The sequence below is a fragment of the Cupriavidus sp. 10L45 genome (assembly GCF_056395225.1).
Map to the genome: position 1 here is coordinate 1 of NZ_JBFTJC010000009.1, position 113609 is coordinate 113609.

97 protein-coding genes and 2 tRNA genes (1 of these 99 running past the window's edge) are annotated in these 113609 nt (G+C 66.6%); 48 read left to right on the plus strand and 51 right to left on the minus strand.

Features of this window, described 5'->3' with window-relative positions; all coding sequences use genetic code 11:
* Positions 1-206: 206 nt before the first annotated feature.
* The gene (locus AC1DFU_RS16810) at positions 207-443 is read right to left on the minus strand and encodes a hypothetical protein (protein WP_441645874.1); all 237 of its coding nucleotides are present in this window, start codon (positions 441-443) and stop codon (positions 207-209) included.
* Positions 444-475: 32 nt separating this feature from the next.
* On the opposite strand from AC1DFU_RS16810, the gene AC1DFU_RS16815 reads away from it, so the two are divergent.
* On the plus strand, positions 476-1030 hold the full coding sequence (locus tag AC1DFU_RS16815; protein ID WP_477159789.1) for an ASCH domain-containing protein: 555 nt from the start codon (positions 476-478) through the stop codon (positions 1028-1030).
* A gap of 164 nt (positions 1031-1194) precedes the next feature.
* Here AC1DFU_RS16815 and AC1DFU_RS16820 read toward each other — a convergent pair whose 3' ends face one another.
* The 4 genes from AC1DFU_RS16820 to AC1DFU_RS16835 all read right to left on the minus strand — a co-directional run bounded on the left by AC1DFU_RS16820 (position 1195) and on the right by AC1DFU_RS16835 (position 4679).
* Entirely contained in the window at positions 1195-2505 is a 1311-nt protein-coding gene (locus tag AC1DFU_RS16820) for a hypothetical protein (protein WP_477159788.1), read from the minus strand.
* An 18-nt stretch (positions 2506-2523) separates the two neighbouring features.
* Positions 2524-3720, minus strand: coding sequence for a tyrosine-type recombinase/integrase (locus AC1DFU_RS16825; protein ID WP_477159787.1), 1197 nt, complete (start codon positions 3718-3720; stop codon positions 2524-2526).
* Between the two features lie 166 nt (positions 3721-3886).
* Positions 3887-3961 (minus strand) — tRNA-Arg (locus AC1DFU_RS16830).
* 256 nt (positions 3962-4217) lie between these two features.
* Positions 4218-4679, minus strand: coding sequence for a lecithin retinol acyltransferase family protein (locus AC1DFU_RS16835; protein ID WP_441590559.1), 462 nt, complete (start codon positions 4677-4679; stop codon positions 4218-4220).
* A gap of 409 nt (positions 4680-5088) precedes the next feature.
* On the opposite strand from AC1DFU_RS16835, the gene AC1DFU_RS16840 reads away from it, so the two are divergent.
* On the plus strand, positions 5089-5379 hold the full coding sequence (locus AC1DFU_RS16840) for a hypothetical protein (protein WP_092290275.1): 291 nt from the start codon (positions 5089-5091) through the stop codon (positions 5377-5379).
* 103 nt (positions 5380-5482) lie between these two features.
* Positions 5483-6262, plus strand: coding sequence for a PP2C family protein-serine/threonine phosphatase (locus AC1DFU_RS16845; RefSeq protein WP_092290276.1), 780 nt, complete (start codon positions 5483-5485; stop codon positions 6260-6262).
* A gap of 15 nt (positions 6263-6277) precedes the next feature.
* On the opposite strand, the gene AC1DFU_RS16850 is transcribed toward AC1DFU_RS16845, so the two are convergent.
* The 9 genes from AC1DFU_RS16850 to AC1DFU_RS16890 all read right to left on the minus strand — a co-directional run bounded on the left by AC1DFU_RS16850 (position 6278) and on the right by AC1DFU_RS16890 (position 18839).
* Positions 6278-7594, minus strand: a complete 1317-nt coding sequence (locus tag AC1DFU_RS16850) for a sigma-54 interaction domain-containing protein (RefSeq protein WP_441590560.1) — start codon at positions 7592-7594, stop codon at positions 6278-6280.
* A complete protein-coding gene (locus tag AC1DFU_RS16855) occupies positions 7591-10686 on the minus strand; it encodes a peptidase domain-containing ABC transporter (protein ID WP_441590561.1) in 3096 nt (1031 codons plus the stop codon). Before AC1DFU_RS16855 ends, AC1DFU_RS16850 begins: the two co-directional genes overlap by 4 nt.
* Positions 10667-11419 (minus strand): peptidylprolyl isomerase, encoded by a 753-nt coding sequence (locus AC1DFU_RS16860; RefSeq protein WP_441590562.1) that lies wholly within the window; start codon positions 11417-11419, stop codon positions 10667-10669. The genes AC1DFU_RS16855 and AC1DFU_RS16860 overlap by 20 nt, the downstream gene beginning before the upstream one ends.
* A 30-nt stretch (positions 11420-11449) precedes the next feature.
* A complete protein-coding gene (locus tag AC1DFU_RS16865; RefSeq protein WP_092290284.1) occupies positions 11450-12832 on the minus strand; it encodes a beta-barrel domain-containing protein in 1383 nt (460 codons plus the stop codon).
* Positions 12829-15399, minus strand: coding sequence for an FHA domain-containing protein (locus AC1DFU_RS16870; protein WP_441590563.1), 2571 nt, complete (start codon positions 15397-15399; stop codon positions 12829-12831). The genes AC1DFU_RS16865 and AC1DFU_RS16870 overlap by 4 nt, the downstream gene beginning before the upstream one ends.
* Positions 15400-15597: 198 nt before the next feature.
* The gene (locus AC1DFU_RS16875; RefSeq protein ID WP_092290288.1) at positions 15598-17070 is read right to left on the minus strand and encodes an efflux transporter outer membrane subunit; all 1473 of its coding nucleotides are present in this window, start codon (positions 17068-17070) and stop codon (positions 15598-15600) included.
* Positions 17071-17266: 196 nt separating this feature from the next.
* The gene (locus tag AC1DFU_RS16880) at positions 17267-17536 is read right to left on the minus strand and encodes a hypothetical protein (RefSeq protein WP_092290290.1); all 270 of its coding nucleotides are present in this window, start codon (positions 17534-17536) and stop codon (positions 17267-17269) included.
* A gap of 303 nt (positions 17537-17839) precedes the next feature.
* Positions 17840-18358, minus strand: coding sequence for a DUF4399 domain-containing protein (locus AC1DFU_RS16885; RefSeq protein ID WP_441590564.1), 519 nt, complete (start codon positions 18356-18358; stop codon positions 17840-17842).
* Positions 18359-18398: 40 nt separating this feature from the next.
* The gene (locus tag AC1DFU_RS16890) at positions 18399-18839 is read right to left on the minus strand and encodes a DUF4399 domain-containing protein (RefSeq protein WP_092290294.1); all 441 of its coding nucleotides are present in this window, start codon (positions 18837-18839) and stop codon (positions 18399-18401) included.
* 376 nt (positions 18840-19215) lie between these two features.
* On the opposite strand from AC1DFU_RS16890, the gene AC1DFU_RS16895 reads away from it, so the two are divergent.
* A complete protein-coding gene (locus tag AC1DFU_RS16895) occupies positions 19216-20376 on the plus strand; it encodes a formylglycine-generating enzyme family protein (protein WP_441590565.1) in 1161 nt (386 codons plus the stop codon).
* 26 nt (positions 20377-20402) lie between these two features.
* Here AC1DFU_RS16895 and AC1DFU_RS16900 read toward each other — a convergent pair whose 3' ends face one another.
* On the minus strand, positions 20403-22556 hold the full coding sequence (locus tag AC1DFU_RS16900) for a serine/threonine protein kinase (RefSeq protein ID WP_441590566.1): 2154 nt from the start codon (positions 22554-22556) through the stop codon (positions 20403-20405).
* Between the two features lie 370 nt (positions 22557-22926).
* Between AC1DFU_RS16900 and AC1DFU_RS16905 the strand changes: the two genes are divergently transcribed.
* The 4 genes from AC1DFU_RS16905 to AC1DFU_RS16920 all read left to right on the plus strand — a co-directional run bounded on the left by AC1DFU_RS16905 (position 22927) and on the right by AC1DFU_RS16920 (position 26640).
* Positions 22927-23205, plus strand: coding sequence for a hypothetical protein (locus AC1DFU_RS16905; protein ID WP_092290298.1), 279 nt, complete (start codon positions 22927-22929; stop codon positions 23203-23205).
* Positions 23206-23235: 30 nt separating this feature from the next.
* Positions 23236-23508 (plus strand): hypothetical protein, encoded by a 273-nt coding sequence (locus AC1DFU_RS16910; protein WP_092290299.1) that lies wholly within the window; start codon positions 23236-23238, stop codon positions 23506-23508.
* Between the two features lie 136 nt (positions 23509-23644).
* On the plus strand, positions 23645-23872 hold the full coding sequence (locus tag AC1DFU_RS16915) for a hypothetical protein (RefSeq protein WP_255370669.1): 228 nt from the start codon (positions 23645-23647) through the stop codon (positions 23870-23872).
* 845 nt (positions 23873-24717) lie between these two features.
* Entirely contained in the window at positions 24718-26640 is a 1923-nt protein-coding gene (locus tag AC1DFU_RS16920; RefSeq protein WP_092290300.1) for a DEAD/DEAH box helicase, read from the plus strand.
* Between the two features lie 115 nt (positions 26641-26755).
* On the opposite strand, the gene AC1DFU_RS16925 is transcribed toward AC1DFU_RS16920, so the two are convergent.
* Both AC1DFU_RS16925 and egtD read right to left on the minus strand, forming a co-directional pair.
* Positions 26756-28012: an SUMF1/EgtB/PvdO family nonheme iron enzyme gene (locus AC1DFU_RS16925; RefSeq protein WP_092290301.1), complete on the minus strand. Its 1257-nt coding sequence runs from the start codon at positions 28010-28012 to the stop codon at positions 26756-26758.
* Positions 28013-28153: 141 nt separating this feature from the next.
* The gene (gene egtD, locus AC1DFU_RS16930) at positions 28154-29242 is read right to left on the minus strand and encodes an L-histidine N(alpha)-methyltransferase (RefSeq protein ID WP_092290302.1); all 1089 of its coding nucleotides are present in this window, start codon (positions 29240-29242) and stop codon (positions 28154-28156) included.
* A gap of 564 nt (positions 29243-29806) precedes the next feature.
* Here egtD and AC1DFU_RS16935 point away from each other — a divergent pair.
* The 3 genes from AC1DFU_RS16935 to AC1DFU_RS16945 all read left to right on the plus strand — a co-directional run bounded on the left by AC1DFU_RS16935 (position 29807) and on the right by AC1DFU_RS16945 (position 31951).
* Positions 29807-30511, plus strand: coding sequence for a TerC family protein (locus tag AC1DFU_RS16935; RefSeq protein WP_092290303.1), 705 nt, complete (start codon positions 29807-29809; stop codon positions 30509-30511).
* Positions 30512-30659: 148 nt separating this feature from the next.
* Entirely contained in the window at positions 30660-31454 is a 795-nt protein-coding gene (locus AC1DFU_RS16940; protein ID WP_092290304.1) for a thymidylate synthase, read from the plus strand.
* Positions 31451-31951 (plus strand): dihydrofolate reductase, encoded by a 501-nt coding sequence (locus AC1DFU_RS16945; RefSeq protein WP_092290306.1) that lies wholly within the window; start codon positions 31451-31453, stop codon positions 31949-31951. Before AC1DFU_RS16940 ends, AC1DFU_RS16945 begins: the two co-directional genes overlap by 4 nt.
* Before the next feature lie 79 nt (positions 31952-32030).
* Here AC1DFU_RS16945 and pmbA read toward each other — a convergent pair whose 3' ends face one another.
* Entirely contained in the window at positions 32031-33398 is a 1368-nt protein-coding gene (gene pmbA / locus AC1DFU_RS16950; protein WP_092290863.1) for a metalloprotease PmbA, read from the minus strand.
* A 69-nt stretch (positions 33399-33467) separates the two neighbouring features.
* Between pmbA and yjgA the strand changes: the two genes are divergently transcribed.
* Positions 33468-34085 (plus strand): ribosome biogenesis factor YjgA, encoded by a 618-nt coding sequence (yjgA, locus tag AC1DFU_RS16955; RefSeq protein WP_304441446.1) that lies wholly within the window; start codon positions 33468-33470, stop codon positions 34083-34085.
* Complete coding sequence (mog, locus tag AC1DFU_RS16960; protein WP_441590567.1) at positions 34082-34729, plus strand: molybdopterin adenylyltransferase; 648 nt, start codon at positions 34082-34084, stop codon at positions 34727-34729. Before yjgA ends, mog begins: the two co-directional genes overlap by 4 nt.
* Before the next feature lie 21 nt (positions 34730-34750).
* On the opposite strand, the gene AC1DFU_RS16965 is transcribed toward mog, so the two are convergent.
* Both AC1DFU_RS16965 and orn read right to left on the minus strand, forming a co-directional pair.
* Positions 34751-35632 (minus strand): AEC family transporter, encoded by an 882-nt coding sequence (locus AC1DFU_RS16965; RefSeq protein ID WP_092290312.1) that lies wholly within the window; start codon positions 35630-35632, stop codon positions 34751-34753.
* Between the two features lie 78 nt (positions 35633-35710).
* Positions 35711-36337 (minus strand): oligoribonuclease, encoded by a 627-nt coding sequence (orn, locus tag AC1DFU_RS16970; protein WP_092290314.1) that lies wholly within the window; start codon positions 36335-36337, stop codon positions 35711-35713.
* Positions 36338-36504: 167 nt separating this feature from the next.
* Here orn and AC1DFU_RS16975 point away from each other — a divergent pair, with 167 nt between their 5' ends.
* Genes AC1DFU_RS16975 through AC1DFU_RS16985 form a run of 3 tightly spaced genes read left to right on the plus strand, consistent with a single transcriptional unit; the run spans position 36505 to position 39038 of the window.
* Positions 36505-37755, plus strand: coding sequence for a M48 family metallopeptidase (locus AC1DFU_RS16975; protein ID WP_441590568.1), 1251 nt, complete (start codon positions 36505-36507; stop codon positions 37753-37755).
* Positions 37752-38717 carry a ribosome small subunit-dependent GTPase A gene (rsgA, locus tag AC1DFU_RS16980; protein ID WP_092290316.1) on the plus strand — a complete coding sequence of 322 codons (966 nt, stop codon included), beginning with the start codon at positions 37752-37754 and terminating at the stop codon, positions 38715-38717. The genes AC1DFU_RS16975 and rsgA overlap by 4 nt, the downstream gene beginning before the upstream one ends.
* A 15-nt stretch (positions 38718-38732) precedes the next feature.
* The gene (locus tag AC1DFU_RS16985) at positions 38733-39038 is read left to right on the plus strand and encodes a putative signal transducing protein (RefSeq protein WP_441590569.1); all 306 of its coding nucleotides are present in this window, start codon (positions 38733-38735) and stop codon (positions 39036-39038) included.
* A 76-nt stretch (positions 39039-39114) separates the two neighbouring features.
* Here AC1DFU_RS16985 and AC1DFU_RS16990 read toward each other — a convergent pair whose 3' ends face one another.
* Together AC1DFU_RS16990 and AC1DFU_RS16995 are read right to left on the minus strand one after the other, a co-directional pair.
* A complete protein-coding gene (locus AC1DFU_RS16990; RefSeq protein WP_092290320.1) occupies positions 39115-40095 on the minus strand; it encodes a CobD/CbiB family protein in 981 nt (326 codons plus the stop codon).
* A 192-nt stretch (positions 40096-40287) separates the two neighbouring features.
* A complete protein-coding gene (locus tag AC1DFU_RS16995) occupies positions 40288-40986 on the minus strand; it encodes a pirin family protein (RefSeq protein ID WP_441590570.1) in 699 nt (232 codons plus the stop codon).
* A gap of 155 nt (positions 40987-41141) precedes the next feature.
* On the opposite strand from AC1DFU_RS16995, the gene AC1DFU_RS17000 reads away from it, so the two are divergent.
* Together AC1DFU_RS17000 and gluQRS are read left to right on the plus strand one after the other, a co-directional pair.
* Positions 41142-42068 carry a LysR family transcriptional regulator gene (locus tag AC1DFU_RS17000; protein ID WP_441590571.1) on the plus strand — a complete coding sequence of 309 codons (927 nt, stop codon included), beginning with the start codon at positions 41142-41144 and terminating at the stop codon, positions 42066-42068.
* A gap of 11 nt (positions 42069-42079) precedes the next feature.
* Positions 42080-42949, plus strand: coding sequence for a tRNA glutamyl-Q(34) synthetase GluQRS (gene gluQRS / locus AC1DFU_RS17005; protein ID WP_092290326.1), 870 nt, complete (start codon positions 42080-42082; stop codon positions 42947-42949).
* Between the two features lie 76 nt (positions 42950-43025).
* On the opposite strand, the gene AC1DFU_RS17010 is transcribed toward gluQRS, so the two are convergent.
* On the minus strand, positions 43026-44540 hold the full coding sequence (locus AC1DFU_RS17010) for a DEAD/DEAH box helicase (RefSeq protein ID WP_092290328.1): 1515 nt from the start codon (positions 44538-44540) through the stop codon (positions 43026-43028).
* A 260-nt stretch (positions 44541-44800) separates the two neighbouring features.
* Between AC1DFU_RS17010 and AC1DFU_RS17015 the strand changes: the two genes are divergently transcribed.
* Positions 44801-46414: an alkaline phosphatase D family protein gene (locus AC1DFU_RS17015; protein WP_477159785.1), complete on the plus strand. Its 1614-nt coding sequence runs from the start codon at positions 44801-44803 to the stop codon at positions 46412-46414.
* A 167-nt stretch (positions 46415-46581) separates the two neighbouring features.
* Here the strand turns inward: AC1DFU_RS17015 and AC1DFU_RS17020 are convergent, their stop codons facing one another.
* Positions 46582-47580, minus strand: coding sequence for a Bug family tripartite tricarboxylate transporter substrate binding protein (locus tag AC1DFU_RS17020; protein ID WP_441590573.1), 999 nt, complete (start codon positions 47578-47580; stop codon positions 46582-46584).
* A gap of 74 nt (positions 47581-47654) precedes the next feature.
* A complete protein-coding gene (locus AC1DFU_RS17025) occupies positions 47655-49298 on the minus strand; it encodes an acyl CoA:acetate/3-ketoacid CoA transferase (RefSeq protein ID WP_092290334.1) in 1644 nt (547 codons plus the stop codon).
* 176 nt (positions 49299-49474) lie between these two features.
* Here AC1DFU_RS17025 and AC1DFU_RS17030 point away from each other — a divergent pair, with 176 nt between their 5' ends.
* A complete protein-coding gene (locus tag AC1DFU_RS17030) occupies positions 49475-50284 on the plus strand; it encodes an IclR family transcriptional regulator domain-containing protein (RefSeq protein WP_441590574.1) in 810 nt (269 codons plus the stop codon).
* Between the two features lie 183 nt (positions 50285-50467).
* Here AC1DFU_RS17030 and AC1DFU_RS17035 read toward each other — a convergent pair whose 3' ends face one another.
* Positions 50468-51076: a glutathione S-transferase gene (locus AC1DFU_RS17035; protein ID WP_441590575.1), complete on the minus strand. Its 609-nt coding sequence runs from the start codon at positions 51074-51076 to the stop codon at positions 50468-50470.
* Positions 51077-51271: 195 nt separating this feature from the next.
* Between AC1DFU_RS17035 and AC1DFU_RS17040 the strand changes: the two genes are divergently transcribed.
* Complete coding sequence (locus AC1DFU_RS17040) at positions 51272-52828, plus strand: methyl-accepting chemotaxis protein (protein WP_441590576.1); 1557 nt, start codon at positions 51272-51274, stop codon at positions 52826-52828.
* Between the two features lie 289 nt (positions 52829-53117).
* Here the strand turns inward: AC1DFU_RS17040 and AC1DFU_RS17045 are convergent.
* Positions 53118-53196 (minus strand) — tRNA-Ile (locus AC1DFU_RS17045).
* A 9-nt stretch (positions 53197-53205) separates the two neighbouring features.
* Positions 53206-55515, minus strand: coding sequence for an RNA polymerase sigma factor RpoD (gene rpoD / locus AC1DFU_RS17050; RefSeq protein WP_255370670.1), 2310 nt, complete (start codon positions 55513-55515; stop codon positions 53206-53208).
* Between rpoD and AC1DFU_RS17055 the strand changes: the two genes are divergently transcribed.
* Positions 55514-55846: a hypothetical protein gene (locus AC1DFU_RS17055; protein ID WP_255370671.1), complete on the plus strand. Its 333-nt coding sequence runs from the start codon at positions 55514-55516 to the stop codon at positions 55844-55846. The genes rpoD and AC1DFU_RS17055 overlap by 2 nt on opposite strands.
* 162 nt (positions 55847-56008) lie before the next feature.
* Here the strand turns inward: AC1DFU_RS17055 and dnaG are convergent, their stop codons facing one another.
* The 4 genes from dnaG to AC1DFU_RS17075 form a co-directional block, all read right to left on the minus strand.
* A complete protein-coding gene (gene dnaG / locus AC1DFU_RS17060; RefSeq protein ID WP_092290344.1) occupies positions 56009-57850 on the minus strand; it encodes a DNA primase in 1842 nt (613 codons plus the stop codon).
* 216 nt (positions 57851-58066) lie between these two features.
* A complete protein-coding gene (locus tag AC1DFU_RS17065) occupies positions 58067-58516 on the minus strand; it encodes a GatB/YqeY domain-containing protein (protein WP_092290346.1) in 450 nt (149 codons plus the stop codon).
* A 138-nt stretch (positions 58517-58654) separates the two neighbouring features.
* A complete protein-coding gene (gene rpsU / locus AC1DFU_RS17070) occupies positions 58655-58867 on the minus strand; it encodes a 30S ribosomal protein S21 (protein ID WP_092290348.1) in 213 nt (70 codons plus the stop codon).
* A gap of 125 nt (positions 58868-58992) precedes the next feature.
* Positions 58993-60246 (minus strand): BaiN/RdsA family NAD(P)/FAD-dependent oxidoreductase, encoded by a 1254-nt coding sequence (locus tag AC1DFU_RS17075; RefSeq protein ID WP_441590577.1) that lies wholly within the window; start codon positions 60244-60246, stop codon positions 58993-58995.
* A gap of 153 nt (positions 60247-60399) precedes the next feature.
* Between AC1DFU_RS17075 and tsaD the strand changes: the two genes are divergently transcribed.
* A complete protein-coding gene (gene tsaD, locus AC1DFU_RS17080) occupies positions 60400-61428 on the plus strand; it encodes a tRNA (adenosine(37)-N6)-threonylcarbamoyltransferase complex transferase subunit TsaD (RefSeq protein ID WP_092290352.1) in 1029 nt (342 codons plus the stop codon).
* Positions 61429-61594: 166 nt separating this feature from the next.
* Here the strand turns inward: tsaD and folE2 are convergent, their stop codons facing one another.
* The 4 genes from folE2 to AC1DFU_RS17100 all read right to left on the minus strand — a co-directional run bounded on the left by folE2 (position 61595) and on the right by AC1DFU_RS17100 (position 65661).
* Positions 61595-62401 carry a GTP cyclohydrolase FolE2 gene (gene folE2, locus AC1DFU_RS17085; RefSeq protein ID WP_092290354.1) on the minus strand — a complete coding sequence of 269 codons (807 nt, stop codon included), beginning with the start codon at positions 62399-62401 and terminating at the stop codon, positions 61595-61597.
* A 112-nt stretch (positions 62402-62513) separates the two neighbouring features.
* Complete coding sequence (dxs, locus tag AC1DFU_RS17090; RefSeq protein WP_092290356.1) at positions 62514-64433, minus strand: 1-deoxy-D-xylulose-5-phosphate synthase; 1920 nt, start codon at positions 64431-64433, stop codon at positions 62514-62516.
* A 44-nt stretch (positions 64434-64477) separates the two neighbouring features.
* Entirely contained in the window at positions 64478-65362 is an 885-nt protein-coding gene (locus tag AC1DFU_RS17095) for a polyprenyl synthetase family protein (RefSeq protein ID WP_092290358.1), read from the minus strand.
* Positions 65359-65661, minus strand: a complete 303-nt coding sequence (locus tag AC1DFU_RS17100; protein WP_092290360.1) for an exodeoxyribonuclease VII small subunit — start codon at positions 65659-65661, stop codon at positions 65359-65361. Before AC1DFU_RS17100 ends, AC1DFU_RS17095 begins: the two co-directional genes overlap by 4 nt.
* A gap of 489 nt (positions 65662-66150) precedes the next feature.
* Here AC1DFU_RS17100 and AC1DFU_RS17105 point away from each other — a divergent pair, with 489 nt between their 5' ends.
* The 5 genes from AC1DFU_RS17105 to AC1DFU_RS17125 all read left to right on the plus strand — a co-directional run bounded on the left by AC1DFU_RS17105 (position 66151) and on the right by AC1DFU_RS17125 (position 70135).
* Positions 66151-67254: an aromatic ring-hydroxylating oxygenase subunit alpha gene (locus AC1DFU_RS17105; RefSeq protein ID WP_092290362.1), complete on the plus strand. Its 1104-nt coding sequence runs from the start codon at positions 66151-66153 to the stop codon at positions 67252-67254.
* Positions 67255-67454: 200 nt separating this feature from the next.
* Entirely contained in the window at positions 67455-68375 is a 921-nt protein-coding gene (locus tag AC1DFU_RS17110) for a DMT family transporter (protein ID WP_092290365.1), read from the plus strand.
* A gap of 98 nt (positions 68376-68473) precedes the next feature.
* On the plus strand, positions 68474-68932 hold the full coding sequence (locus AC1DFU_RS17115) for a DUF2778 domain-containing protein (RefSeq protein ID WP_092290367.1): 459 nt from the start codon (positions 68474-68476) through the stop codon (positions 68930-68932).
* The gene (locus tag AC1DFU_RS17120) at positions 68929-69207 is read left to right on the plus strand and encodes a hypothetical protein (RefSeq protein WP_092290369.1); all 279 of its coding nucleotides are present in this window, start codon (positions 68929-68931) and stop codon (positions 69205-69207) included. The genes AC1DFU_RS17115 and AC1DFU_RS17120 overlap by 4 nt, the downstream gene beginning before the upstream one ends.
* 52 nt (positions 69208-69259) lie before the next feature.
* On the plus strand, positions 69260-70135 hold the full coding sequence (locus AC1DFU_RS17125) for a sulfurtransferase (protein ID WP_092290371.1): 876 nt from the start codon (positions 69260-69262) through the stop codon (positions 70133-70135).
* Between the two features lie 21 nt (positions 70136-70156).
* Here the strand turns inward: AC1DFU_RS17125 and AC1DFU_RS17130 are convergent, their stop codons facing one another.
* The 4 genes from AC1DFU_RS17130 to polA all read right to left on the minus strand — a co-directional run bounded on the left by AC1DFU_RS17130 (position 70157) and on the right by polA (position 76636).
* Positions 70157-70966, minus strand: a complete 810-nt coding sequence (locus AC1DFU_RS17130; protein WP_255370686.1) for a ZIP family metal transporter — start codon at positions 70964-70966, stop codon at positions 70157-70159.
* A 177-nt stretch (positions 70967-71143) separates the two neighbouring features.
* Positions 71144-72019: a dienelactone hydrolase family protein gene (locus AC1DFU_RS17135; protein ID WP_441590578.1), complete on the minus strand. Its 876-nt coding sequence runs from the start codon at positions 72017-72019 to the stop codon at positions 71144-71146.
* A 105-nt stretch (positions 72020-72124) separates the two neighbouring features.
* The gene (locus AC1DFU_RS17140) at positions 72125-73609 is read right to left on the minus strand and encodes an NAD(P)/FAD-dependent oxidoreductase (protein WP_255370673.1); all 1485 of its coding nucleotides are present in this window, start codon (positions 73607-73609) and stop codon (positions 72125-72127) included.
* A gap of 204 nt (positions 73610-73813) precedes the next feature.
* Positions 73814-76636, minus strand: a complete 2823-nt coding sequence (gene polA / locus AC1DFU_RS17145) for a DNA polymerase I (RefSeq protein WP_092290378.1) — start codon at positions 76634-76636, stop codon at positions 73814-73816.
* 4 nt (positions 76637-76640) lie between these two features.
* Here polA and AC1DFU_RS17150 point away from each other — a divergent pair, with 4 nt between their 5' ends.
* The 4 genes from AC1DFU_RS17150 (at position 76641) to AC1DFU_RS17165 (ending at position 80093) form a co-directional block, all read left to right on the plus strand.
* On the plus strand, positions 76641-77588 hold the full coding sequence (locus AC1DFU_RS17150) for an LOG family protein (protein WP_441590580.1): 948 nt from the start codon (positions 76641-76643) through the stop codon (positions 77586-77588).
* Between the two features lie 196 nt (positions 77589-77784).
* Positions 77785-78153, plus strand: a complete 369-nt coding sequence (locus AC1DFU_RS17155; protein ID WP_092290380.1) for a DUF2782 domain-containing protein — start codon at positions 77785-77787, stop codon at positions 78151-78153.
* Positions 78154-78299: 146 nt separating this feature from the next.
* Positions 78300-79286, plus strand: coding sequence for a homoserine kinase (locus AC1DFU_RS17160; protein WP_092290382.1), 987 nt, complete (start codon positions 78300-78302; stop codon positions 79284-79286).
* A gap of 6 nt (positions 79287-79292) precedes the next feature.
* Entirely contained in the window at positions 79293-80093 is an 801-nt protein-coding gene (locus AC1DFU_RS17165) for a BPSS1780 family membrane protein (RefSeq protein WP_441590582.1), read from the plus strand.
* A 45-nt stretch (positions 80094-80138) separates the two neighbouring features.
* On the opposite strand, the gene AC1DFU_RS17170 is transcribed toward AC1DFU_RS17165, so the two are convergent.
* The gene (locus AC1DFU_RS17170) at positions 80139-82532 is read right to left on the minus strand and encodes a UvrD-helicase domain-containing protein (protein ID WP_092290386.1); all 2394 of its coding nucleotides are present in this window, start codon (positions 82530-82532) and stop codon (positions 80139-80141) included.
* Positions 82533-82772: 240 nt separating this feature from the next.
* Here AC1DFU_RS17170 and AC1DFU_RS17175 point away from each other — a divergent pair, with 240 nt between their 5' ends.
* Positions 82773-85640 (plus strand): valine--tRNA ligase, encoded by a 2868-nt coding sequence (locus AC1DFU_RS17175; RefSeq protein ID WP_092290388.1) that lies wholly within the window; start codon positions 82773-82775, stop codon positions 85638-85640.
* 169 nt (positions 85641-85809) lie between these two features.
* Positions 85810-86679 carry a UTP--glucose-1-phosphate uridylyltransferase GalU gene (galU, locus tag AC1DFU_RS17180; protein ID WP_092290390.1) on the plus strand — a complete coding sequence of 290 codons (870 nt, stop codon included), beginning with the start codon at positions 85810-85812 and terminating at the stop codon, positions 86677-86679.
* A 71-nt stretch (positions 86680-86750) separates the two neighbouring features.
* Here the strand turns inward: galU and AC1DFU_RS17185 are convergent, their stop codons facing one another.
* The 6 genes from AC1DFU_RS17185 to AC1DFU_RS17210 form a co-directional block, all read right to left on the minus strand.
* Complete coding sequence (locus tag AC1DFU_RS17185; protein WP_092134760.1) at positions 86751-86978, minus strand: sulfurtransferase TusA family protein; 228 nt, start codon at positions 86976-86978, stop codon at positions 86751-86753.
* Positions 86979-86992: 14 nt separating this feature from the next.
* On the minus strand, positions 86993-87589 hold the full coding sequence (locus AC1DFU_RS17190) for an NUDIX domain-containing protein (RefSeq protein ID WP_092290392.1): 597 nt from the start codon (positions 87587-87589) through the stop codon (positions 86993-86995).
* Between the two features lie 19 nt (positions 87590-87608).
* Complete coding sequence (locus AC1DFU_RS17195) at positions 87609-88640, minus strand: threonine aldolase family protein (RefSeq protein WP_092290394.1); 1032 nt, start codon at positions 88638-88640, stop codon at positions 87609-87611.
* Positions 88641-88650: 10 nt separating this feature from the next.
* On the minus strand, positions 88651-88839 hold the full coding sequence (locus AC1DFU_RS17200; RefSeq protein ID WP_092290396.1) for a 4-oxalocrotonate tautomerase: 189 nt from the start codon (positions 88837-88839) through the stop codon (positions 88651-88653).
* A gap of 34 nt (positions 88840-88873) precedes the next feature.
* Positions 88874-89647 carry a class II aldolase/adducin family protein gene (locus AC1DFU_RS17205; protein WP_441590585.1) on the minus strand — a complete coding sequence of 258 codons (774 nt, stop codon included), beginning with the start codon at positions 89645-89647 and terminating at the stop codon, positions 88874-88876.
* Positions 89648-89748: 101 nt separating this feature from the next.
* Positions 89749-90996: a YbfB/YjiJ family MFS transporter gene (locus AC1DFU_RS17210; protein WP_441590587.1), complete on the minus strand. Its 1248-nt coding sequence runs from the start codon at positions 90994-90996 to the stop codon at positions 89749-89751.
* A gap of 121 nt (positions 90997-91117) precedes the next feature.
* Between AC1DFU_RS17210 and AC1DFU_RS17215 the strand changes: the two genes are divergently transcribed.
* The 3 genes from AC1DFU_RS17215 (at position 91118) to AC1DFU_RS17225 (ending at position 94276) form a co-directional block, all read left to right on the plus strand.
* On the plus strand, positions 91118-91996 hold the full coding sequence (locus AC1DFU_RS17215) for a LysR family transcriptional regulator (protein ID WP_092290402.1): 879 nt from the start codon (positions 91118-91120) through the stop codon (positions 91994-91996).
* Positions 91997-92103: 107 nt separating this feature from the next.
* Positions 92104-93531: an NfeD family protein gene (locus AC1DFU_RS17220; RefSeq protein ID WP_092290404.1), complete on the plus strand. Its 1428-nt coding sequence runs from the start codon at positions 92104-92106 to the stop codon at positions 93529-93531.
* Between the two features lies 1 nt (position 93532).
* A complete protein-coding gene (locus tag AC1DFU_RS17225; protein ID WP_092290406.1) occupies positions 93533-94276 on the plus strand; it encodes a slipin family protein in 744 nt (247 codons plus the stop codon).
* Between the two features lie 99 nt (positions 94277-94375).
* Here the strand turns inward: AC1DFU_RS17225 and alaS are convergent, their stop codons facing one another.
* A complete protein-coding gene (alaS, locus tag AC1DFU_RS17230) occupies positions 94376-97000 on the minus strand; it encodes an alanine--tRNA ligase (protein ID WP_092290408.1) in 2625 nt (874 codons plus the stop codon).
* Positions 97001-97251: 251 nt separating this feature from the next.
* Between alaS and AC1DFU_RS17235 the strand changes: the two genes are divergently transcribed.
* The 3 genes from AC1DFU_RS17235 to AC1DFU_RS17245 all read left to right on the plus strand — a co-directional run bounded on the left by AC1DFU_RS17235 (position 97252) and on the right by AC1DFU_RS17245 (position 100076).
* The gene (locus AC1DFU_RS17235) at positions 97252-98472 is read left to right on the plus strand and encodes a CaiB/BaiF CoA transferase family protein (RefSeq protein ID WP_092290410.1); all 1221 of its coding nucleotides are present in this window, start codon (positions 97252-97254) and stop codon (positions 98470-98472) included.
* Positions 98473-98560: 88 nt separating this feature from the next.
* Entirely contained in the window at positions 98561-99016 is a 456-nt protein-coding gene (locus AC1DFU_RS17240; protein ID WP_092290412.1) for a DUF2214 family protein, read from the plus strand.
* A 31-nt stretch (positions 99017-99047) separates the two neighbouring features.
* Entirely contained in the window at positions 99048-100076 is a 1029-nt protein-coding gene (locus tag AC1DFU_RS17245; RefSeq protein WP_092290414.1) for a tripartite tricarboxylate transporter substrate binding protein, read from the plus strand.
* Between the two features lie 15 nt (positions 100077-100091).
* Here the strand turns inward: AC1DFU_RS17245 and AC1DFU_RS17250 are convergent, their stop codons facing one another.
* Positions 100092-101864, minus strand: coding sequence for a potassium/proton antiporter (locus AC1DFU_RS17250; protein ID WP_092290416.1), 1773 nt, complete (start codon positions 101862-101864; stop codon positions 100092-100094).
* A 384-nt stretch (positions 101865-102248) separates the two neighbouring features.
* Between AC1DFU_RS17250 and AC1DFU_RS17255 the strand changes: the two genes are divergently transcribed.
* The 3 genes from AC1DFU_RS17255 (at position 102249) to AC1DFU_RS17265 (ending at position 106097) form a co-directional block, all read left to right on the plus strand.
* Positions 102249-102710, plus strand: coding sequence for a tripartite tricarboxylate transporter TctB family protein (locus tag AC1DFU_RS17255; protein WP_092290418.1), 462 nt, complete (start codon positions 102249-102251; stop codon positions 102708-102710).
* Positions 102711-102723: 13 nt separating this feature from the next.
* Positions 102724-104226 carry a tripartite tricarboxylate transporter permease gene (locus AC1DFU_RS17260; protein ID WP_441590591.1) on the plus strand — a complete coding sequence of 501 codons (1503 nt, stop codon included), beginning with the start codon at positions 102724-102726 and terminating at the stop codon, positions 104224-104226.
* 233 nt (positions 104227-104459) lie between these two features.
* Positions 104460-106097, plus strand: coding sequence for a hypothetical protein (locus tag AC1DFU_RS17265; protein WP_218160493.1), 1638 nt, complete (start codon positions 104460-104462; stop codon positions 106095-106097).
* A 13-nt stretch (positions 106098-106110) separates the two neighbouring features.
* Here AC1DFU_RS17265 and AC1DFU_RS17270 read toward each other — a convergent pair whose 3' ends face one another.
* The gene (locus tag AC1DFU_RS17270) at positions 106111-106995 is read right to left on the minus strand and encodes a LysR substrate-binding domain-containing protein (RefSeq protein ID WP_092290424.1); all 885 of its coding nucleotides are present in this window, start codon (positions 106993-106995) and stop codon (positions 106111-106113) included.
* A 147-nt stretch (positions 106996-107142) separates the two neighbouring features.
* Between AC1DFU_RS17270 and AC1DFU_RS17275 the strand changes: the two genes are divergently transcribed.
* The 5 genes from AC1DFU_RS17275 to AC1DFU_RS17295 all read left to right on the plus strand — a co-directional run bounded on the left by AC1DFU_RS17275 (position 107143) and on the right by AC1DFU_RS17295 (position 112157).
* Entirely contained in the window at positions 107143-108120 is a 978-nt protein-coding gene (locus AC1DFU_RS17275; RefSeq protein WP_092290426.1) for a Bug family tripartite tricarboxylate transporter substrate binding protein, read from the plus strand.
* A gap of 13 nt (positions 108121-108133) precedes the next feature.
* On the plus strand, positions 108134-109759 hold the full coding sequence (gene ggt, locus AC1DFU_RS17280) for a gamma-glutamyltransferase (protein WP_441590593.1): 1626 nt from the start codon (positions 108134-108136) through the stop codon (positions 109757-109759).
* Between the two features lie 215 nt (positions 109760-109974).
* Positions 109975-110835 (plus strand): PhzF family phenazine biosynthesis protein, encoded by an 861-nt coding sequence (locus tag AC1DFU_RS17285; protein ID WP_092290430.1) that lies wholly within the window; start codon positions 109975-109977, stop codon positions 110833-110835.
* Between the two features lie 35 nt (positions 110836-110870).
* Complete coding sequence (locus AC1DFU_RS17290; RefSeq protein ID WP_092290432.1) at positions 110871-111488, plus strand: pyridoxamine 5'-phosphate oxidase family protein; 618 nt, start codon at positions 110871-110873, stop codon at positions 111486-111488.
* 45 nt (positions 111489-111533) lie between these two features.
* Positions 111534-112157, plus strand: coding sequence for an FMN-binding negative transcriptional regulator (locus AC1DFU_RS17295; RefSeq protein ID WP_092290434.1), 624 nt, complete (start codon positions 111534-111536; stop codon positions 112155-112157).
* A 47-nt stretch (positions 112158-112204) separates the two neighbouring features.
* On the opposite strand, the gene AC1DFU_RS17300 is transcribed toward AC1DFU_RS17295, so the two are convergent.
* Positions 112205-113609, minus strand: the 3' portion of a protein-coding gene (locus AC1DFU_RS17300; RefSeq protein ID WP_441590596.1) for a CoA transferase. Its footprint extends 83 nt past the window's final position; only the last 1405 of its 1488 coding nucleotides appear in the window; its start codon lies off the right edge, out of view; it ends in the stop codon at positions 112205-112207.

Below are 113609 nucleotides of genomic sequence, written 5' to 3' on the forward strand. Positions count from 1 at the left end.
TCACGCATGGCGTCGGCCATCGCAAGTTCACGCGTGGGGAAAGAGTTTCCTTGGCTCTCAAAGGTCGCTTGGTCGTCGAGGGTGTATGTCCAATGCCACATCCCGAAAGTCCTCTCGGTCAATTCAAAGGTCACGTGCCGACCCATGAAAATAAGGCTCTCAGCCATGGCTTGTCCCTCCATTTCGTCGGGAGTCAAACGGGCAATTTACTCGTCCACGCCCAATATCACGTCCACCGCCGCACGGCCAGCGACTTCAGCCACCAGATATGCCCATCGTTTGGAGAATGGGCTGCCGTGAACTTTGATCCGCTTTCCTATCGCGGCGACTCCCGCTGGATTCGTCGGGCCCGTGATCTGGAACCAGACGTCAAACATGTCTGTGGAAGTGCCCGTCAGGAACATCCGGATCTCGAAGCCTCGGTACTCGGAAACGCGCTCCATATCCGCCCCTCCAACGTGACGACCATCCTAGCATGACAAAAGAACGCCCCATCCTCTTCTCCGGCGCCATGGTGCGCGCCATCCTCGACGGCCGGAAGACGCAGACACGACGACCGGTCAAGGGCTGGGCGCTGGATTGGCTGCAGTCGGACAACTTCACGCCGGCCTACGTTGCCGACCCGGCAAACCGGGCATGCCCCTACGGCCAGGCCGGCGACCGCCTGTGGGTGCGCGAGACGCACGGCTTTGGCGGCGATGCATACGCGCCAGACCTGTACTACCGCGCTACACATCCTGATGCGCCGATTCAAGGACGCTGGCACCCGTCCATCCATATGCGGCGAGAGGATAGCCGCCTCGTGCTGGAGATCATCGCCGTGCGCGTCGAGCGGCTGGACGACTGCAGCGTGCGCGATGCAATCGCAGAAGGCGCTGACCCAGTATTTCCGGATCAATTGATCAGCCAGGCTTGCCCCGAGGATTACCTCCTCGGGTACCGCCGGCTTTGGGACAGCATCAACGGCGCCGGCGCGTGGGAGGCAAATCCTTGGGTGTGGGTGGTGGAGTTCAGGAGGATCGCGGCATGACGAACTATCCTCTCACCTGGCCGGCCGGCTGGCCTCCCACGACTGACGCCCAGCGCGCAGATGCCCGATTCACCCTTGGCATGCAACGGAGCATCGGTGGGAAGGCAGCACCACCGTTTGGCGCGGCATGAAAGCCCTTGGCGCAGAGACGGGTAGACAACGAGTTAGGTTGCCTCCACGTCAAATCGATTCCACTCAGGGATCGCACGATTCGATAGCAGCTTCAGAACGACCTTTGCACAAACTGAGATAGCTAGGGGGATAATCTCATTCGCATGAGTCCTGGTGCCGCAGATCCTGTGCTTTTCTTGTGTCCCGCTCCCAGTGTGCACCATGCTACTTCGAATTCCGTATGCTGCCTTAATTACGTCAAAAGTCCGCATGCGTTCCTCGACAGTACCTCCGAGAAGCTTTGCGCCGCGCATACTCACTCTATGCGTGAGTTCAGTGTTTCCGTTCCCTAGGAGCGACTCAAGAGCAATCGCAACCTCGATAGCTCGATCGCCTATATCGTGCCGAACTTGCGCCTGATTTAGCCTCTTAAGGGCGACTTTGACTTGCGCTTTCGCTGAATCGTTCAGACTGAAAAATCCAGAAATGGCTGCCTTGGCGACGACTGGATCTATCGCAGGATAGTCGGCGAGAGTCATCGGAATAATCTCTGTGAATTTTGTGTGAGCGCCGCCGAGTATGGCCGCCTGCCTCATATCGATATCGCTGTATTCAAACCACATGGTCGCCGTCGTCAGCGATCTCGGGCCAACAGCAGTCAGGATTAATGCAATCGCATGGAGATACTCATGTACCTCTAAAAAGGGATTGGGTACGTCTGCTGATTGTTCCTCGTTACGCAGCGACACGACGGCAGGAGACATGGTGCGAGAGCATACCAGGACGGACGAAGGAGGCATGAACAAGAGGGGATTGTACTGTGGCAAGCGTGCGGCCCAAAGGCCAGCGTTCTTGAGGCCAAATTTTCGAGCGTCTTCCGGCATGCTTTCGAAAGGCACCAGCTGCACATCGTCAGTCAGCTGAATTACATCGTGAACCGGTGCGCCCCACACCGCCAAGTTGTATTGTCCCGCTGAAGATTCTGTGGCTAAGACCCTCCGAAGCCAGGCAATCGTTGCGTCCGGGTTCTTTGTTTTTAAAGCCACCCGATGCACCGGGTCGCCGAGAAAGTTGGGGTAGAAGCCCGTCAGCGCATTCCCGGAATGCAGTTGAATGACGACATCTTGCGGAAATCCAGGCTCATTCTTCAAGGCTCCAGCGAGCGCGGCCGCAAACTCCAAGCTTCGAGTTGGCGAAACGTAGACGAAGTCATCGAGTAGCGCTTCAGGCCCATAGAAGAAAACTGCCTGTGTGGGCATCTGTTCTGGAGACCGCTGCACCTGCTCAATGAACTTCTGAATTACGTCACGCAGCGAATCGTTTGGTCCGTACATAGTCAGGTGAAATCCGTCAGATCTAAGCATTGAAACTATCTCGGCCTGTTACATCAAGCCACCCAGGTGATCCGCCCAAGCCTGCATCATTAGCCGACGTTCAGGCAGGTACTGCGCGTGGTTATATGCTGCGCGCACCTTGTTCCGCTCCACGTGCGCAAGCTGGCGCTCAATGACATCCGGCCGGAAGCCCAGCTCGTTCAACGCCGTCGAGGCCAAACCACGGAACCCGTGCCCGGTCATGCGCGAGTGATATCCCAAGCGATACAGCGCATACAGCATCGTGTTGTTGCTGATATGGCCTGTCTTGCCGCGTGGGCTGTAGAAGATGAAGCCGCGGTGGCCATTGATTGCGCGCAGTTCCTTCAGCACGGCCAGCGCCTGCGTGGATAGCGGCACCACGTGTGGGTCACGCATCTTCATGCGCTCAGCCGGCACCAGCCACTCGGCCTTGTCCTCGTCGATCTCGTCCCATCGCGCCTGGATCATTTCCGTCGTGCGCACGAACGTCAGCGTCATGAACTGCAACGCCAGACGCGTCACCTTGTCGCCCTCGTAGCCATCGATGTCACGCAGCAGCTGCGGCAGTTCGGCCAGCGGCACCCTGGCCTGGTGCTGGACCGGCGCCGCCTTGAGCACGACCTCGCTATCGATGTCGGTGGCCGGGTTGCGGTCGCACAAGCCATAGACGATGCCGTACTGGAACACTGCGCGCATGCGCTGCAGCACGCGCTTCGTGGTGTCGCGGACGCCGCGCGCCTCGACCTTCTTCAGCAGTGCCAGGATGGCCGGCGCGCGGATGTCGGAGATGGGGGTGCTGCCCAACGCTGGGAAGACGTCGTTCTCGAGCGAGGCGAGGACCTTGCCGGCATAGACTTCGTTCCAGCTTTCCTTCTGGGTGGCATGCCAGTCACGAGCGACCGCCTCGAAGGAATTGCCAGCGGCGATCTTGGCCGCGAGGCGCTGATCCTGTTTGGCAGTGCCGGGGTCGGTGCCGGCGGCCAGCAGGGTGCGCGCCGAATCGCGCTGCGCGCGCGCCTGGGCCAGGGTGACTTCGGGGTACACGCCGAATCCGAGGCGATTCTCGCTACCTGATGGCCTGAAATATCGAAAGCGCCACAGCTTGCGGCCGTCGGGCATTACCTCCAAAAACAGGCCACCACCGTCCGCCAGCTTGTACGGTTTCTCTTTTGCTTTGGCGTTACGGAGTTTGGTGTCTGAGAGCGGCTCGACGCGGATGGGCATTTTTTCGTGGCACCGAAAATCGTGGCATTACCGGTGCCACGAATGATGCCTCGAAAAATGCCGGATGCCAACGATTCGTCACGAACTTTGATGAACGTCGAAAGGCCGGGAAGCCTTGATTTATCGCGGAGCGGAGGACTTTGGAGAACTGCTGCGGACTTGATTATGGTCCCGCCGACAGGAATCGAACCTGTATCTAGCGCTTAGGAGGCGCTCGTTCTATCCATTGAACTACGGCGAGCGGACCGTCTGCACGGTGCGCCAGCCGCCATGGGCCGGCCGAGCCGGAAGACGGGGCGGAGTATAGCAAACTCGGCAAGTTCGGCCCATGGCCGGCGGCGGGTGCTGGTGCGACGGCGCGCGCCTTGCTGGTCACGCCGTCCGCTGGCGGTGGCTCGGGCGGCGCGCCGGTGGCAGGCCCTTGCCTGGCGGCTTTCGCAGCCTACCCAATCGATCAGTCCGCTCATGGCTTGCTCCCTGTTGGTTGGATGGTCCGCTCAGGCGGCGGTCAGGCCGGTGCCGGTACCGGTGCCGATCGATGCCAGCAGGGCGCGCACCATCGACAGGACGGTGTGGACGGCGGCACGGGGCTGGCGCAGGCAGGCGTCCACCTGTTCGCTGCGGGCCTGGCCGAGCAGGCACCAGGTGCAGAAGTGTTCGCAGTTGTTGGTCAGCAGGTGGTAGTGGTCTTCGCCGAGGCGGGTGCGGGCACGGGCGACGGCTTCCATGCCGAGGTAGCGGGCGCAGGGTTCAATCTTCACCGCCACTGTGTGACCGTGGGCGAACTGGGTGAGCGAGGTTTCCTCGACCGGGGCGGCGTGCAGGGCGTGGCAGAAGCCTGCGTAGTGGATGACGCGGCCGTTGCCGGCGTAGATGCCATGATGGACGTAGCCGTTGCGTTCCGTAACCAGATGGGCGCCGGGCAGGTAGTCGTCTTGTTGTTGGTTTTGGGTGTTCATGGCGGTTCTCGGTTCGGTGTCGGTGGGAGGCAGCCAGTGCTGTGTCGATGCCAACCAACCGCATCAAGCGTGCCAATGCCATCGAACCACGGCAGGACAAGGGGTTGCGGGCGATCGGCACCCCTTCCCGGCCAGAAACCGTGCGCGGCCATCCAACAGTTTTGTGAGCGATGTGTTGGCTGGCGGCCATCAACCGAGCTTCCACCTTGCCCATCCAGAGCCGGATAGCTGTGGCGGGTGCCAGCCGACACCCCTCGTGCCCGGTGTTGGGCCGGTGCCAACGCCGCGGGCCGTCCCGACGCCACGTCGCGCCCGCCATGCGCCCCCGGCCTCACAAAGCCCCTGTGGCACACCGATTGCTCTATACAGCCATGGCGCCACGCGCCGCCCCCCGACTCTGGAGACCATCATGGCCACCCTCATCGTCAAGGACCTCGACACCCACCACGTGTTGGATTTCCGCGCCATGTCCTGCATTCGCGGCGGCGGCGCGCCGTGGGTGTTCGGCTGGATCCAGCCCTACGTGGCCTCCCGCCCGAGCGCGTCTCCAGTCGTGAACTTTTACGAGATCAACTACAGCTTCTATGCTGATCAGATGAACAACCAGTTCCAGAACATCGACGTCCAGAACAACGCGCCCAATTCGACCATCACCGTGGACGCCGCGCTGGACGCCCGGAACAAGGGTCGGTTGATCTGAGTCCTGCCCGGTAGCCGGGGGGCACTCCCACCGGCCACCCTTTGATGCTGCCCCGGGGGGCGGCGCTTGCGCGGAGCCGCTTTCTTCCGCGCCGGAGCACACCGTGACCTGCGCAACGGAATTCCGCTGGAGCTCGGCCGCCGCCACGGACGTCGGCCGGGTGCGGGAACGCAACGAGGACGCCTGCCTGGACCTGACCGAACGCGGCATCTGGGCGGTGGCCGACGGCATGGGCGGCCATGCCGTGGGGGACTTCGCCAGCCGGGCCATCGTCCAGGCCCTCTCCGGCCTGGGGCCGCCCGGCAGCCTCGATGGCGCGCTGGACGACGCCCGCACGACGCTGCTGACCGTGAACCAGGCGCTGATCGACGAAGCCGTGCGGATGAAGGTCCGGGTGATCGGCAGCACCGTCGTGGCGATGCTGGCCTGCGAGCGGCGATGCGGGTGCCTCTGGGCCGGCGACAGCCGGCTCTATCTTTTCCGGGCCGGCCATCTGAAACAGCTCACGCGCGACCACAGCCAGGTGGAGCGGCTGCGCGCCCGGGGGCTGATCACGGCCGAGGAAGCCAAGCACCATCCCGCCCACAACACCATCACGCGCGCCGTGGGCGCCGCCACCCGGCTCGACCTCGACGTGCTGACGCTAGAGGTGGGCGATGGCGATATGTTCCTGCTCTGCAGCGACGGCCTGAGCAACGAGGTGGAGGATGCCGGCATCGCGGCGGTGCTGGCAGCCAGCGCGGGGGACTGCGCGGCGGCGGCCAACGAGTTGGTGCAGCGCGCGCTGGTGAATGGCGGGCACGACAACGTGTCGGTTGTCGTACTGCGCGCCGAGGACATCGGCGGCGGCTCCGACATGACGCTGCTCAATCCGGAAGTCTGAGCGAAGCGAGGGGCCCTACTTCCCGCCCTCCGCCGCCCGGTTGCCCCGGAAATCCTTCGAATGGATGCCGTGCTTCTTAAGCAGCATCTGCACGTGCGAGCGATTCATCTCGAAGCGCCGCGCCAGCTCCGCCACCGTGCCGCCCACTTCCTGCAGGCCCCGTTCGAGGAAGGCCCGCTCGGCCTCGTCGCTGGCGGCGCGCTTGGCCTCGGCGAGCGAGGTCGCCGTGGTCACGTCCGCCACGCCGGCGCGCCCTGCCCCCGCCACCACGGACAGCCCCGCCGGCCGGGGGCGGATGTCCTGCGGCAGGTGCGCCAGATCGGCCGTATCGCCGGCCAGGCAGGAGATCCGGTACATGATGTTGCGCAGTTCGCGGATATTGCCGGGGTAGTCGTAGTGCATCAGGAAGTCGCGCAGGCGGGGCGTCAGCTTGACCGGACGGCGCTTGAGCTGCCCAGCGGACTCATCGCCAAAATAGGCCACCAGCAGCGCGATCTCGTCGCGCCGCTCACGCAGTGCCGGCAACGTCACATGAATCACGCTGAGCCGGTAGAACAGGTCTTCGCGGAAGGTGCCTTCCTGGCTCATCCGCCGTAGATCCTTGTTGGTGGCCGCCACGATGCGGGCGTCCACCGAGATCACCTCGTCCGAACCCACGCGCTGGATCTCGTGCGCCTCCAGCACGCGCAGCAGCTTGACCTGCCCGACCAGAGGCAGTTCGCCGATTTCGTCGAGAAAGATCGTGCCGGTGTGGGCGCTCTCGAACTTGCCGCGCCGGTCGTTGGCGGCGCCCGTGAACGCGCCCTTCTTGTGGCCGAACAGTTCCGATTCGAGCAGGCTGTCCGGAATCGCCCCGCAGTTGACCGAGATGAACGGTTTGTCCGTGCGCGAGCCGTTGGCGTGGATCACCTTCGCCATCAGCTCCTTGCCGGTGCCGCTTTCGCCGTCGATCAGCACCGGGAGGTCGGTCGGGGAGGCTTTCTCCGCAATCTCCAGTGCCTCCAGCAGCTTGGGGTTGTCGCCGAAGGTGCCCTCGAAGATGAAGCTGCGCTCCATCAGCGCCTGGCGCCGCTCGCGCGAGGACAGGTCCACCGGCTCCACCTCGGTCACCGCCTCGGGCTCGGCCGAGGCGGCCGCCACGAAGCGCTCCTTGTGTGACAGCCCCATCACCTCGTCGCGCAGCGTGGTGGCCTGCTTGAGCAGCTTCTCGATCTCGGGCCGCTCCAGCCGCGACGACCAGCGCAGCGTCGAGCGCAGGATCTCGATCTTCTCGATCAGCCCGGCAAACGACACCGCGGAGGTAACAGGCGTGCCCTGGTTGAATAGCTTCATGCCGCGCTCAACTGTTTCTGGACCAACTGGTAGTACATGCCGCGGCGCGCGAGCAGTTCCTCGTGCCGCCCCTGCTCCACGATGCCGCCTTCGTACAGCACGAGGATCTTGTCTGCCTGCATGATTGTGCTGAGCCGGTGCGCGATGATGACGGCCGTGCGCCCGCGCAGGATCTCCTGCATGTTGGCGAGGATGTTGCTCTCGGATTGCGTGTCCAGCGCCGAGGTGGCTTCGTCGAACACCAGCAGGCGCGGGTCGTGGTACAGCGCCCGGGCGATGCACAGCCGCTGGATCTGCCCGCCCGACAGGCCGATGCCGCGCTCGCCCACCACCTGCTCGTAGCCGAGCGGCAGCTTGGAGATGAAGGCGTGCGCGTCCGCCATCTTGGCGACTTCCTCGATGCGGCGGCGGTCCGGGCTGTCGTCGCCGCAGGCAATGTTCTCGGCAATCGTGCCCGAGAACAGCAGGTTGGTCTGCATCACATAGCCCACCTGGGCGCGATAGAAGCCGGCATCGATCACATTGAGGTCGTAGCCATCCACCGACATCGACCCCTCGCTCGGCTTGTAGAAGCCCACCAGCATCTTGGCCAGCGTGGTCTTGCCGGAGCCGCTGCGGCCCACGATGGCCACCATCTCGCCCGGCCGCATGTGGAAGCTGATGTTTTCGAGCACGTAGGGGGTGTCCTCGCCGCCATAGCGGAAGTACACGCCCTCGAAGCGGATCTCGCCCTGGAGGTCCGGCAGCATCACGCGCGAGAGGACGTCCTGAGGCTTCTGCTCGGGTTCGAGGTCGAGCACGTCGCCGAGGCGCTCCATCGCCACACCGGCGTCGTTCAACTGGCTCCACAGCGCCACCAGCCCCATCACCGGGGCCAGCACGCTGCCCATGAAGGCGTTGAAGGCGATCAGCTGGCCGATGGTCAGCTCGCGCTCCAGCACCAGCGTGGCGCCCACCCACAGCACCGCGATGGTCGTGGCCGCGTTCAGGACCTGGCTGACCAGCCCGACCAGGATGTGGAAGGACTGGGCCTGGTACTGCTTCTCCAGCGCCTTGGCGTACTTGCGCTCCCAGCGCAGCCGCACGGGCCGCTCGATGCCCATGCCCTTCACCGTCTCCGCGCCGCCCAGCGTCTCCATCAGGTAGGACTTGGCGTCAGTCGAGGCCGAAAACACGTCGCGCGCGTAGGTCTTCACCTTCGGCGTGACGATGACGGTCAGGGCGGCAATCGGGATGATGAAGGCGATCAGCAGCAGCGTCAGCTTGACGTTGTAGAAGAACATGATGGTGAAGTAGATGAACACCATCAGCAGGTTCAGCGCCGTGGTCACCGTGGACTCGGTCAGGAAGGCCCGGATCGTCTGGTTCTCCTGGAAGCGCGCGAAGATGTCGCCGGTCTTGCGCTTGGCAAAGAACGACAGCGGCAGCGACAGCGTGTGCTTGAAGAAGTGCGACATCATCGCGAAGTCCATGTTGCGCACCATGAAATTGGCCAGGTACGCGCGGACGGTTGCCATCAGCTGGGTGAAGATGTTGGAGATCACCAGCCCCAGGATCAGCAGGTGGAGCAGGCCGACGTTCTGGTGCACCACCACGCCGTCGAGGATGTTCTGGATGATCAGCGGCGGCACCACCCCGAGCATCTGGATCACGAAGGTCGCCAGGAACAGGTGCGCGAGGATGCGCTTGTAGGGCGACAGGTAGCCGATGAAGCGTAGCCACGGCGAGCGCGCCACGGCCAGCTCGGTCATGGTCTCGCCGGCCGTGAACAGCAGGCAGGTGCCGCTCCAGCCGCGCTCGAACTCCTCTGTGCTCATCTTGCGGAAGCCGATGGCCGGATCAGCCACCCAGACATGGCGCGCCGAGATGCCGTACACCACCACGTAGTGGTAGCCCTCCCAGTGCACGATGAACGGCAGTTCGAAGCCGAGCAGCGCGTCGCGCGTGCATTGCACGCCGCGCGTGGTAAAGCCCAGCGACTCGCCGGCGCGCGCCAGGCTGTCCAGCGTGGCGCCGGACGTGGTTACGTTGGCCAGCTCGCGCAGCTTGCCCAGCGTCATCGGAATGCCGTGGTGCCGGCAGATCATCGCCAGGCACGCCGCGCCGCAATCCATCTCCTCGGCCTGCTCCACCATCGCGAAACGGCGGATGACCCGCTCGCCGAACTCCGGCTTGGAGTGGAGATCGAGCAGCACCGGCCGCTTGCGCCGCTCGGCCAGCTTCTTCTGGCGATGCAGTTCGCGGTCCACGGCGCGGATGCGTTCCTCCAGCACCTCGCGCAGCCGCACGTTGCGTTCCAGGATCAACTGGACCGTCTTCTCGGGAATCACCAGCAGCCGCGTGTCGGTTTCGGCGATGGCCGAGGCGATCTGCTCCTGCCGCATCACGCAGGCCCGTTCGCCGAATATCTCGCCCTGGCCGAGCGTGGCGAGCGGGAAGGTATCGCCGTCCTCCTCGCGCACGATCCGCACCGTGCCCTGCCGCACCACGTAGAGGCGGCGGTCGTCGCGGCCGTCCTGCTGGAGGATGGGCTTGCCGGCCGCCACGCGCTTCACGCCCACGCTGCGCACCGCGTCCTCCAGTTCGCTCTTGTCCAGCTTGCCGCGCAGATCGAACAGCCGTGCGACGAAGCCGCCGGCCGAACTGATCGCCACGTAGCTGGTGATGAAGGCCAGCGCGGCCGGGTTGCCGCCCACCACCGGCTCCGACACGCTGCGCGGAATCGTGATCAGCTCGGTCTTGCCCGACGCCCGCACCGACGACTCGTGCCGATAGTCGCGCAGCAGGGCGATGTCGGCGAAGACCTCGCCGGCCTTGCGCACGCCCATGCTGATTTCCTTGCCGTGCTCCTCGTTGAACACGCGCACCGAGCCGGCCCGGACGATGAAGATGCCGTCGGCCGGATCGCCCGCGTTGCAGACCGTGTCGCCGAAGCCGAAGGTCAGCGTGCGGGCGCTGGCGGCCAGCCGTTCGAGTTCCTCGCGCGAGAGCGGCGAGAGGATCTCCACCGTGGCCAGGAAATCGGCCAACGTAGGGGCGGCCCCTGGCGGGGGCGCCTCGGCGGCGGCATCGCTAGCGGGCTTGGATGACATGTTCCTGAGCCCTGGCCATCAGCCATTCCTCGCGCAGCAGCCGGCGCACTTCCACGGCCACGTCGGCATCGAGCCGCGCCGGATGCTTGGCCCGCACCAGGAACACCTCGAAGAACGAGCGGTCCGCCGCCGGGAACGGCCCCAGCAGGGCGCCCGGCTCGGCATTGAACACCTTGGCCTCGATGTCGCTCTTGAGCGAGCCGCGCAGCACCTTGCCGATGTCGCCGCCCTGCTCACGGGTGTCGGCGATCGAGTGCTCGCGCGCCATCTCGCTGAAGCTGTCCGGGTCGTCCTGGAGGTAGGAGACCAGCTCGCGCGCCTTGCCTTCGGTATCCACCACGATATGGCTGACCTCGATGCTGTCGAACTTCGGCGAGTTGAGCTGGAAGTAGGTCTCCATGGCCGCGTCGTTGCAGACCTCGGCCAGCATCTTCTCCTGGTAGAGGCTGTCGGTGATGAACGCCTCGAACTCGTCCAGCGTGATGCCGAGCGCGTCGAGGTAGTGGTTCATGTCCGCCGCCCGATGCAGCCCCTGCACGCGGCGGAACTGGTCGGCGCGCTCCTGGATCTCCTCCGGCGCCAGCTTGATGCCGTGCCGCCGCGCCGCGTGGGCGGTCAGCTTGTCACGCACGAGCTGTTCCACCAGCCCCTCGAACTGGCCGGTCAGCTTGAGTACCCTCACGAATTCGTCGACGCCGATCACTTCCTCGTCGATCCGCACGATGGCTGTCATCGCCCTCTCCTTTTTCTTGCTGGAATCTGTTCAGCCCGCCACCTGCCGGAACGGGTCTAGCCCGAGGTCGATCAGGCGGCGCTCGCGCACCACGATCTCGGCCGTGGCGGTCATGCCGTAGCGCAGCGGGTAGCGGCTGCTGGCCACGGCGTAGTAGTCCTGCGCCAGCCGCACACGCCCCTCGTACACGGGCTGCTTGTCCGGCCCCGACGGCTTGGTGGCCGGCGAGATGTACTCCAGCGTCCCCGCGATCAGCCCGTAGCGCTGATACGGAAATGCGTTGAACTTGAGCTTGACCGGCAGCCCCTCGCGCAGGAAGGCGCGGTCGCGCTCGGCAATCTCGATGCGCAGCATCGGCCGGGCATCCTTCGGGGCGATGCCCCCGAGCGGCGCGTTGGCCTGCACCTTGTCGCCGCGCTGGGTGGAGGTGACGTCGGTAATCACGCCCGACACCGGCGCCACGATCAGCAGGAAGTTGTCCTTGTCGATGTTCTCGAACTTGATGCGCGCGGCGGCCTCGGCCACCAGGCGGGCAGTCTGCACCTGCAGGCGCAGCTTGTCCTCGGTGTTGCTGATCTCGCGCATCGCCGCGTCGTACTGGATACGCAGGTTCGCCAGCTCCTGCCCGCTGCCCTCCAACTGCGCGCTGGCCTGCGTGTATTGCTGCGACAGCCGCGCGTCCAGCTCGCTCAGCCGCGACTGCGCCACGCGCAGGTTGTTCTCGGCATCCTGGGTGATGGCGCGCTTGCCTTCCACCTGCGACTGCGACACGCCGCCGCCAGCCGGCAGCGCGAACAGGCGCGCGTAGCGGTCCTGCTCCTGCCGGGCGAAGTCGCGCGCCCGGCGGGCGTTTTCGAGATTGCTGCGCGCCTCCTGCAACTGCGCGCGCTGCTGCTCGGCCAGCCGCGTCGTGCCCTCGGCCATGCGGTTCTCGTGCTGGCGCGTGCCCAGCTCGATCTGCTGCTTGAGCGCCTGCGCGCGGCGCTCCATCAGCACCTTGCGCTCGGGAAACTGCTTCCATTCGCGCTCGGAGTCCTCCAGCTTGAGCTGCGCCTCCAGCGCACTGGCCGCCGCCTCGATCGCGCCGCGCGCGTTGAGCCGCGCCAGCACGTCATCTTTCGACACCGGCTGGCCTTCGGCCACGTAGAGGTCGGCCAGCTCGCCATCGACGGGGGCGTAGAAGCGGCGGACTTCCGACTCCGGCGCAAGCGTGCCGTGGGCCGTCACGATGACATCGGCATGGCCGAAGAAAGACCAGATCAGCGCGCAAATCACCAGCGCGCCGGTGATGACCACGGTCAGCATCGACAGCCGCCACGGCTCCGAACTCAGGATGGCGATGCCTTCGGCGCTGTGGTCCTCGAGCGCCTCGTTGAGCGGGCGCAGCTTGTTGTCGCGGGGATCCTCGCTCATCGCGCGCCTCCGGATGCGGTGGTGCTGGCGGGGGCGCTGGCACCGGCCGACGCGGCCTCCTTGCTGCCCTCGCCCACCAGTTCTAGCTTGGCGCGCAGCACGGCCGGGTCCAGCACCATGCGCAGGTCGTTGAGCGAGCGCCGCTGGAGGTCCACCTCGGCCTGGATCTCGTCGCGCACCTTGGTCCACTCGGCCATGTCGCCGGCCTTGAGCTGGGTGTAGATGCGCAAGCCCTGGCGGGCATCGCCCTGCGCCTCGGCCAGCAGGCGGGCCTGCGCGCGGAACTTCGGCGAGATACCGGCCTCCAGCCGCTGTTCGCCCGCGATCAGCCCGTTGTTGCGGTACTGGCGCCACTGCGTGGCGGCGCGGTTCAGCAGCTGGTTGGCGCGCCGCAGCGCGGCCTCGCGGATGGTGTTGACGTCGGCGTCGATGGCCTTCACGTAATACGCATCGGCATCCGGGTCGAGCGCGGCGTAGAAGGCCAGCAAGGCGTCCTCATAGCCGCTGCTGCCCGCCCGGCCCTCCTTCACCTTGGCGAACTGCGCGGCCACCTGCTGCTTGTGCGCCACGTCCTTCGCCACATCGGCCGCCCACGGTCCGCTGTTAATCTGGCGCAGGGCGTCGATGGCCGCCGCGCTGTCGCCGCGCCGCCAGGCATCGTCGGCCAGCGCGTACTGGCGCTGCACATCGGCCGGTGGCAGCTTCTCCGCGCGCAGCGTCTCGTACTGCGTCTTGAACGGCGGCGTGGCGAAGCTGACCTGCCGCATCTGGGCGACGAGCGGCCCCGTGGCGCGCTGGCGCAGCGCCTCGATCAGCGCCGTGTACTGCTTCAGGTCGCTCTCCACGGTGTCCAGCCCGGCCAGGCGCGGGTACTTGTCCTTGTAGTCGGCCAGCATCGCCTGCAGTGCCTCGGGTTGCTCGCGGGCCAGTTCGGTGGCGATGGCGGCATTGAGACGATCGATGGCAGTCAGATACACCGAGTCCTCGTTCTGGAGCCTGCGCAGGTTGCTCAGGCCCTCCGCATAGGCGTCGCGGAACACCGGCACCTGGTTGGCGATGCGGCCCAGCGCGCGCTGGTGCGCCACCGTGTCGGTACCCCAGCGGGCGACCAGCGCGCGGATGCGCGCTTCGTCGGCATACATGCGGATCGGGGCGTCGGGGCCGCCGCGTGCCGCCATCAGCCGCGCCACGCTGGTCACCCACTCCAGTTCGTCGATGAGCGCGCGGCCATCGGCGTTATGGCGGCTGTGGGTGCGCATCTCGGCCAGCACGGCATCGGCGCCGCTGAAGTCCTTTGCGCGCACCCGGGCGGTCCACGGCGGCACCCAGGCACGCATCAGCGCCTCGGTCCCCGTCGCCTGATATTGGGAGTTGTCCGGTTGCCGCGTCAGGTAATCGTCCGCCAGCGCGGCGGCGCGGGCGTACTCGCCCTTATCCATCAGCGCGGTCAGCGAGCGGTCCGGCGCGCCGCGCCAGTACAGGTAGCCGCCGCCGATGGCCGCCAGCAGCAGCGCCACCGCGCCCCAGCGTGCCACGCGCGCCTGCTTGCGCCGGTCATCGATGCCGAAGGTGCGCGCCGCCTCGGCCAGCAGCATGGCCACCTTGCCGCGCGGCGCCGGCTTGTGGGCCGGGGCGTGCCCGCCGTCTGGCATCGGCTCCGGGTTCACTTCGTCTTCCTGCGCGGCGGCGTAGTCGACGCAGAAGATGTCGAGGAAGGAATCAGCGGCGCCGACGAAGGTGGTCTTGTCGGGGTCGACGCCCAGCGGGTCAACGGCGGCGGGAGCGGCGGCGGCCTCCAGGGCGGGCGGCGGCGCCTCGTACACCACGGTGCGCGTGGCCGTGGCGTCGGCATCGTCCTCGCGCTCGATGTCCACGCGGTAGACGAAGTGGCTGCCGCCGAATGCAATCACATCGCCGGGCTCCAGCCGCACAGCCTGGTCCTCGAGCCGCACGCCGTTGACGAAGGTGCCGTTGGTGCTGCCCAGGTCCTCCAGCCACGGCGACCCCGCCTTCAGGAACAGGTGCGCGTGGCGGCGCGAGAGGTAGTTGACCTGATGCGGATAGTCGTCGCGATAGCGTGCAAACGTGTCATCGGCCTTGCTGACCAGGAACGGGAAACCCGCGACGACCACCGGCTGCAGGCCGATTTCCGGCCGGATCGGCGCGAGCGTGACTGCCAGGCGCGGCGGCTCCGGGGTCGGCGGGCGGGGATAGACGCGCACGCGGTACGACAGCGCCGCGCCAAAGCTCACCTCGTCGCCATCGCGCAGCAGTGCCGGCTGCTTGACCACCGCATCGCCATTCACGCGCGTGCCGTTCTTGCTGCCGAGGTCCGCCACGTAGACCGCGCCGTCCTCGGCAAAGATGCGCGCATGGCGGCGCGAAAGTACCGAGACCGTCTCCGCCGGATAGGCGACGAACGGCGCCTCGCCGCGGCCGATGGCGAACAAATCCTCCCCGATCCGGATTTCGCCGAGTTCGGGCCGGGACACGGGCATCAGCAGGACGTCGAACGCCTGCCCCGTTCTCACCGGCATTTCCATGATCAGGGCATCGTCGCGCGTCATGTTTCAACGGAACCAACAGTCGGGCCGGTGGCGCTGTGCCGCGCATGGCCGGATGGGCCGGCCATGGGGGTACGGGAGGTCACGCGTATGAACATAGTAGGCCACGCTTTTCGGGAGTCAATCCGCTGCGGTGCAGCGTTGCGCGAACGCACGCGGCAGGCGGGTTTCAAGGTTGAAACGCTTTGTGCGCGCGTGCGGCTAAGGCGCTACGTTCGCTGTCGTATTCGCACCGTTGGATGGCGCGGCATTGCTGACGGTGGTGCTCGGCCAGCCGCCACCGAGTGCCTTGTACAGCGTGACGGTATCGGCCAGGATTTGTTGGTGCGCCCCCAACAACGCCAGTTGCGCCTGGAGCAGCGAACGCTCGGTCTCGAAGACCTCCAGCTGTGACGCAATCCCTTCCTTGGCCTGTGCCTCGATCTGGGTGGAGACCACGCGCAGCTGATCCACCTGCTGCTGGAGTTCGATGCGCTGCCGCTTGTGGGCATCCACATTGACCAGCGCACTCTCCACTTCCTCGAACGCCGTCATGACCGTGCGGCCGTACTCGTTCTCCACCACGCCGATATTGGCTTCAGTGGTCTTCACGCGGGCGCGCACGTTGGGGTCGAGCATCGGCAGGTTGATGCTCGGCATGAAGCCGAAAGTGAAGGACTTGAGCAGGTCGGACAGCGCGAAACTGGCCGTGCCGCCGCGCGCCGTGAGGCTGATGCTGGGCAGCTGGGCGAGCCGGGCCTGGCCGACGACGTTGTACGCGGACAGCACGCGGTACTCGGCGGCGACGATGTCCGGGCGGCGTGCCAGCAACTGCGACGGCAGCCCGGCCGGCACGACGGGCAGCTTGACCCGATCCTGCAATCGGCCGGCCGGCACCTTGAAGTCGCCGGCGGGCACGCCGACCAGCGTGCCCAGTGCGTTCTCGGCCACGTCGCGCGAGCGGCGCAGCTCGATCAAATCCTTGTTGAGACGGTTGATTTCCGCCTGCTGCTGCATCACGCGGATCTGCGGCAGCAGCCCGTTGGCGAGCATCGCCTTGTAGGTGGTCAGGATGTCGTTGTTGCGCGACACGGTGAGCCGCTGCTGGGCGATCTGCTCGTCGAGCTGGAGCAGCGTGAAGTACGTGATCGACACATCGGACACCAGCGCCAGGTAGCCTGCGCGCCAGTCCGCCTCGGAGGCGCGGTACTCGGCGGTCTGGGCCTGCACGCCCTTTTCCACCTTGCCCCAGATATCGATGTCCCAGTTGACCGTGGCGCCCAGGTTGAAGGTGCGCGTCATGGCCTGGCCGGTGGTCTTGTCGAAACTCGCGCCGGCGCCGATATCGAACACGGGCAGCGCGCCGGCACGGGCTTCGCCAATCTGCGCGCTCGCCACGCGGATACGTGCGGCCAGCACGCGGATGTCGTAGTTGCCGGCCAGCGCCTTGGCCACCAGTTCATCGAGATAGGGGTCGCCGAAGCCTTGCCACCAGTTCGGCACGATGGTCTCGGCCGGCGATACCGTGATCGACTCCGTGCGCGACCAGTCCGCCTTGGCCGGCGTTTCCGGGCGCTTGTACTCGGGGGGGCGAAAATCGGCGCAACCCGCCATCAGCAGCGCGCAGAGCGCGGCGGCGACAGGTTTGGCCAGTGCGGGGGCCGGGGCGAAAGCGAACACGATGACTTCCTGCATGGAACGCCGTCGGACTCGTGCTGCCTGCCGTGGCGCTCGACTGTATTGTGGTGCGAAGCGGAGCCAGCTCCAACCTCGACATGTGTGCGGGGCGAAAAAAAAAGCGCCGGGACGGAGGGGTCCCCGGCGCAATGCTCCCCGTGCGGCTTGGGGCACCGTCGTTCGCGGTGCCCTGCCGATCTGAACCGGCGATAAATCAGAACACGTTGTTCGAGGCGGTCTGCGAGGTCGTCACCGTGTTCTTCAGGTGCTCCTGGAAGGCCGAGCCGTTGCCGAACAGGTTGTTGACTTCCTGCATTTGCTGGTTGCTCTGGTTGATCGTCGTGGTCTTGTCGAAGTCGATCTTCACCGGGTGATAGATCGAGGTGTAGGGGGCGAAGAGGCCGAGGCCGCCAGATACGGCGCTCATCTTCTTGGCGTCAAGGGTTTCGGTCGAGGACAGGTCTTGGATGGTCAGCGTGGTCATTTCAATTCTCCTAGAGAGGAAGAGGTAAGGCTTGGTTGGGTTGAGCATCGGGTTGGTGTCGCGCTCGGTTGTCATATCGCAGCAAGCGTGCCAGCCCGTGCCAGAAGACCGAAAAAAACCCGCCAGCGCTGGCGGGTCAAGGCTTTGCGGATGAGCGCGTCACACGGCATGGGGGGTGGCGGGGCCCCGGCCTGTTGGTGGCGGCACAACGGATGCGGGCCAGCTGTCTGGCTGGCGCCAACATCGCGGACGAAAAAAAGGCGCGCATCGCTGCGCGCCCCGTGGAGCAGGCGTTCCGCCCGCCTACTTCACATAGATCGTGATCTTCTTCGAGTACACCGGCGGACTGGTCGGGATGTGCTTCTCGTCGCCCATCAGCAGTTGCAGCGTGTGCTTGCCCGGCGCCAGCTCCACCGTGGTCTCGGTCTCGCCCGCGCCGAAGTGCAGGTGGTTGCGGTCGTTCGGAATCTCCTTGTCCATCGGCGGCAGGTCCACATCGATCAATAGATGGTGGTGGCCGGTGTTCGGGAACTTGACGTCCTTGGGCGCCACGCCCATGTTGCGCAGCCCGAACCAGACCTTGACCGGCTTGCCGGCCGGCAGGGTCTGGTTGTTGTTCGGATAGCCGATATAGAGATAGGCGTTCTTCGGCGCCGCCGTGGGGCCGCTGGCCGGGGTGGCCCCCGCGGCCGATGCCGCCGTGCCGCCATGCGCGGCATGGCCGGCCGAGGCGGCGGGCGCCGAGGCATCGGCAGCCATGGCACTGCCTGCCCACAGACAGCCGGCGGCAAGAACGATCACTGCGGCGACTGGCTTCGTCATGGCTTCCCTCCCCTGCGCGGCGATCATCGCGAATGTGCGCTCACCGCACGGTGATCGTGATCTTCTTCGAATAAATCGGCGGATCGAACGGCACGTGCTTGCTGTCGCCCAGCAATAGCTGCAGCGTGTGCTTGCCTGGCGGCAGTTCGATGCGCGCGTCGGTCTCGCCCGCGCCGAAATGCAGGTGGTTGCGGTCGTTGGGAATTTCCTTGTCCATCGGCGGCAATTCGGCGTCGATCAGCAGGTGATGGTGACCGCAGTTGGGGCGCTCGACACCCTTCGGACAGACGCCCATACCCTTCAGGCCCATGCGGACCCAGAGCTTGCCGCCGTCGATGACGGCGCCGTCGCCGGGCCAGATGATGTACGTCTCGGCGTTCTTCGGGGCGGGGGTCAGCGGCGTGGCAAGGGTGGCGTAGGCAGCCAGTCCCGTGGCAAGCACGGCGGCCGCGAGCACGCGGAGCGGGGATCGTCTGGACATACGCGGCTCCTCCCGGAGATCTGTCCGCTTCACACGGTGCCCGCGCGGGGACACCGGCGAGGCGAGCGGGCAGCGGATCTTGATTAGTGTTGTGGCGGCAGTGCGCTCGGCGATGTGTCCTCAAGCGTAGGTCGGAAGATCGGAAAAAGCGAACGGAAGCTAACCGGGCGGCCTGGCACGGCGCGGCGACCTTTCACGCCACACCTGCTGTGCTATCTTGAAACGAGCCGGATTGCGTCACGGCAACTCCACACCGCGCGCTGCGCAGCACCCACGGGGCCTGAATATGTGGCGGAAAACTCTTGTCGTGTCATGGATTGGCAGTGCTTTGCTCGGGGGCGGCGCGTTCTGTGGCGCCCTCGGTGTGGCGGGTACGATGTTCGCCACGTCGGCCAGCGCCGGCATCCTGCCGAAGAACAGTGACGAGCAGTACGAACTGTCGTTCTGGGACTCCATCAAGAACAGTAACTACGCCAGCGACTACGAGGCGTATCTGAAGCAATACCCGAACGGGCGATTCGCGGCGCTCGCCAAGTCTCGCATCGAGCGCATCAAGGCCACGTCTCCCGCCCAGCCCGCCAAGCCCGAGCCGAAGGTGGAAGCCAAGCCGGCCCCGACGCCCACCCCGGCGCCGACACCCGCCCCGCCGCCTGCCGCACGCGCCCCGGCCACACCCGCCACACCGCCCGCCACGCCACCCACCGCCAACCAGCCGCGCTCGCGCAGCGGCGGGCCCATCGCGCAGGGCACCGTGACCTATGCGAACGAAGGCAAGGAAGGCGCCCCCGCCACCGCGCCGGCCAAGCAGGCCGAAGCCAAGGGCGGCGAGATCCGTGACTGCCCGGCCTGCCCGGTACTCGTCAGCGTCAGCCCGGGCGGCTTCACGATGGGCAGCAGCATCAGCGACCCCGCCGAGCGTCCGCCGCACCGCGTGACCATCAGCCAGCCGTTCGCCATCGGCAAGTTCGAGGTGACCGTCGAGCAATGGAATGCCTGTGCCGATGCCAACGGCTGCCCGCGCATCGCCACCAATCCTGCCGAGGCGAAGGCCGCCCCGGTGCGCGACGTCAGCTGGGATGACACCCAGCAGTACCTCGCCTGGCTCACGAAGACTACCGGCAAGACCTATCGCCTGCCCACCGAAGCCGAATGGGAGTACGCAGCGCGCGGCGGCACCAGCTCCGCCTACTGGTGGGGCGACCAGATGCGCAAGGGCAACGCCAACTGCAAGGACTGCGGCGAGCCGTGGAGCGATGCCGCGCCGGCCAACGTCGGCTCGTTCGCGGCCAATCCGTACGGCCTGCATGACATGAACGGCAGCGTCTGGGAATGGGTGGGCGACTGCTGGCACAGTTCGTACAAGAACGCACCGGTCGATGGCCGCGCCTGGGACGAGGCGGCCTGCACCGCGCGCGTGATCCGCGGTGGCTCCTGGCGGGAGGGGGCGACCTATATGGTGTCTTCCACGCGCTTCAAGTACAGCACCAGCGTGCGCCAGTCGCAGAACGGCTTCCGCGTGGCGCGGGACATGAAGTAGCAGACTTGAAGTAGCGGGCTAGCGGGCTAGCGGGCGCTGGTCGAAATCTGCACGAGGTCCGCGCTGATGCGGTCCCGGCCGTACTTGCCGGCCATCTGCGCGAGCGGCTTGTCGAGCGCCCGCAGGTATTCCTGCCGGGTCTCGAACTCGGGCCGGCGCGAGTCGAACAGCGGCGCCGGGGTGGTCAGCAGCACCACCAGTTCCGTGCCGAATGGCCGCGAGACCACCCACTCCCCCGCCTCCCCGATCGTGGCGCTATAACTGGCCGGCGCCTGGTGCCCCGGAATACGCTTGCTGGGCACAAGGTGAGCCACCTTGCCATCAACGACGAAGTAATCGACGTAGACATAGGTCTCCTGCCCCGGCGTGTTCAGGTCCATGATCAGCGGCGTGCCCTCGGTCAGCTTGTCGCTGCCCCGGGTGCGCACCACAGCACCGCCGGGCTTGTGCCCGGACCAGTACGGCGCCACCAGGCGCACCACATCGCACTTGTCGGCGGCAAGCGGCTGGGCATCGAATTTCAGGGATTTCACACCGGGGATGGCGTTCAACTGGTCGCGCAGCTTGCGCGTGGCCGTATCCGCGACGTAGCCCTCCACACGCAGCGTGCCGCCATCGACGGCAGCCGTGAGCAGCGAGCAAGGCGCGGCTGCCAGCACGGGGGTGACGGCCTGCAGCGTGAGCTTGGGTTCGGGGGCTTTTGGCGGTTGCTCCGCAGCTTTCGGGGGTGCAGCGGTTTTCGGCGGCTCGGTTTTCGGCGGCTCGACAGCGGCCGGCTCGGTCGTGCTGGCCTGGGTGGCTTCCGTCGGTTCCTTCGGCTGGGCCCCCATGCGCCACACGTAGTAGCCCAGTCCCGCCACGAACGCGGCGCCCGCCAGCACGCCGCCTATCGCCATCGGCACGCTCGACGTCGGCCGCGCCGGCTCGGCGCCCAGCCCTTCCAGGAAGCGCTTCACGGTGGGCGTGCGCGTGGCACGGTCCAGCGAGAGCGCCTGGCGCAGCGTCTTCCACTGGTTGCGGCTGAGCACCTTCGGCGGCGTCGGCTTCATGTGCGAGGCGCGCGCCTGGTTGGCCGACATCCGCTCGTACGGATGCTTGCCGGTCAGCAGCTCATAGGTCACGCAACCCAGCGCGTAGATATCGTCACGCGGATCGGGCTCGCGGTGCTCGAACATCTCCGGGCTGGCGTAGGCCGGCGTCATGCCGCCCAGCGAGCCGGGATCGAACACGGTCTGGTCCGCGTCATCGGTCGGCTGCTGGAAGCCGCGCGCGATGCCGAAGTCGATCACCTTGACCTCGCCACGATCGGTCAGGAACACATTGGCCGGCTTGAAATCGCAATGCACGAAGCCGCGCTCGTGTGCATAGGCCAGCGCCCGGCCCATGCCGACGATGATCGGCAGCGCCTTGGCGTACGGCAGGCCGGCGAAATCCGGCGCGCGCAGCACGCGGTTGAGGGACTTCCCGGACAGATATTCCATGGTCAGGAAGACTGTCGGGCCATCGCGGTCGAAGTCGTAGACGGTGACGATATTCCGGTGCGCCAGCGTCTGCGCCTTGCGCGCCTCCCGCTGCAAGGCCATCAGGGACTTGGGGTGCCCGCTGAACTGGAGGTTCAGCACCTTGATGGCGATATAGGGCTTGCGGTCGGACGCCTCGAGCTTGCGCAGGTCGAGCGCCTTGTAGACCGTGCCCATGCCGCCGATGCCCAGGCATTCCTCGAGCACGAAGCGGCCGTTGAGGGTATCGCCAACGCCCTTGCTGGCCCCGGCGGTGACATAGCCACCGGTGTTGCCCGTGCTGCCGGTGTTGCCGCTGTGGCCCGCGGAGGGATGGGAGGAGGCGGAAGGCGACGTGGGCGAAGACGAGGACGATGGCGATGGCGGCGCGCTGCGGTCCAGCGGATCGGGCGCCATGCGGGTTTCCTCGCCCAGCGGCTCACGCATGGCGTCCCCGATCGGGTCGAACTGCGTGGCCACGCGCGACTCGATGCGGCGCATCACCTCGGCATAGACGCCAGGCGGCAGCGGCGCGCGCGTGTGTTCTTCACTGAGCACGCGGGCGAGCTGGGTCGGCTGTGTCTGGTCGTCCTGGAGGGCCAGGTCGACTGACGCAAGGAACTCGTCACGCGAGAGGCCACCGCGCTGGAAGTTGCGTATCAGGTCGGTCAGGCTAGACATCAAATGCGATCCCGACGAGTGGTTGCGGACCGGCGATGCCGCTACGTCACGAACCATCGCCCACGATGGATACTAGTGCGCACTCTGTCCAACCGCAAACCCGGTACTGCCCGGGTCGTTGGCCCCGCCCCGACAGGCACGGCCGATCTGTTGGCGGCAATCCACCACTCTCCCCTGCCAGCGGCACCGCGCGCCGGCACCGTGCCAGCCCCGATCTCCCCGCAACGCCTTATCCCACGCGGTTTTCCAACTTTTTTCGATGTGCCGGGCCTGCGCTGGCACGCTTGCTGCGATATGACAACCGAGCGCGACACCAACCCGATGCTCAACCAACCACCAAGCTTCACCCTTCCTCTCTAGGAGAACTGAAATGACCACGCTGACCATCCAAGACCTGTCCTCGACCGCAACCCTCGACGCCAAGAAGATGAGCGCCGTATCCGGCGGCCTCGGCCTCTTCGCCCCCTACACCTCGGTCTACAGCCCGTTCAAGCTGTCCATCGACAAGCACACCGAGATCAACCAGCAAAACCAGCAAATGCAAAGCGTGACGAGCGCGTTCGGCAACGGCTCGGCCTTCCAGGACCACATGAAGAACACCGTGACGACCTCGCAGACGGCCAGCAACAACGTGTACGGCCCGGTCTGAGCCCAACGGTCCCGGATCAAGGAGTCCATCATGTCTTCGATCATCGTGCGCGACCTTGCCGCCAGCAAGGAACTCGACCGCAAGTCCCTGTGCGCCATCCGTGGCGGCAATAGCTGGCTCGCCAAGGCCGGCAACATGGGCCCGCTGGCCAACGTGAACATCAACATCAACCAAAGCGTGCAGCAGCTGCAGCAGGTGAACGTGGCTGCGTTCAACAACAACACGCTGGTCGGCGTGGACCTGGGCAACATCAAGCTCGGCGTCAACCCGTCGCAGTGGGGCGGCAACTGGGCGGCGGCCTGACCGGCCACCCTCCAGTGGCGGTGCCGCCACGGCGGCACCGCTGGCCTATACTGAATCGGGCCCGCGCCTGCCCCGGCGCCGCCCGGCCGGCCCCAAACAGACCGGCCATGGCCAGGCCCAAAAGCTGGAGAACGCCATGGCAGTAATCGTCATCAAGGATTTGACGGAGAACATGGACCTCGACCGCGAGGCCATGACCGCCATCACGGGCGGTGCCCGCACCGGAGGCGGCCGCCACTGGCAGGCCCACCGACGTGCGCAGGCGCGCCTGATCCAGTATCCGGAAGGCTTCCCGGGCCAGCCCGAAGCGTCCGGACAGCATGCAGGGCAGGAACGGGTGACCGGGAAGCTGTCGCGCAAATAGGCGCGATACGCCCCGGCAGACAAAGCAAGGCAGTCGCTGCAAAGAAAAGCCCGCCAGACAACTGGCGGGCTTTGGTTGCGGACGGGCCCGGACCACCTGGGTCAACGTCGCCGGCGAATTCCGGTCATTCCTGTGCCAAGCATGTTTTCCCATGGTTCCGCCCATGACGCGGACGTCCATCCGGACCACCCGGATAGTCGAAGAAAACCTGGCAGTGGCATCAATGACCGCAATGCCGGGGGCGAGCGGCAAGCTAACCTTGCCGAAGGCGAATCATCGGGAACGATGGGTGTCCGCCCCATGCGGGCATGGATTGCTCGCGCTCTGAGTATAGGCAGGACGCCCCCGCTTTCAAGCGAGACGCATTCGCAAGTGGCGCCGGATGATTGCCGTGATCCAGATGTGCGCGACACATCTCGTTACGTTTCGCACTGCAACAAAAATTTAATTGTTCTGCTATACTGCGCGCCGTGAGTTTCGCACTGTGAGTTCCGCAAAGCGCCCGGCAATCCTGCCATGGCGCACCCGCTACCTCCCAAGCTCTGCACCCCGCCTCTGTCCTCCAGATGTTCCGTGACAGGTGTTGGCCAGAACGCACCGCTCACCAGACGTCGCCTCGTCTCCGATCCTGATGAACAGCCTGTTTGCCTGCGCTGTTTGCCTGCCAGGGATTAGTAGCCGGTTTATTTAAAAAACCAGCCGCCCACCCTGCCTGCCGCCGTGTTGCCAGCTGAGTCTGTCGAACGGCCTACCGATTGGCGCCGAAGCCTTTTTTAAGACTTTGCACTGCGCCCACCCCTTTGCGCATGACCGCGGGGGTGCCATGCATATTTAATAAGCACGACATGACCCAGCACGATTTCCGTGCGGAGCAATCTTTTGCCTCCGCCACCGACGCATCCGCCACGCCCGCCGACATCAGCCCGCTCGACAAGCTCGACGCCATGCTGACCGCCGGTGACGCGCCCGAAGCGTCCGCAGCACCCGCCCAGGCAGCCCAACCCGTCGACATCGCCGAAAACGGCTTTGCCAAGCTCGGTCTGGACGAAGCCATCCTGCGCGCCCTCTCCGAACTGAACTACCTCACGCCGACGCCGGTGCAGGCCCAGGCCATTCCCCAGTTCCTGGCCGGCCGTGACCTGCTGGTCTCGAGCCAGACCGGCTCGGGCAAGACCGCCGCGTTCATGCTGCCCGCCATCCAGCGCATCAGCGAGAAGGCGGCCCCGAATCGTCCGCGCAGCGACGAACCCGTCAAGCGCATGAAGGGCAAGCGCCCCCGTCCGTCGCCGGCCCAGCCGTCGCTGCTGGTGCTCACGCCGACGCGTGAACTGGCCCTGCAGGTGACCGAGGCTGCCGCCAAGTACGGCCGCCATCTGCGCCGCATCGTCTGCGCCAGCATCCTGGGCGGCATGCCCTACCCGAAGCAGCTGGCCATGCTGTCGAAGATGCCTGACATCCTCGTGGCCACGCCGGGCCGCCTGCTCGATCACATCGAAGCCGGCCGTATCGACCTGTCCGCACTCGACATGCTCGTCTTCGACGAAGCCGACCGCATGCTGGACATGGGCTTTGCCGATGACATCGACGCCATCGTCGCGGCCACGCCGTCCACGCGCCAGACGCTGATGTTCTCGGCCACGCTCGACGCCCGCATCGCCCAACTGGCCTCGCGCCAGCTGCGCGACCCGCAGCGTATCGAGATCGCCGCCGTCCGCGCCGACCAGAGCAACATCGAGCAGCGCCTGCACTTCACCGACGACATGTCGCACAAGGAGCGCCTGCTGGATCACCTGCTGCGCGACGCCTCGCTCAAGCAAGCCATCGTCTTCACGGCGACCAAGCGCGATGCCGATTCGCTGGCCGAACGTCTTTCGGACACCGGTTTCTCGGCCGGCGCCCTGCATGGCGACATGACCCAGGGTGCGCGTAACCGCACGCTGACCGCCCTGCGCCGCGGCAACATCCGCGTGCTGGTGGCGACCGATGTGGCCGCACGCGGTATCGACGTGCCCGACATCACCCACGTGGTGAACTTCGACCTGCCCAAGCAGGCGGAAGACTACGTTCACCGTATCGGCCGTACCGGCCGTGCCGGCCGCTCGGGTATCGCGATCAACCTCGTGAACCATGGCGACATGTTCCAGTGGAAGCGCATCGAGCGCTTCACCAACCACCGCATCGACGCGTCGGTGATCGAAGGCCTCGAGCCGCGTCGCCAGCCCAAGCCGCGTTCGAACTTCGGCGGCAAGCCGGGCGGCAGCGGCGGCGGCTACCGTGGTAACAGTGGCACCGGCGGCGGTTATCGCGGCGGCAACAGCGGTAGCGGCGGTGGCTACCGCGGCAATGGCGGCACCGGCGGCGAGCGCAGCTTCGGCGACCGCAAGTTCGGCGGCGGGGAAAGCCGTGGCTTCGGCGATCGCGGCGGCTTCGGCAACCGTGAAGGCTTTGGTAATCGCGAAGGCTTCGGCAACCGTGAAGGCGCTGCGGCGGCACCGCGCGACGGCAACCGTGGCTTCGGCGACCGTGGCCAGCCGCAACAGCGTCCGTTCGGCGGCGAGCAGCAACGCAGCTTCGGCGGCGAGCGCTCGTTCGGCGACCGCAGCTTCGGCAACCGCGAAGGTTTCGGTAACCGCGAAGGCGCGAACCGTGGCGGCTTCGGCGGCAACCGTGAAGGCGGCGCTCCGCGCGACGGCAACCGCGGCTTCGGCGATCGCGGCGGCTTCGGCGGCCAGCGCAACGGCAACACCCGCTCGCGCTACGAGCGTTGATCGGCTGACCGGGTGACCGGTTGATCAGTTGACCGGGGTCGCTACGATCCATGAAGAACGGCACCCTCGGGTGCCGTTTTTTTTTGCCTGCGTGCGATGGAATCGACGTCGGGGCCTACACCGCGCAGGACCGGAAGCCGACGAAGGAGACATCGTCCTCGGGCAGCAGCGCCGTGCGCGCCCGGGTATGGCGCTGGCGCGCCGGGCTCGCGAACGAGACGCCGCGCACGGCCTGGTGCGTGCCGAAGCGTCCCACCAGCTCCAGGTCAGCCGGCTGCGCCACAAAGCCCGCGTAGGGCTCGTAGGGTGTGGCCGTCCACTCGCGCAGCGCGCCCCATTGCAGGCCACGATTCTGCGTGGCTGCCAGCTCCCACTCCACTTCCTGCGGCAGCCGCCGGCCGGCCCAGACGCACCATGCCTGCGCCTCGAACAGCGTGACGTGGCGCACCGGCTCGTCGGGATTGAGCGTGCGCTCCGCGCCGAAGCGCGACACCATCCACGCCCGGGTGACCAAGTGGCGCGACCAGTAACGCGGCGCCGAGCGCTCCTGCGTCATCAGCCATTGCCGCCCCGCCGCCGACCACCACGACGGGTGCTCGTAGCCGTGGTCTTCGACAAACTCAAGAAATTGCGCATTGGTGACCAGCGCGCCGTCCATATCGAACGCGGGCACATAGGTCTGCTGGGCCGGCAGCTCGTCCGGCAGCGCGAGGCCGTCCGGGTCATGCCAGCCCTGCGTGAAGCGGCCGCCCGGGAAGTGCAGCGTGCCGTTGTGCGAGACGGAGATCGACGGGCCCACGGCAGCCGGCTCGGCCGGCGCCATGCCCAGCGCCTGAAGCAGCGCGGCGATGGTCTCGCCCTGGGCATCCTCATGGAACAGCGCCCGGCGAAACGGATAGAGCGTGACATCTTCGTCGTCGGGCAACAGCGCGATGCGGCGCAGCAGGCCGTCCAGCACCTGCGTGGCGTACTGCTTCACGCGTGCGACATCGGGCAGCACGATTTCCCAGCGCTCGTCCGGGCCGATGCGGTCCGGGTCGAACCATTCATCGGCGCCGTCGAGCAGCGACGGCTCACTGGCCACCGGCAGCCGCACCCCACCCCGCTCGAGGTGGCGCACGCCGCGCAGGCACCACCATTCGGCATGCCAGGCGATGTGACCGAGGGTCCACAGCGGCGGATTGCAGTCGTACTGGCGCGTGACCATCCAGCCCTTGCGGGTCTGGCCGAAGGCCGCCAGCCACGCCAGCGTGCGATTGCGCGACTCCACCAGCGCCTGCGCCAGCCCTTCGCGCGGCAGCCGGCGCGCGTCAGCCCACGTCGCCTTGCCGCCAGTGAAGTGAAGATCGGGAAGCATGGAGAAGCCGCTCATCGACAGATCCGTGACAGAAGGTAAAAGGGATGCCGGGGCCACCGGCTGCGCGCATTATGACACTGGCGCGACGATGGCCCTTCCCGGGCATTCAATCCCCTGCTTGGGCTGCGGCTTCTGTCGCGGACCCGGCCGCGACGGTCAGCCGCGCGCGTGGAACACCGCGAACCAGCCGTTCGGGTCGGTCCAGCACACCGGATCGGTGAAGCCGGCCGACTCGAGCAGGATCGAGAAGTCCTCCGGACGATACTTATAGGAATCCTCCGTATGGATCTGCTCCCCGGCCGCGAAGCGCCGCTCGCCGTCGGCCCAGCGCACGGTTACGTCGCGCGTGGCCTCCAGATGCATCTGCACGCGCGAGGACCGGGCGTCGAAGCTGGCCGCATGGCGCCAGTCGTCGAGCGCGAAGTCGCTGCCAACGATGCGGTTCAGGTTGCGCAGCACGTTGCGATTGAACGCGGCGGTCACGCCGAGGGCGTCGTCATAGGCCGACACCAGCGTCGCAGAATCCTTGAAAAGATCCACGCCGATCAGCACGCCGTCGCCGCGCCCGGCCGCCGCGCGCAGGCGCTGGAGCAGCGCGAGCGCCTCGATCGGGGCGAAGTTGCCGATGCTGGAGCCGGGATAGAAGAACAGCCGCCGCCCGCGCCGGACGCCGCTGGGCAGGTCGAGCGGGCCGCAGAGGTCCGCGCCCAGGCCCAGCATCGGAATATGCGGATTCTGCTGTTGCAGGCCGGTCAGCGTGCCGCGCAGGAACTCCACGGAAATATCGAGCGCCACGTACTGCGCTGGCTGGAGGCTGGGGAACAGCCGCGCGGCCTTCTCGCAGTTGCCCGCACCGAGGTCGATCAGCACGCAGCCGCTGCCGGCGCGCGCCGCAATGGCGGGCGCCGAGGTGGCGAAGATCGATGCTTCGGTGCGCGTGGGGTAGTACTCGGGCAGGTCGGTAATCGCCTCGAACAGCCGGGAACCGAGCACATCGTAGAAAAACTTCGGACTGATGCTGGCCGGATGCCGGGTCAGGCCAGCGACGATCTCGGCGCGCAGGGCGCCGCTGTCCTCGTGGTACTGCTGGACGAATTCGGGCTGGAGCGCCGCCGGGGCATGGCCATTGCCATTGACGATGACCGGGGATGGCTCGGGCGCGAGTGTGGGGGCGGGGGCGTGGTGGTTATGATTGGCTTTGGAGAGAGGTCGAGTTGGGTTCAGTGGTGTCGTAACAGCCGGCATGACGCTTCCTTGTTGTCGATGGGGCACTACGTGAATCCCTCAAAACCGCCATGGCTAGCGCCAGGCGACCGTCATCGGAGTCCGCGCCTGTGCAGTCTGACGCGCACCGGCCGAAGCCAGTCCCAATAGGATAGGTGCATATCGATATGCGTGCAGGATGCCTTGCATCGACTTACATCCGCTGACAATGTCGAAATCTCCACCCAAAAGCCTCATGTTAGATACATTCAAATGGCATGTAGGCTGCACAACATTTTTCCTCGCATTTCGCTTATAATCCCGCCCAGCGCGACCGCTCATGCAGTATCTGCGGACGCGTCCCTTCAAAGGGGAGTAGCTTGGGGGCCATTGCCCTTAGCACAATCGTCATTCCGAGACGCGACCCGTCTCCGGTTGTGCTGACCCTGCCGCGCATTCCGCGTCTGTGTGTCGAGCAAGACCTTTGCAACCTGGTTTCACGTTGCAAAGGCGTTTCCAACTCCCGTGCTTCGTGATCTCAGGTGAACAAAAACCCTTGCGGGCCAAATTGGCTTGCAGCTATTCGTTCGTACCCGAGGAGAGTTCATGGAGTGGTTCACCGATTTGTTCACGATGCAGTTTCTGACGGCGCTGCTGTCCATCGTCGTCATTGACCTGGTGCTGGCCGGGGACAATGCCATCGTGATCGCCCTGGCGGCGCGCAACCTGCCGCCTCATCTGCAGAAGAAGGCCATTGTCTGGGGTACCGTCGGCGCCGTAGTGGTCCGTTCGGCCATGACCATCGGCGTGGTCTGGCTGCTCAAGATCCCTGGCCTGATGCTGGTGGGTGGCCTGGCGCTGGTCTGGATTGCCTACAAGCTGCTGGCCGCCGAGGAAGATGGCGACGAGCACGGCGGCGGCGCCACCACGCTGGTGGGCGCGATGAAGACCATCATCATCGCCGACGCGGTGATGGGCGTGGACAACGTGCTGGCCGTAGCCGGCGCCGCGCACGGCAGCTTCCTGCTGGTGGTGCTGGGCCTGCTGATCAGCATCCCGATCGTGGTCTGGGGCTCGACGCTGGTGCTGAAGCTGATGTCGCGCTTCCCGATCATCATCTACCTGGGCGCCGGCGTGCTGGCCTTCACGGCTGTGCACATGATCGTCAAGGAGCCGCTGATCAAGACGTACTTCGAGACGCATTCGATCGTGCAGCTTGGCCTCTATGTGCTGATCATCGGCGGCGTGCTGGGCGCGGGCTACCTGACGCAGAAGCGTCGCGTGCGCACTACCCCGGCCGAAAGCCACTGACACCAGTCAGACCCCGGCGCGCGGCAGCCCCCTGCCGCGGCGCAGCAAAAGACCGCCTCCGGGCGGTCTTTTGCTTTGCGGGTAAAATCCCCGCTCGGGCGCCCCCGGGCGCCGACATCACTTTCTCCCCGCCCTCGCTTCCAAGCCGATGAAACAGTATCTCGACTTCATGCGCCATGTTTACGAGCATGGCACCGACAAGGCCGACCGCACCGGCACGGGCACCCGCTCGGTGTTCGGCTACCAGATGCGCTTCGACCTGAACGAGGGCTTCCCGGTGGTCACCACCAAGAAGCTGCACCTGAAGTCCATCATCCACGAACTGCTGTGGTTCCTCCAGGGCTCGACCAACATCGCCTACCTGAAGGAACACGGCGTGACGATCTGGGACGAGTGGGCCGACCAGAACGGCGAACTCGGCCCGATCTACGGCTACCAGTGGCGCGCCTGGCCGACGCCGGACGGCCGCCACGTGGACCAGATCGCCGACCTGATGCAGCAGATCCGCAACAACCCGGACTCGCGCCGCCTGATCGTCTCGGCCTGGAACGTCGGCGAAATCCCGCAGATGAAGCTGCCCCCCTGCCACGCGTTCTTCCAGTTCTACGTGGCCGACGGCAAGCTGTCCTGCCAGCTCTACCAGCGCAGTGCCGACATCTTCCTCGGCGTGCCGTTCAACATCGCCAGCTACGCGCTGCTGACGCACATGATCGCGCAGCAGGCCGGCCTGGCCGTGGGCGACTTCGTCTGGACCGGCGGCGACTGCCACATCTACAACAATCATTTCGAGCAGGTGGAAACCCAGCTCGCGCGCGCGCCGATGAAGCTGCCGACGCTCCAGATCCAGCGCAAGCCGGACAGCATCTTCGACTACAAGTACGAGGATTTCGCGCTGGTGGGCTATGAATCGCACCCCGCGATCAAGGCGCCGGTGGCCGTATGACGCTGCTGACCCTGATCGTCGCCCGGGCACGCAACGGCACCATCGGCCGCGACAACACGCTGCCGTGGCGCCTGCCGGAAGACCTCCAGCATTTCAAGCGTACGACGATGGGCGCGCCGGTCGTCATGGGCCGCAAGACGTGGGATTCCATCGGCCGACCGCTGCCGGGGCGCCGCAATATCGTGGTGAGCCGGAACCGGGACCTGAAGCTGGAAGGCGCCGAGGTGGTGGCATCGCTCGAAGACGCCCAGCGGCTCTGCGTGGGCGTGGAGCAGGTCTTCCTGATCGGCGGCGCGCAGCTCTACGCCGAGGCGCTGCCCAGCGCGGACCGGCTGATCGTTACCGAGATCGACGCCGACGTACCCGGCGACGCGTTCTTCCCGGCCGTGGACCGGACCCGCTGGATCGAACTGACCCGCGAGACGCATCACTCCGAGGCCAACCAGTTCGACTACGCGTTCGTGACGTACGAACGGCCGCCTTCCGGCGAAGAGTAAGCCGAGGCTGCAAAAAAAAACGGCAGGGTTCAAACCCTGCCGTTTTTCGTTGGGCGATCCAGCCCCAGGCCCCAGCCGGTCAGTTCCCGGCGATCGTCATCTGTTCGATCAGGATCGAGCCGGTTTCCTTGGTGCCACGCACCAGCGAGTCCGCGCCGATGGCCACGATCTGCTTGAACATCTCGACCATGCTGCCGGCAATCGTGATTTCTTCCACCGGATACTGGATCACGCCGTTTTCCACCCAGTAGCCCGACGCGCCGCGCGAGTAGTCGCCCGTCACGTAGTTCACGCCCTGCCCCATCAACTCCGTCACCAGCAGGCCGGTGCCCATCTTCTTCAGCATGCCGGCGAAGTCGTCGCCCGGCTGGGTCAGGGTGCTGGTCAGCTTCAGGTTGTGCGAGCCGCCGGCGTTGCCGGTGGTCTTCATGCCCAGCTTGCGCGCCGAGTAGGTGGAGAGGAAATAGCCTTCCACCACACCGTCGCGCACCACGTCGCGCTCGCGCGTGCGCACGCCTTCCTCGTCGAACGGGGCGCTGCCCATCGCGCCCGGCACGTGCGGCGTTTCATGGATCTGGATGTCCGGACCGAACACGGCCTTGCCCAGCGTGTCGTACAAAAACGTCGATTTACGATACAGCGCGCCACCGGACACCGCCTGGACGAACGCGCCGAGCAGGCCAGCGGCCAGCGGCGCTTCGAACAGCACCGGGCACTTGCGCGTGGTCAGCTTGCGGGCATTCAGGCGAGCCAGCGCACGCTCGGCGGCGTAGCGGCCGATGTCCTCGGGCGCGGCCAGCGTCAGCGGGGAGCGCTTGGACGAATACCAGTCGTCGCGCTGCATGCCGCCACCCGAGCCGGCGATGGGCGCGCACGAGATGAAATGGCGGGAATACGGGTAGCCGCCGGAGAAACCGCGCGAGGTGGCCAGCACGAATTGCGAATGCTGCGCGGAAACGCTCGCGCCGTCGCTGTTGCGGATTTTCGGCGAGACCGCGAACGCGGCCGCTTCGGCGCGACGGGCGATGTCGATGGCGCCCTCGGCGTCCACCGTCCACGGGTGGAACAGGTCCAGGTTCTGCGGATTCTTCTCGAGCAGGTCTTCCTCGGCCAGCCCGGCGCAATCGTCCTCGGCGGTGAAGCGGGCGATGTTGTAGGCGGCCTCGGCCGTGGCGCGCAGCGCCGCCGGCGAGAAATCGGACGTGCTGGCGTTGCCGCGCCGCTGGCCGATCATCACCGTAACGCCAACCACCTTGTCGCGGTTCTGCTCGATCGTCTCCACCTGGCCCTTGCGCACCGTCACCGACAGGCCGCTGCCCTCCGAGATCTCGGTAGCGGCGTCGGTCGCCCCAAGCTCGCGTGCCACGCGCAGCACATCGGCCGCCATGGCCTTGAGCTGGTCCTGGGAATAGGTGAAATGCGAGGTTTTGTCGGCAATCTGGTCCATGCGGTGGTCCATGTGGGCAAGCGTGATCAAAAGTCCAAACGGGAATCATAGCAAGATAAAATGCCGGCTATGACGCGAAATACCCGTAGCCCCTCCAATTCCCGTTTCCCCGGTGGCTTTGCCCCCGAGCCGGACGACGACCTGCCCAAGAGCAAGTCGCAGCGCAAGCGCGACATGACCGCGCTGCAAGACCTGGGCGTCGAGCTCGAAGCCCTGGCCAAGGACCGCCTGGCGCGCGTGCCGATGCCTGAGTCGCTGGCGGACGCCATCCACGCCGCCCGCAAGATCAACAGCCACGAAGGCAAGCGCCGCCAGATGCAGTTCGTCGGCAAGGTCATGCGCGGGCTGGACGACGACGAACTCGACGCCATCCGCGCCGCGCTGGAAGGCTTCAAGGGCACAAGCAAGGCCGAGACGGCCCGGCTGCACCTGATCGAACGCTGGCGCGAACTGCTGCTGGCCGACGACGCGATGCTGACCAAGTTCCTCGGCGAGCACCCCACCGTGGACGTGCAGGCCGTGCGCAATATCATCCGCAATGCCCGCAAGGAGCGCGAAATGAGCAAGCCGCCCAAGTACTTCCGCGAGCTGTTCCAGGCCGTGAAGACCGCGCTGGAAGAGAAGGATGCCGCCACTGGCGCCGCAGCCGACGCCGCCACCCCGCCCGCACAGGAGCCCGAGGCATGACCTCTCCCCTGACCACCCAGCCCAGTTCCCCGGCCGTGCGTAAGCATCCCGACGAGCTGATCGTCGGTTTCGTGTCGATTTCTGACCGGGCGTCGTCCGGCACCTACCAGGACGAGGGCATCCCCGCCCTGCGGGACTGGTTCGGCCGCACCCTGACCTCGCCGTGGCAAGGCGTGGAACGGCTGATTCCGGACGAGCAGGCGCTGATCTCGCGCACGCTGATCGACCTGGTGGATGTGGTGGGCTGCGACCTCGTGCTGACCACGGGCGGCACCGGCCCGGCACGGCGCGATGTGACGCCGGAGGCAACTCTGGCGGCCGGTACCAAGGAAATGCCAGGATTTGGCGAGCAGATGCGGCAGGTCAGCCTGCATTTCGTGCCGACCGCGATCCTGTCGCGGCAGGTGGCCGTGATCCGCGAGACGCCGGGCCGTGCCGCGCTGATCATCAACCTCCCCGGGCAGCCGCGCGCCATCCGCGAGACGCTGGAAGGTCTGCGCGATGCCGACGGCAAGTCCGTGGTCCAGGGCGTGTTCGCGGCGGTGCCATATTGCATCGACCTGATCGGCGGCCCCTACGTGGAAACCGACGAGGCCGTGGTCAAGGCGTGGCGCCCGAAGCACGCCATCCGCGCGAAGTCCTGACTAGATATTTAGAGAGAACGGCTACTTCAGGCCGAGGTAGAGCCCGATGGGCACGAACACCACGGCCCCGATGTTGCCGAGCAGCACGATGGAGGCCACCTGATCCGGCTCTTGCCGGAAATGGTCGGCCACCAGGAAATTGAGCACCGCCGGCGGCAGGGCCGCGAAGACGAACAGCAGCCCGCGCTGGAGATCGGTCAGCGGCACCCACAGCGCCAGCGGCAGCGCCACCGCAATGCCCACCAGCGGGCACACCGCCGCGCCCAGCAACCCCATCCCCCAGTTCCGCAGGCTGACGTCCTTCATCCGCACGCCGAGCGCGAACAGCATCAGCGGCACCGTGGCATCGCCCAGCAGCTTGATCGACTCGAAAACCGGCTCGGGCAGCGTGAACCACGGCCGCGCCAGCGACAGCGCCACGCCGGCCACGGTGGCCAGCACCATCGGGTTGCGGGCGATCTGCGTCAGCGAGGCATGCCGGTTGACGATCTTGAGCCCCAGCGTAAAGTGCATCAGGTTCGACGCCGCGAACAGCGCCACCGCCGGCGCCAGCCCGGCCGGGCCGAACGCGAAGACCGACAGCGGCAGGCCCATGTTGCCGCTGTTGTTGAACATCATCGGCGGCACGAAGGTGCGCGGATCGGCCTTGATCAGCCGGGCGACGATCCACGCAAGGATGCCGGAGCCGATCACCACCGCCACCGCGCAGCCAAGCAGCGCCAACTGGTCCGCCAGCACGAAATCCTTGCTGACGAAGGCCGAGACCACCAGCAGCGGCGCGATCACGTCGAGCGTGGCGCGGTTGATGCCGGTCATGTCTGGGTGGGCGCGCCGGCCGTAGAGCCATCCGACCAGGATGATCAGGATGACCGGCGTAATGATCGAAACGATACGGGTGAACATGGCGGAAGGGGCGGCGTAGCCGGGGCCCCTCCCCGTCAAGCGGAAGGACTGACCGGCCCGCGGGGTTCTTGTTCTGTCTTAGGCTGCCGGGGCGGTGGGCGCAGCGGGCGCCGCCGGGGTTTCCGTGGCGGCCGGCGTGGACGCCTTGATAAAGTGCGTGCGGTAGTAGCGCAGTTCCTCCACCGACTCGAGGATATCGGCCAGCGCCGTGTGCAGCTGGCGCTTGGCGAAACCCTTGTGGATGGCCGGCTCCCAGCGCTTGCAGAGTTCCTTCAGCGTGGAAACATCGAGGTTCCGGTAGTGGAAGAACGATTCCAGCTTCGGCATGTAACGCGCCATGAAGCGGCGGTCCTGGCAGATCGAATTGCCGCACATCGGCGACTTGCCGGCCGGCACCCAGCGCTTCAGGAACGCCAGCAGTTCGGCTTCGGCCTGCGCCTCGGTGAGCGTGGACGCCTTGACCTTGTCGATCAGGCCCGAGCGGCCGTGCGTGCCCTTGTTCCAGTTGTCCATGCCGTCGAGCACGGCGTCGGCCTGATGGATCACCAGCACCGGCCCTTCGGCCAGGATATTGAGTTCGGAGTCGGTCACCACCACGGCAACCTCGATAATCCGGTCGGAATCCGGCTGCAGGCCGGTCATTTCCATATCCAACCAGATGAGGTTGTTTTCACTTTTGACGGAGGTGGCGGCTGGGCTAGTCATCTGGGTACGGCTCGATATTGGGGACAGGAAGAAAACCGGCCGGACAGGCGTCCGGCGCGAACAATTTATAATTCTCGCATATCCGCCACAATTGCCCGGCTGCGTACCCTCGCCGCCGGTCGGCAGTCTCACCGAGCGACTTTCGCGAAACTACTATGGCCTTGCCGATGTTCACGTTGATTTTCCTGGCCGCGCTGGTCGTCATGGTGCTGACCAAGCTCTGGCTGGCCGCGCGCCAGGTGCGCCATGTCGGCCGCCATCGCGGCGCCGTGCCGGCCCGCTTCGCCGACACCATCACGCTCTCCGCCCACCAGAAGGCCGCCGACTACACCATCGCCCGCACGCGGCTGTCGATGCTGGAGGTGCTGGCCGGCGCCGCCGTGCTGGTCGGCTTCACCATGCTGGGCGGGCTGCACGCGCTGAACCACTTCTGGCTCGGTGTGTTCGACGGCGGCGGCTACCTGTACGGCGTGGCGCTGATTGCCAGCGTGGCGCTGATCGGCGGCCTGGTCGACCTGCCGTTTTCGCTATATGGCCAGTTCGGCATCGAGCAGCGCTTCGGCTTCAACAAGATGACGTTCGGCCTGTGGCTGCTCGACCTCGCCAAGATGACGCTGGTCGCCTGCGTGCTGGGCCTGCCGCTGCTGCTGGCCGTGTTGTGGCTGATGGAGCGCGCCGGCACCTACTGGTGGGTCTGGACCTGGCTGCTGTGGATGGCCTTCAGCCTGCTGCTGCAGGTGATCGTGCCGACCTTCATCGCCCCGCTCTTCAACAAGTTCGAGCCGCTGGCCGACGAGGGCCTGCGCCAGCGCATCGAGGCGCTGCTGCGCAAGTGCGGCTTTGCCAGCAAGGGCCTGTTCGTCATGGATGGCAGCAAGCGCAGCGCGCACGGCAACGCCTACTTCACCGGCTTCGGCGCGGCCAAGCGCATCGTCTTCTTCGACACCCTGCTCTCCCGCCTGGACGGCGAGGAAGTGGAAGCCGTGCTGGCGCACGAGCTGGGTCACTTCAAGCGCCGCCACGTGGCCAAGATGATTGCGGTGACCTTCGCGCTCTCGCTGGTGTTCCTGGCGCTGCTGGGCTGGCTGTCCACGCGGGCGTGGTTCTACACGGGGCTGGGGGTGCTGCCGAACTTCGGCACCAGCAACCACGCGCTGGCGCTGGTGCTGTTCTTCCTGGCGCTGCCGGTGTTCACCTTCGTGCTCGGGCCGCTGGCCAGCCAGTCGTCGCGCAAGCACGAGTTCGAGGCCGACGAGTTCGCGGCCCATCAGACCAATGCCGGTCACCTCGTGTCCGCGCTGGTCAAGCTGTACAAGGACAACGCGTCCACGCTGACGCCCGACCCCATCTATAGCGCGTTCTACTATTCGCACCCGCCGGCGGCGCAGCGGATCGACCGCCTGCTGGCGCACGCATGAACCGTCACGCGCGCCATCACAACGCCGGCAAGGGCACCGGCCAAGCTTCCGAGACCGCACTGATCATCGCCGCCCATGGCCGCCACTATGTGGTGGAGTTGGGCGACGGATCGCGGATCCACGCGTTCCCGCGCGGCAAGAAGAGCGACTGCGCCGTGGGCGACCACGTGGCCGTGGAGATGGCCGCGGCGGACCAGTGCGTGATCACCGCCGTCTCGCCACGCAAGAACCTGCTGCATCGCTCGGACCAGTTCAAGTCCAAGATGCTGGCCGCCAATATCGACCAGGTGGTCATCGTGCTGGCCACGGAGCCGAGTTTTTCCGAGGATCTGCTGGGCCGCGCGCTGGTGTCGGCGGAGGCGCTGGCGATTCGTCCCCTCGTCATCCTGAACAAGACCGACCTGACCGCACGGCTGGACGACGCCCGGCGGCGCCTGAAGCTCTACCAGGACCTGGGCTACGACACCGTCGAGCTGTCCGTCCATGGCCGCCCGGAAGAGGCGTTGGCGACACTCCAGCCGCGCACGGCCGGGGTGTCGAGCATCCTGATCGGCCAGTCGGGCATGGGCAAGTCGTCGCTGCTGAACCTGCTGATTCCCGGCGTGGAAGCGCAGACGCGTGAAATTTCGGCCAAGCTCGATTCCGGCAAGCACACCACTACGTTCACCCGGCTCTATCACCTGCCGGCCGACTGGGGCACGGTCGAAGGCCGGCCCGGCTACCTGATCGACTCGCCGGGCTTCCAGGAATTCGGCCTCCACCACCTCAGCGAAGGCATGCTGGAGCGCGCGTTCCCCGAGTTCCGGCCCAGGCTCACCGAATGCCGGTTCTATAACTGCCATCACATCAACGAGCCCGGCTGCGGCGTGCTGGCGGCCATCGACGGCGGCGAGATCTCCGAGCGCCGCCATCAGCTGTACACGCAGCTGCTGCACGAGTCCCGGCAGCAGAAGCCGTGGTAACCGTGGAGTAGCCCGATGAAGCTGCTATTGCGGTCCACATCGCTGGTTCATGCCGCGCACTGCGAGAACGTGCTGCGGGCGGCGGGCATTCGCGCCGAGGTCCGCAACACGTGGCTGGGCGGTGCGGCCGGGGACATCCCGTTCCAGGAGAGCGCGCCGCAGGTCTGGATTCTCGACGATGCGGCAGAAGCCGACGCCTGGGCCGTGCTCAACGCCGCCGCCAACCCGCCGCCAGGGCCACGCTGGCAATGCACGGGCTGCGCGGAATGGCACGAGGCGCAGTTTGCGTCGTGCTGGCGCTGCGGGGCGCATCGGGAGTAATCGGGAAAACCAAGGGAATAAAAAAACGCCACGATCGTGGCGTTTCTTCTTGGTGGATCTTGGTCGAAGGCTGCGGTCAGCCCACCCAGAGCGCTAGCGACACCATCGCCAGCAACAGCATCCACAGGATGACCGCGCGCCAGACCAGCCCCACCGCCGATTGCAGCGTGCGCACGCCGGGGTCGGCGCCGTACTCGGGCGGCACCGGCTCGGCGGTGTCTTCCATGCCCGGCGCGTAGTCCACGCCGGCCAGGCTCGTGCGCAGCATCACGCTGGAATCGTCCTCGGCCAGCGGCGCGCCAAGCCGCACGCCCAGCGCCCCGCCGCCGCTGGCGAGCAGGATGCCGTTGATCGCATCATTCCACTTGCGCGCGTGGTTGCGCCACGCGTACACGGCATCCTCGAAATTGCCGACGATGGCAAACCCGATCGCCGTCAGCCGCGAAGGTACCCAGTCCAGCACATAGAACGCCTGCGAGGCAAAACGCCCCAGCGCCGGGCTGCGCTCGTTCGACGGCTGGTTCCACTGCCGGCTGAGGAACTCGGCGGTGCGGTACAGCACGACACCGCCCGGGCCAATCGGCACCAGAAACCAGAAAAACACCCCAAATACATGGCGATGGACGGCGATGATGGCCGCCTCAAGCGTGTGACGCACGATCTCGCTGACCGGCATGTCGACCGTGTCCAGCCCGGTCCACTCATGCAGCAGCGTGCGCGCGGTATGCGGGTCGTCGCGATTCAGCGCCTCGTGGATATCGGTGAAGAAGTGGCTGAACTGGCGGAAGCCGAGGGTCAGATAGAGCAGCAGGACGTTCCAGGCCAAGGTCAGCGCCACGCTGATCGACGCCAGCAGGTAGTGGACCAGCACGGCAGCCAGCGTGAGCGGCAGCACCGCGGTCAGCCAGGCCAGCGCGGCATCGCGCGGGCGGCCCGTGTCGAAGGCGTGTTCGGCCCGCTCCCCCAGTACGCGCACGATGTCGTAAATAGGGTTATTCCGGCCCAAGGCTCGGAACTGTTCGGCGATCAGCGCCAGAAGAATGGAAACAAAGGTCATCGCGTGACGGTGGCGACGGACGTTGGCGCGACGGCGAAGTGCCGGTCCGGTCGCATTGCGGTATAGCCAGACGATAGCATAGCGTCACGCCGCACCGTCAATGGGAAAGACCTGTAAGCAGGTGTTAAACGCATCCATGAAAAAGCCCGCCGGGGGCACCGGCGGGCGGACGACGACAGGCTAACGTCGCGTTCAGGGCAGGTCGAAGACCAGCACTTCGGCCTCGCTGCCTTGGGTCAGGGTGATGGCCTCGACCGCTTCGAGCTTCGCAGCATCGCCGGCCCCGAGCGCCTGGCCGTTGACCGTGATCGCACCGCGCGCCACGTGCACATAGGCACGGCGGCCCGGGGCGATGGCCAGCGTGGCGCCCTCGTCCCCATCGAACAACCCGGCGTAGAGCCGCGCGTCCTGATGGATCACCACCGAGCCCTCAGCACCATCCGGGCTGACGACGAGGCGCAGCTTGCCGCGCTTTTCCTCGACCGGGAAATTGCGCTCCTCGTAGCCCGGCTCAATGCCGTTCTCGGCAGGAATCACCCAGATCTGCAGGAAGTGCGTGGTGTCGTGCGCGGCGTGGTTGTATTCCGAGTGCCGCACGCCGGTACCGGCGCTCATCCGCTGCACATCGCCCGGGCGGATCACGCTGCCATTGCCGATGCTGTCCTTGTGCGCAAGTTCGCCATCGAGCACATAACTGATGATTTCCATGTCCCGGTGGCCGTGCGTGCCAAAGCCCATGCCCGGCGCCACGCGATCCTCATTGATCACACGCAGCGGCCCGAACTGAACATGGCGTGGGTCGTAGTAATCTGCGAAGGAGAAGCTGTGATACGACTTGAGCCAGCCATGGTCCGCATAACCGCGTTCGTCTGACTTACGGATTTCAATCATTTTGATGGCCCTCCTTGTGGCCTCCGAGGTTCCCAAAATTGCCTGTCACAATCGGACTGGCTTGGGTCAGCGGCGTTTCGATGCTAGGCAGTTTAGGGGAGTCGGCGTATATTGGCGGGCACCCAGTTAGAAGAATTCATTCAGATTTTCTGAACATGCCACTCTCCCTCGAATCCCTCGAAGTCCTGGACGCCATCGAGCGCAAGGGCAGCTTTGCCGCCGCCGCCCACGAAATGGGCAAGGTGCCCTCGGCGCTGACCTATGTGGTCCGAAAGCTGGAAGAGGATCTGGACGTCCTGCTGTTCGACCGCCGCCGTCACCGCGCCGAACTGACCCCGGCGGGCCGCGCCCTGCTGGACGAAGGCCGCCACCTGCTCCACGCGGCCGACGACCTCGCGCGGCGCGTCAAGCGCCTCGCCACGGGCTGGGAGGCCAACCTCAGCATCGCCCTGGACGACCTCGTCAACTTTCGCGCGCTGCTGCCGGTGATCCAGGATTTCTATGCCGAGAACACCGCCACGCGGCTGCGCTTTTCGAAGGAAGTGCTAGGCGGCGCCTGGGATGCGCTGGTCAGCAACCGGGTCGATCTGGTCATCGGCGGGGCCTACGAGGCGCCCAGCACGCAGGGCTTCCAGGTGCGGCCGCTCGGGTCGGTGCCGTTCGTGTTCGCGGTGGCCTCGCACCATCCGCTGGCCACCGAGGAAGGACCGCTGACGACGATGCAGATCGCCAAGCACCGCATCGTGGCCGTGGGCGATACCTCGCGCAACCTGCCGGCGCGTACGCACGGCGTGCTGGCCGGGCAGGATGTCCTGGTGGTGCCGACCATGCGTGACAAGCTCGAGGCGCAGATCCGTGGCCTCGGCTGCGGCTGGCTGCCGGCCCCGATGGCCGCGCCCCATATCGAAAGCGGCGTGCTGCTGGCCCGTGAGACCGTGGAAGTGCGCGCGCCCGGCAATTTCAAGGTGGCGTGGCGCACCAGCTCGCGCGGCAAGGCGCTGCAATGGTGGACCAGCAAGCTCGAAGACCCCCGCCTTGCGCAGGCGCTGATGCAGCCGCCGCTAGCCAGCCAGCCGGCCTGAGGGAGTTGCCGATGCCCCGCTATCGCGGGCGCTTTGCGCCCTCGCCCACCGGCCCGTTGCACCTGGGCTCGCTGGTCACGGCGCTGGCCAGTTGGCTCGACGCCCGCGCCCATGGTGGCGACTGGCTGGTCCGCATCGAGGACATCGACTATCCGCGCTGCGTGAAGGGCGCCGATTTCGACATCCTGCAGACCCTGGAACGGCTCGGGCTGCACGCCGACGAGGCGCCCGAATGGCAGAGCCGCCGCGAGTCGCTGTACGGCGACGCGCTGCGCCGCCTCGACGCCAGCGGCCAGCTCTACCCCTGCGGCTGCTCGCGCAAGGAGATCGCCGACTCGCTGATCCATGTGCGCGAGCGCCACCAGACGCTCGGCTACCCCGGCACCTGCCGCAACGGCCTGCACGGCAAGCTGCCACGCGCGTGGCGGGTGCGCGTGCCGGACGGCCCGGCCGCCATGATCTGTTTCGACGACCGCTGGCAGGGTCGCCAGTGCCAGGACCTGGAAACGGAACTCGGCGATTTCGTCCTGCGCCGCGCGGACGGCCTGTGGGCCTACCAGCTCGCCGTCGTGGTCGACGACGCCGCGCAAGGCATCACCCATATCGTGCGCGGGTCCGACCTCCTCGACTCCACGCCGCGCCAGATCCATCTGCAACATCTGCTGGGCCTGCCCACGCCGTCCTACCTGCACGTGCCCGTGGTGGTGAATGCCGATGGCGAGAAACTCAGTAAGCAGAGCGGCGCGCAGGCCATCGACACGGCCGCGCCGCTGGAAGCGCTGCGCATGGCCGGGACGCATCTCGGCATCGCCAATGGCGAGACTAGCGTGCCGGGCTGGCTGGCGGCGGCAACCGGGCAGTGGGCGGTGATGCAGCGCTGACCGGGCGCTCTTCAGAACCTCGCGCACCAAACAAAAATGGCACCCGAAGGTGCCATTTTTTTGCCCGGGCAGTCTGTTACGACTTGCGCGGCGCGCCGCCCAGCAGCGCGGCCACGGGACGCTTCGGCGCCGGGCGGCCACGGCTCAGCGCGGCAGCCAGTTGCTCGTCGGCCGGCTGCGCGTTGGCGTGATGGTTCGACGGCTCGTACGGGCGCGAGAAGAACGGATCGTCCGACGGACGGAACGCCTGACGGCCACCGCTTTCGGTGCGGCGACGACGGCCCGGCACGGCTTCCGCCTCCGCCGCCGCTTCACCGCCGTTGTCACGGGTGCGGCGCACATCGGCACGCTGGCGACGACGGTCCGTTTCCTCTGTGCGCGCACGCTCGCCGGTCGGGTCGAAGCCATTCAGCTCGCCGCGCGGAATGCTGCGCTTGATCAGTTTCTCGATATCGGCCAGCAGGCGGTCATCGCCGCCCTGCACGTAGATCGAGAGCGCATCGCCGCTGGCGCCAGCCCGGCCCGTACGGCCGATGCGGTGCACATAGTCTTCCGCGCTGTACGGCAGGTCGAAGTTGATCACGCACGGCATGGCCGGGATGTCCAGGCCACGGGCGGCCACGTCGGTAGCCACCAGAGCGTCGATCGTGCCGGTCTTGAAGCCTTCCAGCGTCTGCATGCGCTCGGTCTGGGTCTTGTCGCCGTGGATGGCGGCGGCGTTGATGCCCTCGCGCTCCAGGTGACGCGCCAGGCGCGAGCAGCCGATCTTGCTGTTGACGAACACGATGCACTGGCGCGAATCGGTTTCCGACGCGCGCTGCTTGAGCAGGTGCACCACGGCGGCCTGCTTGTGGCCGTCTTCCACGCGGTAGACCATCTGGCGCACGTTCTCGTTGGTCGAGTTGCTGCGCGCCACTTCGATCGTCACCGGCTGCTTCAGGTAGCTCGAGGCCAGCCGCTTGATTTCCGGCGAGAACGTGGCCGAGAACAGCAGCGTCTGGCGCTGGGCCGGCAGCAGGTTGATGATGCGCTGCAGGTCCGGCAGGAAGCCCATGTCGAGCATGCGGTCGGCTTCGTCCAGCACCAGCATCTGCACCTGCGACAGGTTCACCGACTTCTGCTGCACGTGGTCCAGCAGGCGGCCCGGCGTGGCGACGAGGATTTCCACGCCACGGCGCAGCGCATCGGTCTGCGGGTTCATGTCTACGCCGCCGAACACCACGGTGCTGCGCAGGTCGGTATGCTTGGCGTAGCGCGCCACGTTGTCGTAGACCTGATCGGCCAGTTCGCGCGTCGGCGTCAGCATCAGCGCACGCACCGGGTGGCGCGCGGGCGAGGCACTCGCGTTCGACATCGGCAGCAGGCTCTGGATGATCGGCAGCGCGAAGCCTGCCGTCTTGCCGGTGCCGGTCTGCGCGGCGCCCATCACGTCCTTGCCGAGGAGGACCACCGGAATGGCCTGCGCCTGGATCGGCGTCGGCGTGGTGTAGCCCTGTTCGGTCAAGGCGCGCAGGATGCGCGAATCCAGCCCGAAGCTTTCGAACGTTTGCTCTGCGGCTGGGGTCTGGTCTGGGGTGGTCGTCATCGTCATGGTTTCGGTGTCTGGCGGGCGAGGCCCGCGCCAACTGACACGCGTCTCGAGAAAGGCATGCCGGGCTGCGCCAACGCGGGGCGTTGGGTCACGATCGGCAATTGCCCAGAAAATCAAAGACTTGGATTCTACCATCAGTGTCCGGTGCATCGTGAGTATCGCCAGATGTCATGTCAACGCCGTGTCACATGGCGCGGCGACGATACTGGCCCGACGATGTGCCGACAGCGGCCCACCTGACCCCGATTCCAGACCCATTCATGCCGAATACGCCACAACTTGCGCCCTCCCCGACCGATCTGGCCCGTCGGCGCTTCCTGCGCACATCGAGCCGCTTTCTGGGTCTGGGTGTCGGCTTGAGTGCACTGAGCGGCACATTGATCGCCGCACCGGCCGTGGTGTCCTCGGCCCGGCCCAGTGCGCCGGCAGGCATTCAGCTGGGCGATCCCTCGGATGACGGCCTCGTGGTCTGGGCCCGCGCCGACCGCCCGGCGCGGATGGTCGTCGAATACAGCACCGACCCGTCGTTCCGCAACGCCGCCCGCCTCTCCGGGCCGCTGGCCATCGCCGAGACCGACCTCACCGCCCGCACGCTGCTGACCGGCCTGGCGCCGGGCCAGCCGTATTTCGTGCGCGTGGCGTTCGAGACCCCGGGCGAGCGGCGCGGACTGGGTCCGTGGCTGGACGGCAGCTTCCGCACCCCCTCGCTGGCCGCCGACCGCCCCGTGCGCTTCGTCTGGTCCGGCGATACGGTCGGCCAGGGCTGGGGCATCAATCCGGAACTGGGCGGCATGCGCATCTACGACGCCATGCGCCAGCGCAACCCTGACTTCTTTATTCACAGCGGCGACACGATCTACGCCGACAGCCCCATCCAGGCCGAGCAGAAGGCCGAGGGCGGCCGGATCTGGAAGAACGTCGTCACCGAAGAAGTCAGCAAGGTGGCCGAGACCCTGAAGGAATTCCGGGGCCGCCATCGCTACAACATGCTCGACGAGAACGTGCGCCGCTTCGCCCGGCAGGTGCCGCAGATCTGGCAGTGGGATGACCACGAGGTGACCAACAACTGGTCCGCGTCGAAGGATCTGTCCGGCGATGCGCGCTACACCGAGAAGGACGTCAGCGTGCTGGTGGCGCGCGGCCAGCGTGCCTTCCTCGAGAACGCGCCGATGCGCTGGCACCGCCAGGGGCTGGACGAGCGCGTGCATCGCCGCATCGCCCAGGGCCCCCTGCTCGATGTGTTTGTGCTCGACATGCGCAGCTTCCGGGGCCCGAACGGCTACAACCGCGAAACCGTGGAAGGCAAGGACACGCCTTTCCTCGGCAACGCGCAGCTGGAATGGCTGATGGCGGAACTGGTGGCGTCGCGCGCCACGTGGAAGGTGATTGCAGCGGATATGCCGATCGGCCTCGGCGTACCCGATGGCAAGGATGCACAGGGCCGCGCGCGCTGGGAGGCCATCGCCAATGGCGACGGCCCGGCGCTGGGCCGCGAACGGGAAACCGCGCGGCTGCTGACGCGGATGCGCCAGGCCGGCCTGAAGAACGTGGTGTGGATCACCGCCGACGTGCACTACTGCGCCGCGCACCACTACGCGCCCGAGCGGGCCGTCTACCGGGATTTCGATCCGTTCTGGGAATTCGTGGCGGGGCCGCTCAACGCGGGCAGCTTCGGTCCCAATCCGCTCGACAACACCTTCGGGCCGCGCGTGGTGTTTCAGAAGGCGCCGACCGCGCAGAACCTGTCGCCGCTGGCCGGTTTCCAGTTTTTCGGCGAGATCAATATCGATCCGGCCTCGCGCGCGCTGACCGTGGATCTGCGCGACCTGAACGGCGTGTCGCAGTACGCGCAGACCTTGCAGGCACAGGGCTGAACAACTGGCGGCGCCCCGCTCCCGGAGGGAGAGGGGTTGGAGGATAGGGCCGGAATATCAACGAAGTTCGACATGTTGATCGGCAAAGGTCCGCCCCATCCCCCGCCCCGCTCCGCTCCGGTATAGGCGAGGAACCGCCAAACGGCCGTCTGAATCGACGGCCAGCCTCAGTCGCTCTTGATATTGTTGTCCTTGATCACCTTGCCCCATTTCGCATAGTCGTTGCGCATGCGCGTGGCGAGCTGATCGGGCGGCATGTAGGACGCCACCGTGCCGGCGCCCAGCATCTTCTGCTGGACGGTCGGATCGGCCAGCGCAGCCTTCAGTTCAGCGGAGAGCTTGGCGACGATCTCCTTCGGCGTGCCGGCCGGCACCAGCAGCCCGCCCCACGACGACGCATCGAAGCCCGGGAAGCCCTGCTCCGCCACCGTCTTCACATCGGGCGTGAAGCTGACGCGCTTGGCCGAGCCCACCGCGATCGGCCGCAGCTTACCGGCCTTGATGTGCGGCAGCGCCGCGATCATGTCCGCGAACATCATCGGCACCTGGCCGGCCAGCAGGTCGGAAATCGCCGGCGCGCTGCCCTTGTACGGCACGTGCTGGACGTCGAAATGGCCGAGGTTCTTCAGCAGTTCCGTCGACAGATGGCCGAAGCTGCCATTACCGGCGCTGGTGTAGTTGAACTCGCCGGGCTTGCCCTTGACCTTGGCGATGTACTGCTGCAGGTCGGTCACATCGGGCATCGACTGCGGATTGACCACCATTACGATCGGCAGCTCATAGGCCGCGCCCACCGGCGTGAGGTCCTTGAACAGGTCGTAGCTCTTGCGCGGAATCAGGTGCGGGGCCAGCAGCGTCGGCGTGGCCAGCATCAGCAGCGTGTAGCCATCAGGCGCGGCCTTGGCCACGGCCTCGGCGCCGATGGTGCCCGAGGCGCCCGGGCGGTTGTCGATCACCACGGTCTGCTTCAGGCTCTCGCCCATCTTCTGGCCGATGATGCGCGCGGCGGTGTCGGTCGGGCCGCCGGCCGGGAACGGCACGATCAGGCGGATCGGCTTGTCCGGGTAGCCCTGCTGGGCCAGCGCGGGCGCGGCGAGCAGCGGCAGCGTGGCGGCGACGGACAGCGCGAGCGCGGAAATCGTAAAACGACGACGTTGGTAATGCACGGTGTTTCCTCCAATGGGCCGGTCGTGGCCGGCTTGCTTCTTCGACTGACTAACTAATAGATACCGCGCGAGATTCAGAGCGTCATCACGCCCGGGCGGAACAGGCGCGGGTCCATCTGGCGCAGGTCATCGGCCACGGCCACGGGGGTGGCGCATTGGTCGAGCACATCGCGCTGCAGGTCCATGCCCGGGGCGATTTCCACCAGCGTCAGGCGCGCTTCGCCATTTGCGTCGGCGCGCATCTCGAACACCGCGCGCTCGGTCACGTACAGCACCGGCACGCCGAGCGAGGCCACGTACGGGCCGTTGAAGCTCAGGTGAGACACCTCGGGCACGATCTTCTTGACGCGGCCTTCGCGCACGATGCGCAGCTGGTCGTCCTCGACGCGGATCTCGAGTCCGCCCGCCGTCAGCGTGCCCATGAAGACCAGCGCGCGGGCGCTCTGGGTGATGTTGATAAAGCCGCCCACGCCCGCGATCAGCGCGCCCTCGCCTTCGCCAAACTTGCTCACGTTGACGTTGCCGTGGCCGTCGAGTTCGGCCAGGCCGAGGATGGCCAGGTCGATGCCGCCGCCCTCGTAGAAATCGAACTGGGCTGGCTGGTCCACCACGGCCTCGGGGTAGGCGGAGGCGCCGAAGCTCAGGCCATCCGCCGGCGTGCCGCCGATGGGGCCCGCCTCCACGGTCAGCGTGAAGCCGCCGAGCCCGGCCTGGTGCGCGAGCGCGCCCACGGCGGCGGGCATGCCCACGCCGAGGTTGACCACGCGCGGCTGGCGGCGCGCGATCTCCATCGCGGCGCGGCGCTGGACGATGGTGCGGGCGTCGAGCGGCGCGGCGGTGGCCGGCAGCGCCTCGGCCTCGCGGGCCGCTTCGGCCGCCGCAGCGGCCTCCCCGCGCCACGGCGTGACATAGGCGGCGTTATAGGTCTCGGCGAACGTCATCTGATGGTGCGCCGGCTCCTCGCTGACCACCACGTAATCGACGAGGATGCCCGGCACGTGAATGGCCTGGAGGTTCTCGTGGTAATCGACGATCGACTCCACCTGCGCGATCACGATGCCGCCCGAGTTGTGCGCGGCCTGCGCCATCGCCAGCAGCTCGTGGTGGAACGCCTCGCGATGCGTGCTCAGGTTGCCGCGCGTGTCCGAGGCGGTGCAGCGGATCAGCGCGCAATGAATCGGAAAGCTCGGATAGAACAGGTATTCGTCGCCCCGGAAATCGACCGCTTCGACCCAGTTGGCGCGGCCTGCCGCGATGGCGTCGTGCGCGCGCTGGTTGATGGCGCCGCCGTGGTAGCGCGCATCCTGCGCGGTGCGCGGATCGACGAAGGTATGGAGGCCGACCTTCGTCATCACGCCCGGCTTGCCGCCGGCGATGGCCCGATACAAGTGGGTCAGCACGCCCTGCGGCAGGTTGAAGCCCTCGCAGTCCTCGTTCATGGCAAGCGTGGCCAGCCGCGTGGCCGAGCGCCAGTGACCGCCGACGATGGTCCGGGTCATGCCGGCATTGCCGAAGTGATTCACCCCGCGCGCGCCGCGGTCGCCCTGGCCGGCCGAATAGACCAGCGTCAGGTCTCGCGGCAGGCCGTCCTGCAGGAAGCGCGACTCCAGCGCCTCGGTCACGCCCTCGGCATGCCCAGCGCCCACGAAGCCTGCGCTGGCCACGGTCCAGCCGCTCTGGACAAGCTCGGCCGCCTGCCGGGTGGTGATCACCTTCATTGCTGTCTCCTGGTTCTTCTTGTGTCGTGGTTTCTACTGACCCACGATTCCCGAACAAATGTTCGCAAAACGCCTATCATACGGATCGGACGCCCGGACGCAAGTGTGCGCCGCATCCCGACAAACCCTGACTTTCCCCTTCATCTGGCCCTTTATCGGCCCTTCCCGACCCTCGCATGACGCGCTCCGACGCCACCGCTGCCAACGACGTTCCCCACGACGCCCCGAAAAAGGACGAGCTGCTCGATTCGCTCACCAAGGGGCTGGCGCTGCTGCGCCTGTACGCGAGCGGCGTGGAACGGCTGACCATGCAGGAGGTGGCCGAGCAACTTGACGTGACCCGCGCCGCCGCGCGCCGGCTGCTGCTGACGCTCGAGCACAACGGCTACCTGGCGCAGGACGGCCGTTACTTTGCGCTGACGCCCAAGGTGATGGACCTCGGCTATGCCTACTTTGCCTCGATGAACCTGCCGCAACTGGCCCGGCCCTATTTGCAGGCGCTCTGTGCCGAGGCGGGCGAAAGCTGCTCGATCGGCATGTTCGACCGCGACTCGGTGGTGCTGGTGGCGCGCGAGGAGCCGAGCCAGATGCTGCGCGTGGACATGGCCATCGGCCGCCGCATGCCCGCCTACGCCCACTCGCTGGGCCGCGTGCTGCTGGCGGGGCTGGACGACGCGGCGCTGGTGACCTATCTGGAATCCGCCGAACTGCGCAAGCTGACGCCGTTCACGATCGACTCGCGGGCGGCGCTGGCGCGCAAGCTCGAACAAGTTCGAGCGGATGGCTTCTGCACGCTGATCAGTGAACTGGTCGATGGCTTCGCCGGGATCTCCGTGCCGCTACGCGACCAGACCGGCAAGACCGTGGCCGGCCTGGGGCTCAGCATGGTGCTGGGCAGCCGCAACCAGGCCTATCTGGAATCGCACTACTTGCCCCCACTGCGCGCGGCGGCGGAGAAGATCGAGGCGATCCTGCGCGCCCGATAGGAAGCATCCGAAACCGGACCCCGGAATGAAAGAGCCCCGCAGGCCGGGGAGGTCGCGGGGCTGAAGTGGTAGCGGGGCAAGGATCCTGTTGCCCCGGGACTATCTTGCGCGAAGGTCCCTCCGCCGACATCACCCATTTGTGGGGAAATTGGTGGGGTATCGCACCTCCGAACGGGCGCACCTTCAGGCGTGTGGCCAATTGCGGAAAACGTCGAATTGCTCTAAGGCGGCGGTGAATGCCGCGAGCGACGGATGTTGCGCCGGCGTCACCCTTCCCGGCAGCAGCGTCTGGGTGAAGGTCCAGACCACAGCGGTGGTCACGTCCGCCTGGGTCAGCGTGCTGGCATCGGCCGGCACGGCGCAGGTTGAAATTTCCTGTTCCAGCAGCGCATAGGCGCGAGCGAGCTGCCCGTCCACGCGGTCCAGCCAGGGCTGGTGCTGCTTCTCGGCCGGGCGCAGGTTGTGCTCGTAGACATCCTGCACGGCCTTTTCGCACGCGGCCAGCGCCAGGCCGATGATGCGCAGCGCCCGCTGGCGCGCGCCCAGCTCAGACGGCATGAGACTGCGCCGTGCCACCGCTTCCGCGTAGTCGATGATCAGCGTGGAATCCATCAGCACGGTGCCGTCGTCGCAGACCAGCGAAGGCGCCTTGACCACCGGATTGATCGCCCGGAACTGCTCGAAGGTGCTGAACACCGATACTGATTCATGCCGGAACGGCACGTCGAGCAAGGCCAGCGAGATGGCCGCGCGCCGCACGTACGGGGAATCGAGCATACCGATCAGTCTCATGTTTCTGCGCTCCGTGGAAGGACAGTCATAGGGAAATTCCGATCCCCATATGATGCGTTGGGCACGTACGGATGCCAACGGTTTTGTGGGGCGCTGCTGAATTCCTGTCGACCTTTGTCGACATTGTCAATCGGGGCTTCAGCGGATCAGGTTGGCGACCGTTAAAGGCGTCATCGTCATCAACCTGGCCGTGCCATGTTCAACAAGCTCTCCATCCGCCTACGTCTCAACGCCGCGCTTGCCCTGCTTGGGACCCTGCTCACAGTCATCGGCATCATCGGCGCGGTGGGCATGCGCGATTCCCGCGCCGATATCCACGAGATCTACACCAACCAGCTGGCCTCCACGGCGCTGGTGGCCAAGTCCCAGCTCAACGCCGCCGTGATCCGCACCACACTGGATCGCGCCGTGTTCCACCCGGATGCCGCCGACGTGCCGGTCACCATCGAGAAGGCGCTGACCTATCGGCAGAAGTCCGAGGCCGCGTGGAGCAAATATCAGGCACTTCCGAAAACGGAAGAGGAAAAGCGCCTGACCGCCGAGGTGGAAGGCAAGCGGGCGACCTTCCTGCGCGATGGCGTGGAGCCCCTGATCGCCGCGCTGCGCGCCAACGACGCCGCCGGCGCCGACAAGGCGGTGATGGTGACGATTCCGCCGCTGTTCGTCGCACTGACCGCCGCCGTGGACGCCCTCGAGCGCAACCAGAGCGACCAGGCCAAGGCGATGTACGAGCACGCCACGGCCCGCGCGCAGCGCTTCCAATGGATGGTGGCCGGTGCCATCGGCCTGGGCATCATCGCCGCACTGGGTTGTGCGGTCGGCCTGCAACGCGCGATCTCGGCGCCGCTGGGCCGCATGCTTGAGAACTTCAGCGAAATTTCTCGGGGCAACCTGACCCAGACCATCCGCGTAACCAGCGAGGACGAGATGGGCGCCCTGACGCGCGGCCTGCAGGAGATGCAGCGCGGCCTGGTAAGCGCCATCCAGACCATGCGTGGCGGCAGCGATGCCATCGCCAGCGCCACGCAGCAGATTGCCGCCGGCAACCTCGACCTCTCGCAACGGACCGAGGAACAGGCGAGCGCGCTCGAGCAGACTGCCGCCAGCATGGAAGAACTGACGTCCATCGTGAAGCAGAACGCGGACAACGCGCGACAGGCCAATGCGCTGGCCACGCAGGCGTCCGACACCGCCTCGCGCGGCGGCGAGGACGTGCGCCGGGTGGTGGACACCATGCGCGATATCCAGCTCGCCTCGCGCAAAATTGGCGATATTACGGGAGTGATCGAAGGCATCGCCTTCCAGACCAACATCCTGGCGCTCAACGCCGCCGTGGAAGCGGCGCGCGCCGGTGAACAGGGCCGCGGCTTCGCCGTCGTGGCGGGCGAGGTGCGCGCGCTGGCGCAGCGCTCGGCTACCGCCGCCAAGGAAATCGTGCAGCTGATTAATGAAACGGTGAGCGAGGTCGAAGCCGGCACACGCCAGGTCGACCAGGCCGGCGCGACGATGAGCGACGTGGTCCAGGCCGTGCGCCGCGTGACGGACATCATGGGCGAGATCAGCGCGGCATCGACCGAACAGAGCGCCGGCATCGAGCAAGTCAGTCTGGCCGTGACCCAGATGGACCAGGTCACGCAGCAAAACGCCGCACTGGTGGAAGAAGCCGCCTCGGCGGCGCAGGCGCTGGAGGAACAGGCCGGGGTGCTGCGCACGACGGTGGCATCGTTCCGGCTGCCGGCCGTGGCGGGTTAAGGGTGGTTTGGCGGCTCGGCGGCGCGCTTTCGTAGTTGTGCGATAGGCGCCGCATTTGCGGCGTGATAGCGTCCGCGTTCTTTCCATTCACACCCAGAGCGCGATGACACTTTCCAGGCCGTTTAGCAATGTGAAGACGCTTCTCCTGATTGCCGCCTCCATGGCGCCAGCCGTGAGTTTTGGCTGCGGGGAGCAGGAGTTTCCGCCGTATGTTTATCCGTCGGTTGCATCCGCAATAAAAAAGGGGTTACGGCATCAACCGTAACCCCTTTTTTACTACCACGTAAGTTGGTGGGCCTCCCGTGAGTCGAACACGGCACCAACGGATTATGAGTCCGCTGCTCTAACCAGGCATGAGCTAGAGGCCCTTGGAGGGCTTAGTTGCCTTCCAGGAAGCTCTTCAGCTTGTCGGAGCGGCTCGGGTGGCGCAGCTTGCGCAGTGCCTTGGCCTCGATCTGGCGAATCCGTTCACGCGTCACGTCGAACTGCTTGCCCACTTCTTCCAGCGTGTGGTCCGTGCTCATTTCGATGCCGAAACGCATCCGCAGCACCTTGGCCTCGCGCGGCGTCAGGCTGTCCAGCACGTCCTTCACCACGTCGCGCATCGAACCATGCAGCGCGGCCTCGGCCGGCGCCAGCGTGTTCGTGTCTTCGATGAAGTCGCCCAGATGCGAGTCGTCGTCGTCACCGATCGGCGTTTCCATGGAGATCGGCTCCTTCGCGATCTTCATGATCTTGCGGATCTTGTCCTCCGGCATCTCCATCTTTTCGGCCAGCGTTGCCGGATCGGGCTCGTTGCCCGTTTCCTGCAGGATCTGACGCGAAATCCGGTTCATCTTGTTGATCGTTTCGATCATGTGCACCGGAATCCGGATCGTGCGTGCCTGATCCGCGATCGAACGCGTAATGGCCTGGCGGATCCACCACGTGGCGTACGTGGAGAACTTGTAGCCGCGACGGTATTCGAACTTGTCCACCGCCTTCATCAGGCCGATGTTGCCTTCCTGGATCAGATCCAGGAACTGCAGGCCACGGTTCGTGTACTTCTTGGCGATCGAGATCACCAGACGCAGGTTGGCCTCGGTCATCTCGCGCTTGGCCTCGCGGGCGCGCTTCTCGCCCTCGGACATCTTGCGGTTGACGTCCTTCAGCTCCTTCAGCGGCAGCACCACGCGCGCCTGCAGGTCGATCAGCTTCTGCTGCAGTTCGTGCACGGCCGGTACGTTACGCTCGACGATCGTGCTGTAGCCCTTGTGGTCGGCCACCACGGTCTCGATCCAGTCCAGGTTCGTCTCGTTGCCCGGGAAGCGGGCGACGAAGTCCGAGCGCGGCATGCCGCACTTGTCCACGACGATGTTCAGGATCGCGCGTTCGAGCTTGCGCACCTCATCCACCTGGCCACGCAGCGTGTCGCACAGGCGCTCCACGTTACGCGCGGTGAAGCGGATGCCCATCAGTTCGGCCTGGATCGCTTCCTGCGCCTTCACGTACGGTTTGGACTTGTAGCCTTCCTTCTCGAAGGCACGGCGCATCTTGTCGAACTGCTCGGCGATCACGCGGAATTTCTCCAGCGCGTTCTGCTTCAGTTCTTCCAGTTGACGTGCGGAAGCCGCGCCGCCAGCAGCGCTGTCGTCCTCGTCTTCCTCGTCGCCGTCGCTTTCCTCGTCGGACTCGACATCTTCCTCCTCGGCTGCCGCTGCGGCCGCAGCCGGGGCTGCTACCGCCACGTCGTCGGCGTTCGGGTCGATCAGGCCATCGACGAACTCGTCGATCTTGATCTCGTCGTTCGCCACGCGCTCGGCGTGCGCCAGGATCTCGGAAATCGTGACCGGGCAGGCCGAGATGGCCATGACCATGTCCTTCAGGCCCGCTTCGATCCGCTTGGCGATCTCGATTTCGCCCTCGCGCGTCAGCAGCTCCACCGTGCCCATTTCGCGCATGTACATGCGGACCGGGTCGGTGGTGCGGCCGAATTCGGAATCGACGGTCGAAAGTGCGGCTTCCGCCTCTTCCTCAGCCTCTTCCTCGCTCGTGGCGGACGGCGCGTTGTCGTTGAGCAGCAGCGTTTCGGCGTCCGGCGCCTGCTCGTAGACGGCGATGCCGATGTCGTTCAGCGTGGCGACCAGCGTGTCGATCGTTTCCGAATCGACCATGTCGTCCGGCAGGTGATCGTTGATTTCCGCGTAGGTCAGGTAGCCGCGCGACTTACCGAGCTTGATCAGCGCCTTGAGCTTCTGGCGGCGGACCTCGAGTTCCTCCTCGGTGCCCTGCTGGGTCGAGGCGAACTCCTTGAGCAGCGCCTTTTCCTTGGCCTTGCGGTCCTTGGCCTTCTGCTTCTCGGTCTTGGGCGCAGCGGTGGCGGCGGGTGCGGCGGCCGCTGGCGCGTCGTTTTCGTAAAACTCTTCAGTCACGTCTTCAGGGGTGCTGTCGTCTTGCTGCATCTCGGCCTTGGGCTTGCGGCCACGCTTCTTGGGCTCCGGCTTGACGGCCGGGGCAGCGGGAGGCTCGGATGCAACGGGTGCGGGAGTCGCGGCACGGGCCTTTGGCGCCACGGCGGCAGCGCCAGTCTTGGCGGCTCCGTTCCGGGTGCTGGCCGTCGTTGCCGCACGCTTGCTCTCGACTTCGGTATTCTGCTGTTTCGCCACGGTGATACTCTTGCCTTTCACGGGTGCAGAAGCGGCATGCATGCCGCTCGTATTGGCGCTATCGCCGCTCTCGCGTGCCGAAGTCGAGGGCTTTGTCTTTTCGGATATGCGATTCCTGGCGGAAGTGGTCCCTGCCGGTGCAGTTGCACCGTGCGCGGGCTTTGCTGGCGCAGACCGGGCTGTTGTCGTCCTGACTGTCGCGGTCGAAGTCTTCGCCGCCGTTGTATTCACGGACGCCTTGCCGCTCCCTGATTGGGGAGCTTTGGAGGGCGCCTTATCGGCTACCCTTTCGGTTGCTTTGGCCTTTGCCATTGGCACGCTCACTTTCGCCAGTACTGGAGAGAGATTTCGCAATCCAAACCGGGCATTGTAGCACGTCACCAACACCCGGCTTCCACTCAGGTAAGGTTTTCACCTGAAAAATCAAGGCTTAAGCACCGGACAAGCGCCAGATATCCCCGTCTGGACACCTACCGTTGTGCACTCAAGCCCCCATTTCACCTTTCCACTGCATCCTGTTCAACACCCTGCCAGCTCAGGCTCCATCGGCCGTGGCGGGCCGCAAGCCAAGCTGGCGGCGCCGCTGCACCTCGGCCACCAGCCAGACCATGCGGGTTTTTTCCGCGTCGCTGGCCCCACCGGCCGAAACTGCCTTTTGGAGCGCTTCCAACTCGCGCTGCAGGGGTTCTGCCAATAATTTGTGGATGGCGCCATCGAATTCCATCGTCGCCGGCTCTTCCTCGATTTCTTCCTTGAGCACCGCCGTCCGGGCTCCCGCGTAGACCTCGGCATAGGGCGTTTGCGCAAGATGCTCGCTGAATGCCGCGAAGTTCACCGCCCCCTGGAGGCCATCACAGGCATCCACCAAGTGAGCGAGTACTTCGGCCTCCGGCCTTGTACTGTCTAGCAGCAGCGCCCGCGTATCGGCATCGAGACGCCCAGCGAGCGACGGATAGCTCATCAGCAACTGAATCACGCGCTGCTCCAGCCCGGTCGGCGCCTGACGGCGCGCGCGCGGCCTGGGCTGGGCGAAACGCCCCACCCGCGACGAATCGCTGCCCAATCCGCACACGGCCTCGATCTCGGCAGGTGTCGTACCGGTAGCATCGGCAAGTTCGCGCACGATCTGTAGGCGCAATCCGCCGGCCGGCATCGACTGGAGCAGCGGCTTGGCCTCGTACTGGGCACGGGCGCGGCCCTCGGGCTGGCGCAGGTCCTGTTCCTCGGTGACCACCTGGAGCAGGAAGCGCGACAGCGGCATCGCGGTCTGCACTTGCCGGGCGAACGCATCGGTGCCCTCTTCCCGTACATAGCTGTCAGGATCGTGTTCTGACGGTAAAAACAGGAAACGGATCGTCTTGTTGTCGGCAACGTGCGGCAAACACGCTTCCAACGCCCGCCTCGCCGCGCGCCGGCCCGCAGAGTCGCCATCGAACGAGAACACCACTGCGTCGGTCTGGCGCAACAGCTTCTGCACGTGCACGGTCGTGCACGCGGTGCCAAGCGTGGCCACGGCATTGGCGAAGCCCAACTGGGCCAACGCCACCACATCCATATAGCCTTCCACCACCAACACGTAGCCATTTTCGCGGATGGCGTGCCGGGCCTCGAACAAGCCGTACAGCTCCGTTCCCTTGCTGAAGAGCGGCGTTTCCGGGGAGTTCAGGTATTTTGGCTCACCCTGACCCATCACCCGGCCCCCAAAGCCGATCACATTCCCCTTGGTGTTGCGGATGGGGAACATGATGCGGTCGCGGAAGCGGTCATAGCGGCGCGGCTTGCCGTCGGCATCGCGCTTCTCGCTCGACTCGATCAGCAACCCGCCCTCGACCAACGGGGCAGCCACATTGTCGTCCCGGTAGCTGCCGAAGACGGCTTCCAGGCCCTGCCAGTCGTCCGGCGCGTAGCCCAGGCCAAAATTCGCCGCGATCTCGCCGGTCAGGCCCCGCCCCTTGAGGTACTGGATGGCCTGCGGCGCCCCGCGCAGTTGCTTGCGATAGAACTCGGTGGCGCGCGTCATGGCATCGGACAACGCCACGGTCTTGGCCTGCTGCTCGGCACGCTGGGCCGGCGGCAGGCGGTCGCGCTCCTCGGGCACCGTCACCCCCACGGACTGCGCCAGCTCGCGCACCGCATCGGGATAGGACTGGCCCGAATACTCCATCAGGAAGCCGATGGCCGAGCCATGTGCGCCGCAGCCAAAGCAGTGATAGAACTGCTTCGTCGGCGACACCGTGAACGACGGGGATTTCTCGTTATGGAACGGGCAGAGGCCCATGAAATTGGCGCCGCCCTTCTTCAGCTGCACATACTTGCCCACCACATCGACAATGTCGACACGGTTGAGCAGGTCCTGAATAAAGGATTGCGGAATCACCCGACTGACCGTCCTGATGGAGGGCGGCCTGCCGCGTTGGCGACCGCTTTTCTGTGAATGCGTGACCGGAACGTCGCCCGGTGGCTATCGAATCATTGTAGTGCAGATGCAACGTGGCGCCCGAAAAACCGGGCTTTCATCGCCAAGCCCCGTCAACCTGACGGCTTCTTCGCCCAACGCCACGCCAACATCCAGAATTTGCCGATTGCCAGTCGATCACTTGCCCGTCAGCGCCGCCTTGACCAGCGCCGAGACGGCCGTCATGTCGGCGCGGCCTGCCAGGCGCGCCTTGACCAAGCCCATGACCTTGCCCATGTCCTGCGGACCGGCCGCGCCGGACTCGGTCACGGCCTTCTGGACTTCGGCAGCCACTTCGGCCTCGGACAGCTGGGCCGGCATATAGGCGGTCAGCACTTCCACCTCGGCCTTCTCCTTGTCAGCGAGGTCGGTACGGCCGGCCTGCTCGAACTGCGAGATGGAGTCCTTGCGCTGCTTGAGCATCTTGTCCACGACGGCGGTGATGCCGGCGTCATCCAGCTCCACACGATCATCTACCTCGCGCTGCTTGATAGCGGCCATGAGCAGGCGGATGGTGCCGAGCCGCTCGGATTCACGGGCGCGCATGGCGGCCTTCATGTCGTCGTTGATGCGGGCTTTGAGGGACATGGCAGATTTCCGAAAGAATGGATGGACAGCAACCAGGCGCGCGCCAGCGCGGCGTCGCCCGGACCGATAATTGGACCTTAACGCAAAAACCCGCCGGAGCCATGCCCGCAGCGGGTTCGGAGCTGACGCAAGGCGCGATCAGTAGAGCTTCTTGGGCAGCGTCTGGCTGCGGATGCGCTTGTAATGGCGCTTCACCGCGGCGTCCCGCTTACGCTTGCGCTCGGCGGTCGGCTTCTCGTAAAACTCTCGCGCGCGCAGTTCGGTAATCAGCCCGTTCTTCTCGATGGTGCGCTTGAAGCGGCGCATCGCGACTTCGAACGGTTCATTTTCTTTGAGGCGAATCGTCGTCATTTGGCCAAAAAGGAAAGAAGAGACTGCCGGCTGCCAGCCCTTGCCAGCGTGATGAGAGCGCCGATTGTAGCGCAAGGCCTGTGACGCTGCACGCGCATCGGCCCCGCCTGGACGGACCGTGCCGGCTACGCCACAGCGCTCGCGCCACGTGATGCTTCCGCCACTGCTTCGCCGGCCGCGACGGCCGATGCCCAGGCCCACTGGAAGTTGTAGCCGCCCAGCCAGCCGGTCACGTCGACCACCTCGCCGATGAAGTAGAGCCCGTCCACCTCGCGCGCCATCATCGTGGCGGAGGACAGCCCGCGCGTGTCCACGCCGCCGATCGTCACTTCGGCCTTCTTGTAGCCCTCGGTGCCCGAGGGCACCAGTTGCCAGCGGTTCAGCGCGTCGCCAAGCTGGCGCAGCGCCTTGTCCGGCAGGTCCGCCACCGGCTGGGCGCCCGGCAGGCCGGCCGCCGCGCACCATGCGTCGGCCAGCCGCGACGGCAGGCGTTCGCCGAGCAGGTTCGCCAGATGCTTGCGGCTGCCCTTTTTATGTCCGATCAGCCAGTCGGCGGCATCCTCGCCATCGAACAGATCGATCTCGATCGGCGTGCCGGGGCGCCAGAAGCTGGAAATCTGCAGCACGGCCGGGCCGGACAGCCCGCGGTGCGTCCACAGCAGATCTTCCTTGAACGCGCCGGCCGCCTTGCCGCTGCCGGTGCTGATGTCGACTTCCATCGACACTCCCGCAAGCGGCACGAAGGGCTGCCACGCCTGACCATCGAACGTCAGCGGCACCAGGGCGGGCCGCGTATCGATCATCTTGAGCCCGAACTGGCGGGCGATGCGATAGCCAAAATCCGTGGCGCCGATCTTCGGGATCGACAAACCACCCGTCGCCACGACCACCGCACCGGCGCGGACCGTGCCCTGCGTGGTCAGCAGCAGATAGTCATCGCCTTCGCGGCGAATCTCATCGATGGTGCAGCCGGTGCGCCAGTGCACGCTGCCCGCGTCACATTCGGCGCGCAGCATCTGGATCACGTCCTCGGCGCTGTCATTACAGAAAAGCTGGCCGCGATGTTTCTCATGCCAGCCGATGTCATACCGGCGCATCAGCGCCAGGAAGTCCTGCGGGGTGTAGCGCGCCAGCGCCGACCGGCAGAAATGCGGGTTCGATGACAGGTAGTTGGCCGGGCCGGCCTGGAGATTGGTGAAATTGCAGCGGCCACCGCCCGAGATGCGAATTTTCTCAGCGAGCCGCGTCGCGTGGTCGATCAGCACCACACGCGCCCCGCGCTGCCCGGCCACGGCGGCACACATCATGCCGGCCGCACCCGCGCCCAGCACTGCCACGTCGAACCGCTCGGCCTTGCCCTTCATCGCCCCTGTTGTCATACCTGCCTTTCAAGAAGCGTGGATTGTAGCGAAAAGCCGCGCCGGCGCACCGCCTGCCGCTGTGCTACCCTGCTGTCCTTCCCTATTTATGCGCACTTGCCGGCACGATCGACGCCAATTCAGCGTTTATCGCACTGGCCGTTCCTGTTTTCCATGCTCGTCCTCGGTATCGAATCCTCCTGCGATGAAACCGGGCTGGCCCTCTATGACACCGAGGCCGGCCTGCTCGCGCACGCGCTGCATTCGCAGATCGCCATGCACCGCGAATACGGCGGCGTGGTGCCCGAACTGGCCTCGCGCGACCATATCCGCCGCGTGCTGCCCCTGCTGCGCCAGGTGCTGGACGACGCCGGCCGCACGCGCCAGGACATCGACGCCATCGCCTACACCCAGGGGCCGGGGCTCGCCGGCGCGCTGCTGGTGGGGGCTTCCGTCGCCAACGCACTCGGATTCGCGCTGAACGTGCCCATGGTGGGCGTCCATCATCTGGAAGGCCACCTGCTCTCGCCGCTGCTGACCGACGCACCGCCGCCCTTCCCGTTCATCGCGCTGCTGGTCTCGGGCGGCCATACGCAGTTGATGGAGGTCAAGGGCGTGGGCGACTACACGCTGCTGGGCGAGACCCTCGACGATGCCGCCGGCGAAGCCTTCGACAAGACCGCCAAGCTGCTCGGCCTCGGCTATCCGGGTGGCCCGGAAGTGTCGCGGATGGCCGCGTTCGGCTCGCCGGGCGCGTTCGACCTGCCCCGGCCGATGCTCCATTCGGGCAATCTCGATTTCTCGTTCGCGGGGCTCAAGACCGCCGTATTGACACAAACCCGCAAGCTTTCGAATCCGTGCGAGCAGGATCGTGCCAACCTCGCGCGCGCCTTTGTCGATGCCATCGTCGACGTGCTTTCGGCCAAGTCGTTCGCCGCGCTCAAGCAGACCGGGCACAAGCGCCTGGTGGTGGCCGGCGGCGTGGGCGCCAACCAGCAACTGCGCGAGCGCCTGAACGAGATGGGCCGCCGCCGCAAGGTGGACGTCTACTACCCCGACCTCGCCTTCTGCACCGATAACGGTGCGATGATCGCGTTTGCCGGCGCCATGCGGCTCCAGGCGGCGCCGCAGGTGGCCCGTCACGGCTACGACTACGGCGTCACGCCGCGCTGGGATCTGGCCGACATCCGCCTGCCCGCCTGAGGCCTAAGGTCGAGGGAATCCTCCAGGTCCGATCGGCAGCCGGCTACGGCCTGCACGAAGGTGGCGGAGGTGCTGGCAGGCACGCCGGCGGTGAACCTCCTCTGATCCGCCGTGCAACGAGTAAAAAAGCCACCCGAGGGTGGCTTTTTTCTTGGCGACGACGCGCTCAGGCGGGCTGCCGCTTGTCGTGCTCGATCACGGCGTAGGCGCTGTGATTGTGGATGGACTCGAAATTCTCCGCTTCCAGCGTGTACGCGACGATCCGCGCATCGGCGTTGAGCCGCATCGCGATGTCTCGCACGAGGTCTTCGACGAACTTCGGGTTCTCGTAGGCGCGCTCGGTCACGAACTTCTCGTCCGGGCGCTTGAGCAGACCCCACAGTTCGCACGACGCCTCTTCCTCGGCCATGCGCACCAGCGCTTCCACGGGCAGGTCGCCGACCAGTTCCACGCGCATCGTGATATGCGAGCGCTGGTTGTGCGCGCCGTACTGCGAGATCTTCTTCGAGCACGGGCACAGGCTGGTCACCGGCACCAGCGCGGTCAACCACAGGCGCGATTGGCCGTCGCGGACCTCACCCGTCAGCGTGACCGCGTAGTCCATCAGCGATTCCACGCCGGACACCGGCGCGGTCTTCGAGATGAAATACGGGAACGTGACCTCGATGCGGCCGGCGTCGGCTTCCAGGCGCACCAGCATGTCGTCCAGCAGCGTGCGGAACGCGGCCAGGTCGAGCGGGGCGCGGTGGTCCTCCAGCAGCGCCACGAAGCGCGACATATGCGTGCCCTTCTGGTCCGCCGGCAGGCGTACATCGAGATCGAAGGTGCCCACGGTGGCCACTACGCCGGCCGGGGTCTTCAGCGAGAGCGGATAGCGCACGCCCTTGACGCCCACGCGCTGGATCACGATCTGGCGGGTGTCCACGCTCGACTGCACGTCGGGCATGACGAAGGCGGGATTGATGTCGTTCATCTACGGTTTCCTTTACGGTCGCGGCGGTCATCCCCCGCGCAACGAGTGTGAAAAAAGAAGCCGGCGCGGGATGGGCCGCGCCGGCTTTTACTGCCTGGAACTGCCGTGCGGATCAGGCCACGCGCGGCGTGGCGACCTTGACGGGCGCCTCGGCGATGGCGAAACGCTCGCGCACCGAACGCTCGATGCCGGCGGCGTCGAGGCCGCACTGCGACAGCAGGAACGCCGGATCGCCATGATCGATGAACTTGTCGGGCAGGCCCAGCACCAGCACCGGAATGTCGATGCCAGCCTCGGCCAGCGCCTCCAGGACCGCGCTGCCCGCGCCGCCCATCGTGCTGCCCTCCTCCACAGTCACGAGGTAGTCGTGGTTCGCGGCCAGCGACTTCACCAGCTCCACGTCCAGCGGCTTGACGAAGCGCATGTTGGCCACGGAGGCGTCCAGTGCCTCGGCCGCGCCCAGTGCCGGGTGCAGCATCGAGCCAAACGCCAGGAACGCCACGCGCTGGCCCGCGCGGGCATGGCCCTCGCGGCGCATCTCGCCCTTGCCTACCGGCAGCGCGGTCAGCGCGGCCTCGGTAGCCACGCCGGCGCCGGCGCCGCGCGGATAGCGCACGGCGGTCGGGCAATCCTGCTGGAACGCCGTGGTCAGCAACTGGCGGCACTCGTTCTCATCGGCCGGCGTCATCACCATCATGTTGGGGATGCAGCGCAGGTAGGCGATGTCGTAGGCACCGGCGTGCGTGGCGCCATCGGCGCCCACCAGGCCGGCGCGGTCCAGCGCGAACACCACGGGCAGGTTCTGCAGCGCCACGTCGTGGATCAGCTGGTCATAGCCGCGTTGCAGGAAGGTCGAGTAGATCGCCACGACCGGCTTCAGTCCCTCGCAGGCCAGGCCACCGGCAAAGGTCACCGCGTGCTGCTCGGCGATGCCCACGTCGTAGTAGCGGTCCGGGAAGCGCTTCTCGAACTCGACCATGCCCGAGCCCTCGCGCATGGCCGGCGTCACGCCGATCACACGCTTGTCGGCAGCGGCCATGTCGCACAGCCATTCGCCGAAAACCTGCGTGTAGGTCTTGCGCGACGGCTTGGCAGACGGGCGGATGCCCTCGGCCGGATTGAACTTGCCGGGGCCGTGATACAGGATCGGGTCGGCCTCGGCCAGCTTGTAGCCCTGGCCCTTCTTGGTCACCACGTGCAGGAACTGCGGGCCGTGGCCTTCCAGCGCGCGCTGGCGAATGTTCTGCAGCGTCGGCACCAGCGAGTTCAGGTCGTGACCATCGATCGGGCCGATGTAGTCGAAGCCGAATTCCTCGAACAGCGTGGCCGGCACGACCATGCCCTTGGCATGTTCTTCCAGCCGTTTTGCGAATTCCAGCACCGGCGGGGCCACCGACAGCACGCGCTCGATGCCCTTCTTGGTGGCCGCGTAGAACTGGCCGGAGAGCAGGCGCGCGAGGTGGCGGTTCAGCATGCCCACCGGCGGCGAGATCGACATGTCGTTGTCGTTCAGCACCACCAGCAGCGGCAGGTCCTTGTAGACGCCGGCGTTGTTCATCGCTTCGAAGGCCATGCCGGCGGTCATCGCGCCGTCGCCGATCACGGCGATGCCGACGCGCTTCTCGCCCTTGGTGCGGGCGCCCAGGGCCATGCCCAGCGCGGCCGAGATCGAGGTGGACGAGTGGGCGGTGCCAAAGGTGTCGAACTCGCTCTCCGCGCGGCGCGGGAAGCCCGAGATGCCACCGTACTGGCGCAGCGTGGACATGCGGTCGCGGCGGCCGGTCAGGATCTTGTGAGGGTAGCTCTGATGGCCCACGTCCCAGACCACGCGGTCGGACGGGGTATCGAACACATAGTGGAGCGCAATGGTCAGCTCCACCGTGCCGAGGTTGGACGACAGGTGCCCGCCGGTCTGGGAGACCGATTCCAGCACATAGGCGCGCAGTTCGTCAGCCAGCGTGTCGAGCTGGCGTCGATCCAGCTTGCGCAGGTCTGCGGGTTCGTCGATTTTGTTGAGCAGCGTGTAGGTCATGATGTCCGTTCGGCCGCCGGATTCTCTATGTCCGGCTTGTCAGTTCAATTGGAGCGCAGCACGATCAGGTCGGCCAGTTCGGCCAGCCGGCCTGCCCGGGTGCCGAATCCCGCCAATGCCTCGTGGGCATCGGTGCGCAACTGGGCAGCCAGCGCGCGCGCGGCATCGAGGCCCATCAGCGACACATAGGTCGGCTTGTCATTGGCGGCGTCCTTGCCGGCGGTCTTGCCGAGGGTTGCCGTATCGGCCGTGACGTCCAGAATATCGTCAACCACCTGGAACGCCAATCCCACGGCAGCCGCGTAGCGGTCCAGCGCGGCCAGGCCGGCGGGATCGATACTTCCGCACAACGCTCCCATGCGCACACTCGCGCGCAGCAGGGCGCCGGTCTTCATCCGGTGCATGGCTTCCAGCGCGTCGCGCGACATCGCCAAGCCCACGTTCTGCAGGTCGATGGCCTGCCCGCCGGCCATGCCGACCGAGCCCGAGGCCACGGCCAGCTCGTCCACCAGCTTCAGGCGCGCTTCGGGCGCCAGCGCCGGGGTGCGGGCCAGCAGGATGAACGCTTGGGTCTGCAATGCGTCACCCACGAGCAGCGCGGTGGCCTCGTCATAGGCCTTGTGCACTGTGGGGCGCCCGCGCCGCAGGTCGTCATCGTCCATGCAGGGCATGTCGTCGTGGACCAGCGAGTAAGCGTGGATCATCTCCACCGCGCAGGCCGCCGCGTCACATGCCTCGGGTGTGGCACCGGCCACTTCACCGGCCGCGTGTACCAGCAGCGGGCGTACCCGCTTGCCACCGCCGAGGACAGCATAGCGCATGGCCTCGTGCAAGGTGTGTGGAATTGTGTCCGTGGACGGCAGTGCCGAGTCCAGGGCGGCCTCGGTCCGGGCGCCCTGCGCCCGCATCCAGGTAGCGAAATCGCTCATTCGAAATCTGTGCCGTTGCTGTTGTTATCGGGACGGGACTCGCCAGCCAGCGGCTTCAGCGCGTCGCCCTCCAGTACTTTGACCTGCTGCGCCACCCGCTCCAGGCTCTGCTGGCAGTAGCGCACCAGTTCGGCACCGCGACGGTACGCGGTGAAAGAGGCCTCGAGGGGCAGTTCGCCGCTTTCCATGCTGGCCACTAGGGTTTCCAGCTCCGCCATGGCGGCCTCGTAAGAGGCTGGCTGCGCGCCGGCTGCGGGCGCGTCGTCAGGCTGGACCGGTGTGGTCGTGGGTTTTGGCATGTCGGGCCTTGTTCAGGGGAATTAGGGATTTTACGCCAATCCCGGACTTGGCCGCAGATACGTATCGTCAACGTGGCGTACACGCACGAAATGTTATCTATCGATCACCCCATTTCATGGAAGTGACTTGTGCGCTATGGTCGTCATTCCGAATGCGATCCAAAGGGCACCTCCATGACGACCCGGGTCGACTTTTTCGCTAAAAAGGCAAAATAATCAGACCCTTAACTTTTCGGCTCGGGTACAATTCCGCCCTCGTCAGCGAGATCGGCGACGCCGTGCCAAGGGCCGCCCGTTGCCAGCTTTTGCGTGTCTTTGTGGTGACGCCGCTCCCGCCCTGTGCCCGCCTGCACCGAACTCAGTTTCGGCCAGTCCCGCCAGGGAACCGGACCGCGCCCGGCTCGTCTGACAGGGTTTCCCAAATCGATTTCTCATATTTCGATGGTTGGGTTGTTCACTGCTTTCGCCTGTTACTAGGGAGTGGGGATAATGTCCAATCTCAGCACCGCGCTCAAGCTGGCGCCGGCTGATTCGCAGTTGCCCGTGGATGTCTACTTTGACGAGGCGCTGCATCAACAAGAACTGGAACTGCTGTTCAAGAAGGGCCCGGGATACGTCGGCCATACGCTGATGGTCCCGGAGACGGGCGATTTCCACACGCTCGCCGCCGAGGACGAGGGCCGCATGCTGGTCCGCAATCCGGAAGGTATCGAGCTGCTGTCGAATGTCTGCCGCCACCGCCAGGCCATCATGCTGAACGGCCGCGGCAACGCCAAGAACATCGTCTGCCCGCTCCATCGCTGGACCTACGACCTCAAGGGTGACCTGCTCGGCGCGCCGCATTTCGCGCAGCAGCCGTGCGTCCACCTGAACCGGTCGCCGCTCCAGAACTGGAACGGCCTGCTGTTCGAGGGCGCCCGCGACGTGCGCGCGGACCTCGCGCGCATGGGGGTGGCCGAGGACCTGAACTTCGACGGCTACATGCTCGACCACGTGGAAGTGCACGAGTGCGACTACAACTGGAAGACCTTCATCGAGGTCTATCTGGAGGACTACCACGTCGTGCCGTTCCACCCGGGACTGGGCAGCTTTGTCTCGTGCGACGACCTGACCTGGGAGTTCGGCGAATGGCACAGCGTGCAGACCGTGGGCCTGCACCAGGGCCTGAAGCGGCCGGGTAGCCCGACGTACCAAAAGTGGCACGACGCGGTGTTGCGCTTCAACAACGGCAAGCTGCCCAAGCACGGCGCGATCTGGCTGACTTACTACCCCAACGTGATGGTGGAGTGGTACCCCAACGTGCTGGTCATCTCGACGCTGCACCCGGTGGGTCCGCGCAAGACCCGCAATGTGGTGGAGTTCTACTACCCCGAGGAAATCGCGCTGTTCGAGCGCGAGTTCGTCGAGGCCGAGCGCGCCGCCTATATGGAGACGTGCATCGAGGACGACGAGATCGCCGAGCGCATGGACGCCGGCCGCCAGGCGCTGATGAAGCGCGGCGTCAGCGAGACCGGTCCGTACCAGTCGCCGATGGAAGACGGCATGCAGCACTTCCACGAATGGTATCGGGGAGCCATGCAGTACACCGGCTGAGGCGCCGGCGGGCCACCACCGTGGTCGGTTATCGCCCGCTATTCGCCCAAGCCCTGTAGCCAGCCAGAAACGGACCGTGAAAACGGTCCGTTTTGCGTTGGAGTGGCCATCTGGCCACTGTTAGAATCGGGGTTTTCCCGCGCTGCGCCGGCCACCACGAAGCCCGGCCGGCCGCCGTTCCACCTCTTTCGCCCCCCGCCATGCAATCGCTCTGGATGCTGTTCGCCGCCTTCGCCTTTTCCTTGATGGGGGTGGGCGTCAAGCTGGCATCCGAGTTCTACACCACAGGCGAGATCGTCTTCTACCGCAGCATCATCGGCGTGACGATCATGTGGATCATGCTGCGCTCGCAAGGCATCTCCGTGCGCACACCGCACATGGCCACGCACATCAAGCGCAGCCTGTTCGGCGTGACCGCCCTGCTGCTCTGGTTCACCTCGATCACGCTGCTGCCGCTGGCCACGGCCATGACGCTGAACTACATGTCGCCGGTCTGGATCGCCCTGATTCTGGGCGCCAGCGCGGCGCTGGCCGGCACGGCGGGCGGCGCGGACCGCAAGCTGATCGGCGCAATCCTGCTGTCGTTCGCCGGGGTGCTGTGCCTGCTGCAGCCGTCGGTCGGCAAGGACCAGCTGACCGGCGGCCTCATCGGACTGATCTCTGGCGTGTTCACGGCGCTGGCCTATGTGGAGGTGCGCCAGCTCGGCCAGCTCGGCGAGCCCGAGGGCCGCATCGTCTTCTACTTCTCGAGCGTGGGCATGGTCTGCGGGCTGGTCTGGATGCTCTACTCGGGCGTCAGCCACCACACCTGGCACGGCGCCGGCCTGCTGCTCGCCATCGGCATCCTGGCCACGCTGGGCCAAACCTCGATGACACGCGCCTACAAGCGCGGCAACACCCTGCTGACCGCCAACCTCCAATACGCCGGCATCGTGTTCTCCAGCCTCTGGGGCATCCTGGTCTGGGACGACAAGCTCAACTGGATCTCCTGGCTCGGCATGGTGCTGATCATCGCCAGCGGCATCGCCACCACCCTCACCCGCGCCCGTGACACCGACAAGCACCCGACCCCGGCCACGCCAGTGAAATCGGCGGAGGCGGAAGTCCATCCCGAGGTGTAGCAGAACGCCGAAAGGCCGACCCGCCTTGATGCGGGTCAGATCCGTCGGATGATGAATGGATAGAGTCTCCCGTCTGAACGCGACGACGGAGCCTTGCCATGCAGCAGCGCAGTTTTGTGTTGAACGACCAGCCGATGAGTGCCTTCCGTGCAGGAAGTGCCGAGTTTCCTGCCTTTTCTGGCCTAGCTCCCCACATCAACAAGCGAACGAGCATCTGTATTCCGGACCATGGCCCCATTCCACCAGGCACGTACTACATCCTTGATCGTGAATCTGGCGGTCGACTGGGGTGGTTTTACGAATGGTACGAACGCCAAACGGATTGGTTCGCGCTGTACGCCGACGATGGCCGCATGGACGATTGGACGTTCTGCAATGAAGTTCGTCGAGGCAACTTCAGATTGCACCCAAAAGGTAGACGTGGCATCAGCAAGGGCTTCATCACGATCGATCGTGCTAATGACTTTCACGTCCTACGTCATTTGCTGACGGCCTCGAAAAAACGTTTGATCCCGAGAACAACGCTCCTCGCTTACGGGAAAGTGGTCGTCAGATGAGTCGGCTCCGCAATGCAGTCCTGCTGGTGATCTGGCTGGTCGTCGCCACGCATATCCATGGGCTCGTATGGAGCCGCTATCCCGACTATTTCCCTGAATACCCTGAGTCAGTGGGCCGTTTCATCGACTGGCTGACAAGGGACTATCAGCCAAGGGGCATCGAGTCGTTGACGACCTACTACTACCTGATCCTCTCGTTCCCGCCGGTGGCCGTCCTGACGGCACTTGGCCTGTTCCTCCGGCGCAAGCTCCGCCGACGCGCGAAACCGCACTGATCGATCCCCCGGTGTAGCATGGAGGCCATCGCCAAACCCCATGCTCACCGCAATGCCGACTCCACTGATCACCGCCACCGAGCTGAACCAACTGCTTAGTCAGGGCACCCACGATGTCGTGCTGTTCGACTGCTCGTTCGATCTCGCCGACCCGGCCGCCGGGCGCGAGGCCTATCACCAGGGGCACCTGCCGGGGGCCTACTACCTCCATCTCGATAACGAACTGTCCGGGCCCAAGACCGGCTTCAACGGCCGGCATCCGCTGCCCGATGCGGAGTTGTTCGCCGCGCGGCTACGGGCGCTTGGCGTGAACGATGGTTCGCTGGTCGTGGCCTATGACGCCCAGGGCGGCATGTTCGCGGCCCGGCTCTGGTGGCTGATGCGCTGGATTGGCCATGGGGCCGTGACGGTGCTCGATGGCGGGAAGAATGCCTGGGTGGCGGCTGGGCTGCCGCTCGAGCGCGGGGCAACCCCGGAGCCCGATACGGACACTGATAAAGGCACTGGCGGCGACCTGTCGCGCAAGGCGTCGCTGGTCCCGACCGTCGATGCCGAGGCGCTGCTGGCCAATCTCGCCAGCCCCGCGCGGCTGGTCGTGGATGCCCGCGCCGCCGACCGCTTCCGCGGCGAGAACGAGACGCTCGACCCGGTCGGCGGCCATATTCCCGGTGCGGTGAATCGCTTCTTCAAGGACAACCTCGCCGCGGACGGCCATTTCAAGCCGGCGGAGACGCTGCGTGCGGAGTTCGGCCAGGTGTTTGCCGGCAAGGCGCCGGCCGATACGGTGATGCAGTGCGGCTCCGGCGTGACCGCCTGCCACAACCTGCTGGCGATGGAAGTGGCCGGGCTGACCGGCGCGGCGCTCTATCCGGGGTCGTGGAGCGAGTGGTGCGCCGACCCGAAGCGGCCGGTGGCGACTGGGGCCTGAATCCCCAGGCGCGAAGCGGCGTCAGCGCGACGCCGCCTCCGTCTTCGCCCCACGGTGGTGGTCGTGTTCCTCGCGCACGCCGTTCGTGATGAACACGATCGCCGCGATGCCCGCCGCCACCAGCACCACCTGCACCGCCGATTCCTTGAGGCGCGGCCGGCGCTGCATCTGCGGCATCAGGTCGCTCACGGCGATGTAGACGAAGCTGCTCGATGCAATCACGAGCACGTACGGAATCCAGCCGCTCAGCTGGTCCAGCAGGAAATATCCCACCACGCCGCCGACCACGGCCGCCAGGCTCGACAACAGGTTGAATGCAAAGGCGCGCGCCTTCGAGAACCCCGCGTTGAGCAGCACGATGAAATCGCCGACTTCCTGCGGAATCTCATGCGCGGCAATCGCCAGCGCCGTCACCACGCCGATCTTGGGATCGGCCAGGAAGGCAGCGGCAATCACGATGCCATCGGCAAAGTTGTGGAAGGTGTCGCCGACGAGGATGGTCAGGCCGCTGCGGCCCGCTTCCTCGCGGTCGTGGCCGTGATGATGGTGGTGCCCATCGCCCTCATGGTGGTGCGAGTGGCGCAGCAGCGAGATCTTCTCCAGCAGGAAGAAGCCCAGCAGGCCAGCCAGTAATGTGCCGAACAGCGCACGCGGGTCTGCGCCGGACTCGAACGCCTCGGGCAGCGAGTGAAGCAGCGCCGTGGCCAGCAGCACCCCTACCGAGAAGCTCACCATGCGGTCGACCACGCGCGAGGCCACGGTCAGCGACAGCAGCGCCGCCCCGAGGATGCTCCCGACGCCCGAAATGGTCGCCGCCAGCAGGATGTACAGAAGCGTGGAATGGATGATGGGCTCCCGGCGCCCGGTATGCGACGGTCAGGCCGCCCGCATACCGATTAACGCAACAAGGTTGCAAAAACTGGAAAGCCGCATTGTACGTATGTCCGCACCGACTTTGCAATGTCCGCAATGGTCCGACTCAGCGTGGGGTCAATCGCCCTCCCCGGCTCAGGCGACCTTGTTCGCCTTCAGCCAGGCGAGGCAGCGCTGCCAGCCATCCTTGGCGGCGGCTTCCACGTAGCTGGATCGGTAATCGGCATTGAAGGCATGGCCGGCCTCGGGATAGACCACGAAGGTCGAGGCCTTCGCATTGGCATCGGGCGATGCTGCCAGCGCGGCCTTCATCTTCGCGACGTGCTCCTGCGTGATGCCGGTGTCCTTGCCGCCGTACAGTCCCAGCACGGGCGCGTGGAGCTGGTTGACGCTCTCCAGCGCGCTGCGCGGCTTGAGCGGCGTCGGCTCACCCACCAGTTGGCCGTACCAGGCCACGCCGGCCTTCACCCGGGGGCTGTGGGCGGTGTAGAGCCATGTGACGCGTCCACCCCAGCAGAAACCGGTGATGCCGAGCCGGTTCAGGTCGCCGCCATGGGCGCCGGCCCAGGTGCTGGCGGCGTCCAGGTCGCCCATGACCTGCGCGTCCGGCACCTTGGCGATGACGTTGGTCTGCAATTCCTGGATCGTGCCGAAGCTGCCCGGGTCGCCCTGCCGCGCGAACAGTTCCGGCGCGATGGCCAGGTAGCCGAGCTTGGCGAAGCGTCGGCAAATGTCTGCAATGTGTTCATGCACCCCGAAGATCTCGCTGATCACGAGCACCACGGGCAGGTTGGTCTTGCCTTCGGGCTGGGCGCGGTAGGCGGGCATGTTGAAGCCGCCGGACGGGATGGTCACTTCGCCGGCGGTCAGGCCATTGAAGTCGGTCTTGATGGTTTCGGCCGCCACCGGCAGGGCCGCCGCCGCAAAGGCGGAGCCCAGCGCGGTCTTGACGAAACGCCGGCGATCGAACGTCTGGCCGGGGACGAGGCTTTCCACTTCAGGCTGCAGCATGGGGCGGGCTCCTTGGGTTCGCTGGCGTGACGCATACGATGCTCACGCAACGCCAGCGATTCTAAGCGCACTTTGCCGCCCCGTGCGCCCCCTCCCCTCAGTGCCTCAGTGCAGCTTTACGCGCGGGCTGGTCTTGCTGCGCAGCCAGTGCGTCACCGTATCGAGCCCCATGCCGATGGCGCCGTGGAGCGCCAGCACGTGCATCCGGTACAGCGAGGTGTACATGAAGCGTGCCATCAGCCCCTCGATAAACATCGACCCACCAATCAGCCCACCCATCAGGCTGCCGACCGCGCTGAAGTGCCCCAGGGACACCAGCGAGCCGAAGTCCTTGAACCCGAACTTCGGCAGCGGCTTGCCGTCCATGCGTGCGCGGATCGCGTCATAGAGGAAGGTGGCCTGCTGGTGCGCCGCCTGCGCGCGCGGCGGCACGGCGGTCTGCTTCTCCGGCCACGGGCAGCTGGCGCAGTCGCCGAACGCGAAGATGTCCGGATCGGCCTCGGTTTGCAGCGTGGGACCGACCACGATCTGGCCCTGCTTGCTGACCGGCAGCCCGAGCGTGCGGAGGACACCCGGCGCGGTGATGCCGGCCGCCCAGACCGTCAGGTCGGCGTCGATGCGCTTGTCGCTGGCGGTGAGCACGGCGTCGTCGGTGACCTGCGTCACGCGCTCGGCGGTCAGCACGTCCACGTCGAGCTTGCGCAGCAGCTTGGTGGTCTCGGCGGAAACGCGCTCGGACAGCGCCGGCAGGATGCGCGGGCCGGCTTCGATCACGTGGATGCGCACGTCGCGGCGCGGGTCCAACTGGTGCAGGCCGTAGGCGTTGAGCACGTGCGCGGTGTTGCGCAGCTCGGCGGACAGTTCCACGCCCGTGGCGCCGGCGCCGATGATCGCCACGTCCACGCGCGGCCGGCCGTCCTCGCCGGTGCGGCCCCGCCCGTTCTGGGCGCGCACGCACGCGGCAATCAGCTTGCGGCGGAAGCGCTCCGCCTGCTCGACGGTATCGAGCGCGATCGCATGCTCGGCCGCGCCGGGCACGTTGAAGAAATGCGTGACGCAGCCGATGGCCAGGACCAGCGTGTCATAGGGGAGTTCGCGTGCGGGCAGCAGCTCCGTGCCATCCAGATCGACGCACGCGGCCACCTGGATGACCTTGCGCGCCCGATCGACGCCCGTCAGTTCGCCCTGCTGGAACTCGAAGTGGTGCCACCGCGCCTGCGCGACGTACTCGAGCTGGTGGGTGTTGGGATCCATGCTGCCGGCGGCGACTTCGTGCAGCAGCGGCTTCCAGATGTGCGTGGGCGAGCGGTCCACCAGCACCACCTGGGCCTGGCCGCGTTTGCCCAGCTTGTCGCCGAGCCGGGTCACGAGTTCGAGCCCGCCGGCCCCGCCGCCAACGACGATGATGCGATGGGTGGATGCCTGCGTCGCGCGCAGCGCGTCGCGCTGGGCGTTGTGCGATGGGGTGGGCGATGGGGTGGGCGATGGATTGGGCGATGTCTCGCCCCGTGTATCGGCTTGCGTACCGATGTGTGCCGCCGTGCCTGCCGCTACTTCGCTACCGGTTGTACTGCCATCCGTGGTGCTCATGGTCTACCCGATCTTCTCTATTTGGAAACCGGTGTCGACCCGCGTCGGCGAGGATTATGTTGTCGTTGTGGCGTCGCGCGGATCATGTTCGTTGCTGCCAGTTTGCTGCACGGCAATAGAACTGGCAAGCCTCCACGCGATGATGTCGCGCATTCACCGCAACGCCTCTCCTGTACGCATCCGCATGCAGGAGAGGCGTCACCTTCAATGCGCCTCTTCCCAGTTGCTGCCGCTGCCCACTTCGGCCACCAATGGCACGCGCAGCGTCGCCACGGAGCACATCAGCTCGGGCAGGCGCGTCTTCACCAGCTCGAGTTCGGCCTGCGGCACTTCGAGGACCAGTTCATCGTGCACCTGCATGATCTGGCGCGTGCCGAGGTTGTCGCGCTCGAGCCAGTCCTGCACGGCGATCATCGACAGCTTGATCAGGTCCGCCGCCGTGCCCTGCATCGGCGCGTTGATGGCGGCGCGCTCGGCGCCCTGGCGGCGCGGGCCGTTGCCGCCGTTGATGTCGGGCAGCCAGAGGCGGCGGCCAAACACCGTTTCCACGTAGCCCTGCTCGCGCGCGGTCTGGCGCGTCTCTTCCATGTAGTGGGCCACGCCCGGGTAGCGCATGAAGTAGCGGTCGATGTAGTGCTTGGCCGCTTCGCGCTCGATGCCGAGGTTGCTGGCCAGCCCGAACGCGCTCATGCCGTAGATCAGACCGAAGTTGATGACCTTGGCGTAGCGGCGCTGCTCGCTGGACACCGCCTCGCGCTCCACGCCGAAGATCTCGGCCGCCGTGGCGCGGTGGATGTCCTCGCCGTTGGCGAACGCGCGCAGCAGGTTCTCGTCGCCCGAGATATGGGCCATGATGCGCAGCTCGATCTGCGAGTAGTCGGCGGAGACGATCACGTTGCCCGGCGCGGCGATGAACGCCTCGCGGATGCGCCGGCCTTCCTCGGTCCGCACCGGGATGTTCTGCAGGTTCGGCTCGGTCGAGGCCAGCCGGCCCGTCACGGCCGTGGCCTGGCCGTAGCTCGTGTGCACGCGTCCGGTCTGCGGGTTGACCATCTTCGGCAGCTTGTCCGTGTAGGTGGACTTGAGCTTCGACAGACCCCGATAGTCGAGCAGCAGCTTGGGCAGCGGATAGTCCTCCGCCAGCTTCTGCAGCACCTCTTCGTCGGTGGACGGCGCCCCGCTGGCGGTCTTCTTGACCACCGGCAGCTTCATCTGCGTGAACAGGATTTCGCCGATCTGCTTCGGCGAACCGAGATTGAACGGCTGGCCAGCGGCCTCGAAGGCGGCTTTTTCCAGTTCCATCATGCGCTGGCCGAGTTCGGCGCTCTGCGCGCCAAGCCGCGCGGCATCGATCAGCACGCCATTGCGCTCGATCTTCTGAAGCACCACCGAGACCGGGATCTCGATATTCTCGTACACGTACTTGAGCCCGTCTGCCGCGTCCAGCTGCGGATGCATCTTGCGATGGAGGCGCAGCGTCACGTCGGCATCCTCGGCCGCGTACTCGGTGGCGCGCTGGAGGTCGATCTGGTCGAAGCCGATCTGGCTGGCGCCCTTGCCGCAGACTTCCTCGTAGGTCAGCGTCTTCAGGTTCAGCAACCGCTCGGCCAGGCTGTCCATGCCGTGATTGCGGTGCGAGGCCAGCACGTAGCTTTCCAGCATCGTGTCCTGGGCGATGCCGCGCAGCTTGACGCCGTGGTTGGCGAAGACGTGCGAGTCGTACTTCAGGTGCTGGCCTAGCTTCGGCCGCGCCGGGTCTTCCAGCCACGGGCGCAGGCGCTCCAGCACGTAGTCGCGCGAGAGCTGGCCGTGGTTATCCATGCCGGCCACGTCCGGGCCGCGATGGGCGACCGGGATGTAGGCGGCCTCGCCGGGCTCCACCGACAGCGACAGGCCCACCAACTGGGCCTGCATCGGGTCGAGCGAGGTGGTTTCCGTGTCGATGGCGGTCAGCGGCGCGTCGACGATCCGGGCGATCCAGGCGTCGAGTGCAGCCTCGGTGGTCACGGTCTCGTAGCGGATCTCGGCCGGGGTGGTGTCGGGTGCCGGCAGGTCGGTCGACACATCGGCCGGGCCATCGAACAGCCCGCCCTGCGGCGAAGGCGCCGGCGCGGCGCCGGCACGCGACGAGCGGGCGGCGGCACGGGCGTTCGGCAGCGATTCGCCCGTGGCCTCGCGCAGCCAGGTCTTGAAACCATAGCGCGAGAAGAAGGCGATCAGCTTCTCGTTGTCCTCGCCCAGTTCGCGCAGCGCGTGGAAGTCCGCCACGGCGTCGCTGAGGTCGCAGTCGGTCTTGACCGTGACCAGCTCCCGGGCGCGCGGCAGCCAGTCGAGCGTGTTGCGCAGGTTCTCGCCCACCACGCCCTTGATGCCATCGGCACCGGCCATGATGGTGTCGAGCGTGCCGTATTCGGCAAGCCATTTCACGGCGGTCTTCGGACCCACCTTGGGCACGCCGGGCACGTTGTCCACCGCATCGCCAATCAGCGAGAGATAGTCGACGATCCGCTCCGGCGGCACGCCGAACTTGGCCACCACACCGGGCGGATCGAGCACTTCGCCGCTCATGGTGTTGACCAGCGTGACGTGGTCGTTCACCAGCTGCGCGAGGTCCTTGTCGCCCGTGGATACCACGGTACGCACGCCCTGTGCCGTGGCCTGGCAGGCCAGTGTGCCGATCACGTCGTCGGCCTCCACGCCTTCCACCACCACGATCGGCCAGCCCAGCGCGCGCACGGCCTCGTGGATCGGCTCGATCTGCCTGGCCAGATCCTCGGGCATGGACGGGCGATGTTCCTTATATGCGGGGTATAGCGCATCCCGGAACGTCTTGCCCTTGGCGTCGAACACGCAAGCGATATACTCTGCCGGGAAGTCGTTGCGCAGCTTGCGCAACATGTTGATCATGCCGTAGATTGCCCCTGTAGGCAGCCCTTCGCCATTCCTCAGGTCCGGCAGAGCGTGATACGCGCGATACAAGTAGCTCGATCCATCGACGAGCAAAAGCGTTTTTTGACTATCCGACATTCCCATGGACTCTAAATTGACTGGCGCCCCTGCTGGTGGCGCAGCGACCGGCCCCCTGGCCGATACGGACGTTTCCGACATCTCCGGCGATACCGTGAACCCGCCGCCCGAGAAGGCCTCGGCGCATGCCGCCGCCATCGCCGCGAAAGCCGATGCCGCGGCGGCGGGCAAATCGCCCGAAGCCCAGGATGCAGCTGCCGCGGCGGCAGCTGCGCGTGCCAACCCACGCAAGATGATTCCGAGCCTGCGCGCGCTGGCGGATGAAGACCGCGCCACCGCGAAGAAGGCGCGTGCCTCGTGGCAAATGTTCACGATTATGGCAGAGTTCATCGAGGCGACCGAGTACCTCTCGGAGATCCGCCCGGCGGTCTCGATCTACGGCAGCGCGCGCCTGCGCGAGGACTCGCCGTACTACCAGAAGACCATCGAGATTGCCCGGCTGTTCTCGGACGCCGGCTTCGCGGTGATCTCCGGCGGCGGCCCCGGCATCATGGAAGCGGCGAACAAGGGCGCGCACGCCGGCAAGTCCGCCAGCGTCGGCCTGAACATCGAGCTTCCGCACGAGCAGCAGGGCAATCCGTACCAGGACATCGCCATGCGCTTCCGCCACTTCTTCACGCGCAAGGTCACCTTCGTGAAGAATTCGGACGCCTTCATCGTCATGCCCGGCGGCTTCGGCACGCTGGACGAGCTGGCCGAGGTGCTCACGCTGGTGCAGACCGGCAAGTCGCGCTCGGTGCCGGTGGTGATGTACGGCAGCCGGTTCTGGAAGGGCCTGCTGGACTGGTTCCGCTTCACGCTGCTGCCGATGGGCCTGATCGCCGAGCACGACCTCGACCTGATGAAGATCGTGGATGAGCCCCAGGAAGTGCTGGAGGCGGTCTATGACTATTACGAGAAGCGCGGCGGCGATCACCCGATTCCGCCTAAGGAAGAAATGTTCTATCTGTAAGGCATTGGCGGCGTCCCCGACCAGCCAGGGGGCGCAGGCAGCACGTGCCGGGGTGCCCCGGGGGTCACGAGAGCGGCCCGTGGGCGGCAGGAATTGCTAGAATGGAAGCCTGTCAGTCTGCCAGGTCCGGCGCCGCCGGGCCGCAGACTCAATCCGCGTGGCGGGGCCTGCCGGCCCGCACGCACAGGAGCCCCAGATGACCTCCCCCTCGCACCCGGCTGCCGTGCTCGCCGCGACCGTGCTGGCACTCGTGCCGGCCCTGGCCGCCGCACAGGGCAACGCGGAAAGCAGTGCGCTGACACAACAAGAACTGAACCAGATCAACAATCAGCCGATCGCGCCCGCGTCGAAAAGCCAGCTCAACCAGCCGCGCGAGCCGAGTTTCGTGCTGCGTGAGCGCGATGGGACCCAGGTGACCGAGTACCGGAACAAGGGGCAGGCCACCGATATCCAGGTACGCTCCGGCGTGGGCACGAAGTACGAGATGAGCAAGCCGGAAGACAGCTCGCCCAAGATTCGTGACCATGACGTGAACCGCGTGCCGTCGGTCAACCTGAAGTTCTGAGCGTCTCAACGACCCTTTTCACCCACGACCCGGCCGGACGGCAACGCCCGACCGGATCGCGCCGGCCCTCCGGCAGTCATGCCGCGGCGGCGGACGGTTTTTGTCCAGACCGGCCTGCCGCGCCCGATTCGCACCAATAAAACAGTATGGCCGTATTCACCACGGTCTCGCAGGACGAGATCGCCCGCTGGCTGCTTGACTACGACCTTGGCGAAGTCCGCGCGTTGCGCGGCATTGCTTCCGGGATCGAGAACAGCAATTTCTTTCTGACCATGGAGCAGGATGGCGTCACGCGCGAGTACGTGCTGACCATCTTCGAGCGGCTGACCTTCGCGCAGCTGCCGTATTACCTGCACCTGATGGACCATCTGGCCCGACACGGCATCAGCGTGCCGGCGCCCGTGGCCGCGCGCGACGGGGAAATCCTGCGCGCGCTCAAGGGCAAGCCGGCGACCATCGTCACGCGGCTCTCCGGGGCGTCGCAACTGTCCCCGCAGGCCAGCCACTGCGCCGAGGTGGGCACCATGCTGGCCCGCATGCACCTGGCCGGGCAGGACTATCCGCGCCAGCAGCCCAACCTGCGCAGCCTGGCCTGGTGGCGCCAGACCGAGCCCGAGATCCTGCCGTTCCTCGACCCGGCCCAGCGCCAGTTGCTGGCCGGCGAGATCGCCCACCAGACCGCGTTCTTCGGCAGCGCCGACTACGCCGCGCTGGCCGGCGGCCCGTGCCACTGCGACCTGTTCCGCGACAACGTCCTGTTCGACACCGACGCCAGCGGCGCGCCGCAACTCGGCGGTTTCTTCGATTTCTACTTCGCCGGCAACGACAAGTGGCTGTTCGACCTGGCCGTGACCGTGAACGACTGGTGTATCGACCTGCCCACCGGCGCGCTGGACGTTGACCGGGCGCAGGCCATGCTGCGGGCTTATCATGCGGTGAGGCCGCTCACGGCGACCGAGGCCGCGCATTGGCAGGACATGCTCCGTGCGGGCGCGCTGCGCTTCTGGGTATCGCGTCTGTGGGACTTTTTCCTGCCGCGCGAGGCCGACATGCTCCAGCCGCACGATCCGACCCACTTCGAACGCATCCTGCGCCGCCGTCTCGACGACGCCGCACCGCTCCCCTGGATCTGATTCGCCATGCAACTACTGGAAGTTCCCGCCAAGGAAGGCTACGTCTGGTTCCGCCAGGGTATCTGGCTGTTCCGCAAGAACCCGCTCGCGTTCCTGATGCTGCTGTTCATCTACCTGATTGCCGCGCAGCTCGCGATCTTCGTGCCGCTGTTCGGCATCATCGCGCTGCTGGTGGTCACGCCGGGCATCAACGTGGGGGTGATGACGGCCTGCCGCGATGTCATCCAGAGCAAGCGCGTGCTACCGACCGTGCTGCTGGCCGGGTTCCGCAGCAATGGCAAGCAGGCCATGCGGCATCTGCTCGTGCTGGGCGGCATCTACGCGGCGATGGTGTTCCTGCTGAGCCTGATCGCCACGTCGCTGGTTGATATCGGCGCGCTGGCGCAGGTGGTGCTGAAGGGCGAGGAGCCCACGCCGGACGCGATGCGCCAGCTCTACCTGGCCATGCTGACCGGGGCAGCGCTCTACACGCCGATCGCGATGCTGTTCTGGTTCGCGCCGATGCTGACTGCCTGGCACGGCGTGCCGCCGGTGAAGGCGCTGTTCTTCAGCTGGACGGCCTGCTGGCGCAACCGGGGCGCGTTCTTCGCCTACGCCGGCCTGTTCGCCGTCCTGATCGTGGCGCTGCCGCTGTTCCTGGAGGTAATCTTCGCCGCGATCGGCGCGGAGACGGTGCTGTCGTTCCTGGTCACGCCGTACTCGCTGCTGATGCTGGCGATCCTGTACTGCTCGTTCTACGCCACCTATCGCGGCTGCTTCAACATCGTGCCGGCCGAGGCCACCGACACCCAGAACGTCAATCCATGACGTATTAGGCACTTGGCCGGGGCTACCCCCGGCCAGGGCCCGGCTTTAGTCGATGGTGTCGAGCTTGGCCACCGCCAGCGCCAGCCACTTGGCGCCGTGGCGCTTGAAGTTGATATTGGCGCGCGCATCGGCGCCCTCGCCTTCCAGCGCCGTGATCTTGCCTTCCCCGAACTTGTTGTGGAACACGTTCTGGCCGACCCGGAAGCCGGTGTCGGCCGCGCGCTTTTCCTCGGCGTAGTTCTTGCCGGTGTCCATGCCGCCCGTGGGCCGGGTGCCGCTGTAGGGCACGTCCTCGGGCTTCTTGAACCAGTCGCGGCCCCAGCCGCTTTCCCGCTCCCCGCCGCCCTGGCGGTTGCGGCCATAGCCGCCACCACCGCCGCCGCCACCGTATGCACCGTAGGCCTGTGCCGGCGGCGTGATCCACTTCAGCGACGCCTCGGGCAACTCCTCGAAGAAGCGCGAGCGGATGTGATATCGCATCTGGCCGTGCAGCACGCGGCTCTGGGCGAAGGACATATAGAGCCGCTCGCGCGCCCGGGTAATCGCCACGTACATCAGGCGGCGCTCCTCCTCGAGCCCATCGGCCTCCATCGCGCTGTTCTCGTGCGGGAACAGGCCCTCTTCCAGCCCGGTAATGAACACCACGTTGAATTCGAGGCCCTTGGCCGCGTGCACGGTCATCATCTGCACCGCGTCCTGGCCGGCCTGGGCCTGGTTGTCGCCGGCCTCCAGCGAGGCATGGGTCAGGAAGGCCACGAGCGGCGTCATCACCACCGGCAACTGCTCGGGATCGAGCACCTGGAGCACCTGGTCGCCATCGGCCAGCACTGGCGCGGCGTCGCCGATCCGGTTGGCGGGCAGCACGCTGGCCAGCGCGTCGAGCCCATAGCCCTCTTCCACCACGAAAGCCTGCGCGGCGGTGACCAGTTCCTGCAAGTTCTCGATGCGGTCCTGCCCTTCCTTCTCGTTCTGGAAGTGCTGGATCAGGCCGCTGGTGTTGATCACATACTCCACCGTCTCCGGCAGCGTCATGCGCCGCGTCTCGGCCCGCATCTGCTCGATCAGGCGGATAAACGCGCCCATCGTGCTGCCCGCCTTGCCCGGCACGTAGGCCACGGCCTCGGAGAGCGAGACGTTGTACTGGCGCGCGGCGTCCTGGAGCAGCTCCAGCGAACGCGCCCCGATGCCGCGCGTCGGGAAGTTGACCACCCGCCCGAACGCCGCGTCGTTGCGCGGGTTTTCGATCAACTGCAGATAAGCGAGCGCATGCTTCACTTCGGCCCGTTCGAAGAAGCGCAGGCCGCCATACACCCGATAGGCGATGCCGGACGAGAACAGCGCGTGCTCGATCACCCGCGACTGCGCATTGCTGCGATACAGGATGGCGATCTCGGAGCGCGACATGCCCTGGGCGATCTGGTCGCGGATCTCCTCGACGATCCACGAGGCCTCCTGCCCGTCCGAGCCGGCCTGGAACACCCGCACCAGCTCGCCGTGGCCCGCGTCCGTGCGCAGGTTCTTGCCCAGCCGCCGCGCGTTGTGGGCGATCAGGTGGTTGGCCGAATCGAGGATGTGGCCATGCGAGCGGTAGTTCTGCTCCAGCTTGATCAGGTGGCGCACGCGGAATTCGCTCTCGAAGTCGCGCATATTGCCGACGTTGGCACCCCGAAACGCGTAGATGCTCTGGTCGTCATCGCCCACGGCGAACACGGCCGCCGCGCTACCCGTGCCGTAACCGGCCAGCAGCTTGAGCCACTGGTACTGGAGCACGTTGGTGTCCTGGAACTCGTCCACCAGCACGTGGCGGAAGCGGTGCTGGTAGTGCTGGCGGATGGCGTCGTTGTAGCGCAGCAGTTCGTAGCAGCGCAGTAGCAACTCGGCGAAATCGACCACGCCTTCGCGCTGGCACTGCTCGTCGTAGGCGGCGTACAGGTCGACGAAACGACGGTTGAAATCGTCGTTCGCCTCCACGTCGCGGGGGCGCAGCCCCTGCTCCTTGGCGTTGTTGATGAAGTACTGGACGTTCTTGGCCGGATACTTCTCGTCATCGACATTCAGCGATTTCAGCAGCCGCTTGAGCGCGGAAAGCTGGTCCTGGGTGTCCAGGATCGAGAAGGTCTGCGGCAGCCCGGCGTCCTTGAAGTGCGCGCGCAGCATCCGGTTGCAGAGCCCGTGGAAGGTGCCGATCCACATGCCGCGCGTGTTGATGGGCAGCATGGACGACAGGCGGGTCTGCATCTCCTTGGCCGCCTTATTGGTAAATGTCACGGCCAGCACGCCGGCCGGCGACACCCGGCCGTTCTGGATCAGCCAGGCGATGCGGGTGGTCAGCACGCGGGTCTTGCCGCTGCCCGCCCCCGCCAGGATCAGGGCCGGTTCATCGGGCAACGTGACGGCGGCGAGTTGTTCGGCGTTGAGATTGGCAAGCAGGCTGGACATCGGGGAAGGGGCCTTTTGGCCGCGTGGGGCCGGGGAATGGCGGCAATTATACCGGGGGGACCGGGGCCGCCAGCGGCACCCGGCAGCCGTCGGCGTCGGCAAATGCGCACCGGCACCCCCGCCTCCCCTATAATTTGACGTTTTCCCGGCCCGACGCCGTGGCGCGCCGACTGGTTTCGATGGATTTCGATCAGTCCGCCCACCGCCCAGCCCCGACCCGCATACCTCGACATCCCCAGCATGACCGCCCAAGACCAGTCCCTTGCCAAGAGCTTCGAACCCGCCGCCATCGAGGAGAAGTGGGGCCCCGAATGGGAGCGCCGCGGCATCGCCCAGCCCACGATGGATGCCAATCGTCCCGATTTTGCCATCCAGCTGCCGCCGCCCAATGTGACCGGCACGCTGCACATGGGCCACGCGTTCAACCAGACCATCATGGACGGCCTGACGCGCCACGCGCGCATGCGCGGCGCCAATACGCTGTGGGTGCCGGGTACCGATCACGCGGGTATCGCCACGCAGATCGTGGTGGAGCGCCAGTTGGAAGCCCAGGGCGTGTCGCGCCATGACCTCGGCCGCGAGAAGTTCGTCGAGAAGGTCTGGGAGTGGAAGGAGGAGTCGGGCTCCACCATCACGCGCCAGGTGCGCCGCATGGGGGCGTCGATCGACTGGACGCGCGAGTACTTCACGATGTCGCCCGAGATGTCGCAGGCCGTGACCGAGGTATTCGTCCGCCTGTTCGAACAGGGCCTGATCTATCGCGGCAAGCGCCTGGTCAACTGGGACCCGGTGCTGGGCACGGCCGTGTCCGACCTCGAAGTGGACAGCGTGGAGGAGGAAGGCTCGCTCTGGCATATCCACTACCCGCTGGCCGAGCCGGACGCCGTGCACGGCCTGACGCACCTGACCGTGGCCACCACGCGCCCGGAAACCATGCTCGGCGACACCGCCGTGATGGTCCACCCCGAGGACGAGCGCTACGCGCACCTGATCGGCAAGTTCGTGCACCTGCCGCTGACCGATCGCCAGATCCCCGTCATTGCCGATGAATACGTCGACCGCGCCTTCGGCACGGGCGTGGTCAAGGTCACGCCGGGCCATGACTTCAACGACTACGCGGTGGGCCAGCGCCACAACCTGCCGCAGCTCTCGATCCTGACGCTGGACGCCAAGATCGTCGCCGACGCGCCGGCCGCCTACGCCGGCATGGACCGCTTCGAGGCCCGCGACAAGATGGTGGCCGACCTGAAGGAACAGGGCCTGCTGGGCGAGGTCAAGAAGCACAAGCTGATGGTGCCGCGCAGCGAGCGCACCAGCAGCGTGATCGAGCCGATGCTGACCGACCAGTGGTTCGTCGCCATGAGCAAGCCGGCCCCCGAGGGCACGTTCTATCCGGGTCGCTCGATCGCCGAAGTGGCGCTGGACGCCGTGCAGAGCGGCGAGATCAAGCTGGTGCCCGAGAACTGGAACAGCACGTACAACCAGTGGCTGGCCAACATCCAGGACTGGTGTATCAGCCGCCAGCTCTGGTGGGGCCATCAGATCCCGGCCTGGTACGACGACGCCGGCAACTGCTTCGTCGCCCGCACCGAGGAAGACGCCCGCGCCAAGGCGCAGGCGGCCGGCAGCACCGGCCCGCTGCGCCGCGAGGAAGACGTGCTCGACACGTGGTTCTCGTCCGCGCTCGTGCCGTTCTCGTCACTCGGCTGGCCCGAGCAGACGCCGGAACTGGAGCACTTCCTGCCGTCGTCGGTGCTGGTCACGGGCTACGACATCATCTTCTTCTGGGTGGCGCGCATGGTCATGATGACCAAGCACTTCACCGGCCAGGTGCCGTTCCACACCGTGTACGTGCACGGCCTGGTGCGTGACTCCGAAGGCAAGAAGATGAGCAAGTCCGAGGGCAACACCCTCGACCCGGTGGACCTGATCGACGGCATCGAGCTGGCCCCGCTGCTCAAGAAGCGCACCACGGGCCTGCGCCGCCCGAAGGACGCGCCGCGCATCGAATCGAAGACGAAGAAGGAGTTCCCGGACGGCATTCCCGCGTTCGGCGCGGACGCCCTGCGCTTCACCTTCGCCTCGCTGGCCACGCTGGGCCGGAATATCAACTTCGACACGGGCCGTTGCGAGGGCTATCGCAACTTCTGCAACAAGCTCTGGAACGCCACCCGCTTCGTGCTGATGAACACCGAGGGCCATGATTGCGGCATGGGCCCGTGCAGCAACGACTGCGGCCCGGACGGCTACCTGCACTTCTCGCAGGCAGACCGCTGGATCGTCTCGCTGCTCCAGCGCGTGGAAGGTGAAGTCGAAAAGGGCTTCGACGAATACCGTTTCGACAATATCGCCAGCGCAATCTACAAGTTCGTCTGGGACGAGTATTGCGACTGGTACCTGGAACTCGCCAAGGTGCAGATCCAGACCGGCACCGAGGCCCAGCAACGCGCCACGCGCCGCACGCTGCTGCGCGTGCTGGAGACGGTACTGCGCCTGGCGCACCCGATCATCCCGTTCATTACCGAGGAACTCTGGCAGAAGGTGGCCCCGCTGGCCGGCCGCGCCAAGGGTGACGGCAGCGAGACCATCGCGCTGCAGGCCTACCCGCTGCCGGCCGCCGCCAAGATCGACGAAGCCGCCGAAGCCTGGGTGGCCCAGCTCAAGGCCGTGGTGGACGCCTGCCGCAACCTGCGGGGCGAGATGAACATCTCGCCGGCCCAGCGCATTCCGCTCTACACGCACGGCGACAGCACCTTCCTGAACGCCGCGGCGGCGCAAATCCAGGCGCTGGCGAAACTTTCCGAGGTGAAGGTGTTCGAAGACGAGGTCGCCCTCCAGAAGGAAGGCGCCGGGGCGCCGGTGGCCATCGTCGGCGGCAATCACCTGCTGCTGAAGATCGAGATCGACGTCGCAGCCGAGCGCGTGCGCCTGGGCAAGGAGATCGACCGGATCAGCAATGAAATCGGCAAATGCCGGGGCAAGCTGACCAACGAAGCCTTCGTGGCCAAGGCGCCGCCCGCGGTTGTGGCGCAGGAAACACAGCGTTTGTCGGATTTCGAACAGACGCTGGCCAAGCTCCAGGATCAACTACAGCGTCTGCCCGCCTGACGGGTTCGCCACTTCTGCGCCACCGGCACGAAAGTTGCAACTCGACTGGTATCCGGCCTCGTTCATGTGTAACGACATGTGACTGTTACGTCAGCGTCGGACGAAGCCGGACAGACGGCGCCCTCCCTGTACGGCACGGTGTTACACCGGATTGAAAAGGAAAGCTGAAATGGAAAACCGCGTCACCAAGGCCGTCTTTCCGGTCGCTGGGCTAGGTACCCGATTCCTCCCCGCGACCAAGGCGAGTCCCAAGGAAATGCTGCCAGTGGTGGACAAACCGCTGATCCAGTACGCCGTGGAAGAAGCCATGGCCGCCGGCATCACGGAAATGATCTTTGTCACGGGCCGCTCCAAGCGCGCCATCGAGGACCATTTCGACAAGGCGTACGAACTGGAAATGGAGCTGGAGGCCAAGAACAAGCAGGCCCTGCTCGATGTGGTGCGTTCGATCAAGCCTGCGCACGTGGAGTGCTACTACGTGCGCCAGCCCGAGGCCCTGGGCCTGGGCCACGCCGTGCTGTGCGCGGCCAAGCTGGTCGGCGACACGCCGTTCGCGGTCATGCTGGCGGACGACTTGCTCGACGGCGACGTGCCGATCATGAAGCAGATGGTCGACGTCTATAACCACTACAACTGCTCGGTCCTGGGCGTGGAAGAGATCGCGCCGGAACAAAGCCGCTCCTACGGCGTGGTGGAAGGCCGCGAATGGGACGAGCGCGTGATCAAGATGTCCGGCATCGTCGAGAAGCCGGCCCCCGAGGACGCCCCGTCGAACCTCGGCGTTGTGGGCCGCTACATCCTCACGCCGCGCATCTTCGACCACATCCGTGAACTGAAGCCGGGTGCCGGCGGCGAGTACCAACTGACCGATGCCATCCAGTCGATGCTCGACCAGGAACAGGTGCTGGCCTACCGCTACAACGGCGTGCGCTACGACTGCGGCAGCAAGCTCGGCTACCTGAAGGCCACTGTCGAGTTCGCCCTGAAGCACCCGGAAGTGCGCGACGAGTTCAGCGCCTATCTGGCCCAGCGCGGATAAGCGTTCCGCCCCGGCATGAAAAAGCCGCCTCGATCGAGGCGGCTTTTTTTATGGCCGGGGGCCAGGCGGTCTTAGCGGCGCTTCATGTAGAACACGAACACCTTGTCCACCTCGGCGTGCGACAGCAGCTCGTTGCCGGTCTGCTTGGCGAAGGCCTGGAAGTCGCGCGTGGCGCCCGGGTCGGTGGCCAGCACCTTGAGCACGTCGCCGCTGGCCATGTCCGCCAGCGCCTTCTTGGTCCGCAGGATCGGCAGCGGGCAGTTCAGGCCGCGCGCGTCCACTTCTTTCTGGAAGTCCATTCCTCTCATCCCACTTATTTTTGGTCGATGCCGTATTGTAACGAAGCGGCGACAAGGCTGAAGTCCGTCGGCCGGCGCGGGTCGGGGATGTCCTCGCCCGAGGCGCGGTCGAAGAAGCGCACGGGCAGCCCGCGCCGCTCCAGGAAATCGGCCACGGCAAAGCCGGTGCCGGCGTTCCAGATCCGCATCTTCTCGGGCGCCACGAGCTTGTATTCGGCCAGTTCCTCGGACAGTTCGATGCGCCCCGTCGCCTTCACGTGATAGGCGATGATCAGCTCGTTCTTGCGCATGAACTCGTAGACGCCGATCAGCGACGCGGATTCCGTGTCGAGATTGGTCTCCTCCTTGAGTTCGCGCGCCACGCCCAGCTCGGGCGTCTCGTCGCGCTCCATGAAGCCGGTGACCAGCGCGAACATCCCCTCCGGCCATACTGCGTTGCGCGCCAGCAGCAGCTTGTCCTCGTACTCGACCACCGCCGCCAGCACCGGCAGCGGGTTGTTCCAGTGCACGAAGCCGCAGCCGTCCTGCACGCAGGCATGACGATAGCGGCCGGACATCGGCAAGTGCTCCAGCGGCGCCCCGCATTGGGGGCAGAAACGGTACGGTTGCATCGGAGGGGGCTCCAGGGGTTCAGAGGGCGCAGGCCGCGCGGATATCGGCGGCGAACGCTTCCACGGTCTCGGGCTGCAGGTCCCACGAACACATCAGCCGGCAACCGCCCGCGCCGATGAAGGTGTAGAACAGCCAGCCCTTGGCGCGCAAGGCCTCGATGGCCGGCAGCGGCAGTTCGGCGAAGACCGCGTTCGATTCGGTCGGGAACATGATGCGCACGCCGGGAATGTCGACGATGCGCTGGTGCAACAGTTGCGCCATCGCGTTGGCATGGCGGGCGTTGGACAGCCAGACATCGTTCTCGAGCATGCCCAGCCACGGCGCGGAAATGAAGCGCATCTTCGAGGCCAACTGCCCGGCCTGCTTCACCCGGTAGGCGAAGTCCTCGGCCAGGCGGCGGTCGAAGAACACCACGGCCTCGCCCACCGGCAGGCCGTTCTTGGTGCCGCCGAAGCACAGCACATCCACGCCAGCCCGCCAGGTGATCTCGGACGGATGCACGCCCAGCGCCGCCACCGCATTGGCGAAGCGCGCGCCGTCCATGTGCACGCGCAGTTGCCGCCGCTTGGCGATGGCCGCAATGGCGCGCACCTCCTCCACCGTGTAGACCGTGCCGACTTCCGTCGACTGCGTGAGCGAGACCACGCGCGGCTTCGGATAGTGGATGTCGGTGCGCCGCGTGACCAGCGCCTCCACCGCATCGGCGGTCAGCTTGCCGTTGACGCCGGGCGCCGTGAGCAGCTTGGAGCCGTTCGAGAAGAACTCCGGCCCGCCGCACTCGTCCGTCTCGATGTGCGCCAGTTCATGGCAGATCACCGAGTGGTACGACTGGCACAGCGACGACAGCGCCAGCGAGTTGGCCGCCGTCCCGTTGAAGACGAAGAAGACCTCGCAGTCGGTCTGGAACAGGTTGCGGATGCGGTCGCAGACCTGCTGGGTCCAGGAATCGTCGCCATAGGCCTTCTCGTGGCCGCTGGCGTTGGCCTCGAGGAAGTATTTCAGCGATTCCGGGCAGAAGCCGGCGTAGTTGTCGGATGCGAAGTGCTGCATGGGCGGGTCTTTACTTCTTGTCGATCCAGAGCGCGCCGCCGGTGGCCCAGTTCTCGCGCTTGATATCGGTGATGATGATGTCCACTGCCGACACCGAGCAGCCCAGCGTCTCGCAGGTGACGCGCGTCACTTCCTCGACAAACTTGCGCTTTTGCTCGACCGTGCGGCCTTCGAACATCTCGACGTGAAACGTGGGCATGCTGCTGACTCCGTTTTTAGGGATTTTGCGAGACTCAGTCTCGGTAAGAGGGATCGATTCTATCGAGTTTGCGCAGCAGCGAGGGCCATTCCATCTCGCCCTCGACGGCGCCGTTGTCGTACAGCTGCATCGAAGTGCGCTCGGCCACGTCAGCCGGCGGCTGCACTGTGGCGCGGCCCGCCTGCGCGCCGAGCTGGATCTCGCAGGCCTTGATCAGGGTGGCCATCAGCACGTAGGCCTCGGCCACGGTGCGGCCCACCGTCAGCGTACCGTGGTTGCGCAGCAGCATGGCCGGGTGCTGGCCCAGCGACACCGTGAGCCGGGCCCCTTCGGCCGGGGTGAACGCCAGGCCCTCGTAGTCGTGATAGCCGATGCGGCCGTGGAAGCGCATGGCGTGCTGCGACAGCGGCAGCAGTCCGTCCGCCTGCGCCGAGACCGCGATGCCGGCGGTGTTGTGCAGGTGCATGACGCAGTGCGCATCGGCCCGCGCGGCGTGCACGGCGGCGTGGAGGGCGAAGCCGGTCACGTTGACCGGGTGCACGGTCTCGCCGAGCACCTCGCCCCGGCCATTGATCTTGACGAGGTCCGACGCGCGAATCTCGTCGAACGCGAAGCCGAACGGGTTGATCAGGAAGTGGTCCGGCTCACCGGGCACGGTGGCCGAGATATGGGTGTAGATCAGGTCGTCCCAGCGCTCCAGCGCGGCCAGCCGGTAGGCGGCGGCGAGGTCGGTGCGCACGCGCGCCTCGTCGGCGCTGACGGGAACGGCCGGGCCCGCGGCACGCGCGGGCTGCAAGGCAAAAGACATGGGGACATTCGCTCCGCGGCCGCCCTGCTGCGAGGCGTGCTCCAGACACGTGCGGGTTCAGTCCCGGTCGAGTAGGCGGCGCAGGCGTAACTGTAGCGCAGTCAGCGCGGGGCGGCAGCGTCCCGCAACGGCATGGCGCGGACCATCCAGCCGAGGATGCCCGCCCCCACCAGCAGCGCGGCGGCGGCGGTGGCCAGGGATGCCGCAAAGCCGCCCGTGCGCGCCACCAGCGTGGTGGCCAGCGGCGGGCCGGCGATCTGCCCGAGCGCGTAGGCGGCCGTCATCAGCCCGATCAGCTTCGGGGCGGCGCTGCCCCACAGCCGGCGCGCCTCGCGCATCAGGAACGACACCAGCGCCGTGAACGGCAGGCCGACGAGCAGGCTGCTCAGCGCAAAGCCCGGCACGGTCGGCCAGAATGCCGCCACGGCCACGCCAACCGCCTGCACCGCGTACAGGATCATCGCCAGCCGGCGGTTGTCGTGATGCATGCCCACGCGCGTGGCCAGGAAGGCGCCAATGGCCACGCCAGCGCCCAGGATCGGCCAGAACAGGTCCGCCCAGACCGTGCCGGGCATGGCCTGGCGGGCGATCACGGGCAGGAAGGTCGCGGTGATGATGTAGCCGAAGCCGGCGAGGCCGTAGGCCACGGTCAGGGCCCAGGTTTCGAGGTCCAGCCGGGGTGTCGGGGCGACTGCCTCCGCATGCCCTGCACTCCCCGGCTGTCCGGCCCGCGCCTGCAGGGCCGGCGGCGGCGCGCCGAACACGCGCCAGACCGGCGCCAGCATCAACGCGCCGAGCACCGTGAAGGCGATCCAGCCCCAGTTCGCCAGCCAGTGCGCGCCGACCATGCCGAACGCCGACAGCCCGGTCACGACGATCCCCACGCCGGGACCGCAGAACATCAGCCCGCCCAGCGTGGGATGGCCCAGTTCGGCCAGTCGCTGCATGCACCACGCGGTGGCGTAGACCATCACCAGCGCGCTGGCGATGCCCGCAATCGTGCGCCATGCCAGCCACGCGGGCATGCCGCCCGGCAGCGCCATGGCCAGCGTGAGCACCACGGTGAGCACCAGCGACACGCGCACCATCCGCACGGGATCGGGGCGGATGAACAGGCACAGCAGTGCCCCCAGCAGGTAGCCGATGTAGTTCAGCGTGGCCAGCGCCCCGCCCTCGGCCAGCGTGACGGTGCCGTCATGCAACATCATCGGCAGCAGCGGCGTGAAGGCGAACCGACCGATGCCCATCGCCAGCGCCAGCGACACGAAGCCAGCCATGGCCACCGTCCAGGGTCCGGCAGTTTGCGGGGCCGCGCGGGCGGCGGAGACATCGGTATTCACGAGAGACATGATCGGGGGGCGGGTTCGGCTGGCGGCCAGCGGGATTCCTGACTATCCTAGTCGCATTCATCCATCACATAAAATGAATTATTGAGATAGCATCAATCTCAATTCAAGAAGGAAGCCGATCATGGATCTCGCCGCACTCGAAATCTTCCGTACCGTGGTGGAGGCCGGAGGCATCACACGCGCCGCCACGCGGCTGCACCGCGTGCAGTCGAACGTGACCACGCGCATCCGGCAACTGGAGCAGTCGCTCGGCGTGGAGCTGTTCCTGCGCGACGGCAAGCGCATGGTGCTCACCCCGGCCGGGCAGACGCTGTTCGACTACGCGCGGCGCATCCTGCAACTGTCCGACGAGGCTCGCCACGCGGTGCAGCCGGCGCGGCCGCACGGGCGGCTGCGGGTGGCGTCGATGGAAAGCACGGCGGCCAGCCGGCTGCCGACGGTACTGGCGCGCTATCACCAGGCGTGGCCGGACGTCGAACTGGAACTCGTGACGCTGCCAACCCGACAGGCGCTGGACGCCCTGCGCCGCTTCGAGGTCGATTGCGCCTTCGTCGCCGAGCCGCTCGGCGATGCCGAACTGGTCACCCGGCCCGCCTTTACCGAGGAACTGGTGATCATCGCCAGCGCGCAGCATGCGCCGATCCACTCCGCCGCCGACCTGGAGCGCCACACGCTGCTCGCGTTCGAGGCCGGCTGCAACTACCGCACGCGCTTCGAGCAGTGGTGCAATCGCGACGGCCACGCGGCGGGGCGGGTGATCCAACTGGGCTCCTACCATGCCATCGTCGCCTGCGCGGCGGCCGGTATCGGCGTGGCGATCATGCCGCGCTCGGTGCTGACGCTATACCGCGACCTGCCGCAGATCAGCATCCACCCGCTCGGCGACGAAGGGGACGTGACCACCGTGCTGGCGTGGCATCCGGCGATGGGCAGCGCGGCGCTGGCAGCGCTGGCCGACATGCTGCCGGGTGTATCGGACATCACGCAAAAGGCTGCCTGACCCCTTCCGCTTCGGATTCCTTGCCCGCGCTGCGGCGTGCAAGATGTGGCCGGTCGCCTACACTGAAAGTGGCGCTGCCACGGCATACTCGCGGGCCGCGCCCCGCCATGACATTCGTCTTCGCGCCGCTACGATCTTTGGTTTGCCGGATGGCGATGGGGCTGGCCATGCTCCTCGCCCTGCCCGCGATGGTCTACGCCCAAGGCGCTTCAACGCCCGCCGCCAAGGCTGGCGTGGCCCCCGTCTATGTCATCCCGATCAAGGGCGCCATCGGGCCAGCCAGCGCCAGCTTCGCCACGCGCGGCATGGCGCAGGCGCAGAAGCAGAACGCGCAGTTGATCGTGCTGGAAATGGACACGCCCGGCGGGCTCGACGTGGCCATGCGCGACATCATCCAGGCCATCCTCGCCTCCCCGGTGCCGGTAGCGACCTTTGTCTACCCGGGCGGCGCGCGGGCCGCGAGCGCCGGCACTTACATCCTCTATGCCAGCCACATCGCCGCCATGGCGCCCGGGACCAATGTGGGCGCGGCGAGTCCGGTTGCCATCGGTGTCGGCGGCCCGAAGCCGGGTGCCTCGCCCGGATCTTCCCCCGCCAGTGCACCAGCCAGCGCGCCCGGCACCGAAGACACCATGGCACGCAAGCAGATGCACGATGCCTCCGCCTACCTGCGCGGGCTGGCCCAGCTGCGCCAGCGCAACGCCGACTGGGCCGAGCGCGCGGTGCGCGAGGCCGTGAGCCTCTCCGCCGACGAGGCAGTGGCCCAGCACGTGGCCGACCTCGTCGCGCCGGACCTGCCAGCACTGCTGCGGCAGGTCGATGGCAAGCGCCTGCAGGCGGCCGGCGTATCGCGCGTGCTGCACACCAACGATGCGCCCATCGTCACGGTCACGCCGGACTGGCGAGCGCGGCTGCTCGCCGTCATCACCGAACCCAGCGTGGCGCTGATCCTGATGATGATCGGCATCTACGCGCTGATGTTCGAGTTCTCCACGCCGGGCATGGTCGTGCCGGGCATCGTCGGCGCCATCTGCCTGCTGATCGGCCTGTTTGCGCTGCAAATGCTGCCCGTCAACTATGCGGGGCTGGCGCTGATCGCGCTGGGCATCGGCTGCATGGTGGCCGAATTCTTCCTGCCGACGTTCGGCGCGCTCGGGGTGGGCGGCATCGTCGCCTTCGCGTTTGGCGCGGTCATGCTGATCGATACCGACGTGCCCGGCTTCGGCGTGCCGCTCACGGTGATCGCAGCGCTGGCCGGGGTGTCGGCGCTGTTCCTGGTCGGCATGTCCGCGATGCTGATGCGCTCGCGCAAGCGCCCCCTGGTCAGCGGCGCGGACACGCTGGTCGGCAGCCTGGCCACGGTCATCGACGATACGCCCGCCGACGGCTGGGCGATGGTGCACGGCGAACAGTGGCGAATTCATGGCGACGGCCCGCTCGCGCGCGGCCAGCGGGTACGCGTGACCGGGCGGCGCGGGCTGGTACTGGAAGTCGTGGCCGACATGGCCGCATCCCTGGAACACAACGGAGCGTGATATGGCATTCGGATTCAGTTTTGGTGGGCTGATCTTCCTGCTGGCATTGCTCGTGGTGGCCGCGATCCGCGTGCTGCGCGAATACGAACGCGGGGTTGTCTTCATGCTCGGGCGATTCTGGGGCGTCAAGGGGCCCGGGCTGGTGCTGCTCATCCCCGGCATACAGCAGATGGTCCGCGTGGACCTGCGCACGGTCGTCTTCGACGTGCCACCACAGGACGTGATCTCTCACGACAATGTGTCGGTCAAGGTCAACGCGGTGGTCTATTTCCGGGTCGTGGACCCCGAGCGGGCCATCATCCAGGTGGCCAACTTCCTCGAGGCCACCAGCCAGCTCTCCCAGACCACGCTGCGGTCCGTGCTCGGCAAACATGAACTGGACGAAATGCTAGCCGAGCGCGAAAAGCTCAACCTCGACATCCAGAAGGTGCTCGACGCCCAGACCGACGCGTGGGGCATCAAGGTGTCCAATGTCGAGATCAAGCATGTGGATTTGAACGAGACCATGATCCGGGCCATCGCCCGCCAGGCGGAGGCCGAGCGCGAGCGGCGGGCCAAGATCATCCACGCGGAAGGGGAATTGCAGGCTTCGGTGAAACTGCTGGAGGCGGCACAGATGCTGGCGCAGCAGCCTGAGGCCATGCAACTGCGGTATCTCCAGACGCTGACGCAGATTGCTGGGGATAAGAGTTCTACTATTGTGTTTCCGTTGCCGATGGATTTGGTTAGGGGGTTGATGAAGTAGGTTTTGGGTTTGGTTCTGTGGTGTTGGCTGTTGAGCGCAACAAAAACAAAAAGGGCGCCCCAAACCCCAGAGCGCCCTTCTCAACAGCTAGTAAATCCCTCAAACCTTACCAGCCACCCACTCCTTCACCCCAGCCAGCGCCGCCGGCAGATTCGCCGGCTCCGTCCCCCCAGCCTGCGCCATATCCGGCCGGCCGCCGCCCTTGCCGCCCACCTGCTGGGCCACAAAGTTCACCAGCTCCCCAGCCTTGACCTTGCCCGTCGCATCGGCGGTCACACCAGCAATCAGCGAAACCTTCCCATCCGACACTGCCCCCAGCACGATGGCCGCGCTCTTGAGCTTGTCCTTGAGCTTGTCCATGGTCTCGCGCAGCGTCTTCACGTCGGCGCCGTCGAGTTGGGCGGCCAGCACCTTCAGGCCGTTGATGTCGATGGCCTGCTCGGCGAGTTCGTCGCCTTGCGATGCCGCGAGCTTGCTCTTGAGCTTCTCGAGTTCCTTCTCGAGCGCCCGCACCTGCTCCTGCACCTGGCCGATACGCGGCACCAGTTCCGACGGCTGCGCGCGCAGCGCGGCGGCGGCTTCGTTCAGGCGGGCGTCGAGCGACTGCAGGTAATGCAGCGCGTTGTCGCCGGTAATCGCTTCCACGCGGCGAATCCCGGCTGCCACGCCCGCTTCCACCACGATCTTGAACAAGCCGATGTCGCCGGTGCGCGTCACGTGCGTGCCGCCGCAGAGTTCCTTCGAGGTGCCGATCGACAGCACGCGCACATCGTCCGCGTACTTCTCGCCGAACAGCGCCATCGCGCCGCTCTTCACCGCGTCGTCGAACGGCATGATCTCGGCATGCGTCGGCGCGTTGGCCAAAATCTCGGCGTTGACGATTTCCTCGACCTGACGGATCTCGGCGTCGCTCAGCGGCGCGTTGTGCGAGAAGTCGAAACGCGTCTTGTCGGCATCGACCAGCGAGCCCTTCTGCTGCACGTGGGTGCCCAGCACCTCGCGCAGCGCCTTGTGCATCAGGTGGGTCGCCGAGTGGTTACGTACCGTGCGTGCACGGCGGATGGCATCGACCTGCGCCGCCACGGTGTCACCCACCTTCAGCGGGCCGTTGGTCAGCGTGCCCTGATGGCCGAACACATCGGCCTGCACCTTGGTCGTGTCGGCCACGTTGAACACGGCCGCACCCGCCACCAGCGTGCCCTGGTCGCCCGCCTGGCCGCCGGACTCCGCGTAGAACGGGGTGTTGTCCAGCACCACCACGCCGGTTTGGCCCGGCTGCATGGTGTCGACGGACGCGCCGTCGACGTACAGCGCCGTCACGCGGGCGCGTTCGAAGCCCAGTTCGTCATAGCCGTGGAACACGGTCTTGTCGCCCGTGTACTCCAGGCCGGCGGCCATCTTGAACTTGCCGGCCGCACGGGCCTGCTCGCGCTGGCGGTTCATGGCGGCGTCGAACGCGGGTTCGTCCACCGCAATCTCCTGCTCGCGCGCCACGTCCTGCGTCAGGTCGAGCGGGAAGCCGAAGGTATCGTGCAGCTTGAACGCCAGTTCGCCGTCAAGCACCTTGCCGCCCTTGGCCTTGAGGTCGGCCACGGCGGTGTCGAGAATGGTCATGCCGTTCTCGATGGTCTCGAAGAAGCGCTCTTCCTCGGCCCTCAGCACTTCCACCACGCGCGACTGCGCCTCGGCCAGCTCCGGATAGGCCTCGCCCATCTGCGCCACCAGGTCCGGCACCAGCTTGTGGAAGAACGGCGTCTTCTGGCCCAGCTTGTAGCCGTGGCGGATCGCGCGGCGCACGATGCGGCGCAGCACGTAGCCGCGGCCTTCGTTGCCCGGGATCACGCCGTCGACGATCAGGAACGAGCACGCGCGGATATGGTCGGCAATCACCTTCAGCGAGTTCTGGTTCAGGTCGTCCAGATGGGTCTCGCGCGCGGCGGCCTTGATCAGCGCCTGGAACAGGTCGATCTCGTAGTTGCTGTGCACGTGCTGGAGCACGGCGGCAATCCGCTCGAGGCCCATGCCGGTGTCCACGCACGGCTTGGGCAGCGGCGTCATGTTGCCCTGCTCGTCGCGGTTGAACTGCATGAACACGAGGTTCCAGATCTCGATGTAGCGGTCGCCGTCTTCCTCGGGCGATCCCGGGGGGCCGCCCCAGACATCGGCGCCGTGGTCATAGAAGATTTCCGAGCACGGGCCGCACGGGCCGGTGTCGGCCATCTGCCAGAAGTTGTCCGAGGCGTAGCGCGCGCCCTTGTTGTCGCCGATGCGCACGATGCGCTCGGCCGGCACGCCGACTTCCTTGGCCCAGATGTCGTAGGCCTCGTCGTCCTCGGCGTAGACCGTGACCCAGAGCTTCTCGGCCGGCAGCTGGTAGGTCTTGGTCAGCAGTTCCCAGGCGTACTGGATGGCTTCGCGCTTGAAGTAGTCGCCGAACGAGAAATTGCCCAGCATCTCGAAGAACGTGTGGTGACGTGCCGTATAGCCCACATTTTCGAGGTCGTTGTGCTTGCCGCCGGCGCGCACGGAGCGCTGGGACGATGTAGCGCGCGAGTAGGGACGCTTATCGGTGCCCAGGAACACGTCCTTGAACTGCACCATGCCCGAATTGGTGAACAGCAGCGTCGGGTCGTTCGCCGGCACGAGGCTGGACGAGCGGACCACGGAATGGCCCTTCGACTCGAAGTACTGCAGGAACTTGCTGCGAATGTCGGAGACTTTCATGTTGTATCGGGCGCATCCCGCATCGTGGCAGGGCGCAGTCAGTCAGGTTAGATTTGCAAACCGTTGATTATACGGGGCAAGCCCCCTCCCGGGGCATTCTCGCGGGCGGSCGCCCGGCGGCGCGCACCGGGCGGGCTGGCGATGGCCGAATATCGCCCACCGTTGGCCTGGCGCCGCCCCGTGCGGGTGCATCGGCGCGGCGGGCCGGTGGTAGAGTGCTCCCCCACTATATCTACCGAGCCGCCACTGCCATGGGAGCCTTGAGCCATCTCCGCGTCCTCGACCTGACCCGCGTCCTCGCCGGGCCATGGTGCGCCCAGAACCTCGCCGACTTCGGCGCCGACGTGATCAAGATCGAGCGCCCCGGCGCAGGTGACGATACGCGCACATGGGGTCCGCCCTGGCTCAAGACCGAGGATGGCCGGGACACGGCCGAAGCCGCCTACTACCTGGCCGCCAACCGCAACAAGCGCTCGGTAACCTGCGACATCAGCACGCCCGAGGGCCAGCAGCTGGTGCGCGACCTCGCCGCCCAGAGCGACGTGGTGCTCGAGAACTACAAGGTCGGCCAACTCAAGAAGTATGGCCTCGACTACGAATCGCTCAAGGCGGTGAAGCCGGACATCATCTATTGCTCGGTCACCGGCTTCGGCCAGACCGGCCCGTACGCCCAGCGTCCCGGCTACGACTTCATCATCCAGGGCATGGGCGGCTTCATGAGCCTGACCGGCGAGCGGGACGACCTGCCCGGCGGCGGCCCGCAGAAGGCCGGCGTGGCCATTTCGGACCTGATGACCGGCCAGTACGCCACCATCGCCGTGCTGGCTGCCCTGGCCCACCGCGACCGGACCGGCGAGGGCCAGTACATCGACATGGCGCTGCTGGACGTGCAGGTGTCGATGCTGGCAAACATGAATACCAACTACCTCGCCAGCGGCGAGGCGCCGCGCCGCTGGGGCAACGCCCACCCGAACATCGTGCCCTACCAGACCTTCCAGGCCGCCGACGGCTGGATCATCGTCGCGGTAGGCAACGACGGGCAGTTCCGCAAGTTCGTGACGGCCGGCGGCCGGCCGGAACTGGCCGACGACCCGCGCTTCGCCACCAACCCGCAGCGCGTGGCGCACCGGGACGTGCTGGTGCCGATCCTGGCCGAGATGATCCTGCCGCGCACCCGCGAACAGTGGATCCTGGATCTGGAGCGCGCCGGCGTGCCCTGCGGCCCGATCAACACGCTCGACGAGGTCTTCGAGAACGAGCAGGTGCTGGCGCGCGGCCTGCGCGTCGATTTGCCGCACCCGACGGCCGGCGAGGTCAAGCTGGTGGGCAGCCCCATGAAGATGAGCGCCACGCCGCCCGAGGCGCTGCGCCATCCCCCGTTGCTCGGAGAGCACACGGAGGTGGTGCTGGGCGAGACACTCGGCTACAGTGCGGAGCACATCGCCGCACTGCGCGCGAAGGGCGTGGTCTGACCCCAATTCACCCCGACTCGGGAGCCACGCCGGCCGCAGCCGAAGGCGAGATTTTCTGTTTGCGTCCCCTGACTAATTAGGAGCATGCATGCTGACTGATGCCTTCCTGGCGTTTTTCCATTTTCTGGCGATCTTCCTCCTGGTCACGCTGCTGGCGGCCGAGGCCGTGGTGCTGCGCCCCGGGATGACGCCGGCCATCGTGCGCCGGCTGTCGCTGTACGACCTGCTCTACTTCCTGTCGGCCATGGTGGTGCTCGCCACCGGCCTGCTGCGGCTGTTCTACGGCGCCAAGGGCGTGGATTTCTACCTGCACAACCCGTGGTTCCACGCCAAGATGACCGTGTTCGTGCTCATTGCCCTGTGCTCGCTGCCGCCGACGCTCGCCATCGCACGCTGGCGCAAGCAGGCGCGCAAGCTGCCCGATTTCGTGCCGATGCCGGACGAGATCAAGCGCGCCCGCCGCTGGGTCATGATCGAGGCCCATGTGTTCATCCTGCTGCCGCTCTGCGCCGTGATGATGGCGCGCGGCATCGGCGCGCGCTGACCTTTTCATCGATCCGTTGAAGACTCCTGAGATGCTGAAGACCCTGCTGACGGCCACGAAGATGGCCGCCTCCGCCGCCACGCTGGCGGCGGCCACCCTGGCCACGCCGGCCCATGCCGCTGCCCCGGCCCCGGCAAACTGGCCGACCAAGCCGATCAAGTTCGTGGTGCCCTACCCCGCCGGCGGCCCGCTGGACACCGTGGCGCGCGCCATCGGCGAACGGCTCCGCGAAAGCCTGGGCCAGCCGGTCGTCGTCGAGAACAAACCCGGCGCGGGCGGCAACCTCGGCGCGGACTACGTCGCCAAGCAGCCGGCCGACGGCTACACCATCGTCATGGGCGCCGTGGCCACGCACGCCATCAATCCCACGCTGTTCGCCAAGATGCCGTACGACCCGGTGAAGGACTTCGCGCCGATCACGCTGGTCGCCGACGTGCCGAACGTGCTGGTCATGCACCCGGGCAAGGCCGCCGAGCTGCATATCAATACGGTGCGTGACCTCGTGGAGTACGCGCGCAAGCATCCGGGCAAGCTCGACTACGCCTCGGGCGGCAACGGCAGCGCCGGCCACCTGTCGGGCGAACTGTTCAAGAGCATGGCCCGCGTCAGCATGGTCCATATCCCGTACAACGGGGCGTCGCCGGCGCAGCTGTCGGTGCTGTCGGGCCAGACCGACCTGATCTTCGACAACCTCGCCTCGGCATCGGCCAATATCAAGGCCGGCAAGCTCAAGGCCTTCGCCGTGACCACGCCGGCCCGCGCCGCCGCGTTCCCGGAACTGCCGACCATCGCCGAAGCCGGCAAGGGCCTCGGGCTGGAAGGGTTCGACATCTCGACGTGGTTCGGCGTCCTGGCCCCGGCCGGCACCCCGCGCGAGATCGTCGACCGCCTCAACCACGACATCGTGGCCATCCTCAAGACCGACGATATGAAAGCCCGCCTGGCCCGCATCGGCGCCCAGCCGGCCCCCACCACCCCCGAGCAGTTCGGCGCCCTGATCCAGCGCGAACTGAAGAAGTACGGGCAGGTGGTGAAGGTGTCGGGGGCGAAGGTGGATTGAGGGGCGGACGACCCGTCAAGGCGCCTTGCGCCGTAACTGCCACATCTTGTCCTTGATCGTGTCCTCGGTGGCCGGGCCGCGTGGCAGGAGCAGGCCGACCTGGACGATCTTCGGGCCTTCCATGCGGGTCACGGTCAGGCGGAGGCCGGCGATTTCCAGGGCGTCGCCTTCCACGGGGGGCGAGGGGAATACCGCCAGCATCGCGTCTTCCAGGGACCGGGCCGCCTCGTCGGCGGTCAGGGGGCGGGTGGCGTAGAGGGCGGCCACGTCGCGCAGCAGGGCATCGCCGGACAGCAGGAAATCGTGCGAGAGCTGCGCCCAGGCCGGGGCGCGCGCCGCGCTCTGGAACAGCCGCGACAGCAGCGGCACCGACCCGCCGGGGGCCAGTACCGAGACGGCATCGCCCGCGCGCAGCACCACCTGCTCCAGCGGCACCAGCGCGCCGTCGCGCGCCACGGTCATCAGGCGGCTGCGCGGAGGGAGTTCGAGCTGGTCGGCGCGGAGGTCCACCACCGGCGCGTTGGCCGCCACGGAGAACTGCATCAATTCCAGCGCCGGCGAGCGGGTGCCCTGCAGGCGCTCCCGCGAGACCGGGTCGTTGTACGCCGGCCGCAGCACCCGGGCCAGCCGCGCCGCCAGCGCCACTGTCGTGCCCTGGCACAGCAGGCTGAACAGCACCACGGCGAATGCCACCCGGAATAGCAGCCCCGAGTCCTCCATGCCCTTCAGCAGCGGGAACAGCGACAGTACGATCGGCACCGCGCCGCGCAGGCCCATCCACGCCAGGAACCCCTTCTCGCGCCCATTGAAGCGGAACGGCAGCAGCGCGATCCACACCGCCACGGGCCGCGCCACCACCATCAGGAACAACGCCACGGCGCCCGCCGGCAGCGCCACCTCCCAGATCCGGCTCGGCGTGACCAGCAGGCCGAGCAGCAGGAACATCACCGATTGCGCCAGCCACGCCATGCCGTCCATGGCGCGCATGGTGTCGTCGGTCACGGCCCGTTCGCGATTGCCGACGATCATCCCGGTCAGGTAGACCGCCAGGAAGCCGCTGCCGTGCGCCGACTGGACCAGCGCGAAGACCATGCAGCCGGCCGCACAGACCAGGATGGCCTGGAGGCCCTCGGCCACATGGATGCGCTCCATCACCCGCGCCACGCCCAGGCCCAGCACCACGCCGAGCACCCCGCCCACGCCGAACTGCACCACCAGCCGCCACGCCAGCGCGCTGGCGGTCAGGCCGTCCGGCGCCGTGATCCATTCGATCAGCGTCAGGGTCAGGAAAATCGCCATGGGGTCATTGATGCCCGACTCGATCTCCAGCACGCTCGCCACCCGCTCCTTGAGCCGGATGCCGCTGCCGTTGAGCAGCGAGAACACCGCCGCGGCGTCCGTGGAGCCGACGATGGCGCCGAGCAGCAGGCCGAGCTTCCAGTCGATGCCGAGCATCCACGCCGCGAACAGCCCGACCAGCACCGCCGTAATCCCCACCCCGACCGTCGCCAGTGACAGCGATGGCCGCAACGCCACGCGGAAGGTGGCGAAGCGCGTGCGCAGGCCCCCGTCGAGCAGGATCACGGCCAGCGCGATATTGCCCACCAGGAAGCTGAGCCAGGTATTGGCGAAGCGGATGCCGCCGGGCCCGTCCACGCCGGCCAGCATGCCGACCGCCAGGAACACCAGCAGGAACGGCACGCCGAAGCGTGCCGAGAACACGCCGAGCAGGATGCCCAGCGTCATCACCACGGCGCCGATCAGGATGGCATGGTCGATACTTTCCAATCGATTCCTTTCATTGCGCCACGCTGGGCCGGGGGAGTGCGACCGATGATAGCGCACGCCCCTCCGCCGCCCTCCCGCCGCCCCGCCCGGTACCGGCGGCGGCACCTCGCCGCGACACCCCTTCCGCGCAATTTCCCTTGCCTTGTCAACGACTTACGTTCGGCTTTCGGACAACTTTCGCCTGACTTTCAGACGTCTGCGTAGGGAGATACCCTGAAGTTGACCCTGATTGCAGACATATGAAAGGTAGCTGAAAGGATGCGCTTTTAACTTCCACCCTGCTCGTGACGGGGTTGGGGGGAGCTGTCCCTTCGGGACGGTGCGCAACGCGCGTACACCAATCACCGCACGCGGATTTCAAGCTTTATATCGAGGAGAATCATTTTGCGCATACGTAGCCAAAAGGACTTTGCCTCCGGCCTGATGTTTGTCCTGGTCGGATTCGGCTTTTCCTTCGTCGCCCGTGGCTATTCCATGGGAACGGCCGCCAAGATGGGACCGGGATACTTCCCGTTCTGGCTCGGCATCGTGCTCGCCATACTTGGCGCGCTAGTCCTGTGGGGATCGTTGTCGTCCAAGGGCGAGGAAGACCAGCTGGCCCGCTGGGATATCAAGAGCCTGCTGTGGATCCTGGGTGCCGTGGTGTTGTTCGGCCTGCTGCTCAAGCCGCTTGGCATGGTGCTGTCGGTGCTCGTACTGGTGCTGGTCTCCTCGATGGCCAGCCATGAATTCAGCTGGAAGGGAGCTATCCTCAACTCGATCATCCTCGTGGTGATCAGCCTGGGCGCCTTCGTGTACGGCATCAACCTGCAGATGCCGGTGTGGCCGGCTTTCCTGGCGAACTGAGGAGACGGCCGAAATGGAACTGTTGACCAACCTTGGTCTGGGCTTCTCCACCGCCCTGACCTTCCAGAACCTGGCATACGCCTTCGCGGGCTGTATTCTCGGGACCCTGATCGGCGTGCTGCCGGGCCTCGGGCCCCTGGCCACGATCGCCATGCTGCTGCCGGTGACCTACACGCTGCCCCCGGTGGCGGCGCTGATCATGCTGGCCGGTATCTACTACGGCGCCCAGTACGGTGGCTCCACCACGGCAATTCTGGTGAACCTGCCGGGTGAATCGTCGTCGGTGGTGACCACCATCGATGGCTATCAGATGGCGAGGCGAGGCAGGGCCGGGGTGGCGCTGGCCACAGCGGGTATCGGCTCGTTCTTCGCCGGCTGCGTGGCCACGCTGATCCTGGCTGCTTTCGCGGCCCCGCTGTCGGAACTGGCGTTCAAGTTCGGTCCCGCCGAATACTTCTCGCTGATGGTGCTCGGCCTGATCGGTGCCGTGGTACTGGCTTCGGGCTCGCTGGTAAAGGCCATCTCGATGATCGTGCTGGGCCTGCTGCTGGGCCTGGTCGGTACCGACGTGAACTCGGGCGCGGCGCGCTTCTCGTTCGACGTCCCCGAGCTGACCGACGGCCTGAACTTCGTGTCGGTGGCCATGGGTGTGTTCGGTTTCGCGGAAATCATCGCGAACCTGGAGCAGAAGGAACACCGCGAGACGTTCACGGATCATGTGACCAACCTGTTCCCGACCAAGGAAGACTTCAAGCGCATGATCCCGGCCATCCTGCGTGGCACGGCCCTGGGCTCGGCGCTGGGTATCCTCCCGGGCGGCGGTGCGGCACTGGCCTCGTTCGCGGCCTACTCGCTCGAGAAGAAGACCTCGAAGTACGCGCATGAGTTCGGCAAGGGCGCCATCGAAGGCGTGGCGGGTCCGGAATCGGCCAACAACGCCGCGGCACAGACCTCCTTCATCCCGCTGCTGACGCTGGGCATTCCGCCCAACGCCGTGATGGCGCTGATGGTGGGCGCGATGACCATCCACAACATCCAGCCCGGTCCGCAGGTCATGACCAGCAACCCGGCGCTGTTCTGGGGCCTGATCGCCTCGATGTGGATCGGCAACTTCATCCTGATCATCCTGAACCTGCCGATGATCGGTATCTGGGTCAAGCTGCTCAAGGTGCCGTACCGCTTCCTGTACCCGGCCATCCTGACGTTCTGCTGCATCGGCGTGTACTCGGTCCAGAACACCACGTTCGACGTGTTCCAGACCGCGGCCTTCGGCGTGATCGGCTATCTGTTCATCAAGCTCAAGTGCGAACCGGCGCCGCTGCTGCTCGGCTTCGTGCTCGGACCGATGATGGAAGAGAACTTCCGCCGCTCGCTGCTGCTGTCGCGTGGTGACTTCACCGTGTTCGTGACGCGCCCGCTGTCGATGGGCCTGCTGATCGCCGCGGCGATCCTGGTGGCGATCGTGGCGATGCCGTCGATCAAGTCCAAGCGCGAAGAAGCGTTCCAGGAAGAATAAGGCTTACCCTGGCCGGGGGTACCGGCCACACAACGCAAGCTCAGGGCGCCTTATGGCGCCCTTTTTTTATGCGCTTTCTTCCTGAAACGCCAATGGCCATGCGGCATGCGCGATGGTCATTGTTGGCGGCAATGGCAATGGTGCGATTGGTGTCGGAACGTACATAAGGTGCCCCGGCGTCCCGGCAACATGCGCGTGTATTCCCTCCCTTACATGCGCCCAGAGGACTTGCCATGATGCGTACCGCAAGCCATCGACCGCACGGGTTGTCCCACGGGTCTGCCACGACGCCCGCCGGGATGGTCACCGCCTTGGTCATTGTGTTTTTCTTCAGCCTCGCCATGCTGCTGTCCAGCGGACGGCTGGCTAGCGGCGACGCGGGCGAGCAATACCGTTCAGCGCAGTTGCTGGCGGCCACGGGGCAGCTCGGCAGTCCGGTCAATCCGCCCCTGCTGACGTACTGGAACAAGGGCCCTGACGGCCTCTACTACGAACCCCACGACGTGGGCGCGCTGCTGCTGATGATGCCCGGCGCCCTGATCGACGAGGCGCTCGACGATATCGACTCCTACCACCTGGTACGCGACCGCTACGTTGGCCGCACGTATGGCAAGCTGATCACCTCGTTCGTCTACGCGGCGTACAACACGCTCGGCGTGATCTTCATGTTCCTGCTGATGCGCGAGTTCTGCTCCGCCCGCGCGGCCTTCGGGCTGGCGCTGGTGTTCTACGCCGGCACGACCTTCATGCCCTACGCCAAGACGGCCTGGGATGTGACCCCGGCTGCGGCCAGCCTCTGCGCCTGGCTGTACTTCATGGCCCGCGCGCTACGGCCGCCCACGTCGCTGTGGGTCTTCGTGGCCGCCGGCGTGGCCCTCGGGCTGGCCTGCTCGTTCCGCTACTCACTGCTGCCGTTCTTCGGCATGGGCGTGCTCTGGCTGCTGTGGATGGAGCGCGCGCGCCACAAGACCGGCTTCGCGGTGCTGCTGGTGGCGCTCGGCATCACCATGCTGCCCGCCTTCTACTACAACCACATCCGCACCGGCCTGTTCCTGCGCCCCGCCATCGCCGCCGACCTGCACCTCTCGGACAGCCTTGCGCTCAACGGCAACCCGCTGACCGGCCTGCTCGGCCTGCTGGCCAGCCCCAACATGGGCCTGTTCCTGTTCGCGCCGGTGCTGCTGCTGGCCCTGTTCGTATTCAAGATGCGCCACACGCTGCCCGCGCGCCAGAAGCACCTGCTGTACGCGGCGCTGGCGTCCGGGGTCTGCTACCTGCTGATGATCGCGCACATGAAGAACTGGGGGCATTTCGGCTGGGGCCCGCGCTACATGGTGCCGCTGCTGCCGGTGCTGTTCTTCGCGGCGGCCCCGGCGCTGCAATGGATGTGGCAGCACGCCCGGCGCACGGCGGTGCCGCTGCTGGTCATCTCGTTCCTGCTCAACCTGGCGCCCACGCTGATCAACTGGCATGTGATCGTGGGCGAGTTTCCCGGCGCGCGGCCGCAGAACTCGGCCCTGCCCTACCAGCACATCGGCGTCTGGACCGGCATCCAGATGAGCCTGGCCGGCGAGCCGCTGGTGTTCCCCAAGACCAACGACCCCAAGACCGCCATGACCGATGCCGCGCGGCGCTTCCCGGACCTCTTCGCGATGCGGCTGGTCGAGCTGTCCCCGGCCGGCAAGGCGGCGGGCACGCTCTGGACCTTGCTGTTCCTGGCCGGGATGCTGCTGTCGCTACGGCATATCCTGGCCGCGACGGCGCCGCCGCGGCGGCCGGGGTCATCCCCACGCGGGATGGCAGCCACCCCGGCGCATGTGCAGCCATCGACACATCAGGCATCCCGTCGCGCGGGCGCCGACCGGCCATAGCCGCCCACTACGCCTAGCTCGCGAACAGCGCCTCGCAGGCTGACCGGATCGCCTCCGTGACATGGGCGCGGCCGTGGTCGCGCCGCTCAAGCATGCCGAGCGTGCGCACCACGGGCTCGCCGCCCGCCTGCAGCGGCAGCAGGCGCAGCGCGGGATCCTCGTGCCAGCGCGCCAGCCGCAGCAGCGGCACCACCGTCACCCCCACCTCCTGCCGCACCAGTTCCACCAGCGCCTCGATCGAATTCAGTTCGAGGAACTCGTTGGTGCGCAGGTGCGCGCGCCGCAGCGCCCGCTCCACCAGCGCGCCGGTGCGCTGGCCCCGGTCGAACCGAAGGAAGGGATTGGCGGCCAGCGCCTCGCGCGCGGTCTCGCCGGGGCTGCCGCGCGCGGCAATCGCCACCAGCGGCTCCTGGTAGAGCGGCGTCCAGCGCAGCGTGCCGGCGGGCCGGCCCGCGCCCTCCACCAGGAACGCGGCGTCCAGTTCGCCACTTTCCACCTGCTCGGCCAGATCGATGGACTTGGCGCCGACCAGCCGCACGTCCAGCGCCGGATAGGCCCGCTTGAGCCGCGCCACCACGTGCGACAGCCCGCCCATCACCGACACTACCGCCCCCACCGCCACGGCGCCCGCCATATCCTCGGCGCCCCCCTGTGGCAGGCGCATTTCCTCGTACAGCGCCAGCAGCCGGCGCGCCTGCGGCAGCAGTTCGCGGCCGTCCGCGTTCAGCACGGCCACCCGCCCGCTGCGGTCGAACAGTTCACGGCGCAGTTCCTGTTCGAGCGAGCGCATCTGCAGGCTGACCGCCGCCTGCGTCAGCGCCACGCGGCCGGCGGCGGCGGCAAACGAGCCCTGCTCGGCCACGGCGACGAAAGTGCGGAGAAATCGGATGGTACTCATGTGAGTCGATTCACAAGGTTTTCTTGTTGATCACAAAAGGAATATTAGCTTTCATTGTGACCCGGCGCGCGGAATAATGATGGGCGAGCCTTGATTTGGCTCGGTTTTTCCTGCCTGCCTGCCCGTTATCCGCATCGGAGAAGAAGAATGACTTCCTGGCTACGCCTGCTCGGCATCGGCCTTACCACGAGCCTGACCCTGGTTGCCGCGCCGTCGCACGCGGATACGTATCCGTCCAAGCCGATCCGGCTGATCGTGCCGTTCCCGGCCAGCGGCGCCACCGACCTGCTGGCGCGCGCGATCGCCCAGAAGGTGGGCACCAACATGGGCCAGCAGATCGTGGTGGATAACCGTCCGGGCGCGGGTGGCGCCATCGGCTCCGACATGGCCGCCAAGGCCCCCGCCGACGGCTACACGCTGCTGATCGCCACGACCAGCACGCACTCGATCGGCCCCTATATCAATACGCACCTGCCGTACAACACCGAGACCGACTTCACGCCGATCGGCCAGGTAGCCGTGGCCACCAACGTGCTGGTGGTGCCGAACCAGCTCCCGGTGAAGAATGTGAAGGAGCTGATCGACTACGCCAAGAAGCATCCGGGCGAGCTGAACTACGCCTCCAGCGGCAACGGCACCGTGGTGCACCTGACCGCCGAGGCGTTCAAGGCGCAGGCCGGCGTGTTCATCACCCATATCCCGTATCGCGGCACGGCGCTGGCGGTGCCGGATCTGATCTCGAACAAGGTGCAGGTGCTGTTCGACAGCATCGTCTCCGGCATGCCGCACGTGAAGGACGGCAAGCTCAAGGCGCTGGCCGTGACCAGCCTCAAGCGCTCGCCGCTGGCGCCGGACCTGCCGACGGCCAGCGAATCGGGCCTGCCGGGCTTCGAGTCGGACACGTGGTTCGGCATCTACGGCCCCAAGGGGCTGCCGGCTGACGTGGTCACCCGGCTCAACGCCGAGTTCAACAAGGCGATCCAGTCGCAGGACGTGCGCGACCGCCTGGGCAAGCTCGGCGCCGAACCGGTCGGCGGCACGCCAGCGCAGTTCGCGGCCATGGTCAAGAAGGACAGCGCCCGCTGGGGCAAGCTGATCAAGGATCGCAAGATTCAGGTGGACTAAGAGAGAGACAACCATGAAGAACTTCAACTGGACCAACCCATACCCCACCGTGCGCATTCCGCTGTTCGCGCGCAACGTGGTCTCCACCTCGCACCCGCTGGCGGCGCAGGCCGGCCTGCGCATGCTGCTCAAGGGCGGCAATGCCGTCGATGCGGCCATCGCCGCTGCCGCCGCCATCACGCTGGTGGAGCCGGTCTCGTGCGGCCTGGGCAGCGACGCCTTCGCGATTCTCTGGGACGGCAAGGAACTCCACGGCCTGAACTCGTCGGGCGTGGCCCCGGCCGCCTGGAACCCCGAGTATTTCAAGAACAAGTACGGCGTGGACGGCAACGGCCTCGCCAATCGCCCGATCCGCGGCTGGGATGCGGTCACCGTGCCGGGCATGGTGGCCGGCTGGGCCGCGCTGCACGAGAAGTTCGGCAAACTGCCGTTCGAAGACCTGATGGAGCCGGCGATCGAGATCGCCGAGCGCGGCTACGCCGTGCCGCCCGTGGTGGCGCACAAGTGGGCCGCCGCCGTGCCGGACCTGAAGACCCAGCCGGGCTTCGCCGACACCTTCATGCCGCATGGCCGCGCGCCGAACGTGGGCGAGAAGTTCGTCTTCAAGGCCGCCGCCGACACCCTGCGCAAGATCGGCGCCACCAAGGGCCGCGCCTACTATGAAGGCGAGATCGCCGAGAAGATCGCCGCCTTCAGCAAGGAATGCGGCGCGGCGATGACGATGGACGACCTGCGCAACTATCGCCCGGACTGGGTCAAGCCGATCAGCCAGTCCTATCGCGGCTACGACGTGCACGAGATTCCGCCGAACGGCCAGGGCATTGCCGCGCTGATCGCGCTGGGCATCCTCGACCAGTTCGACGTCGGCTCGCTGCCGGTGGACTCGGTGGACTCGCAGCATCTGCAGATCGAGGCGATGAAGCTGGCCTTCGCCGACCTCTACCGCTACGTGGCCGACCCGCGCACGATGGAAGTCACGCCCGAGCAGATGCTGGATCCGGCCTACCTGAAGTCCCGCGCCAAGCTGATCAACATGCAGCGCGCCACGCCGTTCACGCCTGGCATGCCGAAGACCGGCGGCACGATCTACCTGACCGCCGCCGACGAGAACGGCATGATGATCTCGTTCATCCAGTCGAACTACATGGGCTTCGGCTCGGGCGTGGTGGTGCCGAACACCGGCATCAGCCTGCAGAACCGTGGCGTGGGTTTCTCGATGGATCCGAAGTCCGCCAACGTGGTGGCTGGCGGCAAGCGCCCGTTCCACACCATCATCCCGGCCTTCCTGACCAAGGACGGCCAGCCGGTGATGAGCTTCGGCGTAATGGGCGGCGACATGCAGCCGCAGGGCCACGTGCAGACCGTGGTGCGCATGCTCGACTACGACCAGCAACCGCAGGCCGCCTGCTGCGCGCCGCGCTGGAAGGTCAACCGTGACTTCACGCTCGACGTGGAAGGCACGATGGACCCGACCACCGTGGCCGGCCTGAAGGACCGTGGCCACCAGCTCAAGTCCGTGAACGACCCCTACATGGACTTCGGCTCCGGCCAGTTCATCTGGCGCCTGTCCGACGATGCCGAACAGGGCTACGTGGCCGCCAGCGACAGTCGCCGCGACGGCCAGGCCGTGGGCTTCTGATCGACCGCACTATATATATAGAGAAGCACCGCAGTACCGCCGTACCGCAGTAGCCGTCCTGCAAGGCGCCAAGGGGCAACCCTGGCGCCTTTTTCCATGGCCGACGGCCGGGCGGCGCGCCAACTGTTCTGTTCGCGGCGCGTGGAACTGTGCATGGTGCGCCGCGCCGTGCGCACTACACTGGCAATTCGTCCAATTTCCTGCCCGTTCCCGCCATGGCCTCCTACGCCTTCCGCATCGTCAACGTCTTCGCCGAGACCACGCTTGGCGGCAATCCCCTCTGTGTGTTCGAGGACGCGCGCGGCCTGGACGACGCCACGATGCAGGCGCTGGCGCTGCAATTCAACCTCTCAGAGACCACCTTCGTGCTGCCGTCCGAGCGCGCGACGGCGGCCGTGCGGATCTTCACCCCGGGCTACGAGATGCGTTTCGCCGGTCACCCGACGCTGGGCACGGCCCATGTGGTGCGCGACCTCGCAAAAACCGGGGATGCGCTCACCCTCGAATTCAAGGCCGGCCTGGTACCGGTGACCGCCGCCGGCGACCGCTGGACCCTGACCGCGCCGCACGAGGGCGCCCCGCGCACCGCACCGGCTGGCCTGCCCGATGCCGACATGGCCTCCCTGCTGGGCCTGTCCGCCGACGATCTGGCCGGCTCGCCGATGTGGGTGGATACCGGCGCCGACCAGTTGCTGGTGCCGCTGAAGACGCCGGACGCCGTGCGCCGCGCCGCACCCGACAGCAGCCGGCTCGACCAGTGGCCGCAGAGCAGCCTGGGCCGCAAGACCGCCTATGTGTTCGCCTTCGACCCGACGCAGCCCGGCAAGGTGCTCGTGCGCTACTTCTTCACCAAGCAGGGCGGCGGCGTGGCCGAAGACCCGGGCACCGGCTCGGCCTGCGCCAACCTCGGCGGCTGGCTGCTGGCCACGGGTCACGCGCTGCCGGCCACGTACGAGGTGGATCAGGGCGAACAGGTCGACCGCCGCTGCCGGCTGGACCTCGCCGTGACCACCGATGGCGCGATCCGCGTGGGCGGCCGCGTGGTCGAGATCGGACGTGGCACTATTACGATCTGACAAGATTCGATCCCCCGCCTCCCCCCCTCTCCGCCATGACCTCACACGACATTGCCGCGCTCGCCGACCTCGAAACGCTGTACGCGGAGCCGGCCGGCGCCTCGCTGGCCAAGGAAGTCGACTACCTGCACCCGCACTACCGCGCCTTCGTGGATGCCTCGCCGTTCTGCCTGCTGTCCACGATGAACGCGCACGGCGGCGACTGCTCGCCACGCGGGGACCAGCCCGGCTTCGTGCAGGTGCTGGACGACCGCACGCTGCTGCTGCCGGACCGGCGCGGCAACAACCGCATCGACAGCCTGCGCAATATCGTCAACGACCCGCGCGTGGGCCTGCTGTTCCTGGTGCCGGGCGTCAACGAAACGCTGCGTGTAAGCGGCGTGGCGAAGATCTCGACCGACCCCGCGCTGATCGCGCGCTGCGTGCATGACGGCAAGGCGCCGACCACGGTGCTGGTGATCTCGATCCGCTCGGTATTCTTCCAATGCGCCCGCGCCCTCGTGCGCTCGGCGCTGTGGTCGCCCGAGACCCAGATTCCGCGCGAGCGCCTGCCGAGCACGGGCACCATGGTCGCCGAACTGAGCAAGAACGCCATCGACGGCGCCACGTACGACCGCGAACTGCCCGAGCGCATGCGCAAGACGCTGTACTAGCCGGTACTCACGGCCTGCCCCACCCCCACAAAAAGAGAATCTGCCATGTACATGCCGTCCCACTTCGCCAGCGACAACCCTGACCTGATCGACGAGGTCATGCGCCGCTACGCCTTCGCCACGCTGGTCGGCACCGATGCGGATGGCCTGCCGTTCGCCACGCACCTGCCCGTGGTGGCGGAGCGGGCGTCCGAGGGCGGCTGGCGCATCGAGGGGCACGTCGCACGTGCCAATCCGCACTGGAAGTGGCTCGAGCAGACCCCGCGCGCGCTGCTCGTGTTCCAGGGACCGCATGGCTACGTGTCGCCGTCGCTCTATGAACAGAAGCTGTCCGTGCCGACCTGGAACTACGTGGCCGTGCATGTCTACGGCGAGATCACCACGGTCCACGACGCCACTGACAAGGATGCCCTGCTCAAGCGGCTGATCGGCCGCAACGAGCCGGGCTACGCCCAGCAGTGGCGCGACCTGCCCGAGGATTTCCAGCAGAAGATGCTAGGCGCCATCGTCGGGCTGCGGCTGGTGCCGACGCGCGTGGAAGGCAAGTTCAAGCTGAGCCAGAACCGCCCCGCCACCGACCGCGCCCGGATCCTGGAAGCCCAGCGCGCCGGCTCCGCCATCGAGCAGGACATGGCCGACTGGATGGCAAGGCTGACCGGCGCGAACTGACGGTCCGTTGTCTTGCTCCCCTCTCCCAAAGGGAGAGGGGAGAAAATTCACCCACGCCGCAGCCACTCCGGCGCGTGGGTGCCGAGCGGCACCGAGGGCAGCGCCCAGTGCGCGGGCGTCTCGGACAGCCGGGCGGCATGGCGCACCACGGTCAGCTCGCCAAACCCCGACTCCTCTACCTCCAGCAGGTCCGACATCTCGTCGAAATGCGGGTCCGGCACGCGCCAGCCCTCCGGCACGCGGCCCAGCCCACGCAGCCATTGCCCCACCTGCGCCAGCGACACCCGCACGTGCCAGCTTCCGCCCTCCACCGCGCGCCGGTGCAGCGCGGCCATCGCGCCGAAGGCCAGCAGGTAGCCCGCCGCGTGGTCGAGCACCTGGGCCGGCAGTGGCTTCGGCTCGGCACTGCCAGCCGCCCGCGCCTCGTCGTCGTTGAAGCCGGTGGCCGTCTGCACGAGCGAATCGAAGCCGCGCTTGCCCGCCCACGGCCCCACGTGCCCGTAGGCCGACAACGACACATAGACGATGCCGGGCCGCGCCCGCGCCGCGGCCTCCGGGCCGGCGCCCAGTTCGGCCAGCCCGCCCGGGCGATAGCCCTGCACCACCACATCGGCGCCATGCAGCAGCTTGTGCAGCGTGCGCTTGTCGTCCGGGTCGCGCAGATCGAGCTGGCAGGAGCGCTTGCCGCGCCCGGTGTCGATCACCAGCGGCGCGATGGCGGGCAGGTGCGCGGCCGTCACCAGCAGCACATCGGCGCCATGCGCGGCCAGCGTGCGCCCCGCCACCGGGCCGGCGATGATCCGCGTGAAATCGAGCACGCGCACGCCGGTCAGCGGGCGGGCATCGACATTGATCTCGGCATGGTCCGCCAGCGGCGGCAGGGGCTGGGGCGGCGCCTCGCCGATCTTCTCGATCGTCACCGGCGGCAGCCCGGCAATGGCCTGCGCCTGCGGGTGCGCGCGCCAGGTGTCATAGGGCCGCATGGCGGCCACCACGAGCCCGGCGTCCGACGCGGCGGACTCGAACGCCTCGGCCTCCCATCGGCCCAGCGCCGCGCGCACCGCGTCCTTGGTGTGCGCGCACTGGAGCAGGCGCAGCACGCCGTCGCGGTGATGGGGGAAATTGGTGTGCAGCCGGACCCAGCGCCCGTCGCCACACGGGTACAGGCCGGCGATCTTGTCCCAGAGTTCGGGCGCCGGCCCGCCGTTCACGCGCAGGTAGCGCTCGCTGCGGAATTCCGCCAGCGCGTGGCGCATGTCCACCGCCACGTCCTGCCAGCGGTCCGTGCGCTGCGCCCAGAGCGCCGCCGCAGCCAGCGCGGGCGCCCCGAGGCTGGCCTGCGCCGCCGTGCCCACGGCGAAGCTCGATGGCAGGATGGGGTCCGCACCGGTCAGCGCCAGGTGCGCAAGCGCCTCGGGCGGCAGGCCGGCGCCGTGCCAGAGACCGGCCAGG

Coding starts and splice junctions, on each gene's coding strand:
- AC1DFU_RS16810 (WP_441645874.1), bottom strand. CDS start 443: ATGGAGCGCGTTTCCGAGTACCGAGGCTTCGAGATCCGGATGTTCCTG.
- AC1DFU_RS16815 (WP_477159789.1), top strand. CDS start 476: ATGACAAAAGAACGCCCCATCCTCTTCTCCGGCGCCATGGTGCGCGCC.
- AC1DFU_RS16820 (WP_477159788.1), bottom strand. CDS start 2,505: ATGCTTAGATCTGACGGATTTCACCTGACTATGTACGGACCAAACGAT.
- AC1DFU_RS16825 (WP_477159787.1), bottom strand. CDS start 3,720: ATGCCCATCCGCGTCGAGCCGCTCTCAGACACCAAACTCCGTAACGCC.
- AC1DFU_RS16835 (WP_441590559.1), bottom strand. CDS start 4,679: ATGAACACCCAAAACCAACAACAAGACGACTACCTGCCCGGCGCCCAT.
- AC1DFU_RS16840 (WP_092290275.1), top strand. CDS start 5,089: ATGGCCACCCTCATCGTCAAGGACCTCGACACCCACCACGTGTTGGAT.
- AC1DFU_RS16850 (WP_441590560.1), bottom strand. CDS start 7,594: ATGAAGCTATTCAACCAGGGCACGCCTGTTACCTCCGCGGTGTCGTTT.
- AC1DFU_RS16855 (WP_441590561.1), bottom strand. CDS start 10,686: ATGTCATCCAAGCCCGCTAGCGATGCCGCCGCCGAGGCGCCCCCGCCA.
- AC1DFU_RS16860 (WP_441590562.1), bottom strand. CDS start 11,419: ATGACAGCCATCGTGCGGATCGACGAGGAAGTGATCGGCGTCGACGAA.
- AC1DFU_RS16865 (WP_092290284.1), bottom strand. CDS start 12,832: ATGAGCGAGGATCCCCGCGACAACAAGCTGCGCCCGCTCAACGAGGCG.
- AC1DFU_RS16870 (WP_441590563.1), bottom strand. CDS start 15,399: ATGACGCGCGACGATGCCCTGATCATGGAAATGCCGGTGAGAACGGGG.
- AC1DFU_RS16875 (WP_092290288.1), bottom strand. CDS start 17,070: ATGCAGGAAGTCATCGTGTTCGCTTTCGCCCCGGCCCCCGCACTGGCC.
- AC1DFU_RS16880 (WP_092290290.1), bottom strand. CDS start 17,536: ATGACCACGCTGACCATCCAAGACCTGTCCTCGACCGAAACCCTTGAC.
- AC1DFU_RS16885 (WP_441590564.1), bottom strand. CDS start 18,358: ATGACGAAGCCAGTCGCCGCAGTGATCGTTCTTGCCGCCGGCTGTCTG.
- AC1DFU_RS16890 (WP_092290294.1), bottom strand. CDS start 18,839: ATGTCCAGACGATCCCCGCTCCGCGTGCTCGCGGCCGCCGTGCTTGCC.
- AC1DFU_RS16895 (WP_441590565.1), top strand. CDS start 19,216: ATGTTCGCCACGTCGGCCAGCGCCGGCATCCTGCCGAAGAACAGTGAC.
- AC1DFU_RS16900 (WP_441590566.1), bottom strand. CDS start 22,556: ATGTCTAGCCTGACCGACCTGATACGCAACTTCCAGCGCGGTGGCCTC.
- AC1DFU_RS16905 (WP_092290298.1), top strand. CDS start 22,927: ATGACCACGCTGACCATCCAAGACCTGTCCTCGACCGCAACCCTCGAC.
- AC1DFU_RS16910 (WP_092290299.1), top strand. CDS start 23,236: ATGTCTTCGATCATCGTGCGCGACCTTGCCGCCAGCAAGGAACTCGAC.
- AC1DFU_RS16915 (WP_255370669.1), top strand. CDS start 23,645: ATGGCAGTAATCGTCATCAAGGATTTGACGGAGAACATGGACCTCGAC.
- AC1DFU_RS16920 (WP_092290300.1), top strand. CDS start 24,718: ATGACCCAGCACGATTTCCGTGCGGAGCAATCTTTTGCCTCCGCCACC.
- AC1DFU_RS16925 (WP_092290301.1), bottom strand. CDS start 28,012: ATGAGCGGCTTCTCCATGCTTCCCGATCTTCACTTCACTGGCGGCAAG.
- egtD (WP_092290302.1), bottom strand. CDS start 29,242: ATGCCGGCTGTTACGACACCACTGAACCCAACTCGACCTCTCTCCAAA.
- AC1DFU_RS16935 (WP_092290303.1), top strand. CDS start 29,807: ATGGAGTGGTTCACCGATTTGTTCACGATGCAGTTTCTGACGGCGCTG.
- AC1DFU_RS16940 (WP_092290304.1), top strand. CDS start 30,660: ATGAAACAGTATCTCGACTTCATGCGCCATGTTTACGAGCATGGCACC.
- AC1DFU_RS16945 (WP_092290306.1), top strand. CDS start 31,451: ATGACGCTGCTGACCCTGATCGTCGCCCGGGCACGCAACGGCACCATC.
- pmbA (WP_092290863.1), bottom strand. CDS start 33,398: ATGGACCAGATTGCCGACAAAACCTCGCATTTCACCTATTCCCAGGAC.
- yjgA (WP_304441446.1), top strand. CDS start 33,468: ATGACGCGAAATACCCGTAGCCCCTCCAATTCCCGTTTCCCCGGTGGC.
- mog (WP_441590567.1), top strand. CDS start 34,082: ATGACCTCTCCCCTGACCACCCAGCCCAGTTCCCCGGCCGTGCGTAAG.
- AC1DFU_RS16965 (WP_092290312.1), bottom strand. CDS start 35,632: ATGTTCACCCGTATCGTTTCGATCATTACGCCGGTCATCCTGATCATC.
- orn (WP_092290314.1), bottom strand. CDS start 36,337: ATGACTAGCCCAGCCGCCACCTCCGTCAAAAGTGAAAACAACCTCATC.
- AC1DFU_RS16975 (WP_441590568.1), top strand. CDS start 36,505: ATGTTCACGTTGATTTTCCTGGCCGCGCTGGTCGTCATGGTGCTGACC.
- rsgA (WP_092290316.1), top strand. CDS start 37,752: ATGAACCGTCACGCGCGCCATCACAACGCCGGCAAGGGCACCGGCCAA.
- AC1DFU_RS16985 (WP_441590569.1), top strand. CDS start 38,733: ATGAAGCTGCTATTGCGGTCCACATCGCTGGTTCATGCCGCGCACTGC.
- AC1DFU_RS16990 (WP_092290320.1), bottom strand. CDS start 40,095: ATGACCTTTGTTTCCATTCTTCTGGCGCTGATCGCCGAACAGTTCCGA.
- AC1DFU_RS16995 (WP_441590570.1), bottom strand. CDS start 40,986: ATGATTGAAATCCGTAAGTCAGACGAACGCGGTTATGCGGACCATGGC.
- AC1DFU_RS17000 (WP_441590571.1), top strand. CDS start 41,142: ATGCCACTCTCCCTCGAATCCCTCGAAGTCCTGGACGCCATCGAGCGC.
- gluQRS (WP_092290326.1), top strand. CDS start 42,080: ATGCCCCGCTATCGCGGGCGCTTTGCGCCCTCGCCCACCGGCCCGTTG.
- AC1DFU_RS17010 (WP_092290328.1), bottom strand. CDS start 44,540: ATGACGATGACGACCACCCCAGACCAGACCCCAGCCGCAGAGCAAACG.
- AC1DFU_RS17015 (WP_477159785.1), top strand. CDS start 44,801: ATGCCGAATACGCCACAACTTGCGCCCTCCCCGACCGATCTGGCCCGT.
- AC1DFU_RS17025 (WP_092290334.1), bottom strand. CDS start 49,298: ATGAAGGTGATCACCACCCGGCAGGCGGCCGAGCTTGTCCAGAGCGGC.
- AC1DFU_RS17030 (WP_441590574.1), top strand. CDS start 49,475: ATGACGCGCTCCGACGCCACCGCTGCCAACGACGTTCCCCACGACGCC.
- AC1DFU_RS17035 (WP_441590575.1), bottom strand. CDS start 51,076: ATGAGACTGATCGGTATGCTCGATTCCCCGTACGTGCGGCGCGCGGCC.
- AC1DFU_RS17040 (WP_441590576.1), top strand. CDS start 51,272: ATGTTCAACAAGCTCTCCATCCGCCTACGTCTCAACGCCGCGCTTGCC.
- AC1DFU_RS17055 (WP_255370671.1), top strand. CDS start 55,514: ATGCCGCTCGTATTGGCGCTATCGCCGCTCTCGCGTGCCGAAGTCGAG.
- rpoD (WP_255370670.1), bottom strand. CDS start 55,515: ATGCATGCCGCTTCTGCACCCGTGAAAGGCAAGAGTATCACCGTGGCG.
- AC1DFU_RS17065 (WP_092290346.1), bottom strand. CDS start 58,516: ATGTCCCTCAAAGCCCGCATCAACGACGACATGAAGGCCGCCATGCGC.
- rpsU (WP_092290348.1), bottom strand. CDS start 58,867: ATGACGACGATTCGCCTCAAAGAAAATGAACCGTTCGAAGTCGCGATG.
- AC1DFU_RS17075 (WP_441590577.1), bottom strand. CDS start 60,246: ATGACAACAGGGGCGATGAAGGGCAAGGCCGAGCGGTTCGACGTGGCA.
- tsaD (WP_092290352.1), top strand. CDS start 60,400: ATGCTCGTCCTCGGTATCGAATCCTCCTGCGATGAAACCGGGCTGGCC.
- folE2 (WP_092290354.1), bottom strand. CDS start 62,401: ATGAACGACATCAATCCCGCCTTCGTCATGCCCGACGTGCAGTCGAGC.
- dxs (WP_092290356.1), bottom strand. CDS start 64,433: ATGACCTACACGCTGCTCAACAAAATCGACGAACCCGCAGACCTGCGC.
- AC1DFU_RS17095 (WP_092290358.1), bottom strand. CDS start 65,362: ATGAGCGATTTCGCTACCTGGATGCGGGCGCAGGGCGCCCGGACCGAG.
- AC1DFU_RS17100 (WP_092290360.1), bottom strand. CDS start 65,661: ATGCCAAAACCCACGACCACACCGGTCCAGCCTGACGACGCGCCCGCA.
- AC1DFU_RS17105 (WP_092290362.1), top strand. CDS start 66,151: ATGTCCAATCTCAGCACCGCGCTCAAGCTGGCGCCGGCTGATTCGCAG.
- AC1DFU_RS17110 (WP_092290365.1), top strand. CDS start 67,455: ATGCAATCGCTCTGGATGCTGTTCGCCGCCTTCGCCTTTTCCTTGATG.
- AC1DFU_RS17115 (WP_092290367.1), top strand. CDS start 68,474: ATGCAGCAGCGCAGTTTTGTGTTGAACGACCAGCCGATGAGTGCCTTC.
- AC1DFU_RS17120 (WP_092290369.1), top strand. CDS start 68,929: ATGAGTCGGCTCCGCAATGCAGTCCTGCTGGTGATCTGGCTGGTCGTC.
- AC1DFU_RS17125 (WP_092290371.1), top strand. CDS start 69,260: ATGCCGACTCCACTGATCACCGCCACCGAGCTGAACCAACTGCTTAGT.
- AC1DFU_RS17135 (WP_441590578.1), bottom strand. CDS start 72,019: ATGCTGCAGCCTGAAGTGGAAAGCCTCGTCCCCGGCCAGACGTTCGAT.
- AC1DFU_RS17140 (WP_255370673.1), bottom strand. CDS start 73,609: ATGAGCACCACGGATGGCAGTACAACCGGTAGCGAAGTAGCGGCAGGC.
- polA (WP_092290378.1), bottom strand. CDS start 76,636: ATGTCGGATAGTCAAAAAACGCTTTTGCTCGTCGATGGATCGAGCTAC.
- AC1DFU_RS17150 (WP_441590580.1), top strand. CDS start 76,641: ATGGACTCTAAATTGACTGGCGCCCCTGCTGGTGGCGCAGCGACCGGC.
- AC1DFU_RS17155 (WP_092290380.1), top strand. CDS start 77,785: ATGACCTCCCCCTCGCACCCGGCTGCCGTGCTCGCCGCGACCGTGCTG.
- AC1DFU_RS17160 (WP_092290382.1), top strand. CDS start 78,300: ATGGCCGTATTCACCACGGTCTCGCAGGACGAGATCGCCCGCTGGCTG.
- AC1DFU_RS17165 (WP_441590582.1), top strand. CDS start 79,293: ATGCAACTACTGGAAGTTCCCGCCAAGGAAGGCTACGTCTGGTTCCGC.
- AC1DFU_RS17170 (WP_092290386.1), bottom strand. CDS start 82,532: ATGTCCAGCCTGCTTGCCAATCTCAACGCCGAACAACTCGCCGCCGTC.
- AC1DFU_RS17175 (WP_092290388.1), top strand. CDS start 82,773: ATGACCGCCCAAGACCAGTCCCTTGCCAAGAGCTTCGAACCCGCCGCC.
- galU (WP_092290390.1), top strand. CDS start 85,810: ATGGAAAACCGCGTCACCAAGGCCGTCTTTCCGGTCGCTGGGCTAGGT.
- AC1DFU_RS17185 (WP_092134760.1), bottom strand. CDS start 86,978: ATGGACTTCCAGAAAGAAGTGGACGCGCGCGGCCTGAACTGCCCGCTG.
- AC1DFU_RS17190 (WP_092290392.1), bottom strand. CDS start 87,589: ATGCAACCGTACCGTTTCTGCCCCCAATGCGGGGCGCCGCTGGAGCAC.
- AC1DFU_RS17195 (WP_092290394.1), bottom strand. CDS start 88,640: ATGCAGCACTTCGCATCCGACAACTACGCCGGCTTCTGCCCGGAATCG.
- AC1DFU_RS17200 (WP_092290396.1), bottom strand. CDS start 88,839: ATGCCCACGTTTCACGTCGAGATGTTCGAAGGCCGCACGGTCGAGCAA.
- AC1DFU_RS17205 (WP_441590585.1), bottom strand. CDS start 89,647: ATGTCTTTTGCCTTGCAGCCCGCGCGTGCCGCGGGCCCGGCCGTTCCC.
- AC1DFU_RS17210 (WP_441590587.1), bottom strand. CDS start 90,996: ATGTCTCTCGTGAATACCGATGTCTCCGCCGCCCGCGCGGCCCCGCAA.
- AC1DFU_RS17215 (WP_092290402.1), top strand. CDS start 91,118: ATGGATCTCGCCGCACTCGAAATCTTCCGTACCGTGGTGGAGGCCGGA.
- AC1DFU_RS17220 (WP_092290404.1), top strand. CDS start 92,104: ATGACATTCGTCTTCGCGCCGCTACGATCTTTGGTTTGCCGGATGGCG.
- AC1DFU_RS17225 (WP_092290406.1), top strand. CDS start 93,533: ATGGCATTCGGATTCAGTTTTGGTGGGCTGATCTTCCTGCTGGCATTG.
- alaS (WP_092290408.1), bottom strand. CDS start 97,000: ATGAAAGTCTCCGACATTCGCAGCAAGTTCCTGCAGTACTTCGAGTCG.
- AC1DFU_RS17235 (WP_092290410.1), top strand. CDS start 97,252: ATGGGAGCCTTGAGCCATCTCCGCGTCCTCGACCTGACCCGCGTCCTC.
- AC1DFU_RS17240 (WP_092290412.1), top strand. CDS start 98,561: ATGCTGACTGATGCCTTCCTGGCGTTTTTCCATTTTCTGGCGATCTTC.
- AC1DFU_RS17245 (WP_092290414.1), top strand. CDS start 99,048: ATGCTGAAGACCCTGCTGACGGCCACGAAGATGGCCGCCTCCGCCGCC.
- AC1DFU_RS17260 (WP_441590591.1), top strand. CDS start 102,724: ATGGAACTGTTGACCAACCTTGGTCTGGGCTTCTCCACCGCCCTGACC.
- AC1DFU_RS17265 (WP_218160493.1), top strand. CDS start 104,460: ATGATGCGTACCGCAAGCCATCGACCGCACGGGTTGTCCCACGGGTCT.
- AC1DFU_RS17270 (WP_092290424.1), bottom strand. CDS start 106,995: ATGAGTACCATCCGATTTCTCCGCACTTTCGTCGCCGTGGCCGAGCAG.
- AC1DFU_RS17275 (WP_092290426.1), top strand. CDS start 107,143: ATGACTTCCTGGCTACGCCTGCTCGGCATCGGCCTTACCACGAGCCTG.
- ggt (WP_441590593.1), top strand. CDS start 108,134: ATGAAGAACTTCAACTGGACCAACCCATACCCCACCGTGCGCATTCCG.
- AC1DFU_RS17285 (WP_092290430.1), top strand. CDS start 109,975: ATGGCCTCCTACGCCTTCCGCATCGTCAACGTCTTCGCCGAGACCACG.
- AC1DFU_RS17290 (WP_092290432.1), top strand. CDS start 110,871: ATGACCTCACACGACATTGCCGCGCTCGCCGACCTCGAAACGCTGTAC.
- AC1DFU_RS17295 (WP_092290434.1), top strand. CDS start 111,534: ATGTACATGCCGTCCCACTTCGCCAGCGACAACCCTGACCTGATCGAC.